This window comes from Lacihabitans sp. LS3-19 (assembly GCF_024343575.1).
In the GTDB taxonomy this organism is placed as follows: domain Bacteria; phylum Bacteroidota; class Bacteroidia; order Cytophagales; family Spirosomataceae; genus Leadbetterella.
In genome coordinates, this window is the sequence record NZ_RJUA01000127.1 from 1 (window position 1) to 115343 (window position 115343).

Here is a 115343-nt window from a genome sequence, read left to right on the forward strand (position 1 = left end):
AGAGTTGCAAATGAAAGTTATCCATCGATTCCTTCTGTGGGAACTAATTATGGTTCTTCAATCAGATTAATTAAACGCGATGCTGCTGGCAATATTTACATCGCTGGTGATTTAAACAAGGCTATGGTATTTAATGGCCTTAATATCTACGGTCAGAATTTTTACCAGGAGGGCAATATGTACCTTATGAAATTAAATCCAACTGGAGAAACCATTCATTGGGTGAAAACGATGAATGGAGGAGGAATAAATAATTTCACTATTGATACTGATGGTTTTCTTTACTGTAATGGTGCGATGGGAGATTACGGAATTTTCAAATATGGTGCTGCCACTATTGCTGGCGGTACTACATATCCCAATATAATACCAGATGATGCTATTTTCTTTAAAGTAAATGCCAATAATGGCGATTTGGTTTGGGTAAAAAATGCCAGTAATCAGGATAATTATAGTAATTACCCTCTAATCCAAACTGATGCCAACGCCATATATGCAACCGATGGATTAGGATTAAATGCCAGTAATTCAACCACGCCAAGGGGGTATAGAATTATAAAAATATTAAAATCTATAGCTGATGCTGACCCCGATAACTTTATAGAAACCACCTTATGGGCATTGGATAAACCTTGGGTAAAAGCCAATATCGACCCTCTTTATGAAAATCATATTTTTGATATGAAACTCACTAATGACAAACAAAGTCTATGGGTGTATTTAATGACTGGTGACGTTTGGATTGATGATTTTTCAAATCAACAATACGACACTCGAGATATGATTCTGGTTAGGCTTGACAACCTCAATAATACTTCGCCTACCGTTGGATTTATGAAGAAATTCACAAGCCTTATTCCACTTAATCCAGGAGATTTACAAATTGATAGTCAGGGAAACATAATCATTACTGGAAGCTTTCGCACAGACCCAAATCGTTACACCTCGAATGCAAATGGAAAAGCCGAGGTAACATTTGGAGGAGTAACGTATGAATTTCCAATGAACATTCAAAAACAATACATTGCCAAACTTTCACCCACAGGAACAGAAACATGGATAAAGTTTTACGACGTTCAAGGTCTTAGAAGTCTCACATTGGATAACGCTAATAATATGTATGTAGCAGTCCCATCTGCAGTGAATGAAAACTATAACTCAATTGGTTCATTTTCAGGTATTAATGACGCTCTATTAATTATGAAAATGAAACCTAATGGAGAGCAAGTATATATGTGGTCGAATGAGGAAAGTAATAGTATTGGTGGTGAAGCTGTATTATGTGCAACAGGAGCTGACGGTATTTTGATTGGAACTGGTGGAACAATGAGAAGACTTCCCGATGCACAAGCCTACTTTAAAGTTGGCACAAAAGAAGTTTTTGATGGTGGAGGATTTGTTTTGTCAAATTTAAAACATTCAGGAACTGCAAAACCTTATGAGGAATTTAAAAAATTAAAAAATATAAACACAGGTTGGGGGCTTCAATATGGACATTTTAGCTCTCACCCTACCAAATTCACAGAATTGGGAGGTAGTCTTGTGTTCTTTGGTTGGGGTGGAAACGACTTAAATAACTCGTGCTATTTATGGAAAACAGATGGTTCGGAAACAGGGACAACACCTTTGTCAGCAATGTATAATGAAAATTATCAAAATGAGGGTGGAATTGCCAAAGAACCATATAGTGGAGAAACTGTAAAAACTCCCACGCATTTATATTTTGAAGGACAAAGTAAAGTACCAAATTCAACTTCAATTCAAAGAGAAATTTGGAAATCAGACGGAACTGTTGCAGGTACAGTTAAAATCAAATCATTTCTTGGAGGAAATCAAGGTGATGGAGGTACACAAGAATCCCTTTATGATATTTTAGATATGGAATATTCTAATGGTTTAGTATTTTTCACGATGACAGATAATGCTTCGAACAAAATTGATTTATGGAAAACTGATGGGACAGAAGCAGGAACTATCAAAATATATGAAAACTGCCAGTCTCAAATACAGTCTTACAATAATCAAGTATATTTCTTCATTGCTGGCACACCTGACCAATATAATAATATAAGCTACTCAATGAGAAGACATAATGGAACATCAGGAGGCTTTGTAAAATCAATAGGTTCTTCGACTGCGACTGAAATTCCAAGGTTTTTTGGCGTAGCCAATAACCTAATGTTGTTCGCAGCCAATGGAATTATTCTTGTAAACGGAAATAATGTAAATTCGGGCATGGAACTTTGGAAGTCTGATGGAACAAGTGCAGGTACTACAATCGTAAAAGACATCAATCCTGAAGTGTCAAACAATTTCCCTCCAGAACCATTTTCTTCGGGGAAAAGCTCTATTTCTTATGCAAATAAAGGCAATGGTTTGTTTTATTTACCAAATTTAGATACCCGAAGTTTAATTTATGATAACAACCTATATTTCAATGCTGATGATGGCGTAAATGGACGTGAAGTATGGAAGTCTGATGGAACCGAGGCCGGTACAATTTTAATAAAAAATATTGCTACTGGAACTTATACTGATATTTGGGGCCAAACATATCCAAATGGTTCAGACCCTGCCTATTTCTATCCATTTAATGGAAATATATATTTTATGGGTTTTGACAATGTGAGTAATGGAAATAGAGGGCTTCATAAAACTGATGGAACAACTAACGGAACAGTACTGGTAAAAAGTGATATGCTTACGGGTGGATATAATATTGACCCCTACTATAATTCAATATTTGGGAATGTTGAAGCAAGTGAAAAAGTGCCTTATGCAGTTCTAAACAATAGATTATATTTTGCTGGAAAAGAAACACCAACTCCTGTTACTGCTCAAGACAGTGAAATTTGGTCCACAGATGGTACAACTGAAGGTACTAAACAATTAAAAAATTTAACAAAAGTGGCTTCAACAACTCCTGTGAATATGTATGCTTGGAATGGCAGTTTGTATTTCACAATGCACAAGTATCAAAATGTAAGGAATTTTTACTACCCGGCAGTAGAAGCAGAACCTTGGAAATTCACCCCGGCACCTTGTACAAACCCTGCCCCAGCAGGTCCATTAGCTACTGCACCAACTATTTTGGCAAGCTATCCTGCAACAATTCAGAGTAATGGCTGTCTTGGAATTGTAAAATGGTATGCCGCAGCATCAGGCGGCTCACCTATTTTTATTGGAGATAATTATACAACTCCATTGCTTAATATTACAACTACCTATTACCTTACTTGCACATTCAACAATTGCGAAAGCCAACGTAGCCCAGCAACGGTTACTGTCAATCAACCAGATTGTTCCTCTTTGCCTGCTATACCATCCAGTTCGGGCGGTAGTGTGGTAAGTGGAAATAGTATAACTCTATCGGCAATAGGTTGTACTGAACAAACACGTTGGTATGGACAAGCATCAGGCGGAGCAATTTTGGCACAAACGCCTACTTTTACTACACCAATATTAACAAGTCCAACAATCTACTATCCGGTATGTTTTGTACAAGGTTGCGAAAGCCCAAGAACTGTGTTAGATAACATCATTATCACACCTTCAAGTGGCCAAGCACTTGATTTTGACGGAGTGGACGATGTAGTTACAGTTCCTTCAAATGTTGGTTTTAATGCTCAGTCCTTTACAATAGAGACATGGGTTAGATTTGATATAAATAATCGTTCTCAAACGATTATGGATAACAGTAGAAGATGGATGTATTACCAATATAATCCGAATGCTATTAGGTTTGGATTTGAAGAAAATGGTCAAGCCAGGGAAGCAGGATTCTCATTTACACCCACCACTGGTACTTGGTATCATTTGGCTTGTAGTTTTAACAATACTACAAAAGAGTCTTATTTCTATATTAATGGTGAACTTCAAGATGTTCAAAATATTAATTATACTCCGAGTGCTGTTAATTTTGGAATGAAATTAGGTAATCATTATACATCCACAGGATTGGAATTGGATGGGAGAATCGAGGAAGCACGCTATTGGAATATTGTCCGTTCAGAAACACAGATTGGAGCAAGCTATAATACAGAACTTAGCGGTAACGAAACTGGAATAGTTTTCTATTATAAATTTGATGGCGAGGCTTCTTGTGATGTTCAAGATTGTTCGCCAAATCAATTGCATGGCATACGTGAAGGTACATCAGGCACAAATAATAAACCTGTTTTTGTTAACACAGGTGTAGCTTTAACTGATGTCGCCTGTGGGGTTTCCAGCTCATGCACTCTTTTAAATCCATGTTTATCTTCCCTTGCCATTTCATCCCCAAATTATAGTACAGAAACTGTAATTCGGCAAGCCAGTGCTACAAATGGTTTACTAACAGCCACAAATCAAATAACAAATACAGCACGTATTGATTACCAATCCAAAGCCATTTTACTCGATATAGGCTTCAAAGCCGAGCCCGCAGCCGGAGGCTATTTCAAAGTCGAAATAGGCGGCTGTAATTAAATCAAACCTAAATAAAAAATACCCTTATGAAAACGAACACCTTCATTCTTATCATTTCAGCCTACAGCCTATTATTGGGCTTACCGGCTATTTTTGCTCCTGCTTTAGCCTTGGATTATTTTGGTGGAACACCCGGCAATATGAACGAGCATTCTTCCGTCAATTTTATTGGGGGCTATCAATTGGCCATTGGTTTTCTGGGCTTTATGACCTATCGCTCTACAGATAAATCAATTCGAAGGAGCTGGTTGTTGGCTATTGCTTTTCTAACCGCTTTTGCCATTATGGTGTATTTCTTTAATACCAACGTCCGTCATATGCCTCCCACTAAGACAATATATTTTGATATGACGGCTTGGGCTATTATGGCATTGGCTTCCCTTTATTTTTGGAAAAAGGAAAAATGAAATGCTTTTAGCTAAAACCAAAGGTGATAAAGATTCAGCCTGAGAATTACTTATTTTTTTGAAAATGATAATAAAGCCTAAGAATTAATGCAAAGCAAAGTTATTCTTAGGAACTATTCAGGTAGGCCCTTTTCATAACTTCTCCCGTGAACTGTTTGGCAGACAATTTTTTGTATGAAATTTGCGAGAAGATTTTCAAGATTCAACCTCAGGAGAAAAGCAACAAAAGCTTTCTTTTCTCTTAAATAATTTTATTTTCCTCAAAAAAGTATTTAATTCACACCTTTAAATAAACCAATGGGAAGATTTACGGGAATTTTGGGCATTTTTGCCTTGTTAGGTATTGCATATTTGCTTTCGAGTAATAGAAAAGCTATCAATTATAAGACTGTGGGCTTAGGTCTTTTGGCTCAATTGCTTTTAGCTTTTGGAGTTCTTAAAGTGCCTATTGTCGAAAAAATGTTTAATTATATCGGCAGCTTTTTTGTTCAGATTCTCGCTTTTACAAAGGCTGGAAGTGAATTTCTCTTGGGGGGCATGATGAATGTGCAAAGTTTTGGCTATGTCTTTCTTTTTCAAGTTATCCCTACTATTATTTTCTTCTCGGCTCTTACTTCTTTATTGTTTTATTTGGGAGTCATTCAAGTAGTGGTAAAAGGCTTTGCAAAAGTGCTTACCAAGTTTTTGGGCGTTTCTGGGGCAGAAGGCCTTTGTGTGGCGGGCAATATCTTCTTAGGACAAACTGAAGCTCCTTTGATGATCAAACCTTATCTTGAAAAAATGAATCGCTCCGAGATACTTTTGGTAATGGTAGCTGGCATGGCTACCTTGGCTGGAGGCGTTTTGGCTGCCTACATTGGTTTTCTTGGTCAAGGTGATCCAGTAAAAGAAGCTGAATATGCGAGGCACTTATTGGCGGCATCTGTAATGGCTGCTCCTGGTGCTATTGTGGTTTCTAAAATCTTATATCCTCAAGCTGAAGTTGTTGATCAATCTGTCGAAGTTTCAAAAGAAAAAATTGGCTCAAATATTTTAGATGCCATAGCTTCAGGAACAACAGAAGGATTAAAACTGGCGGCAAACGTAGCCGCTATGCTTTTGGTTTTCATCGCTTTCATCGCCATGATAAATTACGCTCTCGGCGATTTATTGGGTCATTATACTGGTTTAAACGATTATATAGCGGCTCATACGCCCTACAAAAAATTCTCTTTGGAGTTTATTTTAGGGACCATATTTTCGCCATTAATGTGGCTAATTGGCGTTGCAAAAGAAGACATGATGTTGATGGGTCAATTGTTAGGTATTAAATTGGCTGCTTCTGAATTTGTAGGTTATGTGCAATTGGCCGAATTGAAAGATGCATCAAACGCCTTACATTTTACCGAAAAGAAATCCATCGTGATGGCCACTTATATGCTTTGCGGATTTGCAAATTTTGCATCTATCGGTATTCAAATTGGAGGCATAGGCTCATTGGCACCTGGACAAAGGAAAAACCTTTCAGAGTTTGGTATAAAAGCTGTTATTGGTGGAAGTATGGCTTCTCTCCTATCGGCAACCTTCGCTGGATTGTTGTATTAGATATATGAATTCAGTTTCGTTTAAAATCTAATATTACCTGGGCTTGTTCTGTTATCAATAACTGAAAGTATGCAAATCAAATTTTCTGTTACTTCGTAATAAAGTGAACACTTATTGTTTATTAAACACTTCCTAACTCTAGTATTACTTTTTGACGTTGGGTATAAAGAGGCATATTCTCATTTTAGTCAAAAATATTGCTTGATGAGTTTTTTAAAAGGAAATTTAAACTCTTTCAGAAAAAGACTCCTAAATTCTTTGTGTCGGCTGCCGCCTGGGCCTTCATTTTTTTTCAAAAAAAAACGAAGCAAAAAAAACAGCACCCAGCAAACTCACGCACTCAAAACTCTCTGAATCAATAGATTACGATAGAAACATATAAACAAGAGAATTTTGATTGCGTTCAGACAGTGCTGGCTGATATAACGAACCATTTTTACTTATTTTTCTCGGACGCCTATATTTTTTGAGTAAGTTTTAATAAAAAATCTAATCTAGAATTATTGGAATATTTCTTTTGAAGAAAATCAGAGATATGCTCAATATCTTCTTTAGCAATACTGGAAATAACCAGTTCTCTCATTTCTCTAGTAAGTTTTCAATAAAAGTTTTTGCTGAAAAATAATTTCCTTTATTAGAATCTTCCAAGCCTTTTTCAATCCTATTTTTTACTTCTGGAGAAAGTTTCAACCAGAAATCATCTTTATTATTAACTTTTTGAAACGATACCTCCAAATATTTCAAAAGACCTTCTAAGATACGCTCTTGTTCGGTATTAACCTCCAAAATCAATGTTGACATAATATGAGCATTTTTAATATTTCAAATATGATCAAATTATTCCTCCCAAGCCCAATCTATTTTGTGTTTCATGTCTTTGATCGTCATGCTATTGGCTTTGAAATAAGCCCTTATTTGATCTACTTTGTCGTATTGCTGGTTGGCTTTATATTCTCTGTACAAACTCAACATTCCTTGTAGCATAGAATCATTTTTGGTCATTTCTTCTTCCTTGAGTCCCAAGATATCTGCAAAGAAAATCACAAACTTGCTTTTTAGATCATCGAAAGTCTCTTGGCCAATAGCAGCTGGCAAAAGCTGATTCATATAGATCATGTTTACATATTTCAACAAGGTAAACATCTGAGCAATAGCCATCGCCGTATTTAAATCATCATTCATAGAATCATAAAATGCTAAGATAGCTTTCTCAATTTCTTCTTTCTTTTTAGTATCAATTTCTAAGTTTTCAATCGCTTCAAATTCAAGATTTTTTACATTTCTAAAACCATTCAAAAGTCTTCGGTAACCTTTTTGGGCAGCTTTAAGTGCGTCATTTGAAAAATCTAAAGTAGAACGATATTGCGATTGCAACATAAAGAAACGTACCGTCATCGGGCTATAGGCTTGCTCCAAAAGCGGATGAGTGCCAGTTATCAACTCTGCCGGCAAAAAGCTATTGCCCAAAGACTTGGACATCTTCTGGCCATTCACAGTCAACATATTAGAGTGCATCCAATATTTTACGGGCTCTACGCCTGTCAGACCTTTTCCTTGAGCTATCTCACATTCATGATGTGGAAATTTCAAATCCATACCACCACCATGAATATCAAACTGCTTACCGAGATATTTAGCACTCATACAGGTACATTCCAAATGCCAACCCGGAAAGCCCATTCCCCATGGACTCGGCCACTGCATAATATGTTCTGGGGCTGCCTTTTTCCAAATCGCAAAATCTAGCGGATTGCGTTTTTCGGCTTGTCCATCTAACTCTCTGGTTTCGTTTAAAAGATCTTCTAAAATCCTTCCAGAAAGCTTTCCGTAGTTATTGCCAGCCTCATTGTATTTATTGATATCAAAATATACTGAGCCATTAGACTCATAAGCCAATCCTTTCTCTATCAAATCCTTAACTGCCTCAATTTGCTCTACCATGTGGCCGGTAGCCGAAGGCTCGATACTTGGCGAAAGGAAATTAAATAGCTCCAAAACTTGGTGAAAATCGTTGGTATAACGCTGTACTATTTCCATAGGCTCTAGCTGCTCCAACTTTGCCATTTTGCCAATTTTGTCTTCACCCTCATCGCCATCACCAACCAAATGTCCAACGTCGGTGATGTTTCTTACGTACCTTACCTTGTAACCGATATTTTGCAGATACCTATAGAGCACATCGAAAGTTAAAAAAGTACGAATATTTCCAAGATGCACAAAGTTGTAAACTGTAGGCCCACAAACATACATGCCAACGTGGCCTGGAATTAAGGGTTCAAAAACTTCTTTTTGTCTGGATAGTGAATTGTATATTTTAAGATTTTGCATTGATATTTTCAAAAATTAGATACAAAATTAATTCTATTTAGGTAATTCATCCTCATTTTTTTAGAATAGTGTCGGCTACAGAACATTTTTATTCGTATTTCTTAGCAGATTTGTATTTCTAACCAAAACTTTGCAAATGAAGTTTCTAAAATTATTGATTGTATTTACTTTTTTTTCGAGTCAAATTATTTTTGGACAAAATGACTCCACCCATAAATTTCTCAGAGACAAAAGTTTTTTGGTACTTCCCGTAGTTTTCCGATTTCCAGAAACACGTTGGGGAGGTGGAATTGCCGGCACTACCAGCTTTTCTTTTGCAAAAGATTCAATACCTTCAAAACCATCACAGCTATCGTTCGGCGTGACATTTACCCAAAACAAACAAATCTTGATTTTTTTCCCTTTCAAAATATTTACAAAAAATGCCAAATATTATTTTTTCTCTGAAAACGGTTGGTATCGTTTCAACTATCTGTATTCGGGAATAGGTGAAAATAAGGTTGAAAACGAAAAATATGACACTGACTATTTTAGACTACGCTTTTTGGCTTCAAAAAAAATAAACCCTTCAACCTATTTAGGTTTAAGAATAAACTTTGAAGACTACAAAGTAACTGGCACCCTAGCTGGTGGAGAACTCGAAAAAGGAATAATAAATGGTAGCGACAATTCTCGAACCTCTGGCCTTGGACTTAGCCTTTTAAAAGACACCCGAGATGCCGTATTTTATCCCAAAAAAGGCATATTTAGTGAGTTTTACATTGTGCCTTCTTCGAGCGTATTTGGTGCAAACCGAAACTTCACAAAAATATCGCTCGATGTTGCCAAATATAATATGTTAAAACCAAAAACTGTATGGGCAAACAACCTTGTGGCTATTGCAAATATTGGAAACGTACCGTTCAACCAAATGGCATACTTGGGTGGTCAAAGCAAAATGAGAGGTATCTATGAAGGCTATTTTAGAGACAAAAACGCCTTAATTTACCAAACTGAAATCCGCCAAGAAATATGGAAAGTGTTTGGAGCTGCTGGATTTGGATCAATAGCTTTTTTAGGCAATCAAACAGATGTTTTAAGGTTTAATGCACCAAAATTCACCTATGGTGCGGGCTTAAGAATAGCCACCAAAAACCATTTAAATTTAAGATTAGACTATGCTCTTTCCCCCTATGGTTCTGGGAATTTTTATGCTACAATTGGAGAAGCTTTTTGAGGTTTAGCTTTGGATTAAATCCTTTAGAGCAGATTCAATTTCAGGAAATTCAAATTCAAAGCCCTCCTTCAATAGTCTTTCAGGGACAACATTTCTGCTTTTAAGCAATAATTCAGTTTCGGTTCTTAATAATAATGAAGCTAATTCTAAAAGTGCGACAGGGGTATTTAAGCCAAAACCAATTCCTATTAATTCTCTTACATTTTTCATAAACTCTTCATTTGAAACAGGCTTAGGGGCTGTAATATTAATACTCCCAAAGATATTTTCTTTCTCAATCAAAAAATCAACCGCTTTGCAAAAGTCATTTACGTGTATCCAACTCATTTTTTGCTTTCCGCTACCGTTTTTGCCACCTAAACCAATTTTGCAAATTGTTTTTATTTTAGGTAAAGCACCTCCATTATTGCCTAAAACTATACTTGTTCTCAAAGCAATTTTTCTTATTTTTAGTGAACTTTTTTCAAAAAAAGCCTCTTCCCATATTTTACAAATGCCCATCGAAAAATCGTCGCCAATTATACCAGATGCTTCACTCATCAATAGCCTTTCGGCATGTATATAAATAGTAGCACTACTAGCATTTAGCCAAACTTTCGGAGGATTTATAGCCTTTTCGAGAGCAGACTGCAATATTCTGGTGCTTAAAACCCTTGAATTTAATATCTCTTTTTTATTTTTTTCGGTATATCTACAGTCTACAGATTTGCCAGTCAAATTTATCAACACATCGGAATTCTCTATAGCAGACGACCATGGACCTAGATTCCTAGCATCCCAATATATATGATTGGCTTTTTTGGGCTTTCTACTTAGTATAAACACCTCGTTATTTTTCCTTATAAAATGTTCCTCTAAAGCATTACCTAAAAAACCGTTTCCACCTGCAATTACAACTTTCATTTTAAAAATATTATTAAGGCCAATATTACTGTTCGATAAACCACCCAACTAATTGAAGGCAAAAAACTTAACTCCAATACTTTGCATCTTTTTACATGCTCAAAAAGCATAAACGAAACTATAAAACCAAAATATAGCATCTTAAATATCACCCAAGTATCGGCAACAATCAATAATGGAATAAGCAAAAATGACCCCAATAATGAAACCGTACTCATATTTCCCAAATAATCCCATATTTTTTCTTTTAAGACAGATTTTAAAAAAAATGCTTGCCAAATAATTTGCCCAAAACAAATAAGTAATTCTCGGTAATAATTGCTTTTCCATCCCCAAAAAACATTAATACTTTGAGTAAAATTAAAGATGACTATTGATGAAAAAACAGCAACCATTATAAAATAAGCGATCCTGTATTTAATATTAAGTTCGGGCACACAAGTTCTATTGCTCCATTGCGAGGGTGCAATTACTTTTCTATTTTGACTTATAAATTTGTATACTTTTAAAAAGAAAAAATAAATCCATTTTGTCCTAAGAAAATTAACCAAGATTGGCAATTGCACTTCGAGGATTTTCAAAAAAGCATCAACACCATATACTACTTTGTTTTCTTTAATATCTACCAAAGCAATTTCATTCTGAGCCCTTTTTATATCTATAATATTTTGAAAATTTGATATCGAATACTGAAATGGTAAACAAGTATTTTTTTCTACAAAACTATATTTTTCGAAGGCATTTCCATAGAAATTGCACATTGGGCATTCGCTATCAATTAGTAGTTTTTGATTCATTAAGGTTTTCATAACTGTTAGATTTGTTTTTTGAAACTCTCATTCCTCTAAAAAATAAATAGATATTACCAAAAAGAAGAAGACCTAGAAATAGGGTAAAAAAGCCAGTTTTTATACTCAAGTTTTCGAGTAGCATTCTATTGCTTTTCAATTCTATATTTGTAGTCATATACCAAAGACCTAATCCAAAAGAAAGCAAAAAGAATCCCAGCTGGAATAACTTATTGGTGGCATTAGCCAAATGTTCTTTGTCTTTAAAAATAACCATCATAAATGATAAACTATTAGCAAACAAGACTCTCGAGACTATTAAAGTCAAACCAAACACAAAAACTAGATAAATACTGTAACTCAAAACATTTAAAGCATCCATTGTATTATTGTTTAAAATGAAAAAATATAAGAATCCAAATAATATTAAAAACGTGTAAAAACCCGATGCACAACATTGCCAAACCAATTCTACTAAAAGCATAGACTAATTGATTGTTAGAATCCTCCCAAACAAATACCGAAACCAAAACCACTCCAGCATTAAACAAATAAAAAAGGACAAGCAGCACTACATTTACTTTTCGACTAAGAGATAAATCTGTAATTAACTCTTCACACCAATCAGAACCTAATCGAAATAATTTTATACCTACAAACCCAATGATGACCAAAGATAATACTAGATAAATTTCCATACTTTTCGTATTTACTATTATTTTAGGAAATTAAAATCAAAAAAAAACTATATCCCTTTCATAATCCACTTTACAAACTTCAGTTTCTCCACTTTCTCTACCATATCACCTATGCTATTCATTTTTAAAGCCAAATCATGAGTGTCTAATAATAAACTTTTAAAATTTTTTTCTTCAAAAGTATTCGCCTCAAAACTCGCTAATCTGTTCAGTTCATTTATTACGGGATCAACTTCTTTTCTTCTTCTTTCTTTTATAATCCTTATTGCTACCTCCCAAATGTCTTTTTCTGCTACAAAATACTCTTTTCGCTCACCTTGGATCCTTTTTTTATAAATTAATCGCCAATCCATAAGAGCCCTAATATTAAGATTAGCATTACTTCTTGAAATCTTCAACTCTTCCATAATCTCATCAGTAGAAACTGGACTTTCAGTCGACAAAAGAAAAGCGTGTATTTCGGCCATGGCAGCAGGAATACCCCAGTTTGAACCAAACCTGCCCCACATTTGTATAAACTCTTCTTTTGTTTCTTTGTAATTCATAGAACAAATATCAAACATAGTTTTCGTATTTCCTAATTTTTTAGGAAATAAATATCAAAAAAAGCAATCCACATTTTAATGCGGCATTTTTTCTCATTTAATAGAGCTTCTTTTTTCTTGTTTTAACGCATAGGAAAGCAAATTTTCTCCAATAAAATAATAAATTGCATCCTCAACCATAATTCATAAAGAATGCGTAAAATATTAGGTCTATTATTTATTGGGGTGATCATTTTATCTTGTTCCCCTACTCGGAAATTCAAAGAAGCCGCAAAAAGCTGGGAACCAGAAATACAGAAACTTGAAGCACGCGATAAAACAGAAACAGATCCTGAAAACGCCGTATTGTTTATCGGAAGTTCGAGCATTCGCCTTTGGAAAAACATTAAAGAAGACCTCGCACCTTATCCTGTTATTCAAAGAGGTTATGGCGGAGCTAAATTCACGGATTTGTTGGTTTATGCTAAAAGAATCGTGTATCCGCATAATTTTAAAGCTATCGCTGTTTTTGTAGCCAATGACATCACTGGCAGCAAAGATGACAAAACTCCAAGAGAAGTTTTGGGAATGTTTAAAAGCCTTGAAAAAATAATCAGAAAGAAGAATAAAGATCAAACTATCTATTTCATAGCCATTACACCTACCAAAAGCCGCTGGACGGTTTGGCCAAAAATCAGAGAAGCCAATGCATTGATTCAAGCCTATTGCAAAACCAAAAAAAATCTAGAGTTTATTGAATCTGAAGCCGCATATTTGGGGCCTGATGGCGAACCAATTGACGAATATTTTATCGGAGACAAGCTTCACCAAACACAGAAAGGTTATGATGTGTGGGCAAAATTAATAAAGGACAATTTTAAACAAACTTTGAAATGATAAAATACTTAATATTAGTAACTTCAATGCTTTTTTTGGCGTCTTGTTCTTCTCAAAAAACGGAGGAAATTAAAAATGATACATACGAGTTTTTGGTTGGCACATATTCTAAAAACAAATCTCAGGGTATCTACTTTTGTAGTTTTGACCCTGCAAGTGGTGAAACCAAAATAATAAGTGCTTCAGACACGCTTGATAACCCTTCTTTCTTAACTATCAGCGATGACCAAAAACATGTGTATACAGTTTGTGAAACCGACGGTGGAAGTGCCGAGGCCTTGAATTTTGATAGAAAAACAGGCAAATTCGACAAACTCAATATCCAAAACTCTGGCGGTGCTCATCCTTGCCACATAGCATTGGACAAAACTGGCAAATGGATCTTTACGGGCAATTACACAGGCGGAACAGTGGGTGTTTTGGCTGTAAATGCTGACGGAACACTTGGTGAAGTAGTACAAACTATTCAGCAAACGGGAACTGGCCCAAACAAAGGCAGACAAGAAAAATCTCATGTGCATTCGGTGAATATTTCGCCTGACAATAAAAATCTTTATGTGGCAAATTTGGGTACGGATGAACTTTACAATTATAGTTTTGATGAACAAACTGGTAAACTTACAGAGTCTCAAAGGATTCATTTAAGTGCTGGCTCAGGTCCGAGGCATTTTGAATTTCATCCTACATTGCCATTTGCATACGTTATTCAGGAACTAACAGGTAAAGTCACACAGTTTAAAATAGACAGTGGTAATCTTACCGTTATAGAGGAAGTGAGTACACTTCCAGTAGATTTTACTGGCGACAATGCCTGTGCGGATATTCATATTTCTCCAGATGGTATGTTTCTTTATGGCTCTAACAGATTTTTGGATACAATAGTAAGTTTTTCGATTGACTCAAAAACTGGGAAACTTAGCCAATTATCCCAAACTCCGGTAAACGGCGAAGTCCCTCGGAATTTTGGAATATCTCCTGATGGTAAATATATTTTTGTTGCCAATCAAAAGACTGACAATATCGTTGTTTTTGAAAGAAACCAAAAAACTGGAGCTTTGACCTCTACAGGTAAAGAGTTTAAAATTTCCATGCCCGTTTGTATAAAATTTTTATAAAAGCCATAATATAATCCTATGCAGAACATTTGTGTTGTTTTTGATATCGGTAAAACCAATAAAAAAATCTTAGCCTTCAATGAGTCCTTTGAGGTGGTATATGAAAACCAAAGCAATTTATCTGAAATATTAGATGATGAAGGAGAGTTTTGCGAAGATTTGATGGCTCTAAGCATTTGGTTAAAAGAACAATACGAAATTTTAAAATCCAAAAGTGAGTTTACAATAAAAGCCCTTAATTTTTCTGGCTATGGTGCAAGTTTTGTTCATTTAGATCAAAACTGCCAACCTTTGGCTCCGCTTTATAATTATCTAAAAGCATTTCCAAGAGAGCTTAAAACTAAGTTTTTTGAAAATTATGGCCCAACTGATCAATTTTTCGCTGATACTGCTTCGCCTGATTTAGGAATGCTCAATTCTGGCCTTCAACTATATTGGCTCAAATATAACAAGACGAATATTTTCAAAAACACCAAATACAGTTTGCACTTTCCGCAGTATCTAAGCTGTGTTTTTACAGGCTTACCACAGACAGAGTTCACCAGCATTGGTTGTCATACTGCCATGTGGGATTTTACTAAAAACGAATACCATAGTTGGCTAAAAAGTGAACATTTAGAATCAGGAATCCTTCCACCAGTTTCAGCAAGTCAGACAATTTCTAAAGAAAATATTGCGATTGGGCCAGGCATTCATGACAGTTCTTCGGCATTGGTTCCTTATCTTAAAACCATTTCAGATTCCTTTGTTTTGATTTCCACTGGCACTTGGTGTATTAGCATCAATCCCTTCAATCAGGAGCAATTAACACCCAAAGAACTTGAACTTGATTGCTTAAACTTTTTGAGTTTTGAAGGAAAAACCGTACGAGCTTCGAGGCTTTTCTCGGGCAATGAGCACGAAAGACAAATCAAACATCTTTCTACATATTTTAATGTGTCAGAAGACTATTACAAAACGGTTGGCTTTGATTATAAAATCATTCAGACATTAAGAAAGACCTTGACGCAAGCCACCCCAGAAAACACGGAATTAGGTCAACTAAAAGACTGCCCGTTTGTAGAAAGAAACCTGAACCAATTCAAAAGTTTTGAGCAAGCTTACCATCAGTTTATTATGGATTTGGTAGCTCAACAAGTGGCTTCAACCAAACTTGTTATAGGCAAAAGTCAAACTAAAAAGATTTTTGTAGATGGTGGATTCTCGAAAAACCCAATTTTTATGAGTTTACTGGCAGAGGCATTTCATAATATTGAAATATATGCCTCAGAAGTGGCACAAGCATCTGCTCTGGGAGCCGCTTTGGTAATCTCCGAAACTTGGACAGATCAAAAATTTGAGGTTTCGAAGTTAAAATTAAATAGATTCTATTAAAATTTAGTTTGAAAGATTCCTCTTAAGTTCTTCAAATTCAAATTTTAGCTACACACATTATTTGTTTTTTAAATTAATGTAGCTACATTAGTGATAAATATATTTGCAACCAAAACTAACCTTACTACGTAATAGTTAGGAATTTATGCATCCCAATCAAGATTCTGACAAATTAAAGAACATTCTGAAAGGCTGCCTAAAAGCAGACAGGAAGAGTCAGGAATTGCTTTACAAGCAGTTCTTTGGATTTGCAATGAATATATGTTTGCGTTATGCTAATAATAGAGATGAAGCACTTGAAATATTAAATGACGCATTCTTAAAGATTTTTACAAAGATTGATAAATATGATTTTGAACGACCATTTAATGTTTGGTTAAAAAGAATAGTGGTAAATACAGCAATAGACGCTTATAGAAGTCAAAACAAACATCATAACCATTTGGATATAGAAACGGTGTATAATCTTCCAAAAGAAGAAGAATCTCCTTTGCAAAAAATGAGCTATGAAGACCTCATTATTCTGACCAAAAAACTACCCAAAAACTATCAACTGAATTTTAATTTATATGTAATAGAAGGTTTTCCCCATGAGGAAATCGCCAAAATGATGAATATATCGGTGGGAACATCGAAGTCTAACTTATCCAGAGCGAGAGAAATGCTCAGGAATCTTTTGCAGGATACAGAAAGACAAAAAATAAAGTAAAATGAAAGATTTAAATAATATATCTGACGAGGAGTTTGACGATGTGTTTAGGCAAAGTGCCAACGAACACAATGAAGAACTATGGGAAGATGCTTGGCCACTTATGAACAATAAGCTTGACCAGGAAGAGAAAAAAAGACGATTTGTTGTTTTCTGGCGATGGGCCGCAGCTCTGTTTTTGTTCGGAGCCCTTGGAGTAATGAGTTTAAAATATTTTAAAAGTGACCAAAGTTTGGCAACTCAAACTGAAATCAAGGAAAATACTAAATCACAAAATAATAATATTAAAAAAGATAACTCAACCACATTAACCAAAGAAGAAAAGAAAAGTAATATTGAAAAAGAAGAGCAACCTGGAGATTTAGAAAAGGCTATTGAAGAAAAAAATAATTATAAAAATCCATATTTAAAAACTGAAAAACTATTGGTAAAAAGTAACTTAAAGACAAAATCTGAATTATCTTCTAAGAAAAAATATGAACCTGATATTAAGCAACCAACAGAGATAAATTTAGCAATTACAGAAAATAAAAGTATAAAAAAAGAAGAAAAATTTGAAGAGAACAATTACAAAAACAATTTAGAAAATTCTACAGAAACTATTGCCAACCAAAGCAATAATTCAGAAAATACTAAAACAAATTTAAATGAAACTGAAAGCACTTTTTTTGAAGAAGATACAATCATTGTTGCTTTTGAAGAAACAACTATTTCATCAGAGAATGAGCTTTTTGAAGAGCTGCCAATAGCCAATTCTAATTCGTCTACTTTCAGAAATTTTGGATTTATTCTAGGATTTTCTCCCGATTATTCCAAAGTTTCTTCTAATGCCTTTGGACCAATGGGTCATAATATTCAAATTTTAATTAATTATAATTTGACCAAAAAAATTGCCTTAAAAGCTGGAATTATTAAATCCTTAAAACTTTATGATGCTTATCCTGAAAATTATGCTTGGCCAGCTAAATGGGGAACGCCATCATCTCCTTTAAAAGAAGTTTCAGCGACTTGCAGCATGCTTGACATTCCGGTGGTTTTGAGCTACGATATTAAAGAGAAAGGTCCTAATAAATTTTATACTTCTCTAGGTGTAACAAGTTATAAAATGATGAATGAAAAATACATTTACCATTACGAAAACGATAACGACCCTAACCTAAAATGGAAAAAATGGGAAGGAAGCACTGGTTTTTTTGGTGCAGGAGTTATTGATTTATCTTTGGGACTTGAGCGTAAAATAGGCAAAAAATTAAGTTTTCAAGTAGAACCTTTCGTAAAAATACCAATGAAAAATATAGGTTTTGGAAACGTTAAATTATATACTTCTGGTTTGTTTTTTAACATTAAAACTTCCACTCGCTAAATATTCTTCAACCTTTTTTCAACCCTTTCCGTAGTTAATTGAAATAAATAAAATTACTATGGAAATCGAAAAACTAAACAGAGGACAATTTCTTAAGACCCTTGGAATGTCTTCAAAAGCTTTAATGGCGTTTTATTGCATAGGTGCAGTGTCAGCCTGCTCTAGTGAAGATGATGTCACTCCAAATAATGGAAATAATACTGGAACTACTGGCAACACTGATTCAGGTGTTACAGGTACTACATCGGGCACCACAATAGATTTTACAGTTGATCTATCAAATTCAAAAAATTCAAAACTTTTAACAAGCGGAGAATTTGCAATTTTTGGTAATGTATTGGTGGCCAACACTGGTAGTAATAATTTCATTGCAGTATCTAAATCTTGTACCCATCAAGGCACACAATTGGCATACAGAAAAACAGAAGGCGATCTTTTTTGCAATAATCATGGTTCATTGTTTAATACCGATGGCTCCGTAAAAAAATCCCCTGCTGAATCAAGCTTGAAAACATATTCAGCAAGTTTTGATGCCGCTGGAAACAAACTTAAGGTAAGTTGACGTATATAAAATAGAGAGCCTTACCTTTGTAATAAACCATTTTAATAATATGAACAAATCAATAATTCTATCGCTCTTCTTTATTTTTCCATTAATACTAAAAGCTCAAATAACGGCAGCAGACAGTCTTTTAATGGATTTAAATACAGAAGAAACAACAGCTTCACAGAGTTTACTGCCTGACAGAATGCTTTTTACACAAAGAATGCTTTGGGGTGAAAATGGATTATATAGAAAAGTAGGTATAGCACCAAAGGTTTTAACTGCTGAAACACGTGCACATGAGCTTAAAATTAGGCGAACGATGTTCAGAATTCATCAAGGCGTAGGTTTGGCTACAGCAGCAGCAATGTTGGCACAGGGTTTTGTAGGTAATAATCTTTATAAAAATGGAGGTCGCAATACGAAAGACATCCATGAAAGTATAGCTTTAGGTATAAACATAGGTTATATAACTACAGGACTAATGAGCTTCACTGCTCCACCTCCAATGATCAATAGGAAGAAGTTTGACAACATAAAATTACATAAAATACTTTCTGTAGTTCACCTTTCGGGTATGATTGCCACCAATGTTTTAGCTGACCAAGCTGGAGATAGTATACAAATGAAGAAATGGCACCGTGCAGCCGGCATGACAACTTTCGCAGCTTATGCAGCAGCAATAGCGACTATAAAATTTGAATTTTAAAACAAAAAATTATGAAAAACCTACTTGTTATTTTATTAATTTTCTCCTCCATTGCTAATACACAAGCACAGGATAAAAAGAAAATAGAAGCCGATAAAAAATCCTCAACTTTGGTGTATTCCATGAAACACCCAATGCATGATTGGGACGCTAAATCAAAAGATTCTAAATGCATTATTGTTTATAATTCTGGAACTCAAAAAATTGAAGCTGTGGCTGTAATAGCCCCCGTAAAATCGTTTGACAGCGGAAACTCCAATCGTGATTCTCATACAATTGAAGTTTTGGAAGCTCTAAAATATCCGAATATTACATTTTCAGGAGCAAATATTCAAGAAGATGGTAATAACATCACAATAAAGGGAAACCTGACTTTTCATGGCGTAACTAAGCCATTAGAATTAAAAGCTAAGAAAACAGTATCTAAGTCTACACTAAAAGTAGAAGGTGATTTCGAAATCAATATGGAAGACTATGGCGTAGAGCCTCCAGGATTAATGGGAATAAAAGCAAACAAGGAAATAAACCTAAAATATTCTATGGTTTTTAGTCTTTAACTATTCTTTTACCTTAGGCACCATAAAATAATCCTCGTTTTTTTGGGGAGCATTAAACAAACCTTCGGCTTTTGTCAATTCGTTTTTAGCAATATCTTTTCTGAAAACATTTACCCCTTGGTGCATGTGCATCAAGGGTTCTACATTAGAAGTATCAAGCTCATTTAACTGATCCATCCAATCCAAAATCTTCGCAAAATCACTTGACATTTGCTGTTCCTCTTCCGGCTTCAGCTCCAAACGTGCCAAATGTGAAATCTTCTTTATGGTTTCAATGTCTATGTTCATCTTGATATTTATCTATTTCGTTCTGAATCGTATCGTAAACTTTCTTCTTTAAATCTTCTAAATCGTCTTTATTTAATCCTACAGTAAATATTGGCTCATGAATAACCACCCTAGGCAAAGCCCAGTGGATTATTTTATCAGGCATAATATCGTACAAATTTAAGAAAGTAATCGGAACAATGGGCACTTGTGAACCAATAGCCAACAAAAAAGCCCCATCTTTAAACGGCTGGTGCATTTTTGGTATTTCTTTGCTTATTATACCACCTTCGGGCATTATAAATAAGCTTCGTCCATTATCTAAAGCTTTCTTAGATCGCATCATCGATACAGTCCGGCTATTTTTATCACTCCTATCTACTTGGATATGAAGTTTGGCAAACATATATCCTAAAAGTGGTATACTTTTTACTGAGCTTTTTCCCATATAAGAGAAATAATTTCTTACTATTCCCATCCCAACAGCCACATCTAAATAGGAAAAATGATTGGCAACAAAAACGTAAGTTTCTTTTTTGGAAGGCCGAAATCTATGCTCAATCTGAATAGGCATACCAGCAATCAAGAAAAATACATCTGCCCAAATATTGGTGAGTTTAGTTCCCCAAGCATTCAGTGGTTTTATTTGTATAAAAATTAAAATAAAAGGAAATAGCAATAAGAATATGGCTATTAACCAAAATATACACCAAGCATTATACAAATAAGTAAAGACAGAAATTCGCTTTTTGGGCATATTAATCCTCCTTTACGTGAGAGTGCAATTCAACTGGATTTTTAGAATTGTTACGCATTTTGATATTGAGCATTTCAACCAAAAACGAAAACGCCATAGCAAAATATACGTAACCTTTGGGAACATGCACATGAAAAGCCTCAGCTACCAATAAAGTACCTATCATCACCAAAAACGATAATGCCAACACTTTAACAGTAGGATGTTTGTCTACAAAGTCTCCTACATTCTTCGCAAAAAGCAACATCGCAATTGTTGATAATACTACTGAAGCAGCCATTACGGGTATAGAAGAAGTCATTCCCACTGCAGTAATTATAGAGTCTACAGAAAAAATAATATTAATAACTGAAATATCAATCACCGCTCTTGCTAGGTTTGAAGTACCTTTTTTGGTGTTATCAAGATCATCTTCAATTCCCTCCAATTTATGGTGAATTTCAGAAGTTGATTTGTAAAGTAGAAACAAACCTCCACCCAACAAAATAAGATCTTTACCAGTCATACCCTCATCAAAAGGTAAGCCAAGGTCTTGAAGATTGAAAAGGTCTTTTTCAAGGCCAAGAATAAAGCCCAAAACAAACAAAAGGCCAATACGGATAAACATGGCCGAAACTAAACCGATGTTCCTTGCTTTTGATTGCTCGGCACTTGGTAGCTTACCAGATATAATTGATATAAAGATAATATTGTCTACACCTAGTATTATTTCTAATATGGTTAGTGTAAGTACACTTGTGAGTGCAGCTGTCGTAAGAAGTTCTTGCATAATGTTTTTGTGAAAAAAATTTCACAAAATTACCAAGAATATTGATTCTAAAAGCACCACTCAACTATTTTTAATACCTTTTGGCAAAATTATCAGCCATTTCGTTGATTTTGTCTGCTTTCAACTTCTCAGAACTTACAACTAATCTGTATTTAAAGGTAATTGATTCTCCTTTGTTTAATGACTTATTGGTTTCCTTGGCACCGTTGGTGAAAGCTTTTTCTCCTAAAGGATTTACACTAAATAAGCCATAACCTCTTGAGTGCCAATAAGAAGGATAGTTAATATTGGTAGGGTGGTCAATTATTGTAACAGAAATATTATCATTCTCAATATTGCCTTGAAGCGTCACCCATTCAGAGCGTTTGCTCCATGTATCTTCTCCTGTAATGCCTTGGGCATTTAGGTAATCACCCGAAACACCTTCGTTGTTCATTACCGGCACTTTGGTTGCCAAACCTGAGGCATCTGTAAAAACCTCAGGTTTTTTACTTGGCAATTCTAACTCTCTAGCCAATCTAATAGCAAATAGCCCATCTTTCACGTCTTTAAATACCACTTTATCAACAACGGCAGTCAAAGTTGTTATTCTATCCACTGTATTCGAAGTTCCGTCTCCAGTGAAAACAAATCTTGTTGTTTCTTCCAACATCTTGGCTCCATTTTTATCTAACCAATCTGCCGTTACTACTAACTCTCCTTGCTTTTTACCTGATTTTATTTTGGTGATGCCTGTATGTACAATCGTTCCGAAGGTTCTTGGGTCTTTGGCACGTTCAACTTCAACTGAGTTATTCCAAAAATCATGGTCGTTTGCCGATTCATAATTTAGCCAAACTCCTACATGATGCGGGTGATCTATTCTTTCGTTTTTACGAGGATCTAGTGGCCAACCTCTCGTAATAATCGTGCCTTTGGGACTTAAAACTGGATAAAGTACAGCTTTTTTCAGAACATCTTTACCAGGATAGAAATAATTGGTAAATAAAGTCCCCCCTATTTTTACCTCAACTTTGGTTTCGTTGGGAAGTGAAGTGATTTTAACTGGTTTCTGTGCAAAAACTGCACAACCAATAAACATAAAAACAAAAAGATATTTTTTCATAATATAAAGGTTGAATTTCAATTTCAAAATTACAATTTATAAAACAAAAAAAAGCGACCCTTAGACCGCTTTTTTTGATACTTTTATTGCTTAAAGAAAAATTCCAATAAAACTAATTAAATATAAACCAATAATACTATTTAATAACCACTGTTTGAGATTGAACTTTGTTATTTGTTATTACTCTTAACAAATAATTACCTTCTCCCACTTTTTTAGTTTTATAAGGGATGATATTCATGCCTTTTTGACCTTGAAAATGCATAGTTTCGAAGATTATTCCTATACTGTTCAACAAAGCGATATCTACTGGTGAGTCTTCTTCTAAATAAAGTAGCAATTCAAACTCACCAGCATTAGGATTGGGTACAATTTGCATAAATTCAATATTTTCAGTTGAATCTTTAGCCGCCACTCTTCCGTTTGCCGAACAAGCTAGTCTAGCTCTCGCCCAATTGCCCCAATCGCATGAGCTTCCATCTCCACCATCTTCCATTAGAAGTTTCAAATATCTTACTCCACTTATTGATACACTCATGTTGGATGTTTGTGGCATACCTGAGTTTGGATTTCCCAAATAGGGAGATGTCGCTAAAACTGACCCATTATCATGATTCAAAACCTTGAACAACAGTTTTTCTTGGCCATATTGGTTTCCACATAATGCCGCATTGTCTTTTCCGACTGTTGCTAGAAAGTGAGTATAGGGATGATTAAGCCCTAAATCATAGATTATTTCAGAAGTAGAATGGGTTCCTATTCCAGTATTTGGATAGGACGTGGTATAATTTACATTACCCATTGACATATTACCTCCTCCTATATTGGTACCGATTTTGGGAGGTGGATTATATCCTGCTGAGCCATAAGTCCAAGTATTGGTGAGATATGTTGAACCCGTACAGTTTGGGGGAGTTACTATCGTAGTTGCATAATAATAAGGTGTACCGTTTGTAGCGTTGCAGGGAGCCTCGCTACATTCAAAGCCCAAAGTAAAACCTGAAGGCGTAGGAAACTCAATGGAATTTGGCGTGGCCAAACCTCCAAAACAATTTGAACAATCTGCAACCCAAGCAAAACAGGCTATTTGAGAAGAAAATGACGTTGTTACATCAGGCCTAGTAAGCATATACGAACCCCTAACCAAGAAAGTCTCTGGATTTGTAGAAGTCCTTTGGGTTAGCCACATCTGTCCGTTAAAACTTCTAGCTACCAAAGGATACGTGGTGCCATTACCTGCTGCCCAAGTGCCAATGGTCTGATTGTTGGTGATATTCGAGCATCCTCCTGGTGGAGGTACGGTGACTGAAACCCCAATCGGGCTGCTAGGATTACAACTATTTCCAATACAAACAACAGAATAATTAGTAGTTGCTGATACAAATGTGGTAATAGGCGAACCTGAAGTAGAGCCTAATGAACCGCCTGACCATAAAGGGCTAGTACCTGCAGGGCAAGAAGCTGATAGCGTTGAATTACCTCCTGAAGTTGACACAATTGAAGGATTTGCTGCTAAATTCGTGGCTGCTAAATTTGTACAACTATTCCCTGGGCCTGTACTAATAAACAAATCCATCCAATCGCCATGGTCGAAGTAATCAGCGTCATTAGTAATATATGTGAATAATTCCAAAGTGTTTTTTCCTGTTACATTCACATTAAAAAATTCAGGACCAGTAGTGTTTCCATGAATGTAAGAAGACCAAATTTGTGTACCATCAGCTTTAATAAAAAACTGAACATTTCCACTCCCATAAATATTATCTCCATTGTCATCCCTTCCTACAGCTCCCGTAAAAGTTGAGTATTGACCTCCTAAACTGAAATATAGGCTATTATTTGCATGTACGCCAAATCCGTTAGAATATGGATTATTAGTAACAGGATTTTTCGGCCCGCTTACTGAAAATGCAGCTCCTCCTCCTATTGGAAGGTTTAAGTTGTAAAAACCTGAACCTGAATTTGGAGTTAGTGATGTTAGGGGGATTGTGGATGTTGACCCTGTTTGGGTTACAGTTATTGTTTTGGTCACATTGCCTCCTACTTCTTTTAAAACAATATTGTCAGACAATGCAATACTACCTGAATAACTTGTGGTAGAAACAATAAGGTTTAGTTCATCTTCATTAAAGTCCAAATTTACCCATGAAGGTTTACTATAAACATCCCAATCTAAATTTTGGCTGACTATTTTTAGATTATAAGTCCCACCCGAATTACCAAAAGAAATAGTGCTTGTAGGAGTTTCAATAAATTTAGCACTTGCGTCAGAAGCTAAAAAAGGTTGGCAAGCAAAAAAGCGACCACTATTATCTTTTATATAACATGTTAATATGTCTCCTTCATTAACATTATTGAAAGTAAATTCTCTGACACCATTTGTAATACCATCATATTCTCCAGATACTATTCCTTTACTATTCTTACACCAAAAATACTCAGCTCCGTCAGCTTTGATTACTTTTAAACGATATGAGGAATTACTATACTTGGTAACAAAATCTATGGGTACCATTGCAGTCGGTGTAACTCCTCCGATTTGATAATTCTGTTTAATAGATGTGTACCATTGATCTGCCACAGAATTTAAAGTGGAATTATCGGAAAAATGCAATTGCAAATCTGCATCTCGACTACCACCTGTAATGTTATCAGAGTCTATACCCGTATATATCCTTAAATTAGAATTTAATATATTAGTTTGTTTAGCTCTGATATTAGAATTAATATACCTTTTGTTTGCAGCTTGTCTGGCATTACCAGTTATTGTAGTCGATGTAAAACCGCTTGGGGGACTAGATACCGTAGAGGAAGTGAATTGAGATACTTTGGAGACGTACCATGAAAGTCTAGGATTGGTGCTATTATCACCTAACACACTTCTGCTCATATTTATTACATTTAATAAATTGGATTGGTAGTTTGGTATTGTATTATCGCCGTATAAATCGCTTGCTGAATTTTCTTCGCCTTGGTGCCATAGAACAGCTTTAGCTCCCATAATATTTCCAAACAAACGCATTGTTTGCATCATTTTCAGTCCATCACTTTGATTATTCGCAAATGACTCAATTTTTGCACCTGGATATGCCACATTAAAAAATATATTAGGAGTTTTTGAAATAATAGGGTCAGAGTTTGTTGCTATTTTATATCCCAATGGCTGCCAGCACCATGAGGCCATTCCGTTGGGATAGATCCAACCTGGATCTGTATCTTCATTGGTGCCATTTCGAAACGCAACAAAACTACTCTTATAGGGAAGACCATCAACGGATACATTTTCTTTTTTTCGATTATTAGGATCTAACTCATCTTCCACCCACCCTTTGTGCCATTCGTATTTACCATTAAGGTTATATATTCTAGACAAATTAGAAACATTCGAATTATTATTTAAAAATGGTATTGTGGCATCCGTTTTATTTTCAAAATCCGATTTTCCGGGTTTCGGAAAGTTATCTAAAATAAATTGATTCTGAAATTTACCAGAAGGGTAATTAAACCCAGCCGCATTAGACTGACCCGAAATAAAATATACATCGCCTACACCAAATTCAATAATGTCTTTGGTGTAATCTTTGGTTGAAAAAAACAAGTATTGCCTTCTTGAAAATATTTTTATTCGATAAAAACCTTTATTCAAGTTAATACCAGCGTAATCAAAAATAAGCCTATTGGTAATATTTGTTTTTGTATTTGAAGGATTAATTGTTACGGCTTCGTGGTTGGTAACAGGCTGAAATTGCCCTGAAGCATTCATCTGATAAAGGGTATATTTTAGTGAGGGTAAATTTGATTCTTTGCGAGTAGTACCACCAAAAGATAATAAATACTGGCCAGCATCATTTTGTTGAAAAATCGAACCATTCGCTGGATAGGTAATTTTATCGACTTGGCAATAGGCATTCGGGCTAAAAAAAAGCCATAGCAATGCCATTGAAAAAAGAAAATATTTTTTCATAATTTAATTATTTTACGTGTTACTGATTATTTTTGATTAAATGGCCTAATATCAATTAAGGGGATATCTGTACTATAAAATCTATTAATGACCTTAATCGTCTCATTGGTGATTATTGCTTGACCATAAGCTGATGGATAAAAACCATCTGAAGAGTAGAAGGCTTCAACTGTTACCTTTTGACCGTCATCACTTATATAGGCACTTCTATGTATGGCCTTATATAAAGAATAAATATCCACCACAGGTATATTTAGTTCTTTAGCTAAAGATTCGGTTTCTTGATTTGATAATAAAATTAAATTTTTAGTGTAATCTGAGTTATTAAAAGATATAAAATTCCTTTCATTCAATTTATTATTTTTGTTTATTCCTTTTTTTAAACTAGGATGGACGTTCTTGCCTAATAATGAATCTATTTCACCGGTAGGTAAAACGTATGCCATACCTACTACTGGGTTGGTGTTCAAAATGCCATACAGTTCATAGGCGGCTTTTATTTGATCTACTTTTATTAGATTTAAATAAGGTGCATCAAAAAGGTCAGGTTTATTTAGAATTACGCCACGCTTAATGCTTTTGTTTTCTTTCAATTTAATATAAGCCTCTATCCTTTGGCTATAATCATCACCAGGATTTCCAAATCCGCTTCCATAATTGATTTTATAACCAATAGTACCTTGCGGTCTTGGCCTAGTACTATTTCCAGAACCACCAATATGTTCTAAATTGAAATAACTTTCAAAAAGTCCTTGAAACACATCATGAATAATATAAAAGTCAGCTTTATTCGCTTTGATAATATCGGGCATTTTAGAAAAAGAGAAACCTGCATAATCTTTGGCTATTCTTTTCCCAAAGCCTGATTGGTCAAATGATTCAACATTTGGAGTGGCATAATTGTCTATTCGAACTGTTTTAGTAGATTTTAAAATTGCCTTATTGTTCTTCTCTAAGGTTTCTATACCACTGTTGTTGAGTACTACTTTGTATTTAGGTATTGGCCCACCTGTAAAATTTTGGTTAGTCCTAACCCTTCTATTAAACCCACTGTAATCTTCTGTATCAAAATAAGGTTGATTAAATTCTACACCCATTTGATTGGCGAGCAAATTTGGCAAACTTGTTAGCATGCCTTCATTAAATAAACCTCCATCTCGATATCCGGTAAGGACGCCATCTCCAATAGCAACAATTCTAAATGGTTTACCTTTTAAGTCAACATCTTCATTGTTTTTAATCTTATCTAATTTAGGCACTTTACTGGGCTTTTTTAAACCAGCTTCTTGTTTAAATACTATGGCTGTATCACCAACAACATTATAAATTGGTGCAAACTCATAATTAGCATATTTTAGCTTTGTCTTAGATTTATCATCTCTAGTCTTCACAGTATCCCCATCAATAACCACAAATGCAGGAAAATCAATAACAGGTTCCAAAATTTCTTTTGGGTTGCAGCTCAGCATTAGACTGGCCGCTAAAAGTGTAGTAATCATAATTTTTGATCTCATTAGTTTAATTATTTAAAATGTTTCTAATGGTCACATACTTCATAGTATAGCTTTTAAAGAGAGGCATTGTGTGTATCTCTGTAAAGGCTGTGTCTGTGATTTACGCAACGGTAATTTTACGGTATCGAAATCTATAACGTAAAAATAAGCATCCTTAAGGTGTTTCTATCAATTGATGCCCCAAATTGAAATAAAAAAAAAAAATAGAAACCTAATTATTGTTAATAAATGTTTTACAACATGATGAATATCAGTTTTTTACAATTGATTTAAATCAATTCATGGTTCATGGTTTCTAAGCCAATTTGTGGCAAAAATCATACTTCTGTTTGAATTTAAAACAAAAAAAAGCGACCCTAAGACCGCTTTTTTTGATACTTTTATTGCTTAAGTTTACTTTATCGTAAAATTCGTTTGTCCAACTCTGAAGCCGTCAGCATACAATTCAACTTTGTAAACGCCTTTTTCGTAATTGCTTCCGCGGTTATAGATAAACTCAACTGTTTGACCTGAGTTTGAATATAAAATGGTTTGTTTTGCAGTATAAACCGTTTCTTTTCCTCCAAAGTTGAATGCACCAGAACCAGTCGCCATGTCAGAAATAACATTGCCTAAAGGATCCATCATACGCATGTAAACGGTTTTGTTTTCTTTTTTAGTCAAAGGGTTTTCTGCCAATTTAAAAGCAATTTTTACTCTGTCTACCTTTCTTGCCTTAAACTCCTCTCCATCTCTTTCTTTGCCTCTCGAATTTATGGCAGCTACTGTATAATTCACAGGTCTTAAGGCCGCAGCCAAAGTTACTTTTTCAGATAATTCACGATTCTGAACGGTAGTTTTATAAACCGAATCCGCCAAAATTTCTTTTGCAGTTTTCAATTCCGTATTGGTGCTTTTTAAACCTGTATTTTCAGAATTCAAAATCTGGTTTTGATTATTCAAAATTGCATTTTCTTCACGCAACTGAGCTATTTGGTTGTCTTTTTCTAACAAGAGAGCCTCATAGTTTTTGATTTTGTTTTCATACTCTTTGGAATTAAAGTTTTTTGAAGTCATCAAAGCTTTTTTGTCTTTTTGCAATTCTGCTTTTATCGCTTCCAGCTCCTCCACTTGTCCACCAAGAGCAGAGATTTCTGCTATTTTAGCATCCAATTGGGCAGAGATAGAGTCAAGTTTGGTGTTTGTCCTGAGTAATTCATTGGTTTTTTCGGTAATCGTAAGGTTGTTTTGAGAATTGTCTTGCTTCTCATTAAAATACAAGTAGCCAAAGATTGCTGCGATTGCCAAAGCCAAGATAAGACCCGCTTTCACAACTGAATTGCTACTGTTATTTGATTCTTCCATAGTGTTATTCTTTTGGTTAGATAATAACGACAAAAATATATTTTTATTTTTGTTTTCAAAGCCAAATGAGCCTTATATTCAATCTTTTTTTAGATAAAACCCCTAAATACTTAACATTTGAATCATTTTAAACTTAAAAACAGCCCATACCTCATTGTGACTGTAGCGGCACTTGGATATTTTGTAGATGCATACGATTTGATACTTTTTGTAGTTATCCGCAAAGCAAGCTTGATATCCATTGGTGTTCCAAACGCTGACTTGGGAGCAATTGGACTCTCTTTATTCAATGTCCAAATGATTGGTACTTTTTTGGGAGGAATATTTTTCGGAATTATAGGTGACAAAAAAGGCAGATTATCGATTTTATTTGGTTCTATTTTGGTTTATTCTATTGCTAATTTATTAAACGCCGCGGTGGATTCTCTATGGCAATATTATGTTTTAAGATTCATAGCAGGTTTTGGTTTGGCGGGAGAATTGGGAGCCGGCATCACTTTGGTATCTGAAACTATGCCACAGAAAAAAAGAGGATATGGAACCGCAATTGTAGCTGCCGCTGGTGCATCAGGGGCATTTTTTGCTGGAATAGTTGGAGATCTTACGCCATGGAGAGTATCTTATATAATTGGCGGCACTATGGGTTTACTTTTGCTTTTTTTGAGGTTTAATACTTTTGAATCAAAAATGTTTGAAAATGTGCAAAACAAAAAAATTACCAAAGGAAATTTCCTTTCGCTTTTATCCGAAAAAAGCAAGCTCAGAAAATACCTTTCAAGCATTTTGATAAGTTTACCGATATTCTTTACAATTACGATATTGATGCAACTAGCCCCAGAAGTAGCACAAAACTTGGGTATTACGGCTGAAATAAAAGCAGGAACTGCAGTTACATTGGTTTATTTGGGTTTAACTATTGGAGATTTAAGTTCGGGTTTGATAAGTCAATATTTCAAAAACAGGCTCAAAACCATACGGTTTTTCTTGATTTTGGGTTTCGTTATAACAGTTTTTCATTTATTGACAAAAAACATAAGCTTACAAGTTCTATATGTTTCTTATGTATTACTTGGGTTTGGAGCTGGTTATTGGGTAAACTTATTGACATTAGCTGCTGAGCAATTTGGCACCAATATAAGGGCAACAGTAGCAACAACAATTCCTAATTTTGCTCGTGGAGCAGTCGTTCCTATTTCTTTTCTATATGCTTTTTTATTATCTAAAAACGAAGGTAATGTTTCTGTTTCTGCATTATATACCGGATTTTTTTGTTTTATTGTAGCGTTTATTTCTACTTATTTCATAAAAGATACTTTTTCGAAAGATCTTGACTATACAGAATAAAAAAATGGCACTGATATCAAAGAAGAAAATACCGTTTAGCATAAATGCAAAACTCAGAAAATATCTAATAAAAACTGGAAGGGAAATAAATCTACCCTTGAAATACACAGATTTATTAAGATACGATAACAAAATCACACTTTATGATAAAAACGGCAACGATACCCTTTGGGAGACCGTGTTTTATGCTCAATCTGACCTAGCTGAGATATACGAAAACCTAAAAACGATCTACGCCGACTTAAAAACCGATGGCGACGAGTCTGTTATAAAACACTTGGTAGTGGACCGAGTGGACATTTGTTCCTACGCCAATACCTTGCCTTTTAGAGTGAGAATTTCTAACAAGGTAAACGACAACTACGATTATTTTTATATAAAAAAAGCCGACGCATCAAGAATATATGGTTTAGAACTAGAGCATTTACTCTCTCCAAATGTGCTTTCTTATTTTACTTGCGAAAATACGCTTGTCGAAGAGCATATTGCTGGAATTACGGGTGACCTTTTTATGCAAAACCATTTAAATGACATTAACCTCAACCCTATTCGTTTGGCCAAAGAATTTATAAAATTCAACGAAAGATGTTTCGTGAGGCTATTAGGAGATATGCACTCTTCTAATTTCGTCATTATCGTTACGCCAGATTTTGAAGACTTTCATTACCGAATCAGGGCCATAGATTTTGACCAACAGTCGTATGAAGGCTCAAAGTCGGTGTACATGCCGCAGTATTTTAAACAAAATAATGCTATCATAGACTTGGGAATGAAATACATGACGTCAGAGTCTGTAAAACAATATCAAACCGAAGAACGCTCACTGATAGCCAGCCGAATGAAAGACGAAAAAGTAAAACTCCATGACCTGATGGAATGTATGAAAAAGGACAAAATACATTTTGAGGAAAACCTGGTGCAACTTAGAAATGAACTGGCCCAACATTACAAAAACGAGGCCTTTTTGAGTTGCCAAACTATGGGCGAAGTAGTAGAAGCAAGCCTAAAAATGGTGGGTGGAATGTAAAAACCTCGCTTAAAAAAAATTAAAATTGATGTATTTACCCAAAAATACATCTATATTTTTATTAGTTCTATTGAAGTTTTAGAATAAATTAAAGTTCATAAAATCAGATATTTAAAATATCGACTAAATTTCAAAACAATAAATATCAGCATTTTGCTGATTTTTAAATAAATACTAATTGGTCCTAATATTTTTTTTGCAGTCCGTTGTAAAATTTCGCTCTCCTGAGATTGCTTTTAACCAAAAACGTTTTTGCGAAATTTTTCAGAGGATCATTGCAAAAAAAGTGTTTTTTTTGATTCTTTTTTTTCAAAAAAAAAGAATGCCCGCCTGGCAAGGCACACAAAGTATGTAATTTATTACTGTTTTTAAATCCGGAACTTTAGTAGTTTTACTCACTTTTTAACCAAGAATCAAAACAATTCAACCTTGACAACAAAACATTACGATAGAAAACTCTTAGATTTTTTACTAAAAGAGGTCATAAAAATAAACGAACTCTTTGCGTATGAATATTTCAATGAACATTCCATTGAAACAGCAAACTTGACCTTAGACATAGCCGAAGGAATAGCCGAAAAGCACATGGCAAGTGCGTTTGTTGATTCAGACCGCAAAGAACCAAAACTCGAAAGCGGAATAGTAAAAGTACATCCAAAAGTCAAAGACTTTGTAAAAGAAAATGCCGAATCTGGACTTATTTCTGCTACTTTTCCGTTCGAGAACCATGGACAACAATTGCCCAAAACTGTCTATGCAGGAGCACATTATATACAAACCAGCACACACAATGCCTTTGTGATGTACACTGACCTCATGCACGGCTGCAGCGAGATGATTTTAAGGTTTGGTTCTGATAAACTGAAAGAGATTTTTTACCCAAAACTGATTTCTGGTGAATGGATGGGCTCCATGTGTCTGACTGAACCCCAAGCAGGCAGTTCTCTTTCAGACATCAATACTACGGCTTATCCGCAAGCAGACGGAACTTACAAGCTTGTTGGTCAGAAAATCTTTATTTCGGCTGGAGACCAAGATGTTTCTCGAAATATTGTTCATTTGGTTCTGGCAAGAATAGAAGGAGCTCCAAGAGGCACTAAAGGCATTTCCCTATTTGTTGTTCCAAAAATAAAAATAGACGAAAATTCAGGAACACTATTATCAGAAAATAATGATGTAAAATCGATTGGAATTTTTCATAAAATGGGGCAAAAGGCTACGCCTGCTATGCATTTGGGTTTTGGCGAAAACAACAATTGTACAGCTTATCTTTTAGGAGAAGAAAACCGTGGTCTTCCGCAGATGTTCAAAATGATGAACGGTGCAAGATTGGGTGTGGGAATGACCGGAGTCGCCATCGCATCAGCAGCTTATCAACTTTCTCTTCAATATGCCAAGGAACGCACGCAGGGGCGAATTGACAAATCTGCCATTGAACAAATAGCAATCATTCAACACCCAGATGTAAAGCGAATGTTATTGTTTCAAAAAGCCATCGTAGAAGGCGGTTTGTGCTTATTATTAAGGTGTTACAAATATTTAGATTTGATAAAAGTAAGCAATGAACCCAAATATGCAGAATTGGCAGAATTGCTTACGCCTGTGGCCAAAACCTTTGGTGCTGAAATGGGAATACAGTCTACCAATCAAGGCCTACAGGTTTTAGGTGGTTATGGCTACACGGAAGATTTCATGCTAGAACAACTCGCAAGAGATGTCCGAATTTGCAGTATTTACGAAGGCACTACAGGCATACATTCTTTAGCAATATTAGGTAGAGAAGTTTTGAAAAACGATGGAGAATCCCTGGTTTTATGGAAAAATGAAATTGATGAAACATTAAATAAAGCGAAACAAAATCCTGAATTGAGCTTTTATTGCCAAAAATTAGAAAATTCGATTAATAAATTTTTAGATACCACACTTCAATTGAAAAAATTCGCATCTGAAGGTCTTATTGAAACCTATTTATCAGATGCTACTATTTATATGGAGTTATTTGGAATTCTAAATATAGCTTGGCAGTGGTTAGCTATCGCTCTAAATGCAGTAGATGATGAGAAAGGAGATCATTTTTCAAAACTAAATACAATGAAATTTTATTTTAAATATGAACTTGAAAAAACTGAATACTTAAATTCAGTATTGCTCAATTCAGAAAAACTGACAATCTCGTAATCAATGAAAGTAATAATAATTGGCGGTGGAATTGGTGGATTGACCACAGCATTGTGTTTACATAAGGCAGGCTTTGAAGTGAAAATTTTTGAATCTGTAAAAGAAATCCGACCTCTGGGCGTGGGCATAAATACACTTCCGCATTGCGTAAGAGTGTTAAGTAATTTAGGTTTGGAAGATAAAATAGCAGCAAAAGCTATAGAAACAACGGATTTAAATTATTACAATAAATTTGGACAGCAGTTTTGGTCAGAACCAAGAGGTAGAAAAGCAGGATATCGTTGGCCACAATTTTCGGTTCATCGCGGGCATTTACAAATGCTGCTCTATACCGAAGTGATAGAACAAATTGGCGAAGATTGTTTTTTCATAAACCATCATTTGGGATCATTTTCTCAAACTAAAAATGATGTAACCGCCATATTTATTGATAAAGAAACAGGCAAAGAAATTCATCAAGAAACAGGTGATATTTTGATTGGTGCTGATGGAATTAACTCTGTAGTAAGACAACAATTGTATCCAAATGAAGGGCCACCTGTGTATTCCGAAAACGTATTGTACAGAGGAACTACTCGAATGAAACCCTTCCTGAACGGAACAACAATGGTAATGATTGGGCATTTAGGACAAAAAATGGTAGCTTACCCGATAGAACATAGTCCTGACGAAAACGGCGAATATCTGATTAATTGGGTAGGGAACTTAAGAGAAGGCAAATCGAAACTAACAGCAAGAGACTGGAACCGAGAAGCGGACCAAAAAAGGTTAGAAAATATCTATAAAGACTGGATATTTGATTGGATAAATGTACCAGAAATGATAGCTGGAGCTGAAAAAGTTTTCGAATTTCCGATGTCAGACCGAAACCCATTGAACAAATGGACTTTTGGAAGAGTAACTTTATTGGGTGACGCCGCCCACCCCATGTACCCAATTGGCTCTAACGGAGCATCTCCGGCCATACTTGATGCGGATTATCTAACAGAAATGTTGGTTCAAGAAAAAGACCCAGTGGTAGCTTTGGAAAAATATGACAAAGAAAGGGTGCCAGCGGCAGCCAAAGTAGTTTTGCAAAACCGCAAAAAAGGACCGGACCAAATCATGGATATGATGGAAGAATGGTTCCCCACAGGTTTTGAGAAAGAGCAAATCCCATACGAAGAACTCAAAAAAGTGATGGACAATTACAAAGAAGTGGCAGGTTTTGATGTGGAAAGTTTGAATGCGAAAAAATGAAAGATTTTAAATGTTTATTTTTTTTTAATTTCATGTATATAAAATGACAGAAAGCCAATCACTTTCCAATTTCTATTCCCAAGTTGTAAACTTATTACAGTCTGCAAGAACAGATGTAATACGTACCATTAATCACCGAATAGTACTGACCTATTTTGAAATCGGCCGGATGATTGTGGAAGAAGAGCAAAATGGAAAAGAAAGAGCAGAATATGGAAAAGAGATTTTAAAAGGTCTTTCAAAATTCCTTTCTAAAGAGTTTGGTAAGGGGTTTTCGGTTGACAATCTTGAAAATATGAGAAAATTTTATCAAGCTTATAAGAATTCCGAGACAGTGTCGCGGATTTTATTAAATGAGAATTCCGAAACAATGTTTCGGATTTTCAACCTCAGCTGGTCACATTATCTTAAACTAATTAGAATCGACGATGAAAATGAGCGTAAATTCTATGAAATAGAATCTCATAAAAATAATTGGAGCGTTAGAGAACTACAAAGACAATACGATACCACACTTTATACTAGACTTTCGCTTAGTAGAGATAAAGAAAAAATAAAAGAACTATCTGAAAAAGGCCAAATAATTGAGAAACCAAAGGATTTGATAAAAGACCCCTATATTTTAGAATTTTTAGGTTTACCAGAAAAATCAGAATACTCCGAAAGTCAGTTTGAGCAAGAACTGGTTGACAAACTAGAACATTTTATACTCGAACTTGGCAATGGTTTTACCTTTGTTGCCAGACAAAAACGGATATCTTTTGATGATAAGCATTTCAGAATTGACTTAGTTTTTTACAATAGAATCTTGAAAAGTTTTGTTTTAATAGATTTAAAAATCGGCGAACTGAAGCACCAGGACATTGGTCAAATGCAAATGTATGTCAATTATTATGACCGAAAAATCAGATTAGAAGATGAGAACAAAACAGTTGGAATCATACTTTGTCAAAACAAAAGCGAGTCAGTAGTAGAGTTTACCTTACCTGAAAACAATGAACAAATTTTTGCGAGCAAATACAAAACAGTATTGCCAAGTAAAGAAGATTTTAAATTAATATTAAATGAAAGCAAATTTTAAATTTTAGTGTATGAAAACCTTAGCCATTCTTTTTATCCTTTTTATGTCGATGAATACATTCTCTCAAACCACTCCCCCACCAGCTCCAGGCTTAGAATACGTCTGCGAACTTCGTGTTCAGCTAGACCCTCCGCTCACCGTTGGTCAAACTCCACGTGGCTTACGAAGAATTATCCCAATTATAGGCGGAACAGTAGATGGGCCAAACTTGAAGGGTACAATTTATGATGGCGGTGCCGACTGGCAGTTTATCCGTAAAGATGGCGTGGCGGAACTAGAGGCACATTACCAATTCAGGACCGACGATGGCGTAATAATTTACATCAAAAATGAAGCTTTAAGAGTGGCCACGCCCGAAGTGGCAGCAAGAATCGCCAAAGGCGAGACCGTGCCAGCAAGTGAGTATTATTTCAAAGGTCGCCCGAAATTTGAAGCACCAGAAGGAAAATATTTCTGGATGAACAATGCCGTTTTCATCTGTCAAGGTGTTAAAAACCCTTTGGATGTAAGCATTTTTGTTTGGCGTGTTTTGTAAATCATGGCGTCGGAAAAGAAAATACCAGTACTGAAACCCTCACAGTTTGATGATTATATCTTTCAAAACTGGAAACCTTCTGTATTTGGATTTTATGAAAAATTCCATGTAGAACGAATAGAAAACTACAGCCAACATCTCAAGCTACCGCTTTTACCCCATCGTAGGTCGGTATATTTTTTTCTATACCTCACCAAAGGCTCAGCTATACGAAGCAAAGGCTTGATTGATTTTGAAATAAGGGCTGGCGATTTCTTTTTTTTGCCAGCTGACCAAATTACCTCTCTCAGTTTTGTGAGTAATGATATCACTGGTTTTTATTGCCATTTTCAGCCAGATATTTTCAAGAACGCAGATTTGAATGTTGAACTTGAAAAAGATTTCGACTTTTTCAATTTTGCTGGATTTCCATTGATATCGACAAATTCATCCGATAGGATTTTGAAAATTTTAGAAATCTTAATGGATGAATATCAGGGAGATACCTCAAAAAGATTTGATTTAATTGCACATTATCTTTTAATACTTTTTCGAGAAGTTACTTTATTAAACAACACTGAAGCAAAAATAAAATCTACATCAAATGCACTTTTAACCTCTAAATACAAGACACTTTTATCCAAAAGAATTGGCGATTTGAATACTGTAGCGAAATTTGCTGAGGAGTTGTCGATTAGCCCAAATCATCTGAATAAATGCATAAAAGCTGAAACAGGTAAATCTGCACATGAGCTAATGGAGGAAATGAGGCTATTAGAAGCAAAAGTTTTACTAAAACAAAGTGACTTTTCTATTGCAGAAATAGCCTTTAAAGTAGGAAAAGAAGACCCCTCAGACTTTTCAAGGTTTTTTAAAGCTAAATTGGGTTTAAGCCCAAAACAGTATCGATTTTCGAAATAATGATTGATTTTGCATAAAAACCTAAACAAACTGCCTACTTTTTGCAAATTCTATATTCTACATTTGTAGTATTCATAGAAAATCTTAGACTATAAAGTCTTAATTTTTAAAACAAGGAAGTGTAAAATATGGACAGTAGCCCTCAAAACCTTATTACAGAAGTTGTAGACGAAATACTTTTCGTTAAAATCAATAGACCCGCCAAAAGAAATGCTGTAAATGATGCCTTGTTATTGGGCTTGGAGCAAATTTTCACAAATATCCCAGCTGGCGTTAAATGTGCCATAATTTCTGGCGAAGGCGACCATTTTAGTGCTGGTTTGGACCTTTCTGAATTGAAAGAAAGAGATATCATTGAAGGCCTTACACACTCCAGAATGTGGCATAGGGTATTAGAGAAAATTCAGTTTGGAACAGTTCCGGTGGTTGCAGTTTTACATGGAGCTTGCGTAGGTGGCGGGCTTGAAATAGCGTCTGCATGTCACATTCGCATAGCAGAAAAAAGCACTTTTTATGCACTTCCAGAAGGCCAAAGAGGGATTTTTGTGGGTGGTGGTGCTTCGGTTCGTTTACCAAAATTGATTGGTATGGCACGCATGGCAGACTTGATGTTTACAGGCAGAGTGATAAAAGGAGAAGAGGGCGTTGCTTTGGGTTTTTCACAATATGTAACGGAAGATGGCGAAGGATTGGCAAAAGGAATAGAATTGGCAAAACGAATCGCCTCCAATGCAGAAATAACAAATTATGCCTTAATGCATGTTTTACCCAAAATTGTAGATTCAGGTCAAAGCGAAGGTTTAATGATGGAATCGCTCATCGCAACCATTTCATCTTCAAGTCCTGAAGCTAAAAAGCGTTTGGCGGATTTTCTGGAGGGCAAGGCGAAGAAAGTTGGAGAGTGATTTGGTGGATTTATTTATTTGTAATTAGTGGATTAGTTATTGGTGGATTGGTTTTTTTAGGAGGTATGATGGTTTGATACAGGATTAAAAAAGATTGAATTTTGATTTGAATTTGAATTTGAGTTTGAGTTTGAGTTTGAGTTTGAATTTTATAATCCGCGTTGGAACATCCGTTTTATCAGCGTCCAATTTTCGACTATTACAAATAGTTTTTAATTATTACTATAAAATAAATGTATAAAGAAGTCGCTTTTGGTTCTACCAAAACCTATAAGAAAGCGTTTGAAAATGGTGTGATCCATTTTGGGAACCAGGAAGTGTTGGAAGACTTTCCTAAAAAACTTACCGATCGCTTAATTCACTGGGCTTATACAAACCCGGATAAGACATTTATTGCGGTAAAAGAACAAGAAAACTGGAAAGAGTACAGCTATAGCGAAACCCTCCAAAAGGCAAAAAACATAGCCCAATATCTCTTAAACCTTGGTTTCAAAGAAGGTGAAACCATCGTTATTTTATCAGAAAACAGTATCGAGCATGCCCTGTTGTCTTTAGCTGCATTGTATATCGGCATTCCTTATACGCCTGTTTCACCGCCTTATTCTTTGGTGAGCAATGATTTCGGAAAACTAAAACACTGCCTAGAGCTAATGACACCCAAAGTGGTTTTTGCTCAAAACAAAAATTTGTATGAAAAAGCCTTAGTATTGTCTAAAGAGATTTTCCCTAATGCAGAAATAATAACTGCAGATGACATTCAATTTCACGAAATCCTTCAAACAAAAGCTACTGACCAAGTTGACAAAGCAAATGAACTTATAAATCAAGACACTGTAGCTAAAATTCTGTTTACATCAGGATCAACGGGCCTACCCAAAGGCGTGATAAATACCCACAAAATGTGGTGTGCGAATCTTCAGCAGATTACTCAGGTGTTCCCATTTATGAAGTCAGAGCCTCCAGTTTTCATTGATTGGCTGCCTTGGAATCATACTTTTGGTGGTAATCATAATTTTGGATTGACACTTTATAACGGCGGCACACTTTATATGGATGAAGGAAAACCAACGGCAAAAGGCATCGAAACGACAGTTGAGAATTTAAGAAAAATCTCTCCTACTGCTTATTTTAATGTACCAAAGGGCTTTGAAATGTTAATTCCTTATTTGGAAAATGATGAAGAATTACGAAAGACTTTTTTCAAAAATCTGAATATATTGTTTTACGCAGGAGCAAGTTTGGCTCAGCCTGTTTGGAATAAATTAGAAGAACTAGCCGTGCAAACGATTGGCGTTAAAATCCCGATCATCACTGGCTTAGGCTGCACAGAATCTGGCCCATCGGCCATGTTTGCCAATTGGGGATGTTCATTTTCTGGTCTTTTGGGCGTTCCTGTGGCTGGCATGAATGTTAAACTCGTACCTGATGGCGACAAAACCGAAGTTAGATATAAAGCACCAAACGTGACCCCAGGCTATTGGCGAAATCAGGAAGAAACCGCCAAAGCATTCGATGAAGAAGGGTATTACCGAACAGGTGATGCAGTTAAATTTTTAGATGAGGCCAATCCTGACAAAGGATTGGTATTTGATGGAAGAATTGCCGAAGACTTTAAACTTTCAACCGGAACATGGGTCAATGTAGGCGTGTTAAAAGCTAAAGTTTTATCATCAGGTTCACCAATCATTCAAGATGTTGTACTGACAGGTTTGGATAAAGAATTTGTGGGTGCTATCTTGTTTTTAAATCCCGATTCCTGTAAAAAATTGGCAGGTTTATCTTTAGACGTTAATAACAATGAAGCATTTCAAAATGAAGTAGTTATTGATTTTTTAAACCAATGGCAACGAGAATTTTCTAAAAATGCGACGGGAAGTTCAACAAACATTAAGAAATATATAATCGCCTTAGAACCACCATCGATTGATTTAGGAGAAATCACAGACAAAGGCTCTTTAAATCAGCGGGCGGTATTAAAACATCGGGCGGCTTTGGTTGATAGAATGTATGATTGAGGTTGGCACGCGGATTAAACGGATGTTCCAACGCGGATAAAACGGAATTAAAGAAGTTATAAGTTATGTAAAATCCGTGAAAATCCGCGTTTCGAAGAATCAGTTTTATCAGCGTGCCAAAAAATATTATTATGAAAATAGAAAACAAAACATTCCTAATCACTGGCGGAGCTTCGGGATTGGGGTTAGCAACAGCAAAAGGCATATTAGAAAAAGGAGGGAATGTTTCTTTAATTGACATAAATGAAGAAATTGGAAATTCTTTGATTAATGAAAAAACGCTTTTTACTAAAGCAGATGTACGGTCTGAAGAAGAAATTCAAAAAGCTGTAAAAGCTACAATTGTAAAATTTGGCCAAATAGATGGAGTAATAAATTGTGCAGGGATTGGACCTCCAAAAAGAGTAGTAGGCAAAGAAGGCCCTCATCCATTGGACTTCTTCCAAAATGTAATAAATATCAATTTGGTGGGCACTTTCAATGTGATCCGTTTGGCAGTAAATGAAATGCAAAACAATATCATAGATAATTCTGGTGAAAGAGGCATTATCATCAATACCGCATCTGTCGCTGCATTTGACGGACAAATAGGCCAAGCAGCCTATTCCGCATCAAAAGGAGGAATTGTAGCCATGACTTTACCGATGGCGAGGGAGTTTGCCAGAATGGGAATACGAGTTATGACCATTGCACCCGGGATTTTTGAAACGCCTTTGCTGGCATCTTTAGCACAAGAGGCTCAGGATTCCTTAGGCAAACAAGTGCCTTTTCCATCAAGATTGGGTAAGCCAAATGAATTCGCCTCTTTAGCCAACCAAATTATCGAAAATCAGATGTTGAATGGAGAAGTGATTAGATTGGATGGTGCGATTAGGATGGGAGCGAAATAAGTACAAATTCAAGGTTCAAATTCAAGGCACAAACCCAAACTCAAATTTAAGGTCTAAAATAAAATTTAAAAAATCGTGTTCAAATTTAAGATAGAGTATAAAATACATTTCAATCGATTATGAGGTAATTTTAAAAATAAAAAAGCTAAAAATTAAAAGTGAACTTTTGGAAATTATCAAAAAAATAAAGTTAAAATGATAACGAATTTTGATTTAGAAGATCGATTGGTCTTTTTGCTGGAGAGACTATTATTTTTACAAGAAGTATTAAAAAAGACTTTGAAGGTAGCCATTTAAGTGGACAATTGATAAGAAGTAGCAGTGCTGCTCCTCTAAATTATGGTGAAGCCTTAGGGGCTGAGTCACCCAAAGATTTTATACATAAAAACGGAATAGTTTTAAAGGAGTTGAAAGAGTCACGAGTATGTTTTAAACTTTTGAAACACATTAATTATGGTGAAGATAAAGCAAGAATCAAGCTCCTTGAAGAGTGCGAGGAGCTAATAAAAATTATTGCCACACGAATTAAAAACGCTAAACTAAAAATGAATTCTAAATAAGTCTTTATACAAGAATTTGATTCGAACTTGAATTTAAATCTAGAATTTGAATCTTGAATTTGTATTTGAACTTGAATTTGTATTTGAACTTGAATTTGTATTTGAACTTGAATTTGTATTTGAACTTGAATTTAAAATTATGATAAATATTCAAAAAATAACCGCCATAGATGTACACACGCATGCAGAGGTAAGCTGTTGCCAGCCGCATGATGATTTCAGACCTGAATTGGATGAGGCTTTTGCCAAATACTTTAAGTCTGACAAGCGGCCAACCATGCAGGAAACGGCTGATTTTTATAGAGACCAAAACATGGCCTTGGTGATGTTTACCGTAGATTCAGAGCATGAAGTGGGCAAAAAACGTATCCCAAATATTGAGGTGGCGGAATGTGCTCTGAAAAACGACGATGTAATGATCGCCTTTGCCAGCATCGACCCACACAAAGGTCGCATGGGTGCTCGTGAAGCTCGCGATTTAATAGAAAACTATGGAGTAAAAGGTTTCAAGTTTCACCCAACGGTTCAAGGCTTTTATCCTTATGATAAAATGGCTTACCATCTTTATGAGGTCATTGCAGAATATAAATTACCCATGCTTTTTCATTCCGGCCATTCGGGTTTTGGTTCTGGCGTACGTGGTGGTGGTGGTTTGCGATTGGAATATTCCAATCCCATGCATTTAGACGATGTAGCCATTGATTTTCCTGATTGTCCAATTATCATTGCACATCCAAGTTGGCCGTGGCAAGACGAGGCACTTTCAGTTGCGATGCACAAACCGAATGTGTATATCGATTTGAGTGGTTGGTCTCCGAAATATTTCCCTAAACAACTCATTCAATATGCTAATACGATGCTTAAAGACCGCATGCTTTTCGGTACAGACTTCCCATTGATTACACCAGAAAGATGGATGAAAGACTTCGCAGAAGCTGGTTTTAAAGAAGAAGTAAAGCCATTGATTTTGAAAGAAAATGCTATCAGAATGCTAGGCTTAAAATAAAATTGAAATATGATTGAATTAGAAAAGCAAGCAATGTCTAATTTTCAATGGCTAATTGTAGCCATTTGTTTTATTCTGAATTTCAATGACGGCATTGATGTTTTGATTGTTTCATTTTCAAGTACTGAAATCATCGCTGATTGGGGACTTTCAAAGGTAGAAATGGGATATATTTTCAGTATCGGTTTGGCCGGAATGACCTTAGGAGCCTTTTTGATAGCTCCTCAAGCGGACAAAATTGGTCGAAGAAATATTTTCATAATCGCAGTAGGGATGATAACTATGGGCATGTTCGGCGTTGGTTTTTCAGATAAATATAGTCTCATGCTGATTTTTAGATTTCTGACCGGTCTAGGCATTGGAGGAATTTTACCAACAATGGCAGCTACAGCAGCGGAATTTTCAAATCAAAAATACAGAGATTTCAATGTAGGCCTTGTGCAGGCAGGTTGGCCCATCGGTGCAATTTTGACAGGACTTTTTTGTGCTAAATATATTCCAATTTATGGATGGCACTCGGCATTTATCGCAGCAGGAGTAGTTGCATTTTTTATGTGGCTTTTGGTAATTTTCTTTATGACTGATTCCGTGGAATTTATCATAAACCATAATAGCGACAATGCCCTTTCAAAAATAAATAAGTTACTTCAAAAAATGAAGTTACAGCCTATAAGCGAAGTTCCTCAAATATCTAAAGAAAAGCAAGAAGCTGGCATAAAAGCTTTATTTTCTGAATATTACAAAACCAATACATTAAAAATTTGGCTTGGAGCTTTCTTTGGTTTCCTAACGCTTTATACGCTCATGAGCTGGGTACCAAACATCGCCAAAGACTCCGGGATGCCGTTTAAATTGGCAACTTATGTGGGTATTATGCTTAATATCGGAGCTGCTCTGGGTTCCGCTTCGATTGGGGCATTTGGCAGCAAATTTGGAATGCGTCAAGTTATTTTCGCCTTTATGATTATTGCATTTTTGATCATGCAGATTTATGCTTTTTCAAACCTTACCACATCTTTAATTTTTGTTTTGGTATTGTTTATTGGCTTTTTTGTCCAAGGCGGATTTAACGGAATATGGCCTACCCTTTCCAGACTTTACCATGCCCAAATTCGGGCAACAGGAGTAGGGTTTACAGTTGGAATTGGACGTTTTGGAGCAATTTTAGGCCCTTTACTTTTCGGATATTTATCAGATAGCGGCATGAGTATCAAAATGCTATTTATCATTTTCTCATTGCCTCTTTTAGCTATGGGAGCATGTATTTGGTTTTTAAAATCTGATAAATTATGAAAACTGCTTTTTTAGAAAATCCCCAAAATGTTGTTTTAAAGGACATTCCTATTCCAGAACCAAAAGCAGGTGAACTGCGGATAAAGCTTAAAAAAATTGGTATTTGTGGCTCTGATGTGTCGCTTTTTTTAGGTAAAAGACTTTTAAATAAACCAACGATTATTGGGCATGAAGGCTTAGGAATTGTTGAGAAAATTGGAGAAAAAATATCCACCAGAAAACTTGGAGAAAGAGTGGCTGTAGAGCCCAATATCCCTTGTGGAGAATGTAAATTTTGTAAACAAGAAAGAGGTAATATTTGCATAAATAAACGAGTAATAGGCGTAAATGAAAATGGTTGTTTTGCAGAGTATATTTGTTTACCTGAAGAATTCTGCTGGCCTATTCCTGATGAGATTTCAGACGAAAATGCAGTAATGTTAGAGCCAACTGCAGTTGTGGTGCATGCTTTATCAAAATCATCCGCAAAACCAGGTGAGACCATAGCTGTGATTGGTTTAGGTGCCATAGGTTTGCTTTTGACCGATTTGGCTATTGCCTTAGGCTATCAGGTTTTCGTAACTGAAATCAATCAAGAAAAACTAGCCTTAGCCCAAAAACTTGGGGCAAAGGAAGCCAAAGGAACAGAAAATAAAATCAATAAAATCTGGGAAGAAAATGAAGTTATAACTGTTTTTGAATGTGCGGGTTTAGCACAAACAGCTACATTGGCTACCAACGCCGCACCGAGAGGTTCAGAGATAATTTTGCTAGGTTTAGCCACCAATGCTGCTCAATTTACCCCACTGAAAATCGTAAGGGAAGGTATCAGTATATTACCTTCTATCATCTATAACCATCCGGCAGATTTCAGAAAAGCGATCGACTTAATACGCAAAAAAATTATAATCCCGGGAAAATTCATTTCGAGTTATTTTCCTTTAAGTCAAATTCAAATTGCCTTAGAAAAAGCTTCGAAAGGCGATCAAACCAAAATAATAATTGAAATTTAAACTATGAAAAAATTAGCATTTCTACTTTTGATCTCTTCTGGCCTTTTTGCCCAGAATATTGCCAAAACCGATACAGGAAGCATAAATGGTGCAGCTTACCGTATAATTTTCCCTAAAAACTGGAACAAAAAACTGGTGATGTATGCTCATGGATACGAGTTTACGGGTACGCAGCCAAGGCAAAGCAAAAGCCCAGACTGGATAGAGCGAATGAAACCATTTACTCAGAACGGATTCGCAGTTGCAGCTTCAGACTATCAATTTCAAGGACTCGCATTGGCTCAGGGAGTGGATGATACCGAAAAATTGCGTCAGCATTTTATTCGTACTTATGGCCAGCCCGACAGTACTTTTATTGCCGGTCATTCTATGGGAGGTGGTGTTACCTTGGCAACTTTAGAAAACTTCGGTCAATTTTATAATGGTGGCTTACCTATGTGTCCACTTGCGGGTCGAATTTATTTACAAACCCGTAAAGAATTTGATTTAATTGCTACTTTCAATGTTCTTTTTCCTGGCTTGATGCCTTCATTAAAGGAAATTCTTACTTTTGACGCAAACGCTTTGCCAAGCAATATGGGACAAGCATTTGGCAAAGCGATGCAAATTAAGAAAGCCATTTTTGCCAAAGATTCAATGGGCGTAGTTTCTTTTGCCAAACATTTTGATTTAAAACCTGATGACGTTTCATTTGCTTTGGCTTTTGGCGAAAATGTATTGCGAGATGTGGTAAAAAAATCAGGTGGAAATCCTTATGACAATACCAATACTATTTATGGTCGATTTGAAGATAATCTGATGATGAATCAGAAAGTAGAGCGAATAGCCGCCAATGTTTCTCAATCTGCCAATTTTTCGAAGTACGATCGTACGGGTCAAATCAGCAAACCTACTATAGTTCTGCATACCATCTATGATCAATTGATTCCAGCCGATTTTGCCATTGTTCCATATGAAAATTTGATTCAAAAAAATGGCAATCAGGAGTATTATGTGGTGAAATACACCAGCGGTCAAGGCCATTGTAATTTTACCCCCGAACAAACTGGAAAGGCATTTGATGCTTTACGTAATTGGGTTAAAACTGGTGTGAAGGCAGAGGCGGGGTTTGTGGAGTGAAATTTATTTTTCTGAATATTCCATAACCAATTTTTAAGATTTTAAATAGGTTTCAATATTTCTAAACTTTTTTTTGAAAAAATTAAATTTCGGTCATACTTCTATTAACTTCTGAATTTAATTTTTTAAGATTTAAAACCAAAACTATTATTTCTGAATTAAAAGTTAATTAAAATACTTAAACTTTAATTGTTGCAACCTTCAATTTTGGCAATAAAAGTATTTCCATTTTTAACCTCAAAACCTGGTTTTAAAAGTACACTATGAGCTGAGTAAATTCCAATATCACTTTTTGGACTTATTGAGATTGTTGACTCCAAAGGTATATCAGAGACATATCGGCTTGCCGTATTTACAATAAAGCCACTTATGATAGACTCATTTAAACATGGCTTAAAATTAATGCCCTGAGAATGTTTACTATAACAAAAGCCCTCTACGCATTTTACACTCAAATACTGATAATCTGTGGGTATTAAAGTAACTGTATTTGGTTCTACTATGGATGAAGTATGGCTCCATTCTGAATTAACAGGGCAATTTGAACTTAGAGTAACCAGTTCGCCAGAACGAAATTTGGCCGGGACAAGTGTAATATGTGGTTCAATACCTGGGGTTACTGTAAGACTTACCGTAGAAGTAGCCGTTCCTGCACATTCGCCAGAGTTTATGGCAGTCACTGTATATATTCCTGACATAGAGGCATTTAAATCTAAATTACTTATATAAAATTCTCCAGAAGCGTTAAAACCATTAGGGCCAGTCCAAGAAAAAACAGTATTAGAAGTATTATTAGATTGTGCCGAAAGCAATAAAACATTCCCTTCACACAAATTGGCATTTATGCTTGATCCATTTGAAGGATTAAGTTCAGAACCAGCCTGAAAGATAAAAGCTTCTACTTTGGCTTGATTGCTGATTCCAATATTTCGGGTAACTGTTTTTGTACCAGGACATCCAATATAATGCACCAAAGCTGTATAAGAACCAGACTTCAATATTGATTTGGGATATATGGAAAGTGAACTTTGACTATTGGTGGTTTGTGAAAGACCATCTGGCCCAGTCCAATCTACCGATAAAATATTATTGGGTGAAAAATAGTTAGTTGTATTAATACCAAGGCTAAAACCTTGGTTCAGATTTTCGCAAAAAACTGGACTACTACTAGATATTAAAGGATCTGTGGGCGTAGTAGTTAGTACTAAGTTTACAGTGGTTGTTGCCGTAACATTACAGCCGTTGCCAATAGTGCCGCTTACGGTATAAATTCCAGCTTTTGATTGATCAAAATTTGCTATTGTAATTGACTGTGATTGGCTTGTAAAGCCCGCTGGACCTGTCCAGTTGATACTTGTTAAAGGTGCATTAGAAAAGGCAGAAATATCTTGACTTGTTCCAGGACATAGTAATGCCTTAAAATTACTCACATATACCTTAGGGTTTGTTATCTTGTTTATAATAACACTAGTACTAGCCGAACCAGCACAATTCCCACTAAAGGTACCCGTCAAGGTATAAACACCAAATTGCGGACTTTGAATATTCGTAATATTTAAAGTTTCTCCAGTACTACTAAACCCATTAGGACCTTGCCAAGCGTAAGTCACTGTTGATTCGCCAATACTATTTTGAGTACCAAGTATAAAATCTGCCCCTTCACAATATTGTGTATTTCCTGTTACATATACTTGTGGGTTTATTAAGCTCAAATCTACCGTTTTTGTTGCAGTACCACTGCACGCCCCTGTATAGGTGGCAGTAACGGTATAAGCTCCTTCTTTTTGAGGAGAAAAGTTAGTTACTGATAGCGTATTACCTGTTTGAGTATAATTATTAGGCCCAGACCAGCTATAGGAAACTGAAAGACCACCAATGCTTAAACTGGCAGATACATTACTAGTACCGCCATTACAAACAATATGACTTGAAGGGGCAAAAATTGAAATTGAAGAAAATGTAATATTGACTGTTGAAGTAGAACTTCCATAACAAGCACCTGAATATGTTAAAGTACTAGTGTAAATACCTGCTTTTGAACTTGAAAAGTTGCTTATTGAAGGATTTTTTAAACTGCTAGAGAAATTGTCAGGACCTGACCAAGAATAAGAAACTGATGTACCAAATGGTGTAGATAAAGGTCCTGTATCTAATGTTGTACTGCCGCCATTGCAAATATTATTATTGGTAGAATTTGCAAAAGATGGGAGATTATTTGTAACTGTAACAGTTTTGGTTGCAGTAGCCGTATTATTGCATTCATTCGAAAACACTGCAGTGAGGGTATAAACTCCACTATCGGTTTCTAGTAATGATGGCAAAATGAAATTTTGGCCACTAGCTGTAAATCCATTGGGTCCAGCCCATGAGTATACTGGCGTTTCATTTGTCATAGTATTCTTTTGGGCGGTTGCACTCATTGTTGATCCCGGGCAATAAAAAGTATTACTCGCTATTCCTACTTGGGCAATATTTGTCATTGTGATAGCCGTAGTGTTTGTAAAAATACCACATGTCAGTACATTTGCTGTTAGTGTATAAGTCCCTGCTTGGCTTGCACCAGCATTCAATATCACTGGATTAGATTGATTAGATTGAAAACCCGAAGGGCCTGTCCATGAATACTGAAAAACAGCACCATTTGTATTAAAAAAATTTATCGGAAAAAACGCAATACTTGATCCTGGGCAAAATGTATTTCCGGGAGTATAGATTCCAAAACCCATGTTCGCAGAAGATTGTATTATGATAGGATTAGATTCATTACTTTTAATATTGCTTGTAATTTCTACAATTCTAATCTTGTAAGCTTGTCCATAACTTAGCGTGCTTGGCAATTGAACCGAAATCGGGCTTTGAATACCTGTGCCAATATTTGTAGGATTTAAGAAACTGCCAGTGGCATCGGAAAGCTCTACACGAAAGCTTGGGCTGGTAAATGATCCAAGAGTTGCAAATGAAATTGGTAGACTTCCACCAAAGCAAAGCAGTTTTTCATTGAAATCCATATTAATTTGAGGATTTGGAAAGCCACGCAAAGGACTATCAAAAATACCTCGGCCATTTGTACTTACTACGGCAATGCTATCAATCGACCTAATATAAATTGCATTAATAGGAACATTAGGTAAACCATTGCTACTATTTACCCAATTTGGATTGCTGGCAGCAATATCTTCAGTTGAAAATACACCTAAATTTGTTGCTAAAAGCACTCTTGGTGATTTGGGTGCGAAGACTGCTGAAACAACGGAAACATCAGGTAAGCCATGTGCGATTTCGTCTTTGTTCTGCCATGTGGTACCCCCATTGCTTGAATACCAAACAGAACTTATTCCAAAACCTTCAAAAGTAACTATTAGTTCGCTGTCAGTATTGCCAATTTCGATAGAGCTTACCTTGGTTGATGGAAACGAAGGCCATGTTAAATCTTGGAAGCTGGCAGTTCCGTTAAGATTGATAATTTTGCCGAATTTTGGTATATTATAATTGTTTTGCATTCCTATAAACACAGCTTCTGAATTTTTTGCTTTTCGAATTATCGAAGCCGGAAGTAGCTGGTTTAAAACAACATCAAAGGATGTTCGGTATGTCGGAGATTCGATTGTCGTAATTCGGAAAGTAGTGGTCGTAGTGAAATAATCGGAGTTTACAAAACTATATACTTTGTTGGTTAAAGCATCGATATCTAGTATACTACCATTTGTGTTTAATTGTTGGAGAAAATTAAAATTATAATCATATAATGAGTTTCCTCTTAAAAAATAAGAAGGAAATGTAAAAGCTTTTGAGTTATAGTAAAAGGAACTCGTACCATTAATAGAAGATGCACCGAAGGAATGAAGGTTGGTATTTATACCCAATTCATTGGTAAAAACCAATCCATCATCAACCTGATTTTTCATGGATGGCATACCTGCTTGAGCGGACCTAAATCCTTTGTTTTTATTTTGCCAGGTTGGATTATTTATTTCGGGAATCCCTGCAGTGAATGAATATTTCAGACCTGAAAATTTCGTTGACACAGCTATTTTATCATCGCCAGATTGTAAGCAAATGTCTGTAACAAGTGATGTTAAATTTGTATTATTCCAGGTAGTACCACTATTGCTTGTTTTAAACAAAGTCCCATTCCCTGAAAAGTAGTAAGTATTTTGATTGTCAGGATGAACATGGATTACAATTGATCCTTTTTGATAAAAATTAAAGTTCAATCCATCTGTTCCAATATCCGTCCACGTATTTCCACCATTAATAGACTTTTTGAAAAAGGTAAGGTTATAACCAGTACCGGACGCAGCGATAATCTCTTGCGAAGATTGGGAAGAAATATTACCTAAAGCAAAAAAAGTAAAACTGCCCAAAATTGAAGGACTAATTTCAGTCCAATTATTCCCATTTACATCATTCGACCTATACATTCTGGAGTTTCCTGAATAAGACCCATTAGCAAAATAAACTGTTCCATCAGAGCCAATTTCGAGGTCAAAACCAAAATCAACACTGAATTTTAGGTTCCATGAAACCCCAGCATCAGTTGACATATACAAGCCTCGCCAAGTCATAGCCCAAAAATTTCCGTTAGGACTTATTGCAAGTTTGTCGATATACTGCATTGCATAACCCGTTGTACCGACCACTCCATTAGGGATTGTTGAAGTCAATCTTGAAAAAGTTTGTCCACCATCAGTGGATTTGTAAATTCCTGAACCAGGATATGACGAATCATAATTATTCAAACCAGTAGAAACGTACATTATAGTTGTTGTAGTAGGATGAAATACAACATCGCTAACATTAATACTCACCCAACTATCACCTCCAGTCACCTGTCTCCAGGACGAATCAGCACTAAACATATCATTGGTATACCAAAGACCTCCCATTCCTCCTGCCCAATATTTATTACCGTTAATATCGTTGGGATCTTTCTCTAAACAGCTCGCATATTGGTTGTCAAAACCATTAGGACCACGTTCATACCAAGTGATGTTATTGAGGGAAGAATTGCTACTACTTAAACGTAAATTACTTTTTTTGGACTTAAGCACATCTTGCCTTATGGTTTCAATTTCACTGTATGGAACGTTTAAATTTGTTGAATCTATAAAATTATCAATAACTTGAGCTTTAAGGTTAAAAGTTACTAGGAGAAGTAGCAGTAAAGTTTTTTTCATTTATATGGAGTTTTTATTTCAACAAAATTAAATAAAAGAATCACATTTACAATCTTGATTTTTTTAGTTCTTACTTCTTCTCCTCAATAAATGAGTGTCATTATAATAAAATAATATTCTCAAAATAAGTCCGAATCGGCAAAATTGACAAGTCTTTTTATGTTTTAGACAACATGAAAGACCAATTAATTCCAGCCCGATTTGCGATAGTACCTTTCAAAAACCATATCCAGAAAAAAGGCAACCAAGAATTTTACGTGGTAAAATACACCAACAGAAAAGGACATTGTAATTTTACGCCCGAACAAACTGGAAAGGATTTTGATGCTTTACGAAATTGGGTTAAAACTGGTGTGAAGGCAGAGGCGGGGTTTGTGGAGTGAAATCTATTTACTTTTAATAATTTCAACCCATTTTGCATAAAAATCTTGAATTGTAATATTATTTAAATTAGGCTCAATTTTCTCAGTTCTGATTCTATTTAATTCTTTCAAATGTTCAAGACTCGTATAAACGCCACTTTTAAGGCCAGAAAGATATGCTGCTCCTAAAGCTGAGATATCGGCATCAGATTGTTTCTGTAAAGGAATTCCTAATAAATCTACCAGAAAACGCATCACAAACTGATTTTTGGTTAAACCACCATTTACCGCGATGCTTTTTAGGTCTCCACCCATATCTGCACCCATGGCATTTACCACGTCTTTGATTTGGTAAGGGATGCTTTCTAAAGCTGCTCTTACAATATGATTTTTAGAAGTTCCGAAAGTCATGCCTTCTATGGATGCCTTACGGTTCATTTTCCAGTGTGGGGCTCCTAGTCCGCTAAATGCGGGTATTAGATACACGCCGCCATTGTCTGTAACTGCATTGGCCATGCCCTCTGTTTCTGATACTTCTTTAAAGAACCCTAACTCATTTTTTATCCATTCTATAGTAGAGCCGCAAGCTACTATTGCTCCTTCTAATGCGAATGCTACGGTTTCTTCCGTGCTCCAACAGATGGTGGTCAACATTCCTGCTTTTGACCGCACTGGCTTAGTGCCGATGTTCATCATTATAGACGAGCCTGTCCCCAAGGTAACCTTAGCGGTTCCAGCATCAAAACATGCTTCGCCAAATGCGGCCGCGTGCGAATCACCTATTAGAGACGTTACAGGTATTGATGAATTTTGCTTAATGAATGATAAACTTGGGAATGCTTCGCTTACATCCCAAACACCGAAATCTGCACTTGAGGCACAAACTTCTGGTAGGTTTAACTTTTCTAAACCCCACATTTTCAAAATATCAATGTCCCACATTAAGGTATTAATATTGAAAAGTAAGGTTCTATGAGCATTGGTATAGTCTGTTTTGAAAGACTTCCCTTTGGTCATTTTATACAAAATCCAAGTATCCACAGTTCCGAAAAATACTTCTCCCTTATCTAGTTTTTCTTTCAGGCCGTCTTCGTTTTGCAATAACCAAAGTAACTTCGTTGCAGAAAAATAAGGGTCAATTAAAAGTCCCGTATTGTTTTTTATGATTTCATTTTGCCCTTTATCAATCAACTCCTTGCAGATAGAGGTGGATCTTTTGCAAGCCCAAACTACGGCAGGAGCCAAATGATTTCCGGCTTTATCCCAAAGTATAAAGGTTTCGCGTTGGTTGCTTATCCCGCAGGAAACTATGTCTGAAATGTTGTAATCAACACTTACAAAATTTTCTAAACATTTGGCTACCGAATCCAATACGTTTTGATAAATGCCTTCTGGGTTTTGCTCCACAAATCCATTATCAAAGTAATCGGTGTGCAAGTTTACATGGCCCTTAACTACCGCATTGCCGCCTTCATCAAAAATCACAGTTTTTGTGCTACTAGTACCTTGGTCTATTGAGAGAACGAATTTCATTTTTAATAAAGATTATTTTACTCTTTGAGTATCTATGATTTAATTCCAAAAGGTTTTGTCTAAATAAAAGACTGTATCTATAAAACGCAAAACTCCATTTTCCGTCAATACATTTTCGTCATGTAAATCCTCTAAAATTATTCCCAAAACTGGGTTGTAATAGTCATGGTTTCTATTGTTAATAAAACCATTGGCAGTTAGAAAATCTTTGACATTTTCGAGTTTTGTTGGCTCTGTAGCTTTTATAAATGACTGACTAACAACAGCGAATACCACATCCGCATCTTTATAAAAACCATCTAGATGATAGGCTGTGTCAGCAAAAAAGAAATTATTTAAAAGAAGATTATGAAAATAATCTTGCCATGAAGCGTAGTAAATTGAATCGTTGAGTTTTTGAACTGTTTTGCCGTCTTTCAGATAGACCCGCTGCTCCGCTCCTTCAGACACATAGTTATCTAAATTGAGGTCTGATATCCAAAGTTGTTCTTTGTCAATTAACTCAATTAAGATTTCTGTTTCTTGTTTTTTGAAGTGCTCGTTTTCTTTATCCAATTTGCTTGCATTACAGCTTCTTTCAAGCTCACGGGCGACTGTTTGGATAAGAGCTCCATAGACAACCGAACTCTTTCCTGAAATGATATTTTGTAATTCATTTTTCAAATTTTCACTAAAATTACTCTTAATTCATTAATTATAAAAACATTCGAAATAGCCCCCATATTTTGAAAGAAAAAAATAGCATTAGCCATTCTCCAATTACCATCAAAATCTAAGCTTTCTTCTTGCTTTTTTGATCAATGATAACTGCTAACAGTATAACTAAGCCTTTCACTACTTGTTGCCAAAATGGCGACACATTTAACAATATCAAACCGTTATTAAGTACGCCAATTATGGTGGCTCCTATTACGGTACCCGCTATGGTACCAATACCTCCTGAAAGCGACGTACCTCCAATAACAACTGCCGCTATGGAGTCTAATTCGTAACTCGCACCTGCGTTTGGCTGTGCCGAGTTTAGGCGTGAAGTCACTAAAATCCCTCCTACTGCGGCCATCATTCCTGAAATACCGTAGACGGCTAGTTTAACTGCTTTGATATTTATTCCTGATAAAAATGCAGCTCTTTCGTTTCCACCGATGGCGTAAATGTATCTACCAAACGTGGTTTTATTTGTAATAAACACCACAGACAAAACCACAAAAAGCGAGATCCAAACCGGAACCGGTATGCCCAATAACCAGCCCGAACCTATAAATTCGAAACTTGAACCAAGGTTTGAAATCGGAATACCTTGTGTATAAAGCATAGTAGCACCACGGGCAATAGTTAGCATGGCCAAAGTAGCCACAAAAGGCGGCAAACTAAACTTGGTGATTACCCAACCGTTAAACAATCCCATGAGCAAACCCACTATCAAAGCCACCAAAACACCACCTAAAACGGTAAACCCTATGAAAAGATCCATGGAAGGTATTGAGATTCCTTTTGACAATAAGCCGGCACAAACAGCCGAGCTAAAAGCCAACACAGAACCCACCGAAAGGTCGATGCCGGCCATCAAAACCACCAAGGTCATACCTACCGAAATGCAGATATTTACTGATATTTGTCTGAGCACATTCCATAAGTTGGATGAGGTCATAAACTTATCAGACAGAATACTTATCACCAAGCAAAGTGCAAACAACGCGATCAGTGACTGAGATTTTTTGAGTAATTCTTTATTCATTTTTTATAATGCTAAACGCTAAATACTTACTGATAAATAATTAAATTCTAATGTTTTACTATTAACTAAACTTAAGCTCCGATACCTTAAAATCAGGCTTCTGTCTAATTATCGAACTCAACATTTTTCATTCATCATTTAACTGTAATTTTAAATAGCTGCTTTTAATAATTTATTTTCGTCTGCATCTTCTGCATTAAATTCTGCTGATATTTTTCCTTCTGAAAGCACCAAAATACGGTCTGAAAGTGCCAACACCTCGGGTATTTCCGATGAAATCAATAAGATACTTTTTCCGTCGTTTGCCAATTTCTTGATAAGCTCATAAATCTCGCTTTTGGCCTTTATATCTATACCACGCGTAGGCTCGTCAAGCATCAAAATTTCTGGCTGCGTAGCCATCCATTTTGACAATACTACCTTTTGCTGATTACCGCCACTTAGGTTTTGACATTGCTGTTTTTCTGAAGGTGTTTTTATAGAGAATTCAGAAATGTACTTTTGAGCCAATTCTTTCTCTTTTTTGAAATTTAGAAGCTCCCCAATCTTTAAGGTCGTTAGTCCAATATTGGTAGAAATGTTCATATTTAACACCAAGCCTTCTGTCTTACGGTCTTCCGTTACGTAAGCTATGCCACTTGCTATTGCATCTTTGGGGCTTTTTAGCTTTACGCTTTTACCAAAAACTTCTATTTCGCCTTTTGTATTTTTGGCATTTAAACCAAAAATCGTTTGTAGCAATTCTGTTCTCCCCGCTCCCATCAAACCAAATACACCTAAGATTTCACCTTTGTGCAAATCGAAAGAAATATTATCCAGCAAGTTTCTGTTTTTTAATACCGGATGAGGAAGAAATATATTTTTGAGACTAAGCGAAACCTCGCTCACGTCTTTATTTTGTTCTTTTTTAACGATTAGTACATCTCTACCCACCATTTTTTTAATCAGGTCTTTTTCGGTGGCTTGGCTCATTTCACCAGCATCCACGGTAACGCCATCTCTTAAAACAGTATAATGCTGAGCTATTCTAAAAAGCTCGTCCATTTTGTGAGATATATAAACGATGGTCTTCCCTTCTGCTTTAAGTTCCTCAATGATTACATGCAAATTGTCAATCTCTGAGTCTGTCAAAGCCGAAGTGGGCTCATCCATCAAAATCACTTGGCTGTTTTTTAGTAAGGCACGGGCAATTTCTAACAATTGCTGCTCCCCTACTTTGAGGTTTTGCACCAATGTTTTGGGAGAAAAATCTAGTTTTAGTTTTGCCAATAAAACCTTTGTCTGCTTCTCCATTTCGGAAGAATCTAAAAGCCCCCAACGGTTTCTAAGTTCATTTCCTAAAAAAAGATTTTCTGAAATACTTAGGTGAGGTATCAAGTTGAGTTCTTGATGTATAATACCAATTCCTGCCGCTTGAGCGTCCTTGATGCCGTCAAACTTAAGCGTGTTGCCATTAAGGATTATTTCGCCTTCGTAGTCTGTATAAACACCAGTTAGCACTTTAAGTAACGTAGATTTCCCTGCTCCGTTTTCACCCAAAATGGCATTTACTTTGCCGGGGTAAAAATTAAAATTAACCCCTTGCAATACTTTAACACCTGGAAAACTTTTTGAAATATTAACGGCTTGTAACATGGGTATTTGAGGTACTTAAAGTTTCGTAATATTGGCAGGCAAAATAAGTATAGGCAAAGCGTCTTTTTTGCTTTGTTTTATGGCTCCAACCACCTCCACTTTGTCGCCTACGGTGAGCGTACTAAGTTGGGCTGGTATGGCTTTCTCTCTGATCACGTTGTTTAACTCTTCCGAAACTTTATTAAAATCAGCATTGGTTTTAAAGTCGGTCAACTTGACCAACTTCGAGGCATCGCGAATCGCATTTCCGAATATAAATTTGATGTCTATCGGGTAAATATTGCCATCTGTGGTTTTGACTTCAAAGCCATCCACGGTTTTGTTTAAAACAGTTCCATCGACCGAAACCATAAAATAGGCGGTTTGACCAATTCCTAACCTATTGCCAAACTGCGAAAACGCGTTTTCAGTATTCTTACCTAATTCTTTTTGAAGATCTGCTAAAGCTATTGGTTTAGCTTGTTTTAATATACCTTGGTTATAGATAGAGTCTGCATACGCTACAAAGTTAAACTTCGAGCTTTCGCTTGCAGATTGCTCGCTTAGTTTTTTGAAGTACACAGAATTATACACTAGAAAGCAGACAATTACTAAACCGATAACTTTCTTCATAGGTTAATTAATGATAAATTTTCAATGATGAGCATTTAAGGATGGATGATAAATTTTTAATAGCATTTTTTAAATACTATTCGAAAGTCTATTTCAAACAAAATCTTTAAAATCCTACCCAGAAAAATGGGTTTAGAGAGGATATTGTTTTAGACTTTATTTACCATTAATCTTTCATCATTAATGTTGATATTATTTAAAACTTCCTGCGTTTGATTTTTTAACTAAAACTACTTCTACCGGAACTCGCTGAGGAAAATCTCTTTTCCCTTTAAAATATTCGTCAGCAAACTTTGCCGCAGTTTCTGCCATCACAATCGGATATTGCATGCCTGTAGCCACTATTTTCCCCTCCGCTATTTTCTCTATTACATCGCTAGCACCATCGAAACCAAATACTTTTACTTTATCTGCTTTTCCTGCTGAAAGTAAGGCCTGATAGGCTCCCATAGCCATTGCGTCATTTCCACAAAATACCGCCTCTAAGTCTGGATGACCCTGCATAATAGTCTCCAAAACCTCCATGGCTTTGTTTCTGTCAAAGTCGCCACTTTGCTGAGCGAGCATCTTAAAACCTGGAAATTTATCTACCACAGAGTGGAATCCTCCTGAGCGAGCCCAGGTGTTATTATCCCCCACAAGGCCTAATATCTCTACATATTTACCTTTCCCATTTAAGGATTTTACGAACTCTATGCCTATTTCGGCACAGCCCGAATAATTGTCAGACAAAACCTGCGAGGTGGCAGCGTCGTTTGAATTGACTTCTCTATCCATACAAAAAACCGGTACTCCTGCTTCTTTGGCTTTCATGATATTTGAGATAGATCCGTCGGCATCTGTAGGGTTAAAAAGAATGGCATCATAGCCCGAAGAAATCAAGTTTTCGAAGTTATCTGACTCGATTGCCGGGTTATTTTGAGAATCAAAAATTTTAGCTTCATAGCCCAGTTGCTCGGCATTTTTAGCTGCCGCTTCAGCTAATACCACAAACCACGGATTGTTTAATGTAGAAATCACAACCGCTACCTTAGGTTTTTCCTCACTGCTTTTTTGGGAGCAATTGGTTAAACTTACAGTTATTATAATTAAGGTTAAAAAGCTCTTGAAGGTCATTTTTAGATTTTCAATTGATTAAAATATTCAGTTCAAAATATCTAATGCAGTTTGGGCTAATCCTTTTTCAGAAATTCCGTAATAATCAAAAATTTCGTTTTGAGAACCAGAAACAGTATGGTCGTCTGGTAGTCCCACAATCTTAAATTTGTTATGGTATCCGCCTTGCATAAGTAGTGATGCCACCGCTTCGCCTAAGCCACCGTAAACCGAATGCTCCTCCACAGTAATTATAGGGCTACCATTTGATGCTATCTCTTTGATTAGCTCAGAATCTAAAGGCTTAATAGTATGTAGGCTTACAACTTTTGCTTGAATATTTTGCTCAATCGCAAGTTTTTCTGCTGCTTCGTAGGCGGGCCAAACAGCTTCTCCAGTGGCCAAAAATGTCAAATCTTCGCCATCGCGAACGGTTCTACCTTTTCCAACTGTGAAGTTATTTCTTGTCAGGTCATCTGGCGAACAGATGCTTGCTGGCATATTCTTTTTACCAAATCTTAAATAAACTGGAGAATCCATTGCTGCAGCTGCTTTGATGGCTTCTTCTGTTTCAAAATTATCAGCAGGAACTATAATCGTAACGTTATTTATTGCTCTTAAAACAGCAAAATCGTGTAAGCTGTGGTGGGTTGTTCCCAATGCACCATAACTAACCCCAGCCGAAATACCGACCAAGTTAACGGCATTGTCTGAATAGCAAACGTCGTTTTTGATTTGTTCCAAAGAACGAGCAGTTAGAAAACATGCAGGAGAAACTGCGAAGGTTTTTTTACCCATACTGGCCAAACCTGCGGCTACGCCTACTAGGTTTTGCTCGGCAATACCGATTTCTACAATCTGCTCAGGAAATTTTTGACCGAAAGGCACAAGTTTACCTGAACCACGTGAGTCACTGGTAACCACAAGGACATCTCTATCCTGTGCTGCAAGAGCCTGAACTGTCTCAGAGAAAGTCTCTAAATTTGCCTTTGCAACTGCTAATTTTACTTTTTCATTAGCCATTATTTCTGCCATCTTAGTATTATGCTATTTCTGCTAAATTTAATTCGTCCATTGCTATTTTATATTGTTCCTCACTCGGAACACCATGGTGCCATTTCAAGTTATTTTCCATGTAACTTACGCCTTTTCCTTTGGTAGTATGTGCTATAACAAACGACGGTTTGCCATCTTCAAAAGGAAGACTTTCTAATGTTTCTGTCAATGCGTTTATGTCATTGCCGTCTACATGCTTAACAGCCCAACCAAATGCTTCTAACTTTTTATCCAAAGGCTCTAAAGCCATTACTTCAGCATTAGAACCCGAAATTTGTAATTTGTTGTAGTCCAAGATGGCACACAAGTTGTCTAATTTGTAGTGAGCGGCTAACATAAAAGCTTCCCAGTTTGAGCCTTCGGCCATTTCGCCATCACCTAATACGGTATATACTTTTGCTGGTGAGTTGTCTTTTTTTGCCGCTATGGCATTGCCACAGCAGATAGACAAACCGTGCCCTAAACCTCCGGTGTTTTGTTCAATACCTGGAATATATTTAGTGGGGTGACCTATATAAGGCGAGTTAAACTTGCACAATGTCAATAAGTCTTCCTCAGGAAAAAAACCTTGGTCTGCCAAAACCACATAAAGTGCTTCTACACAGTGGCCTTTACTTTGCACAAATCTATCTCGTTCGTTAGAGTCAAAGTTTTCAGGCGAAACATTCATGATACGATTATAAAGTACGTTCAGAATATCTACCACTGACAAGCTACCGCCCGTATGACCCGCTTTTGCGTTAAATATATATTTAATGATATTTCTACGGTATTCTACCGATTTTTCTATCATTAAGTCCACTTCCATTTTTTCTCTTTTCATTTTCTTAAACTTCTATAGTTCAATAAATTAATGCTTATAAACTTCCCATCCCATATAGTTCTCAAGAGCTTCTTCCAAAATGGCGGCGGTTTTAGAAGCATTCATTACTACGTGGTGCTCAAAACCATTTTTACAGATATGTTTCATCAAATTCTGAAGGTCAGGAATTTTAGCTACCGCTCTGTTTCCAAATGTACTTAATGGATCGTCTGTAAGTTCGCCTTCGCCAATGTAAGCTTTGATAATACCTTTAGGATCATCTGTACTGATACGGCCATAGGTTAACGGCATGGCAGGAGTTCGGCCATCTAAAGCACCGTAGGTGTTTTCTACACCTACCGAAGTTCCCAATATTGGGGCGTTGCTGATTTCAATATCTGGAAGGAATGACTTGGCCCAGTTTCCACAGTGGAATAAGACACATTTTTCGGGATCGTCGGCGTAGTTGTTGTTCCAGTCTACCAATGCACTTGGTGAGCCAGAAGCAAGCTGCATGGCATACATACTTAGTGTACCTGTAACATCAACCTCACATGCACTTGGAAGCATGTTTTCGCTCATGATACTCATACTTGTACATACATTGCATCCGTAGTTTTGTTGCAGCGAAGTCCAACATTGGATAGCAGTAGCGTCAAGGCTATGCTCTTCCATAACATCTTTTAGAACTACGTCTAACTTGGCTATTTGAATCATAGCTTCGTTAGGGGTTCTGCCTTTTGGGGCATATGCATTTATCATTTCTAAATGCTGCTTCACTTTTGCATCATCACCGGTTAGCTTATTGGCCATACCAAGGATTTCTGACAAGTCAAAAGTAGAAACTGTGATACCGTTTCTTTGTAGTATTTTTTCTGAATATCTGACCGTGTTAAATGCTCCTGGTCTGGCTCCAATAGCCCCAATTCTTACAGTTCTAAGTCCTTTTACAACTCTACAAACTGCTACAAAATCCTTAAGGTCTTGTTGGAATATATCAGAAGATGGTAGACTTACATGCTGACTCGTTAGGGAGTATTTGATGCCGTATTGATATAAATTATTACAAACAGATATTTTTCCGCACCAAGAGTCTCGGCGATTCACCACATTCATCTTGCTTAGGTCATCTGGATAAGCTTGAACTAAAACAGGAACATTTAAACCTGATAATTTTAGTGTGTCTGCTACTCCTTTTTCATCTCCAAAGTTTGGCAATAATACCAACACTCCAGCAATATCCTCACGGTGAGCTTTGAATAATGCAGCACATTTTTGAGCTTCTTTATAAGTTTCTACACCGCCTAATTTAGTTTCAGTAGTATCTAACAAAACGGGCGTCAAACCTAATTTAGCAAAAACCTCAATGATTTCAGTTCTTGCTTTTTCTACCAAACTGTCTGGAAAAAAGTCTCTGTTCCCGATGATTACTCCTAAAGTCATTTTAAGCTAATTATGAATGTTTATTAATAATGAATGATAAATCATGAATGTTGAATGCTGATCCTGAAAGCTTTCGGGAGAATGATAAATTATGAATGTTGCATAGTTGATTTTTATTGAATATTGGACTTTGGTTTTCTAAATACAAAAAAATATAGTTTTTGTTTTCAGCCCAATTTATCATTCTTAATTCATCATTCATTTTTATTATTTTATGCTATTATCACTTCAACTTCATTTTCTCTGAAAACAGAAAGGTGTTTTTCTTCAATTCCAGAATCTGTAATTATAAAATCAATCAAACTCAAAGCACCTAAACTTGCCAAAGCACTTTTCCCGATCTTGGTACTATCAGCAACCAAATAGGTGATTTCAGCTGCATCAATCATGGCCTTTTTAACAACTATATCACTTATACTTGGGTAAGTAAGTCCAGACTTTAAAGAAATTCCAGCTGTGGCTAAAAATAATTTTTGGACATTTAATCCTTTAAAGAAATCAGCGGCTTTTTGGCCCGTTAACGAAAGGGTCGGAGGCTTAAACTCTCCTCCTGTCATAATAACTTCAATATCCAAACCTGTTCCAAGCATTAAAGCAATATTTAAAGCATTCGTAATAATGGTCAGGTTTTTAAGTCCTGATATTTTGATTTTTTTAGCGATTTCAGTGGTTGTACTTCCAGAATCTAGTATGATAGTGTCCCCACTTTCAATAAACTCAAGACATTTTAGAGCAATAATTTCTTTCTTGTCTAAATTTTCCTGATGGACAAGGGAGAAGCTTTTAACTTGGTCCTCTACATTTTTAAGATAAGCCCCACCGTGCTCTTTAACAATAAGATCTCCTGTTTCTAACTTTTCGAGGTCTTGACGAATCGTAACCTCCGTAACTTTAAACAGTTTGGCTAAATCTACTACTTTAGCAGAGCCGTCTTCTTTTAAAAGTTCAAGTATTTTTTCCCTTCTTTGATTTGGAAGCATTTTTATTTAGTTTTTAGTTAAATTACTCATAAATACTAAAACAATTAAGCCATTACAAAATTAAAGAAAATAAACGAAAATTAAAGAAAATAAACGAAAATAATTTAAAATGTATATAATCTAATTTGAATCTATTTTCGCACATCAATAATGACAAAAATGGTTTATAGTATCTATTTTCTAAAAATAGTTTAAAGTTATTCCATTACCAATTATCGAAACAATTTTGTACTTTATTATTCACTAATTTTAAAAAAAATAGCTCGCTAAATTATATCGCGAGCTATTATTACCAATCTATTTCATACAAGTATCCAATTTCATTTTTAAACATATTCCTTTAAAAAAAACAGCTATGTCTTCATTCCGAAATAGTATTGAATTATCACAAGATAGAAATTTTGTCGCTTTCTGAAAAAGAATTAATAGCAAACAAACTAATATGGATTATCAATTCAGGAAAATAGCCCGTAAGAAATTACGGGCTATTATACCAATCTCGAAATTCATATTTCCGTTATTAGGCCTATATATTTTCAATTCCTAATGCTCGATATTAAATTTTCGGATCTAAATCATTGGCATCATCTGCATTATCTACAAAACCAGCAGGTTGAGTTTTACAAGAGTATAGGTAAACAATAGGATTTCCTTTACCATCTTTATCTAAGTCTTGATACCAAACTTTATCCATACATATTACATCACCTTCTTTTTCGCAGGATGATAGAAAACCTACCAGCAGCATTAAATATAATAATTTATTTTTTTTCATCTTTTTAAATTTAATTTTTAAAATTTACCATCCTGGGTTTTGATCTTTTACCACATCCATTGCGTCATTTAGTTCTATTGCTTGTTCAGGAATCGGCCTCAAAGACCATTTTTCCTGCCATTTGATACCATCTCTCTTGAAATCAGAATTGAATTTTTCTAGAGATGTACCCAGCATTTTTGTCCTTCTGAGCATTTGCCATCTGCCATTATATTCTCCTAACATTTCTTTAGCTGTTTCTATAAGGTAACCTTCTAAAGCTGCAGTTTTAGTATTAGCACCTTCAAGTGCATTTGACAAGTCGGCTCCACTAGGGACCAATTTATTTTCTGGTCGATTTATCACTTGTTGAATCAAATCTTTGGCCTGAGAAAATTGACCCAAACCTATCAATGCCTCAGCTTTCAAAAAGTATGTTTCAGCCAAACGAGCAAGCACAATGCTTCTGATGCTTGCGGTATTGCTCTGCGTAGAATTAAATCCATTCTGAGGGCTATCAAATTTTCTAAATGGCGGAACCCTGCGGTCGGTATTACCGTATCCATTCTTATCATATTTTTCTCTATGTGCCTCGCTGTTTCCTGCCCAAACAGGGAATGCCAGATAGCCTGAAGCTTTGCCTCCATTGGCAGCTACATATGCATCCCATTCGGCAATATCTTCGCTCGTAATTTCGGTTTTATTGGGATCCCAAATTACAGGATAGTAGTTCTGAATGACTCCTGAGCCTTTACTATTTGGATAAAAACTAAAGTAGTCTTGCCAAGTAGTGAGCATAAAATTGGTATAATATCTGCTGTCATTTTGCTGAAAAGAAGCATGTACATGATGAGCAGGTAAATAGGAATCAACAATACGTTTTATTTGACCAGCACCTGATCCAGAGAAAACAGAAAATAAAGTGTACTGATCGTTTCCAGAAGTAAGCTCATTTGCTAAACTAGCCTTATTGTATTGAACTGAGAAAATGAATTCACTATTGTTATCATTAAATGGATCCCATACTTTGTTGTAAGGCAAGCTAATCGTACCCTTGCTTGCCAAGACCTTATCTGCATAGCTAATAGATTTTGTAAAATCTGCTTCTGCACCTAAATCCCAAGCTCTAGTAAGATAAACTTTAGACAAATAATGATTTACTACGGTCTTGTTGATTCTTCCCGGTTCAGAAGTTTCTGGAAGGTCGTTTAAGGATGCTTCCATTTCTGATATTACAAAATTAAAACTATCAGAGAGAGAAGCCCTAGGTATGTTCGTTCTAGGCGAATTTGTATACTCGGTATTGATGGCTATACCTCCAAATTGTTCCATTAAAATGAAATGATAAAATGCTCTTAGAAACTTGATTTCCCCGCTTATCCTTTGCTTTTGTGAAGCTGAAAGTGGTGGTAAGTCAATGTAATTTAAAGTTGCATTAGTCACTTGAATAGCTCTATAACAATCTCTATAGAAATTAAAAACCGCACCAGTGGCTGCATTTATTGTTTCGTAGGTGTATAGAGGGCCGCCATTTACTCGGCCTTCTCTATAAATATCTGTACCAGCTAAATCTAATATCGGACTGTTACCATAAAGGGTTCTTAATTGAGCGTAGGAGGAGGTAACCAAGGTATTAAATCCATCAACAGAAGAATATAATTCTTCGTTTGAAATACCACCTTTGTTATCTTCTATGAGAAGCTTTTCACATCCACTACTTACAAATAGTAGGATACTTAGACATATAATTATGTTTTTTTTCATCGTAATTAAAATTTTAGAATTGAATGTTAGCACCAATTTGGTAAGTGATTGTACCAAGTCCGTTTCCATTATTTATATTTGTTTCGGCATATTCAGGATCAAAACCTATATAATTAGTAAAGAGAAGAGGATTCAAAACATTGCCATATAGTCTGACTTTATTGACGCCTAATGGTTTCAAAAGGTTTTGATTAAAAGTATACCCTAAAGAAATATTTTTCACCTTTACAAAGGAGGTTTCTTTATAGTAGCCTAAATTGCCAAAATACGCTCCGCCTCTATTTACGTCAATTGGCCATTTCCCTATATGCTCTTCAGTTGTAGTTTTATAACCTAAATCTATGGCATAACCATTTGCGTCAAAGACGAAATTGTCCCAATCTGGCACTGTAGTACCTGCCGGCACATAATAGTCATGTACAATATGATTTCTACTTCTACCACCATAAGCCATGAAGGTCGTAGAAAATTGATCTTCAACCAACATACCTTGTCTGGTTACTAAGTTAATACCCAAGTCCCAGTTCTTGAATTTCATGTTTGAGTTTAGGCCTGCAAACCAGTTTGGAAAAGGAGTACCCAAAACTTTTCTATCATTGGCATCCAATCTGTTATCATTATTAAGATCGGCCACTTTTGCTTCGCCAGGCTGAGCTGTGTAGTTAGTGTAAACAGATTCTTTGGAGTCAAAATCTGCTTGGGTAAACACGCCAAGGTACTCATAATCATAAATTACTTCTACAGGCTGACCAATAAACCATCTGTTTCCGATGTCATCGTCTTCACTATTGTAAATTGAAAGTATCTTATTCTTGTTTCGGGTAAGGGTAAGGCCGGTTGTCCAAGTAAAATTTTTCTTATCTATATTTACAGTATTTAGTGACAATTCAATTCCACGGTTGTTTACTGAACCAATATTATCAGTCATAGAGCCCACGCCACTTTCTATGGCAAGGTTTCTACTTAAGAGTAGGCCATTTGAAGTTTTATTGTACCAATCTACCGAGCCTGAAATATTGCCCTTAAGTAAGCTAAAATCTGCACCAAAGTTTACTTCATTGGTTTTTTCCCATGTAAGCCCGACATTAACAGGGTTTCCTGGAGCAAAACCTTTTACTACAGTATTGCCAAAGTTATAGAATATGGTAGACCCAGTATTTGGTCCTGTAATAGTAGAGTAAGGACTCACTCCAGCATTACTTCCCGAAACACCAAAAGAAGCTCTTAGTTTGAGGTCTGTTAGCCAGCTAAATTGCATGAAAGACTCTTTGGCAACATTCCAGGCCAGAGCCACAGATGGGAAAGTAGCCCATTTGTTTGACAACCTTGACGCACCGTCTCTACGAACCGAAGCAGTTAATAAATATTTGCCTCTAAAATCGTAATCTGCTCTACCTAAATAGGATAACAATCCTGTTTGTGCAAAACTTGAAGAGCTGTTACTTTGAACAAAATCGCCACTGAAAAGATTGTACCATTCCGATGCAAAAGGTAGATTTGTTGCTTGAACTCGAAGGCCTTCAAACCTTGTATTGAAAACACTGTAAACACCAGTAAGTGATAAATTATGGTTATTGCTAAATCGCTGGGTATAGTTTACCATATTATCCCAAGTGTATTCAAAGGACTCTCTGTTTGAACTTTCACCAACTCTGGTGCCTATGGCTGCTGGTAACTGGAGATAAGTATCCTGTACTATGTCTTGAAAGAACCCTTCTCTTGTTCTATTAAAACGTGGCGAAATAGTACTTTTTAGCATCAGGCCTTTTAGTGGATTAACCTGCAAATAGGCAATTCCAAGGACATCACTCCTTCTGTCTTCATTTGTTTGTGCATCCATTATAGCTAATGGATTTCTGCCACCAGTCATCCCTCTGTTAGTTTGGTTGGCTGGGCCATTGGCACCGGGTTGTACCACAGGAGAGCCGTCAGGATTATATGGTGTAAAAAATGGAACCATTCTGAACAGTTCAACATAAACCTCTCCACTACCCAGGCTTGTGTTGCTTTGTGTAAGATTTACTGTCGCTCCAGTTTCAATGTATTTAGATGCTTTGTGGGTTACGCTTAGTTTGATATTATATCTATCAAATTTCTCCTTTACAAAGTTCCCTTTTTCATTTTGGTACCCTACACCAAAATTGTAAGTTATGCCATTAGTGTTACCACTCATGTTTACATAATGATTTTGCTGCAGTCCATTTTGTTGAACCAATTTCGCAAAGTCAGTATAATCTTCTTCATAGAGTCTATTTGCCCAAACAGGCGAACCTGTCTTTTTATCGGTATGACTCATGATAAGTGTACCAGGATCATTGTTTGCAAATGACCATTTTCCCGTAGTTTTATTGAATACCATATAAGCAGATGCACGGTAATCGACAAATTGACGACCATCCATAAATTCTGGCTCACGAGCAGTTTGCCTAAACCCTATATAGCTATCATAATTAACTCTTAACTTGCCTGAGCTTGCGTTGTCTGCCTTTTTGGTACTTATCAAAACAACCCCACTAGACCCTCTTGAACCGTAAATTGCTGTAGAAGAAGCATCCTTAAGAATATCTATACGGTCTATATCTGCAGGATTTAGAAAGTCAATATTATCAGTTACAATTCCATCTACTACAAAAAGTGGCTTGACACCGGAATTAAGAGAATTAACACCCCTAATGTTGATATTAAATCCTCCGCCAGGCCTTGTAGAGGTCTGCTGAATATCGACACCAGAAATACTACCTTGTAAGGACTCCGAAACAGAAACATTACCTCTGGATAGAACTTGATCTCCACCGACAGACCCAACTGCTCCGGCAATCTCACTTTTCTTTTTTTGGCCATATCCAATCACAACCATTTCATTTAGAAAATTCTCCTCTTCAACTAAGGAAACGTTAATAATCACTCGGTTACCTACATTCTGCTCTTGGGATTTAAAACCAATTGAACTAAAAACCAAAATAGCTCCTTTTGAAGGGATTTCTAGTGAATAATTGCCTTGATTATCACTATTAATTCCATTAGAACTACCTTTTACAATAATAGAAACTCCTGGCAAAGGCTCTCCATTTTCTGTCGATACCTTACCATTTACTTTAATTTGTGCCATAGTATTTCCTGCTAAAAGCATAAAAATAGCTACCGCCCACATAAACCATCTCTTAATGGATGATTCCCTTATTCCATCGGAATAGATTTGTACATTTTTTGCCATAAAAAAGCTAAGATTAATAATGATAAAAAAACAAAGTTTAATTCACAATAAACCTTCAGATATATCAATTTCAAATTGAACTATTTGAATAAAAAAAGTAAATTAACGAACAAAACTATATGCAATATTTTAAAAATACAATAAAATACAAATAAAATATATTTCATTTTATTTCTTTTTTTTATTTTTTCTTTCGAAATCGTTCCCGAAAAGCTTTTTTATTTTTATTTTTCATAAAAATCTAATCAAAAGACAAAATATTAAACTAAAAAGGGAAAATTTAATCAAATTAAGATAAATCCTTTATTGATATTAGAAAAAAATGAAATGTTAAAGAATACAGAATTTGATTACAGTTAAGTTAAAAGAGAATTTAGAAGCGTATAAATATTTGAAAATTGTAGCACTTTACCATTAATCAGGTTTCAATTTTTCCATTTCTTCAAAAAAACACCAATGAAAGCTCTTTATCAACTTGCATTTTCTTTTTTATTATTTCTTCTATTTATTATTCTACAATCAAGAAAAAACTTTATAATCAAAAATATGCTGACGACTGGCATGTCCATTAATCTAAATATGAACAGATGATAGATTTTTTTTTCTACCGTATCTTGAAATAATTTATTTCGAAGCAGATACAATTATATACCTAATACCACCATAGACATTTGGCAGTTTCATACCTATAATTGAATTTAAAAGGGCTTAATATTTGCCGTACAAAATGAGGAAAAAAAATTGTACCAGTACATATTATGTGATTTTAGAAAACATAAGTGCCTTTTGAACAGAAGGATTAAAGTATTAAATAAAACTACTATCATTAAATTATCAGCAAAACTATTTCTTAGCACATGGGTCATACTCAATTTTTTAAATAAAAAGCCTTCTCTAAATACCTCTTTGCATCACTTTACTTACCTGAAAAATTCATTCAAGGCCTAAAACAGCATCATAGCAAGTAAAAGAAAGAACTTTCACAAATCGAATTCTTCAAGCTTCCAAATAATATAAATAAGAACTAAAAATATCTCAATGTATTTTGTTTGAATAAAGCCAATGCCTTAAAGTTTGACATCATGAGCTATTTTCGGATCAAAATTCATAATAACTCCAGTTTTCGAAACCTTCCTTTGAGAAAAATGAAAAGCAAGATTAATCCATTATAAACCTAAAACAAAGCATGACTATTTTATTGGCAAATTGAGAAAGAAAACTTGTTTTTCGTTTCTATAAATATCAATATCATTAAAAAATAAAGGCTATATCTTTACTCATTTTAGCCTTTTTGCTGAATTTTCACCCCAACTGAACAATCTACTTTTTAAATTTATCAATGCAAGATCATACATTTACAATTAATTCCAAAAATGAAAATTTTTTGTTTTTCTTTTTATTTTTTTCGTTTACTTTCTTTTTTTTATATAACTTGCACAAACAAAAGCCTTGATTTATTATAACAAAACAAGGTATTTTAATAAAAATAGAGGACACAAATAGCTATTCAACCATGTCGAAAAACTCATTTATTGTCATTTTGAGCCTACTTTTGATACAATTTACATTTGTTTCAGGTTTCTCTCAAAAAACAAAACCTAGGGTAATTATTAGCACGGACATTGGAGGTACTGATCCCGATGATTTCCAATCTATGATACATCTATTGATGTATTCAGACCTTTTTGAACTAGAAGGTTTAATATCATCTCCTTTCGGAAACGGACGAAAGAAAGATCTTTTAGATATGATTGATTTGTATGAGAAAGATAGACCTTCTCTTGCAAAAAGCATCAAAGACTTAGCAACAGTAAAACAATTACAAAAAATATGCAAACAAGGTGCTAAACCTGCGGCACCTTTTTTAGGATATACAAACCCAACCGAAGGGTCAGATTGGATCATAAAATGTGCAAAAAAGAAAAGTTCCAAACCACTTTATATCCTAGTTTGGGGAGGAATAGAGGATGTGGCACAAGCCCTTCACGATGCTCCTGAAATCGAAAATAAGCTTCGTGTATATTGGATTGGCGGGCCAAATAAAAAATGGAGCATAAATGCTTATGCATACATTGCCGAACACCATCCAAATCTATGGATAATAGAGAATAATGCAACCTACAGAGGCTGGTTTATGGAAGACGAAAATGCTCCAAAAAACATGAGTGGAGCAGCGTATTACGAAAACTTTGTTAAAGGCCATGGTGCCATGGGAGAAAATTTTGTAAACCACTATAAAGGTCACATAAAAATGGGTGATACACCTTCATTAGCTTATTTAATGAATGGCGACTCAAATGACCCAACTACCGATAGTTGGGGTGGAAAGTTTACCAAAATTAATCACAGTTCAAGAATTATTATAACTGGCAGCACAAACAAGGCTGACAGCGTAATCGCTTATGGCATAGTAGAATGGAGATTTAGGGGACCTGAAGCTAACATTCCTCGAGATTCTGTATGTTTTATTATAGAAATTCAAAAACAAGAATGGCCAGGATATTACCTAGGAAATGGTGTTTACGGCGTTAGATATTCGTCTAAAAAACCTGAAAAAAGTAGCTATATGACACATAGTCTAATACCCGAATTAAACGGATTAAAAGGCCAATATATTAGTACCGCACCATGGCCAGGTCCAGGAGGTAAAGATGACTATATATTAGGCAAAAACTGGTTCAGCGACTTACCAAATCCAGAGTTGTTTTTGGAAGACCAACAAGGAGCCAAAACTATATCCAAATTTAGAAACGAATACCTTAGCGATTGGGCTAAAAGATGGAGTTTTATCAAATAGATGCCTAATCTTTAAAAAATGAAAAATCAGACTTTAAAACTAAGCCTTGGAGCACTACTTTTTATTGGATTTTCAATATATAAATCAAATGCCCAAAATCAGTCTTACGTAAGCAAACCATGGAAAGAGGTTGCTACCCAAATGCCCTCGGAGTGGTACGGCTCTGATGAGTCAAAAATGGCAGCAGACAGTGTTTTAAAATATCAAACTCCAATAGGCGGCTGGATGAAAAACTCTGGTTTTCATAATGGCGGTGTAAAACAAGATGAATGGGAAAGAATTTTATCATCTGGAATTGGAGCTACTTTTGACAACGATGCTACGATAACTGAAATACGTTTTTTAGCAAAAATGTACGCAAAAACAAAAGATCCTAAATACAAAAAAGCATTCAACAATGGCTTAGCATATATATTTATATCCCAATATGAAAATGGAGGATGGCCACAATTTTATCCTGTTAGAAAAGGCAATGTTTCTTACTCGGGTCATATTACATATAATGATGATGCCATGGTAAATATCATGACGTTTTTAGAAGAAATAGCCACAAATAATCCTGAATTTGTTGCTTTGGAAGTATCAGAAGCCAATAAAAAGAAGGCTAAAAAAGCTATTCAGAATGGGATTCAGTGTTTTCTTGATACCCAAATTATAGTAAATGGCAAGCCAAGCGTATGGTGTGCCCAACATGACGAAAGCACACTTTTACCGGCCAAAGCACGTAGTTACGAACTGGCTTCATTTAGTGGAGGAGAATCAGTAGGTATTACTTTGTATCTCATGGGTATAAAAAATCCATCTACAAAAATAAAAAACTCGATAAATGGTGCTGTAGAATGGTTCGAAACCCACAAAATAGAAGGCATCAGGCTAGACGCTGAAATTACAAAAGAAGGCACAAAAAACAGGATTGTGGTGGAAGACAAAAATGCACCGACTCTCTGGGCTCGTTTTTATGATTTAGAAACCGAAAAGCCAATTTTTTGTGATAGAGATGGAATCAAGAAAAGCTCATTGGCCGAAATTGGTGACAACCGCAGAAACGGATACAGCTGGTATGGTACAGGCCCATCAAAGGTTTTGAAACAATACCCCAATTGGTTAAAAGAAAATCATTAATTGTAAATATTCAATCATTAGATAAAATTATGAAAAAAAGCATCCTTTTTATGGCCTTAATCATTATAAGCATCAATGTTTTCGGACAGGCCCCATGGACAAATGGTAAGCTAAAAATCTCAGAAAATAAGAAGTTTTTACAACATGAAAACGGAAAACCGTTTTTTTGGCTAGGAGATACCGCCTGGTTATTATTTCAAAGACTTAACAGAGAAGAAACTGTTCAATATTTTAAAGATCGAAAAGAAAAAGGCTTTAATGTAGTTCAATGCATTTTCTATCAATCGTATAATGACTACAATGCCTATAGCGACACCGCCTATGTGCAAAAAGACTTGACTAGACCGGCTCACACACCCGGAAATAACCCAGAAAACAGCGAAGAATATGACTTTTGGGATCATGCAGATTATATCACCGAAGTGGCCGCAGAAAACGGAATCTATCTGGCCATAGCACCTACATGGGGGCAGTTGGTATTGAGAGACAAAGATATGACAGCAGAAAAAGCAACGGCATTTGCAGCTAAATTAGCCGAGTATTTTAAAAACAAACCGAACATTATTTGGCTAAACGGCGGCAGTTCTAAAGCTGAAATCAATACCGACATTTGGGAGGTAATAGGTAAAACTATTAAAAAACATGACCCTAACCATTTAATGTCATTTCACCCTTTTGGAAGAACTTCTTCTTCTACAGTTTTTAATGATGCTTCTTGGTTAGACCTAAACATGTTTACCTCTGGCCACAGAAACTACGAGCAAGACAACGCTGGCATAAAATACGGCGAAGACAACTGGAAATATGTAAAAGACGACCTTGCAAAAATGCCATTACGACCAACAATTGACGGAGAAGCATCTTTTGAAAACTTACCCCAAGGTTTGCATGATCATACCCAAGTATATTGGAACACCGCTGACGTAAGAAGATATGCCTATTGGTCAGTTATGGCGGGTGCATGTGGGCATACCTATGGTGAAAACACCGTAAGACAAGTTCATAAAAAGGGTGAAAACAAAGGAGAAAGTGGTGCAAAATTAGATTTTTGGCCAGCCATGCAGGAGCCGGGTTCTTTTCAAATGCAAAATCTTAAAAACTTGGTTTTGTCAAGACCATATTTTGATAAATCAAACGACCAATCGGTAGTAGCTGGAAACGAAGGCGAAAAATATGATCGTATATTGGTTTCGAAAGGAAATGACTACCTATTTGCCTATACTTTTACCGGAAGAGAATTTACACTTAACATGGGAAAAATCTCTGGAAAAAAAGTTAACGCATGGTGGTATGACACCCGCACGGGCGAAGCTTACGCAATCGGAACCTTTGCAAATATAGGCACGCTCAATTTTAATCCTCCGGGAGAGAAGTTTAATGGAAACGACTGGGTGTTGGTATTAGATGATTCATCTAAGAAATTTAAAAAACCGGGTGTCTCTATCTATTAAAACAAAAACTATTCGTTTAGCACAGATATATCCTAAAAATTAAATACAAAATGAAGTTAAAATCATTTTCAATATTTCTAGTAATCGGAGCACTATTTATAAACAGCTGCTCGGTTTCTCAAAAACCAAAATATGGCAAAAGTACGGGCAAATATCAAAACTTAGAATTTGATATGAATCTGGTGCAAGAACCTATTATTCCGAATAACGAAGTTAAAATCACAGATTTTGGTGCGGTAAATGGCGGCGAGGTATTGTGCACAAAAGCCTTTGCTGACGCCATAGCGGCTTTGACCAAAAAAGGCGGCGGAAAAGTGATAGTTCCGGCTGGGGTTTGGCTTACAGGGCCAATCATTTTGAAAAGCAACATCGAAATCTTCGCTTCGGCAGGAGCATTGATTCGATTCTCGACCAATAAAGACCTTTACCCAATTATAGAAACGAGCTTCGAGGGCCTAAATACCTGGCGTTGTATTTCTCCTATTTATGGCAAAAACTTAGAAAACGTAGCATTGACGGGTACAGGTGTTTGGGATGGCTCTGGTGGAGCATGGAGAGCCGTTAAGAAAAGTAAACTTACAGCCAACGAATGGAAAAAACTGGTAGCATCAGGTGGGGTTTTAGATGAGACAAAAGAAAACTGGTATCCTTCGGAGCAGTTTAAACTTGGAGGAAACGGAGCAGACCAAAACGTACGTTTCGACTTACATACCAAAGAGGAATTTCTAGCCATTCGTGATTTTTTGAGACCAGTAATGGTCAGCATCCAAAACAGTAAAAATGTAATGTTTGATGGCCCAGTTTTTCAAAACTCACCAGCATGGTGTCTTCATCCTCTTATGGTCGAAAACCTTATTGTAAGAAACATCACAGTTCGAAATCCTTGGTATTCTCAAAACGGAGACGGCATAGATGTAGAATCATGTAAAAATGTAATCGTAGAAAACTCAAGTTTTGATGTGGGCGACGACGCCATTTGTATAAAATCAGGAAAAGACAAAGACGGCCGCGACAGAGGAGTGCCGTGTGAAAACCTGATCATCAGAAACAACATCGTATACCACGGACACGGCGGCGTAACGGTAGGTAGCGAAATGTCGAGCGGCGTAAAAAACATGCACGTATCTAACTGTACATTTATGGGCACTGACGTAGGCTTGCGTTTTAAAAGCACAAGAGGCCGTGGCGGTGTGGTCGAAAACATTTTCATCAAAGATATATGGATGACCGACATACCTTCTCATGCTATTTCGTTTAACTTATACTACGGCGGAAAATCGATAGAAGAAACACTGGCAGAAGGTGGTGGCCCAACTAACACCAAGCTTATGCCCGTAACCGAAGAAACGCCTCAGTTTAAAAATATAAAAATCAAAAATGTGGTGATAAACGGAGCCACGCAAGCGGTGTTTTTACAAGGTTTACCCGAAATGAACCTCGAAAATATCGAACTGAGTGATTTACAAATTAATGCAGACAAGGGCTTTACCATTGTAGATGCCAACGGAGTGAATATTCATAACGTAAAAATGGTGTCAAAAGACCCAACTGCCTTTGATATTTTCAATGCCAAAAATGTAACCCTAAGAAACATTGAGTTTAATTCTACTTCAGCAGAGGCAGTGAAAATAAACGGTTCGGTTTCCGAAAAAATTGAGTTGATTTCTAATTCAAAAATGGATTTTAAAAAGCAAACCAAATTAGGCAACAGTGTGCCTAAAGTAGCCGTGAAGTTTTAATCTCTTTTACATAAATACAGCCTTAATAAAACCTTTTATTCTAAAATGAAAACAATTAAAATACTTCTTATTTTACTGGCTATTATGCCAGTGGCTTTTGGTCAAAGTCCAAAACACAGGTTGGTAGTTTTATCAGATATCGAAGCCGAGCCAGATGACATCGAGTCCTTTGTGAGGTTAATGCTGTATTCAAACATGATTGACATAAAAGGCATGGTGGCCACTACCTCTTGCTGGCACAGAAACCGTGTGGACCCACAGTCTATTCAAAAAATAGTTAAAGCCTATGGCAAAGTGCAGCCGAACCTATTGAAACACGAAGCCGGTTTTCCTACTGAATTGGCCATGATGCAATTGATTAAAAGCGGAATTCCAAAATATGGCATGGAAGGCGTGGGCGAAGGCATGGACTCTGAAGGTTCGGAATTGATCATAAAACTATTAGACGATAAAGACGAGCGACCGCTGTGGGTTTCAGTATGGGGTGGAGCCAATACCCTTGCCCAATCTTTATACAAAATCAAAAAAACAAGAACCGATGCTGAAGTCAAAAAACTGGTTTCAAAACTGCGAGTATATACCATTTCAGACCAAGACGATAGCGGCATTTGGTTAAGAAATAACTTCCCAGATTTGTTCTATATCGTGAGCCCAGGAGACAACTACGCTTCTGCTACATGGACGGGCATAAATACTTTCATAAAAGGCATAAACAATGAAAAAATCAGCAACGCTTGGATAGCCAAAAACATCCAACAAGGTCACGGGCCATTGGGTGCCGAATATCCAGACGTAGCATGGGGAATGGAAGGAGACACGCCTTCTTTTTTATCCCTAATACCCACAGGCCTAAGTAACCCTGAGCACCCAGAATGGGGCGGATGGGGCGGCCGTTATGAACTATATCAGCCTGACTTTTCTAAATTAATAAAAGGAAACTCTGGCGTGCCTTTTGAGCCAGAAACACGAAAGATATGGACAAATGCAAACGACGCTTATACGCCTTACTTGCCAAGTGCCTATGGCCGTGCAGTAAAACCAGACACCACCACATTTAACGATTACAAAGCCAGTCTGTGGAGATGGAGAGATGACTTTCAGAATGATTTTGCGGCCAGAATGGACTGGTGCACCAAAACCTACATAGAAGCCAATCACCCTCCAGTGCCTGTATTGATGCATGCCGAGCAATTTACGGTTAAGTCTGGAGAGGGCTTTGGCTTAGATGCTTACAACTCTACTGACCCAGATGGCGATAACCTGAGTTTCTTGTGGATACACTATGTGGAGGCCGGTTCTTACAAAAAGAAACTTAACCTAGGTGCTGAAAACGTACACGGCGTTTATGTGACCGCTCCAGTAGTAGAAAAACCCGAGACCTTGCATTTTATACTTCAGCTGACCGATAAAGGTGAGCCAGCACTGACGAGGTACAAACGCGTAATAGTTACGGTTTTACCGAAATAAAATTGAGCATTTAATTTTTGACAATATGAAATTTAACAAAACGCATGTATTATTGGCAGTTACTTTGATTTTGGGAATAAATAGCAACACACTATTAGCCCAAGAAAAACCAAGAGTAATTGTACTGACAGACATAGAAAACGAGCCCGACGACGCCATGTCTACGGTTAGGTTTTTGACGTATGCTAACCAGTTTGATGTGGAAGGCTTAGTGGCAACTACTTCTGTGCATCAAAAAAACAAAATAGCCACATGGAGATTGAAAGAGATAGTAGATGCCTACGGAGAAGTGAGAGACAACCTGCTTTTGCATGAACCGGGTTATCCTACCAAAGACTATTTGTTTTCTATCATAAAAGAAGGCCGCACAGACTATGGCATGCATGCCGTTGGTAAAGGCATGGACTCCGAGGGTTCCGACCTTATTATTTCTGCGGTAGACAAATCAGACGCTCGCCCGGTTTGGGTGTTGGTTTGGGGTGGTCCTAACTGCCTTGCCCAAGCACTTTGGAAAGTAAAAGAAACACGTAAGCCAAAAGAAGTTGAGAAATTTGTTTCGAAACTTAGAATTTATACCATCTCAGATCAAGACGGCAGCGGCCCTTGGATCAGAAAGACATTTCCTAGCTTATTTTATATCGCTTCGCCTGGGTTTCACTCATTGGGTGGCTACCATGCCGCTACCTGGACAGGCATCAGCGGAGATAAATTTCACGGGCGTTTTGCAGGGGGGAATTTTGAAATTGTAAATAACCCTTGGTTAGAATCCCATATCCGAAGCAAAGGACCTTTGGGCAAGCAATATCCCTTCGCTAAGTTTTTGATGGAAGGCGACTCACCAAGTTTTATGTATTTGATAAATAACGGTTTGGGAAGTTCAGAACACCCAGACTGGGGCAGCTGGGGTGGGCGTTATGAGTTTTATCAACCTCGCACCGAAAAGTGGTTTTTAGAACCCGAAACCAGACCACTATGGAACAACGCCCAAGACGAGGTTTTTGGAATAGACAGCAGCTGGCACACTGGCAACAAAGAAACCATTTGGAGATGGAGAGAAGCCTTCCAAAATGATTTTGAGGCACGTATGGACTGGTCCATCAAACCTTTTGCCGAAGCAAATCATCCACCTGTGATAAAACTTCAAACTGAAACTTATATTAAGGCAAAGGCAGGCGATAAAATAACCTTGAGTGCAGAAGGCTCAACCGACCCAGACGGAAATTCACTTTCGTACAAATGGTTTTACTATGGCGAAGTAGGCACGTTTACACTTTCAACTGCACGGACTGGTGACCCTCTAAAAATAGAAAACGCAGATAAAGCAGTGGCCTCTTTCGAGGTTCCTAAAAAATATGGTCGTCTTGGCACAATGCACTTAATAGTGGCAGTTACCGATAACGGTTCACCCGCACTTACACGCTACAAACGTGTGATTGTGGATGTGGCGGAATAAAGAAAAAAGGGCTTCAAACATGTGATGTTAAGAAGCCCTTTTTTTATTAAAATGGAAAGTAAACGTTGGGTAATTTAGAAATCTTAAGGTAAAAAACCTTCTTCTAACTCAACTATCACCTCGTTTTTTCTATTCAAAACATCGAATGGCGGGTTATACCCCAAAAGAGAAAAGTGATTGGTATATTTTATCCCTTTTTGATTCAAGCCATCGATAAGCATTTGTTTGTATTTTTCGATTTTTTCGGTATTTGCCCAACCACCAAAAGTGATGGCAGCTACTATTTTAACGGGTTCTTCTTTAAATTCTATTTCTGAGTTATCTGGTTTGGGCAGTTTGCTTTTATCCAAGTCATTGGGAACCATAAACATCATAGTCATAGAGTCTTCGAGGCCCATAGCAACGGGTGAGGTCATGGCTATTTTTTGTTTTGTGTCATTTCCTCCAAAAATATAACCGGCCAGTTTAGAAAAACCGGCACTCGAAGCTTGGCTGTAGTCATTTGTGTTTAACTGAACTTTGGTAAATAAGCGGGCTTCATATTTTCTTATTTCAAATTCATCGTACGTTTTCAAGACCTCGTAAGGGTAATTTTCTATCGATTTTCTACTGCTCATGGCGTAAACTTGAATTGCGATAAAGACAATCATAAGAATGCCCAATACTATTAATGTAATTTTCATGAAACTTTCTTTATCTCAATAACAAGTTTTAAGTAGCTAATTGTTTCATTACCAAAAAATTACTTTAAGATTAGGTAATTTTCAATTAAACCTGGAAAGCTATTGCTTTTGTAAAATTTCACTTATTCGACCACAAGTTTCTTTCATTGGCTCCAAAAACCGATTCAGCATTTCCTCTTTTGAAAACCTATTAGTAGGACTTAAGATAGTTAAGGCATAATTTACCTTATTATTTTTTGAAAAAATAGGAGTAGAAATGGCTCTCAAACCAACCTCAAGTTCCTGGTCTACAAAAGCAAAACCTTGGATTTTAATTCTATCCAGCTCAGCCTTTAAACTCGCTTTATCTGAAATTGTATTTTCGGTCAATTGATTGTATTCAAATTTTTCTAAAAGTTCCGTTTGCAGTTTTTCGTTCATGGCCAAAATCATTCTACCCATGGAAGTTAAATGTGCAGGCAACCGCGAACCGACTTTTAAAGAAATAGTCATAACCCTAGAAACCTGTTCTTGCACAATGTAAACGATGTCTTTGTTTTCAATAAGACCAATAGAGCAGGATTCTTCTATTTCTTTTGAAAGTTTTACCATAAATGGTTTCGCTATTTCAATGATGTCCATTGATGAAATATAATTATAGCCCAAATCCAATACTTTTGGTGTCAGACTGAAATACTTGCCATCGTTTATCATATAACCCAAATGAGTATAAGTCAGCAAAAACCTTCTCGCCGCTGCCCTGCTCATTTGAGTCTTTTCTGCAACTTCAGACAATGTCATAGCTTTTTTTTCTTGACTAAAGGCCAACAAAACATTTAATCCTTTTTCTAAAGATTGAACAAAATCCGATTCTTTTATTTCCATTATTTCCTATCAATAAAAACATTTTAAGACTAAATTAAAACTTACTTTTTTAATAAAAAAAAGGACTAAAATACCAATATTCTATTTTTTTAAATTAAATTTAATTCAATTTTAAAACATTTGTTCGCATTACGAACAAACATACTATTTAAAATTCATTTATTCTTAAAATCTATAAAACAAAATATAAGAAATGGAATCAAATTTCAGAGCCGACCATGTAGGAAGTTTATTAAGAACACCAGCCGTAAAAGAAAATCGTGATAAATGGAAAAGAGGTGAAATACCTGCCGACGAACTTAGAGAAATCGAAAATATTGGCATAGCCGAAACCGTAAAAAAATTGGAAGCTACGGGCATGAAAGCTATAACCGATGGTGAGTTTCGTAGAGATTATTTCCATTTAGATTTCTTAAAGGAACTAGATGGCGTTACCGTAACAGGTGGCGTAGGCGGCGGACAAGCTAAAGTTGCTTCTGATGGATTTACGCCTCCAGTATTGAGCGTAACGGGTAAACTAAAACACAGTCACGACATTCAAGTTGCTGATTTCAACTTCCTTAAATCAATCGTTACAGCCACTCCAAAAGTATCAATCCCTTCTCCTACCATGATACATTTCCGTGGTGGTCGTAAGTCTATCGATATCAATTCTTATCCTGATATGGATGAATTTTTTCACGATTTGGCAGCTGCCTACAAAGAAGAAATTGATCATTTATACCAAGCAGGTTTACGTTATTTACAATTAGACGATACGAATTTGGCTTATTTATGTGATCCAAAAATGCGTGCTGCAGCAGCAGAAAGAGGCGAAGACCCAAATGAATTGCCAAAAACTTATGCAGCACTAATCAATTCAGTAATCGATGGAAGACCAGATGATTTAACAGTAGGAATACATTTATGTAGAGGTAACTACAGAAGCACTTGGTTTGCAGAAGGTGGATATGAACCCGTTGCAGAAATCTTATTTAATGAAATAAATGTTGACCGTTATTTATTGGAATATGACGATGAGCGTTCAGGTGATTTTGCACCATTAAGATTTGTTCCAAGCCATAAAAAAGTAGTTTTAGGAATCATTTCTTCGAAAAAAAGAGAGTTGGAAAACATCGACGACCTTTGTAAAAGAATTGACGAAGCAGCCCAATATATGCCGCTGGAGCAAATGTGTGTAAGTCCACAGTGTGGTTTTTCAAGCACCCATCATGGCAACGACATGAGCGAAGATGATCAATGGAGAAAAATGGAATTGGTTGTAAAAACTGCAGAGAAAGTTTGGGGAGAAGCCTAAAAGATTGAAAGCATTATTGAAAGGTCTTAAGTCTCAACAATTGTAAAGGCTTGAGACCTTTTTATTTTCTCTGAAATTAAAGGACACCAAAGGACAGTTCCTCTTTTCTAGAAAAGTATATTTACGATATTAACTGTTTTAACCTAAACTATGAAAAATAAAAGCATTTTTGGAATAATCATCTTCCTTTTTTCTCATTCAATTTTTGCGAATTTCAGCCTTGAAAAACTGCAAGTAAACTACGAAAACCAACCATTAGGAACAGATATTGCCATTCCTCAATTTTCGTGGCAGTTGAAGGCAGGCGACAATAAAAAAGGCTACCTTCAAACAGCTTATCAAATCGTTGTCACAGATGAGAATAATATTGAAACGTGGAATTCTGAAAAAGTAAAATCTGGAATTTCACTTGGAATTAATTATACAGGAAAAACTTTAGCCCCAAGAACGAAATATACCTGGAAACTAACAGTTTGGGATAATTTTGGGCAAAAATCAGACGCCATTTCAAATTTTGAAACCGGCTTTTTGAATCCATCTCAAGCCGCTTGGTCTGGTGCTGAGTGGATTGGAGGAGGAGACGAAGACTTGGTTTTCTATTCTGATTACCAATCTGTTTTTTCTCTAGAATATGGCATTCAATTGGACCAAAAAACGAATTCGACCAAAGCCGCATTTCTATTTGGAGCCAACGACCCAAGATTGATGAAAAAAGAGTTGAACTTGAAGTGGATAGAAAACAAAAAAAATGAAAGTTATGTAAGTTTAGAGTTAGACATTTCTGATTTAAAAAATGAAAACGGAAGTGCAAAATTTAATATTTTTAGAGTAGGCTATTCTCCAGAAGACAAAGTTACTGTTCCTTTCAAAACTGTAATAATCCCGAGCAACATTATCAACAAAGAAAATCAATACCACAAACATACCGTATTTGGAGAGTGTAATTTTGGAATATTTGAGTTTTGGATAGATAAAAAAGATGCCGAACATAAACTAAAATTACTTGACGTGGAGCCAGTTTCTAGATTTGCCCCTCGCGGATTAAACCTCAACCCAGTTGGTAGCGGCAATAACTTCATAAGTTTTCCGATGGTTGCAGAAATAGGATTCAAAACCGAAAAAGAACAATCGGCATTGTTTTCTGAGGTTAAAATCAAAAATTTCAGGAAACCCAACAATGAGCTTTTCTATGAAAACCTGAATAAAGAAAATTATAAGGGAATATTTAAAGATTTAAGAATAGAAAATGGCAATTATATAGTAAAACCAAACACTTTAAGTATTGCTGACCCATCTCGAAATGCCGTTCCAATGCTTAGAACCGAGTTTTTAGCAGAAAATAAAACCATCAAAAAAGCAAGGCTTTATGTAACAGCAAGGGGTATTTATGAATTTTACATCAACGGTCAACGCATCAGCAACGACTATTTTAACCCTGGTCTGACTCAATACAATGAGCATCACATGTACCAAACTTATGATGTCAGTAACAGTATCAAAACAAATCAAGCAAATGCCCTCGGAGCATGGCTGAGTGAAGGTTGGTGGAGCGGAAACATCACTTATAGCGGCGAAAGCTGGAATTATTTTGGAGATAGGCAATCGCTTCTTGCCAACTTAATCATTACATATACAGACGGAAGTGAGCAGATTATAAGCACAAACGACAAAAACTGGAAGGTATTTACAGACGGTCCAATTCTTTGTGGTTCGTTTTTCCAAGGTGAGGTTTATGATGCAAATAAAGAAGCTGAAATTAATGGATGGACAATGGCTAATTTTGATGCCAAAAATTGGAAACCAGCCAGTGTTATTCCTTTAAAAGGTACGGCTTTCATAGGAGACGAAACTGATGCATTGGGAAGAAAAACGGGCTTGTCTTATGATAAAATGCAATTAATCGGACAAATAGGAAATAACCCAACCCAAGTTAAAATCATGCCTGCCATTTTGGTAGAGGAAGTCAGACCTAAAGTTTTTGTATATGATATGGGTCAAAACATGGTAGGTTTTCCAAAAATTCAAATTAGGAATGGTAAAAAAGGTGACATCATAACTTTAAGATATGCCGAAATAAAATATCCTGCTTTACCAGATTATAAAGGAAATGAGGGCATGGTGATGATGGAAAATATCAGGGCGGCTTTGACACAAGATTTATATATTTTGAAAGGTGGAGATGAAATAATACAACCTCGTTTTACATTCCATGGATATCGTTATTTAGAAATCACAGGTATCGAAAATGCCTTACCACTTACGGATGTTTCGGGAATTGTTATAAGTTCTGTGCTTGGTTTAAATTCTGGCTACGAAACCAATAATGCCTTGGTAAACAAGCTTTGGCAAAACATCACTTGGTCGTTACGAAGTAACTTCTTGTCGATACCTACCGATACTCCCGCTAGGAACGAACGCATGGGTTGGAGTGGTGACATTTCGGTTTTTTCGAAAAGTGCAACTTACCTAACAGACGCCAACCAATTTATGAGAAGGCATCTTTTGGCTATGAGAGACGTTCAAGCACCGAGTGGGAGATTTACTGACGTGGCTCCTATGGGTGGTGGTTTTGGTGGTACACTTTGGGGAAGTGCAGGTATAATAGTGGCATGGGAAACCTATCAGCAATATGGTGATAAACAGCTATTGGCTGAGCATTTTGATGCCATGAAAAAATACGTTGATTTTCTAGAATCAAAAATCGAAAAAGAAAGCGGAATCCTAAACGAGGGTCCATTGGGTGATTGGCTAAGTCCTGAAGGAAACAAAAACGATAATACCTTGTTTTGGATGGCGTATTATGCTTACGATTTAGAAATTTTGAGCAAAATGGCAGAGATTTTAAGTAAACCTGAACTTACAAAAGAATTAAGTAGTAAAAGCCAAACCATAAAAGAGAAATTTAATGAAACTTATGTAGATGCTCAAACTCACAAAACCATTAAATCTGGGGTAAAAACAGGTTATATGGGACCTCCAAATGAGGCTCAAGGAAAAGCCACTACAGACAAAGGCCAATTGATAGACACCCAAGCATCGTATGCTATCCCTTTGGCTTTAGGTACATTTAACCAAGCAAACCAAGCTTTTGCAATTGAAAACCTAAAGGAAACCATCAACAGAACCAACAAAGACGATGGAGGAATAGAAAGGCCATCAAACTCTTTAATGACTGGTTTTATTGGTACAGCTTCCATAAGTCAGGCCTTGTCTGAAAACGGCAGCGATGCTCTAGCTTACAAACTTTTGGTAAACAAGCAATATCCATCTTGGTTATATTCTGTGGTAAACGGAGCAACTTCTATTTGGGAAAGATTGAACAGTTATACCGTTGAGGACGGTTTTGGAGGCAATAATAGCATGAATTCATTCAACCATTACTCTTTTGGAGCAGTGGCAGGATGGATGTACAATTATTCTCTTGGTATTCAAAGAGACCCAAAAACTCCAGCTTTTAAAAGTTTCATTCTGAAACCAACGCCTGACCGAAACAAAGACATCACCTTCGCAAAAGGTTATTATGATTCAATGTACGGGAGAATTTCGAGCGAATGGCAATATGTAAAAGATGGCTGGACTTATGAGGTTACGGTACCAGCTAATACCACAGCCACCTTATTTTTACCTGCTAAAAGTTCGACGCAAATCACTGAAAACGGAAAACCAATAAATACCTGGAAAGGACTAAAAACAGAGAAAACAAATATCCAAATTCCATTAGTTTCTGGGAGTTATAAATTTTCAATCAAATCAAAATGAAGAATTCAGTTTTAAAAAAATGGCTATAAACAAAAGAAAAATCAATATTGACAAATAAACACCATATAATTAATTGAAAAATAAAGGAATCTAAATTGAATAAGAAATTTGAAATTATTTCAAACAAAACCATAGAAAAACCAAATAATTTAAATTCATTTTCCCGATAAAAGAAATATTTACTACCTTAATAAATATTTCAAAAAAATATTCAACCTTAAAAACATGAAAAAAATATTTTTCGGTATTATACTGCTTGGATTTGCCTCAATAGCATTTTTTAGTTTTAAACCCAAAAAACAGAAAAGACCCAATATTGTTTTTATAATGTCTGACGATCATGCCTATCAAGCGATTTCTGCTTATGATAAACGATTGATTTCAACACCAAACATAGATAGGATTGCCAACGACGGCATGTTATTTTCAAATGCTTGTGTAACCAACTCAATTTGTGCACCCTCAAGGGCAGTTATATTGACAGGAAAACATAGTCATTTGAATGGAAAAATTGACAACCATTTTCCATTTGACACAAACAATGTTACCTTTCCGCAATTGCTGCAGGCCAATGGATATCAGACGGCTATGTTCGGGAAATTACATTTTGGAAATAACCCAAAAGGTTTCGATGAATTTAAAATTTTACCGGACCAAGGCAATTATTACAATCCTGATTTTATTACTAAAAATGAAGGAAAAATAAAACTAACAGGATACGTAACTGACTTAATTACTGACCTTACATTAAAATGGTTAAAAGAGGACAGAGACGAAGAAAAGCCTTTTTTTCTTGCCTATTTACACAAAGCACCACACAGGGAATGGTTACCTGCAGAAAGGCATTATAAAGAATATCTTAGCAAAACTTTTCCTGAACCAGAAACCCTCTTTGACAATTATGAAGGCAGAGGAAGTGCTTCAAAACAAGCAGAAATGAACCTCCTTACGCACATGAATTGGGCGGGAGATTCAAAAATTACGCCTGAAAACATGAAGAAACTGGGCATAGCAGAATCTCATCCTTACGATATAAAAAACTACAACTGGACCGTTGACCGTATGAATCCTGAGCAAAGAAAAGCTTGGGACAATGCCTACGGAAAAATGAATGAAGATTTTGTGAAAAAATATCCTTCGATGACCGAAAAAGATAAAATGAAGTGGCGATTCCAACGCTATATGCAGGATTATCTGGGGACTATTGCAGCTGTGGACGAAGGCGTAGGTAAAGTGTTGGATTTTCTAAAAGCAAACAATCTTGAAGAAAACACTATTATTGTTTATACATCTGACCAAGGTTTTTATTTGGGCGAACATGGTTGGTTTGACAAGCGTTTTATTTTCGATGAATCTTTTAAAACGCCACTTTTAGTAAAATGGCCAAATGTAATAAAACCAGGAAGTAAAAATTCTCAAATGGTCCAAAACTTAGATTTTGCACAGACTTTTCTGGAAGCCGCGGGCGTAAAAGCACCCTCCGACATGCAAGGTGAGAGTTTGGTGCCGATTTTTAAAGGAAAAGGTAAAAACTTTAGAGACGCCGCCTACTATCATTATTACGAATATCCAAGTGTGCACATGGTAAAAAGACACTATGGAATAGTAACAGAAAACTACAAATTGGTACATTTCTATTATGATGTTGACGAGTGGGAATTGTACGACAGAAAGAATGATAAAAACGAGATGAAAAATGTTTACAATGACCCAAAATATTCAGAAATAAAGAAAGAATTACATGCAAAATTGGCTGCATTAAGGATTAAATACAAAGACTCTGAAGAGTTAGACAAAATGTATATTGACAAATACAAGGAACTAGAAAAATCAGGAAAAATTTGGAGATAGTTTTGTTAAGCATTAAAACCTTTAAACTATTTTAAATCTCTTAAAAAATGAACAGTTTATATAAAATTCAATCCCCTGAAATTAAAAATAAATGAAAAAAATACAAATTCTATTTTTTGCTTTTTTAAGTCTAAATTCTTTTGCACAAGATGTTTTCGGCAAAATTGAAAGGTTTGAAATTAACTCAAAAGCATTGAAAAACAATGCTGGAGAAAACTCAAAGCCGAAGGTTTCTGTATATCTACCTCCTAATTATGATAATGGAACTCAGAAATACCCTGTAGTATATTATTTACATGGATTTACTGGTACTGATCTCATAAACGAAAACATGAAAATGATTTTGGACAAAGCAATTAATAGTCAAAAAATCCGACCTTTTATTTTTGTTCAAGCCGACCAAAACACCCTGTTCCAAGGCAGCTTTTACAGCAATTCTAGTTTTATCGGTAATTATGAAGACTTTGAGGCTTTCGAATTGGTAAAACATATTGATTCGCATTATAGAACTATCCCGAACAAAAATAGCAGGGGCATAGGTGGCCATTCTATGGGAGGATATGGAGCTATAAAAATAGGAATGAAACACCCCGATGTTTTTAGTGTAGTGTATGGCATGAGTCCTGGCTTGATGGCTTTTGTAAAAGAATTCGGTCCGAATAGCAATTCTTTCAGCGAGCTCCAAAAAATAAAAACTGTAGAGGAACTCCAAAAAACCTATTACCCCAAAGTTTTGGTTGCAGTAGGTAGGGCTTGGAGTCCAAATCCTAATAAGCCTCCGTTTTATTGCGATATGCCTTTTACTTACGATGGCGAAAAAATGATTGTTAATGATGAGGTATTAAAACTTTGGCACCAAAACATGCCAGTAGAAATGGTAAACGATTTTGCTGAAAATCTAAGAAAATTAACAGCCTTAAAATTGGATTGGGGACGAAATGACGCACCTAGGTTTCCGGTTCAAAATATGATGTTTAGCCAAAAACTCGAAAATCTAGGAATTGAACATTATGCGGAAGAATACATTGGTACGCATACCAACAAAATATGGACTACTGATGGCAGAGTTTTGAATGCACTGTTACCATTCTTTAATGATCATCTTGAATTTTAAACTATGCTTGCAATATTAGGATTTGCTGCGATAATCACTTTTTTAGTTTTAATTATTTCCAAAAAAGTATCCGTAATAACAGCCTTGGTTTTGGTACCGATAATATTCGGATTTTTAGCAGGAATTTCAATTCCTGACTTAGGGAAAATGGCATTTGATGGTATCAAACAGGTAGCTCCTACTGGTATATTTTTGATGTTTGCTGTGTTATATTTTGCAATAATGTTAGATGCAGGACTTTTTGACAAACTTGTAAATTTCATCATAAATATCGTAAAAGGTGATCCATTAATGGTGATCATAGGTACGGCGATTTTGACTATGATTGTCCATTTAGATGGTGATGGAACTGCCACCTTCATGATTGTAATTTCGGCTTTTTTACCGATTTATAAAAAACTAAAAATCAAGCCATTAATCTTGCCTGGTATCGTGGCTCTGAGTGTTGGCCCGCTTCATTTAGTGCCTTGGTCTGGCACTTCAGCTAGAGCCATTGCTACGCTAAATACGGATGCTTCACATATTTTCAATCCTAACATTCCATCTATTTTTGGAGGTATAGTTTGGGTATTATTTGTGGCTTATGTTTTTGGAAAAGGTGAAAGAAAACGATTAGGTAAATTAAAACTAAACTATAAACATGGTGAAGATTTAACAGATATACAGTTGAAATTGAGAAGGCCAAAACTTCTGATAATTAACATCATCTTAACTGTGCTTTTGATTTTCCTTCTGATGGAAGCCTATTTGCCTTCCGCTGTGTTATTTGTTATTTTTTCAATGTTGGCATTGTTGATAAATTACCCTAAACCTACCGATCAGCAAACAGTTTTGAAATCGCACGGCACCAATATTTTTATGGTTTCAAGTATGATATTTGCTGCAGGAATATTCTCTGGAATACTGACGGGATCAAAAATGATAGAATCTATGGCTATTGCCTTGGTACAATTTATTCCACAGCAACATGCCAACCTTTTACCTGTATTCACGGCGATAACAAGTATGCCTGCAAGTTTACTTTTTACGCCTGATGCCTATTATTTTGGTGTGGTACCAGTAATTAGCCAAGCAGCAACGCAATTTGGTTTAGATCCTTTGGAAATAGGCAGAGCGGCACTTTTAGGACAAATGACTGTGGGTTTTCCATTGAGTCCTTTGACAGCCAGTACTTTTTTATTAATTGGCATGGCGGAAGTAGAGTTAGGAGATCATCAAAAATTCATTTTTAAATGGGCACTCGGAACATCATTAGTGATGACTTTGGTGGCACTTTTAAGCGGTTCTATACATATATGAAACAAAAAATTAGAATAGGATGTGGTGCTGGTTTTTCTGGCGATAGGTTAGAGCCTGCGTTGATTTTGGCAGAAAAAGGAGAACTAGATTATTTGGTTTTAGAATGTTTGGCAGAAAGAACTATTGGCTTGGCTCAAAAAAGAAAAATGGCTAATCCAGAGCTTGGCTACGACCCTCTACTTGAAAGAAGAATTACGTCATTACTACCTATTTTGGTTAAAAACAAAGTCAAATTAATCTCAAATATGGGAGCTGCTAACCCTTTGGCAGCCATACATAAAATACAAGAAATAGCTTTAAAATTAGATTTAAGAATTAAGATAGCTGCTGTAACAGGTGATGACGTTTTTTCTAAAATAGACAAAAAAAGCGAAGCATTAGAAAACGGAATCCGATTAGAAAATAATGGCGATTTACTTGCCGCAAATGCTTATTTAGGAGTAGAAGGAATTTTGGAAGGTTTAAAGTCAGAAGCTCAAATTATCATAACAGGTAGAGTAGCTGATCCGAGTTTGTTTTTAGCTCCAATGATTCATGAGTTAGGTTGGAATATTGAGGATTTTGAACTTTTAGGAAAAGGTACAGTGATTGGGCATTTAATGGAATGTGCTGGTCAAATAACTGGTGGTTATTTTGCAGATCCAATAAAAAAACCTGTGAATAAAATGGAAATTCTCGGACATCCAATAGCTACAGTTTCAATAGATGGCTCAGCGATAATTTCTAAAGTAAATGGTACTGGAGGAATCATAAATCTTCAAACTATAAAAGAACAATTACTTTACGAAGTAATAAATCCGCATGCCTATTATACGCCAGATGTTTCAGCTGATTTTACAAATGTTTATTTAGAGGATTTGGGAGAAAATCAAGTAAAAATAAATGGAGGCGGTGGCAGTCAAAAACCTACAAATCTAAAAGTTAGTGTGGCCTACAAAGCTTTTTTTCTGGGTGAAGGCGAAATTTCTTACGCAGGTACTGGAGCCCTAGAAAGATCCAAATTAGCAGGAGAAATTATAGAAAAGCGACTTAAAGGTATTGTAGATGAAATTCGAATAGATTATTTGGGAATAAATTCTATGCACAATGGTCAGTTTAAAAATGAATCGGTACCTTATGAAATAAGATTAAGAATCGCAGCTAAAGCCAAATCAAAAGCAGATGCTGAGCGAGTGGGTGAAGAAGTGGAAGCACTGTATACAAATGGTCCAGCGGGTGGCGGTGGAGTAAGGAAATATGTCAATGAAGTGGTAGGAATAGTATCCACAATGATAGATAGAAATAAAATAGAATTAAAAATTACGACGTTAAACGCATGAAACTTTACGAAATAGCCCATAGCCGAGCAGGAGATAAAGGCAACATTTCTACTTTGTCTTTGATTCCATATGATGAGTCAGACTTTCAAAAGTTGTGTGAAAAAGTAACGGTTAAAAAAGTCAAAGAACACCTTGGAAAAATTGTAAGAGGAGAAATAAAAAGATACGAAATGCCGAATATATCTTCCTTACTATTTGTATGCCAAAATGCTTTGGCAGGAGGAGTTACTACCTCGCTTGCCTTGGATAGTCATGGAAAAACCCTTAGTTCAGCACTTTTAGAAATGGAAATTTAAAGAATATTAATTTACTCTTTAAAAAGCCTTCAAATAGTTTAACTTTAAAGTTATATTTTATGATTTAAAACTATTATTTTGCCATAATTTCAACCCTAATTAAAATATGACCTTTACTTCCAAAAACTTAATAGACAATAATCCTTTAAGCGGACTTCAATATGCTACCATTCTTATCTGTTTCTTGATGAATATGTTAGACGGAATGGACGTTTTAGTAATATCTTATACTGCACCTGCCATAGCCAAAGCATGGTCTGTGGGTCCTCAAACATTAGGGGCAGTTTTTAGTGCTGGATTAGCAGGCATGACGCTAGGAACGCTATTCATAGCACCTTATGCTGACAAAATTGGCCGAAAGAACATGATAATATTCAGCGGTGTCTTGATGGGGGCTTGTATATACCTAACTTCTTCTGCAACAACTATCAACAGTCTTTTGATTTATAGATTCTTGAGTGGTTTGGGTATAGGATGTATGTTGGCGAGCACTGCTGCCTTAACTGCGGAATTCACTCCAAATAAAACCAGAGATTTTTGGGTGAGTTTTGTTATTTCTGGTTACCCAATTGGAGCCGTTATATCGGGATTAGTTGCAGCTAAAGTAATTCCCGCAGAAGGTTGGGAGCAAATGTTTAGATATGCTGGTATTGTGTCTTTAGTATCTGTGCCATTAATCATTATTTTCCTTTCGGAATCTATTGACTTTTATATTAAAGCCCAACCCAAAAATTCCCTCCAAAAAATCAATCAGATTTTAAATAAAATGGGATTTGATGCAATCAGCGAATTACCTGAAAAAGCACCAAAACAAGCTGCCATTCCCGTAGATAAACTCTTAAAAGGCAAATACTTAAAACCTTCAATAGAGCTTTGGATTGCACTTTTTATGGCTTTTGCGGCTTTATATTTTATGACTAGTTGGATACCTAAATTGGCTTCTGACGCAGGCTTATCTCTAAAATTGGCCATTTATGCAGGAACTGTATTTAATATAGGAGCTTTTTTTGGAATAGTAACCCAAGGTTATTTTTCTAGCAAATATGGTCTAAAGAAAACAATTGGAATAATTTTAATTTTAACTGCAGTTTTAATGGCATCTTTTGGTCTATTTGTTGGATCAGATTTCATACTTTTAGTCTTTGCATTTTTAGGTTTTGGAATACAAGGTGGATTTGTGGGTCTCTACGCTTTTGCCGCCAGAATGTATCCTACCGAATTTAAAACAACGGGAATAGGTTGGTCAATGGGTGCAGGAAGAATTGGAGGAATTGTAGGTCCTGCCTTAGGTGGAATGTTAATCGGAATGGGTCTTACAATCGGTACCAATTTCTTGATTTTTGCACTTCCAGCTCTGATAGCAGGAATAATGACTTGGAGAAATAGCTCAGAAGATGTAAAATAAAAAGAGGCTGAAAAACTCAACCTCTTTTTGGGATTTTTAAACTTTATATTTTTTTAAACTACTTGATTTCTCAAAACCCCAATCCCTTCTATTTCCAGCTCCACCATATCGCCTGGTTCGAGGGGGCGGTGAACAGTGAAATTATTTTCGGTTAGGCTTCCCCATCCCACAGTTCCAGAACCCAAAATGTCTCCAGGCATGATATTTACGCCATTTTCGGAGGCTCTTTCTAGCATTTGGCTGAAAGAAAAATGAACTGTTTTGTAGTTGCCTACGCAAATAGTTTCTCCATTGATTCGTGATGTCATTTTAACATCGAATCGGGTATCTTTTACAGAAGGTACTTTCAATGGGCTTTCAAAAAAGTTTTCAGAAAATGGTACTTCGTATTGTTCAAATTCATCAGCTGTAACGATGCATGGGCCAAAAGCATTGGCGAAATCTTTTCCTTTGTGAGGTCCTAAGGGGATGGTCATTTCTACTCTTTGAAGGGCACGAGCTGTCCAGTCATTGAAAATTGTATAGCCAAAAATATAGTCTTTGGCTTCTTCTTTTTTAATATCCGAGCCTTTTTTGCCGATTATGCAGGCCATTTCTAACTCAATATCCAATTTAGTTTCATTGACTGGTTTTTTGATGTCATCATTCGGGCCAAAAACATTGTGATGATTGGTGAAATAGAAAATGGGCAAATCATACCAAGCTTCGCCAACCGAATGACCAAACGAACGAGAGGCATTGAGCATGTGCATTTCAAAACCAACGTAGTCACGAATGCTGCGTGGATTTGGCAGTGGAGCTAAAAGTTGAACTTCTGCTAAGCTATAATGCGGTTCTACTTCTCCAAGGGCTTTTATGATTTCAAAATAGCCTTCATGACCATCGATAAAAGTCAACATATCCGTTGGTAATTTTTCAGAAGCCAGCTGCATATCGACTACTCTATCACCTTGTAGCCAGCCAATTCGGCTTTCATTTTTGGTATTTTTAAAAGAAACTAATTTCATGTTTTGTTATTGGTTACTTGTGAACTGGTTATTAGTGAATTAGTAAACTGGTTATTTGTGGAGTAGTTAATAGTAAATAGTGGAATAGTTATTAGTGTCCCGATAGCTAACGGGAGGTTATTTGTAAAGTAGTTATTGGTGTTTTGTAAAATGGTAATTGCTGAACGTATTTAATTAACCTAGAAAAGAACAATATGGTAACAAATAACTAATATACAAATCAACTAATAACTATACAACCAAACCCTAAATAGGTGCCGCCAGCCCTCCCATGGTTCTTCCTACCAATGCCCCAATGTTAGCTCCTTCGGGTAATGGTTTTCCCTGAAATTCGAGCAATTCCCATTCGCCCAAGGTTTCTGAAGCATTTACCACAGCCATGCAGCGGTCGTATCTTCTTTTCATAAAAGCAGGAAGAGCTTCTTCTACCGTATTATTTTTTTGCAATTCATCTGCCAAAACTACGGCATCTTCAATGGCCAATGCCGCACCTGAGCCCAGTTGTGGAATAGTAGCATGAGCTCCATCACCAATAATAACGACCCGATTTTTATACCATTCACCTGAAATTCGTAAGGCGTCGAGCGGACGATAGTTTACCAACTTAGCGTCTGTCACTTGCTCCATTAAATCCCGAGCCATTTTGATGGGATACTCAGCCATGTATTCTTTAAGTTTGGATACCATTTGATCCTCAGGTACACGCCAGTCTTCTCCCTCGGCAGATACCAAAAACATATACATGGTGTCGGCACTCATTGGAACAAACCCAGCCTTGCTTTTTCTGCCGTAATAGATGTATCCAGTGTCCAAGTCTTCATGTCTTTTAAAGGGGTACCTCCAAACCGAAAGACCGACATATCTCGGGCTAATTTCTTCAAAAATCATCCCTCTTACCTTAGAATTAATTCCGTCAGAAGCAATCAACAAATCGTATGAACCCGAGGTGCCATCTGTAAAAGTAACATCTACACAATCTGGCTTATTATCAATGGCTTCTACCGTGAGTCCCATTCTGATAGGTATGCCCAATTTGGTACATTCTTCAAACATGATATCGTGCAAGACTCTACGAGAGATCCCATTATGACTTGGGTATTTTTCATTGGGTGGTGCACCGGCTGGGCCAATAAAATGCCCGCCTGCTGTAAACATTTTCACCTGACCGTAAGGCGAACCTCGACGCATCGTTTCCCCACCAATGCCTATCATATCCAATGCCCTCAATGCATTTTGTTGTTGGATGATTCCCACACCATATACATTAAATGCCTCATGGATCTCTACAATTTCTACTTCAATGCCGGCTTTTTTAAGACCGATGGCCGCGGACTGTCCTCCAATTCCAGCTCCGATTACCAATACTTTTTTAACTGAACTCATTTTATAAAAGGTTGAAATTTTATCAATTAGGCTTTAATTTTTTCGGCTATCCAATCGTACATATCCAAAGTTGGCATAAAATCATCTACTTGGCAGTGTTGAGCACCACTTTCGCCTTCCGGTACGATTTTCATTTTGTGTTCGCAAGTCAAATGCTTTTCAAGTGAAATGGCATGTTCCACAAAATTTTGTTGGTCGCCACCACCGTGCATGATGAAGGTTGGCATTGAGATTTTCTCTGCAACTCCATTTTCTAAGGTGAATCCTTTTAGTTTTTCCAGCACTTCCTCATACGTTTTTGCATCCATAATGTGCATCACTATCTCTGCCAAAGGATGTTTTGCACTTCGGCCAGCCCACACAGAATAGTAAGACCAAACCGCTCCGAAGATCATACAAACCTTAAAACGTGGCTCAAAAGCCGCACAACGTGCTGCCATATATCCACCCATGGAAACTCCCGCAATACCGACACTTGTGGTATCTACTTCGTCTTGAAGCTTTTCTAAAACATAATCCAAAACAGCGGTACCTGCTACGTTATAATCGTAACGAGAATGTATATGATTTAGTCTCAAAGCAGCACCTTGACCAGGACCGTCAACCGCCAAAAGGGCGATGCCACGTTCCATCAAGTGGTTTCCGATGCCGAAATACAGTTCCTCTGCCAAGCTATCTAAACCTCCAAACATCACCATCACAGGTGGATTTTTGACTCCTTGTGGTTTGAATAAATATCCCGACAAAAAAGAGCCTTCAAAAGGTACTTCTATTTGCAAAGGCTTTTCGTCAAAGTATTTGATTGCTCTGATAAAAGCTTCACGAGCTTTGGTGTATGTAGGCAACTTCAGCTCGTTTTGCAGATTCATAAAAAATTCTGCGGTACGCAAATAGTTGAAAGCTCTTAAATATGTCCGTCTGGCAGAAACAAATGCACCTTTTTGCTCATAATCTTCGGCCCATCCTAAAACCTCATTGCCTTTTTCGAGCCATGCTGTATTAAAACTTTCTCTATTGTCAGGGTCTATTTTTCCTGCAACTTCTAAAATCTCAGCAAATTCCCCACCACCATAATGTGCTTGAGTGAGAGCTCTATTAACTTGGTAAGAAGGCATGTACTGCCCGGGATAAAAATGCCACATAATTTGGTTAATTTGTTATTGGTTTATTTGTTATTGGTGGATTTGTTATTTGTATATTTTCTAATTGGTTAATAAGTAAATATGTCCATAATTTCTTAGTTTATTTAATTAATACTTTTTTTGTTAAAAATTTTATTATCATTTTTTTTTTCAATGGCTAGTTTATCATTTACCGATTTGAATGTTTATAAAGAATGTCGGTTCTTAAGAAAGGAAATTTCATTACTTGTCAAATCTCATTTCCCAAATACCGAAAAATATAAATTAACAGACCAAATAATTCGAAGTTCTCGAAGTATTACAGCGAATTTGTCCGAAGGTTATGGCCGCTATTACTACAAAGAAAACATTCAATTTTGTCGAATTTCTCGTGGTTCATTATCTGAAACTTTAGAACACTTAATTACTGCTTTTGATGAAGGTTATATATCTCAAGATCAATTATATTCATTCAAACTGCAAATAGAAAACTGCGGAAAATTACTTAATGGTTATATCAATTACCTTAAAAAAGTAGCTAATCCACCTGACGAAAGTTGAAAAAATAAAATAAAGCTAGACTTATAAATTGCCTTCAAAAAATTCACAAATGACTATTTTACAAATACATAAAAATCTATTCAACCAATAAACTAATAACAAATGCACTAATAACTATTCAACAAATCAACCAATAACTAAACATCCGCTGGTTTAACCGTACCGTCTTCCGAAATACCCATTTTCTTGCCTTTTCCCATTTCAGCGAAAGGATTGGCTGAACCCCATGCATCGTTTGGATTGTCCTTTAGATAATGTACGTCTAAGTGATCTGGTGCAAAAACCAATCTTGCACAGGCATAGTATTCAAATAAAATACCACTACCTGGATCTGTGATATAGATAAAGAAACCCTCGTCTGCTTTGTGACGAGTTGGTGCTCCCATTACACTTTTATAGCCTTTTTCAATGAAATAATCTAAAGCTAAAAGTACTTCCTCACGGCTGTCCACATTCCAGCAAATATGATTTAGAACCGCTTGTTTTGACTCAATATTCGGGTCTGTAAAAATAGCGATATCGTGCGAAAGATTTGCCAAAGTATGCAGACCTCCGATGGGTGGAATCTCGTCTGCAATTCTAATTTCATCCGGGTTTTTAAAGCCCATTGCTTTCCAGAATGCTTTTTCCGCAGGGTACGCTCCTTTAGATACCATGTAAGTAACATGATCAAAACGACGAGGATTAGCACCTTTTAGTCTATTACTTGAATATCTATCTGCATAAACGCTTCCTCTTTCTCCCTCTTCTCTCAGCCAAACTACTTCCCAAAATACCTCATGCATGTGTCCTTCAGGCGATTGAAAACGATAAGCTTTTCCATGCCCTTGGTCGCCATCATACCAACCACGACCAGCTCCTATACTTTCCAAATAGGCAACGCATTCTTCTAAAGCTTCAGGACTATCAGCTCTCCAACCAATATGTCCAAGACCCGACTCTTCACTTTGCGTTAATTTTAATGTATGGTGAAAATAGTCGCCCCATGCTCTTAGGTAGACCGAGTTTTCCTCTCTTCCAGTTTCGTCCATTCCTACCACGTCACGGAAAAACTCTACAGATTTATCAAGGTCTTTGGTTAAAATCTCCACGTGAGCCATTTGAGATAAAAAATGTGGGTTCTTTGCCATATAAAATTTTGTTATTCTCTTTATTAATTGTACAAATTTAAGTCCTAACTATTTCAAATATGAATCAGATTTAATCGAAAACTATTCAATTTCAATCTATCTTGCAAAAAGAAGCTTATCAAACTCAATTTCTCTATTCAAATAATCGTAAAACCCTATTTTGCAATCAAAACCTGCTTTTCTTTCAAAAGCTTTGTTCTTAACAGTTCAAAATCCAATTTCTGTGGACTGGTTTTGTGTTTGATACTCAACACGGCAGCGGCTGCAGCAGATTGTCCTAAAATCATAAAAACTGGCTCCATGCGTATAGATCCAAAGGCTGTATGCGAGCTGGAAACACAAACAGGAACAAGTAAATTATTACATTCTTTTTCTTTGGGTAATAAGGCACCGTAGTCTATTGAATAGGGTTTTGGCGGATGGACGCCAATATCGCCTTCGTTTTGTACAAATCCGTCTTCGGTTACGTATCGTTGTGCATTGTGCGAATCCAACGAATAAGACCCCATGCCAATTGGTCTTTTGATTTCTATTTTTCCTAAAGTATGATTTTCGTTCATCACATATTCACCAATCATTCGGCGAGCCTCTCTTACATAAATTTGATAAGGCCAATTGTTGTTTTCCGCAAATTCGTCTTTGGCCAATCCCCACTTTTGCATTTCGTCATGAATGTTTTTGGGTACCGAAGGGTCATTTTGCAAAAAATACAAATAACCCTTTTGGTAGTTTTCATGCTCTTCTAAAATACTTCTCCTTGTGGCATAATCTGCTTCTGGATAAGCGTAGTTTTTTCCGATATAATCTGAGCTAAAAGGTCCATGATTATTGGTATCCGTTTTTTTATTGGGAATAACATCAAACTTATCAAAGACCTCATTCCAACCCGAGTCTAAAACTCTTTTTAGCAATTCATATCGTTTTGGGTCATAGTTGGCAGGTTTTGGAAAAGCCACACGATTTTCAGGATGAAAACTCATGCACAAACGGTAGCAATAAGCTTGTAATCGCTGATCTCCTTCTCCATTTTCTCCAGGAGGAATTTTGGATATTTCCGGCAAAAGCCCACTTTGAGCATTTCCAGCTATATTATACGGACTGATTGGCGTTTTAAAATAATGTCCATGATGTCTAACATCCTTTTGAACACCATTAAATTTTTCGTCATAAACACTGTTGGCTTCTCTACCCACATGATAAGTAACACCAGCAGCTGCCATTAGGTCGCCTTCATAAGAGGCATCTATAAAATATTTGCCTTTTATGGTTTTGCCACTTAAGGTTTTAAATTGACTAATGCTGTTGTTTTTCTTTATTAATCCTCCTTTTTCTCTTAACAAATACTCATTTCTAAGAATTTTAATTTTATTTTCTTTCACCCAATTTTCAAAAATACCTTCGGCTACGTGTGGCTCAAATATCCACATACTTGATTCATCCATAGCTACTGTATTTTGTCCTCTGTTGCCATATTCTTCCTTTTTCTGCCAAATCCAAGCTTCTGGTTTATTGTAGTGTTGATATAGTTCCTTATAAAATTCTTTCGCTATACCACCTATAACAGTTTTGTCTCCGGTGTCTGTATAGCCCAATCCATTAGAACTTAATCCTCCCAAATGCGTATCAGGAGATACCACCAAAACTGTATATCCAGAACGGACAACCTCTACAGCAGCCGCTATACCTGCCGAAGTTCCGCCATAAATTACCACATCGGCTTCAAAAGTTTTTTGTGAAAAACCAAAACATGGCAATAATGAAATGAAAAGATAAAAACCTATTTTAAGATTCATAATTCTTAATGATTAGAAATAAAATGTATTAAAAATTGCCCCAATATCTACTAGCCCAAGCTATCCAAGTACTCCAGTTGGGACCAGTACTGTGTCCGCCAGCATGCTGCCTAAAAGCTATCTCTCCATTTGTCAAGGCTGTGCCCATTGGCGGAAAACTCATAGTTCCGAGATCTTTTTTACCCAACAATCTATAAACAGAGCCCGCATTGGCTGCTCCTTCAAACATACCTTTGGTATCTATCCAGTTACCTTCTACCTGAGGTGAACCCGAACTAATAAAAATTGGTCTGGGAGCACAAAGTGCTATTAATTCATGGGCATCCACTGGTAAATCATCTGGTGTTTTTGTACTAGTGTATTTTATAAAATTGCCACAGAACCAATGATATTCACCAGACCCAGCAAGATTTTCAACCTGTTCACCAAATACCCTTCTTAAAATTTTTGCTCCACCTGCACCAGATGACCCAATAAACCCTAAAGAAATACGAGGCTCAAATGCCATGGCCACAATTGCAGCTTTGCCATATCTTGAGAGTCCTTCTATAGCTACTCTTTTTGCATCTACGTCTTTATCTGTTTCTAAATAATCCAAGGCTCTACTTGCTCCCCAAGCCCAAGCTCGCAATGCTCCCCAATCTTCCGGTTTTCGGTAGGCTCCTTTATTTGTCAAACCAATAATGCCTTTGGTTAAGCCCGCTCCATTGTCCGCCTGAATACTCGAAGGCACCAATATGGCATAGCCTATTCCTCTAGAAATCAATTGTTCTTTCCAAGTAGGTTCGTTTGCTGAGCCAAGTCCAATGGCTTTTATTGGCTCTTTGTTCCAAGGTGAATTTATCCAGCCAAACTCTATTACCAATGGAACTGCTGATGAAATATTAACTGGTGTTGTTACTAAAAGTTCTATTTCTACAGTTATACTCGGAAAAGCAGAATTGTCAACAATGCCTTTCAAAAGTTTTTCTTTTATAGGGTAATTTCCAACAGTAGTATCTTTTACTGATAGTACTTCCCATTTCAAATTTGGAATATTAGAAGGCAATTTGCCATAAATTTCCATTTCAAAATCTTCCACAATTTCGGGTCTTCTTTTAGTCCACCAATCAGCCTCATTTTTTACTTTTTTGCCATTTTTTAGTATCAAAGCATCTGGCAAAACATATTGATTTACTTTACTTTCATCACTATTTGCGGCATTAGCATCCTTAGGATTGCCCGATGGACCTCGTCTTACTTGGGATTTATCTATGCCCAATTGACCTAACATCTGTGCATAATCAATTTGCACATATTTATTGAGTGTATCTCTTTCTGCCTGAGAAAACTGAGCATTGGCGGTAAAGCATATTGATAAGAAAAAAAGTAGTTTTTTCATTCTTTTTTAAGGTTTAAATTTTAAAAACTCAATCGGTATAATTGTACAATTTAACCTTCTGAATAGCATATTGATTTGTCCCAATATTTATATGTCTTCCTTGATGTGTTTGGTCGCCGTTGAGATGTCTTAGCGTTTTCCATTTTTTATCATAGAATCTACCTTCATCAACTTTTAATATACCCACATTAAAGTCTGGATTTTCAACATTTTTAAAAGTAATAACTACGCCCGTTCCAGCAACATAAAACTCATCTTCCGCCGTTTGGATGATTATTGCTGCTCCTAATGGCCAAACTTCTGTTTTGGCTCCAGGTGTCCAACTTAAGGTGTAGTCGTTTTTGCAAACAAACTTGTATTTACCAATTTCAAGGACGGTTTCTGGCTCTGATTTGCTTAACATCACCGCTTCCATTTTTCCATTTCCTTGGTTCTCAGTTATTAAATTTTGAAGATTATCAAGCAAATCATATACTTTACCCAATGCTTCTTCTTCGGGCTTTTCTTTTGATTCTATAGAAAAAGGTGAAAAACCCATGCCTTGATAATGACCAATGGTATATAAGGCCTTGGCCGCAACTGTAGCATCAAAAGCATGCTCAGGCACAAAAAGCACGTCGCCTTGTCGGGTATATAAATCACACCAATGCTTGAGGTCTGGATTATAAAAATCAGGCGAAAGGAAATCAATAGCTGTTCCCGCTGCTTTCCAAACATCCATCAGGTGGGGCAATGGTCCAGCACTCGGATATTCACCGGGTTTTCGACCAGCCCGATTGAGTGCCGCATTGACAAACATCGGCAGATTATAAATTTTCTTACCAGCTTCTGTTATTTTATTGGTAAAAAGTGAATAATAATAGGCCATAAAAATCTCATCTGTGGCGAGGCTTTTACCGAAAATTGCCTCCCAATTTCCTTTGGTTTTATATCCATTGATTTTCCAAATTTCCTCAAACTCTGGCACTAATTTGCCTTTGTTTTTTTTCAAATAATTTAATAATGCTGGTGGAACATCTTCTTTAAAAGCTTTTTCGGCCAAAGCTTGGTGATCACGTGCTGAGGGCAACATTCCGATTTCGTTTTCGACTTGCACCATTATTACGGTGTTTTCTTTGCTATCAAAATCTCTGATAAAACCCATCAATTTCTCGAAAGCATTTTGGTCTGCTTTAAGAACTTCAGAACTAAAAGACGATAAAATTTCCTGACTTTTTCCTTCTTCACTTTTTACCCTTGGATATTTCAGTTGATTGAGTTTTACCCATGCCGGTGCATGGCTGCTCATGGAGTTTTTCCAAGAACCAAACCACAGAAACACTATTTTTAAATCATTTTTACGAGCCTCTACTATCAAATCTTTGTACAAATTGAAATCAAAAACGCCTTCTTGTGGCTCTATTAATTCCCAATAAACAGGCACCAAAACTGTATTGAGATGCATAGCTTTGAGTTTGGGCCAAACGGCTTCCATGTTTTCAATGCTGGTGGCTGTAGAATTACCAAGTTCGCCGCCAAGTATAAGAAAAGGCTGATTGTCAACCATTAGTTGAGTTGTAGTGCCGTGCTTTTGAAGATAAGGAATTTGGGCATGAAGTAGACTTGCTACTAAAAGCAAAACTAGCATAAAGCTAAATCTCATAATATTTTGGTTGAATAATACCCCAATTTATTCTACAAAAGCTGGTTTACCAAAGATAAAAGAAAAATCAATTGTATTTTTGCAAGAATAAGGAGTTTACTAGAATACCAGATAGAATACTCTTCTTTTTCGAAAAAAATAAAATTTAAAAGCTTATGTTAAAAATATTAGCCCTCGGAGGAAGTAACAGCATCAATTCAATCAATAGAAAATTAGCAAACTTTACTGCGTCATTGTTTCCGAATGCGGCGATTCAATATTTTAATTTAAGCGAAAAAGAAATTCCACTTTTCAGTGTTCAGCTGGAAAAAACAATCCAGATTCCAAGTGAAGCGATGGAATTAGCGGCAATGATAGACGATGTTGATTTGATAATACTTTCTTTAGCGGAAAACAACGGATCGTTTAATGCTGGATTTAAAAATCTAATAGATTGGATTTCAAGGATTCCAAAAAGACCTATTTTTAACGACACAAAAATGTTGTTGCTTTCAACATCCCCTGGACCTCGAGGAGCATCCTCTGTACTTGAACACGCCAAAATCATTTTCCCATTCAGAGGTGCCGTAATTTTAAATACTTTTTCATTGCCTAGTTTTGACCAAAAATTCGATGATGAGATGGGAATTACAGACCCCGAATTATTAGAAAAATTACAAACTATTGTTAATGAAATAAGCTCCAATTAATCATTAGAGCTTATTCATTTTGTCAATATATTTGTCATTTTCAACTCAAAATAAAACTCCGCTCACTGAAAGCCGGAATATTGGCTTTGCCTTCGTAAAAATACCTCAGTTCGTCTTTCGGGTCTGTTAATCCTAGACTGTATAAAACAGGCACAAAATGATCTGGTGTTGGGGCAGCAAGTTTACCAAGTTTATGACTTGTTTCGTAGTTTATGATGTTGTTATAATTCCTATCGTCAATCTGTTTTTTGATGAAAGCATCATATTCAGGTTCCCAACCAAACGGGCTCATATCTCCTGACCTCATCTTTGGGCCTAAAATCTGGAGATTATGAATCAGAGACCCACTCCCGATTATCAACACGCCTTTTTCACGAAGCGATTTTAGTTGTTTACCTAGGTCATAGTGGTATTGCGGTGAATCATAATAGCTAATGCTCATCTGAAAAACCGGAATATTGGCCTCAGGAAATAAATGCATCAACATAGGCCATGCACCGTGATCTAAGCCCCAGTCTGTAGTTTCATGCACCGACGGTATAATTTTCGTAACCTCATGGGCAATTTCAGGAGCACCCTTGGCTTTGTATTTCACATCATAATAATGCTTCGGGAAACCGTAATAATCGTAAATCTGCTCTTGTTGCGGAGAAATATTCACCATGGTTTGTTTGGCACACCAATGAGCCGAAACTACCAATGCGGCCTTGATTTCATATTTGCCTTGGAGGTCTTTACCTAGATTATATAATGCATCCCAAAAAGGACGCTCTTCTTTTGAAAGAGGAATATCCATCGGGCTACCATGTGAGGTAAACAATACCGGCATGCGATTAGACTGAACCTGTAAAGTATCCGTAAAATTTTTAAAACTGCTTAATGTTCCCATAGCTGCAAGCGATAAAAGAGATTTATTAAAATCATTCCGTTTCATAAAAAAAAGATAGACCTTTCGGTCTTTTAATATAAAATGTATTGTTAAAGCAAACTTACAGTTTATAGTTTGATTTCAAAAATTCGGCCAATTCAACAGTTTCTCTTCCTAAAATATTATAAAGTGTAGTTGAAGTTTCCTCAAAATCATTGTGCTTAAAAGCCCCAGCAAAAGATTGTGATAAAATAATCATAATGTCTGGAACACCAAATTGCTTCAACATCCCTTCGAAAGCTTCTGGTTCTGGACTAAGATAGCCAACTTCTTTACCTGACAACTTGCTTAATTCAGCAGCAATCTCCTCAAAACTATAAGCGGTTGAGCCTGCTAAGTTATATACTTTATTTACATTGTCAGCACTATTAATTATTAAGGCTGTTGCTTCTGCCAAATCAGACCTAAGTGCAAAGGCAACTTTGCCTTTTTCAGCTGGAAAAAAAATACCATTTTCAAATACGCCTTCTCCAGCAAACATTGGTATAATATCAAAGTAAAGAGCATTTCGTAAAAAAGTATAATCAAAACCAAGTTCTTTGATATAGTCTTCAGTTTCAAAATGATCTCCCAACATTGGCTTGATAGGTGAAGCATCCATATCTTTAATGCTAACTCCTGTGTAAAAAATCTGCTTTACTCCTGCTTTTTTGGCAGCATTTATCACATTTTTGTGTTGACCAATACGATCCACAAAATCGGCTGATGAAATAAGTAGCACTTTGTCAATTCCAGACATTGCAGCTTCTAAAGAATCGGAATCTTGATAAGTACCTACTTTTAATGTAACTCCAAGAGCCTTTAAATCTGCCGCTTTGGTTTCATCTCTGACAAACGCAGTTATTTCACTCGAAGGTGTAGTTTTTAATAAATTTTCTATAATTCCTCTTCCTAATTGTCCAGTTGCCCCAGTTATTAATATCATGTATATAATTGTTTAATGTTTTTTGATTTGACAAAAGTATATTACATTTGCTATATAAAATATATCAGTATACTTTAATATACCAGTATACAAAAGTATAGCTATCACATTATCAATATATTAAAAATGCTAGAGCAGTTAAATAATATCAAAAAATGTCCAACTTCCTATGTTTTGGCTGTGAGAGATACTTTAAATGTATTTCAAGGAAAATGGAAAATGCCAATAATCGGAACATTGATATTTGGAAAGAAAAGATTCAAAGAGATTGAGAGGGAATTGGAAAATATTACTCCAAGAATGCTTTCTCAGGAATTGAAAGATCTAGAAGCCAACGGTGTAATTACCCGAAGTGTTTACAATACTACCCCTGTAACTGTAGAATATGAATTGACACAATCTGGCAAAGAATTGAATGGCGTATTGGAAGCAATGATAACTTGGGGCTTGCAGCATAGAAAAGCATATTTACAAGAAAGTCTTCCAGTTTTTAAAAATATCCCAGTGGCCATCTAATTATTTCAAATATTATTATAGCTTTTTTTAAAAGGAGAATTTATATTTAGATTTAAAAACAGAATAGATAATGGACATAAATAACCTAAAAAAAGAATACACCAATGGCGAAATAACCGTGGTGTGGGAGTCTGGAAAGTGTATTCACTCTGGAAAATGTGCCAGAGGCCTACCACAGGTATTTCAACCAAAAGAAAAACCTTGGATAAAAATTGATGGGGCGACTTCCGCCGAAATAATTGAAGTAGTTTCGAAATGCCCATCAGGGGCTTTAAGTATAAAAAAATAACCACCTCATAAAATTACAAGGTAGTTATTTTGAAGAAAGTATTCTTTAGATTATTGCATTTGCATTCCTTCCATAGATGAGCCATTGTTGTTTTTCTTAAACATTTTGGCGTCCATTTGTCCAAAACGGAAAGAGAAATTCAATTTTACCATTTGAGGATTATTTAGACGATAGTAACTTTGAGTGAATCCTTCACCGTAAGAAACTTGGGTATTACCTCTAGTTCTGAAAATGTCATTGGCAGATAAGGTCAATGAAGCCACATCATTTTTCATGAATGTTTTTTTAACCGCTACATCAACACCATAAAACGGCTCAATATAACCTTGTGATGAACTTTGTGCTTGGCTCATAGGCGGTCCAAAACTCTGACCTTGACTTACTGGCATATTTGATTTTCCTTGATAATCACCCGAAAGCTGGATTACCCACTTATTTTTCAAACTAAAATTATTGTTTAACTTCCCAAAAGTTGTCCATAAAGCCCCTTGTTGGGTACTGTTTTCTACGTTTTCAGTATTAATTTTTGAATTGTAGAAATTGATATTTGCTGTGATATCCCACCATTTTTTAATTTTATTGGTATAGGTTATTTCCGCACCATAATTATCACTTGAGTTGGCATTAATATAAGTATTAATTAAATCTAATCTACCACTGATAGGATTTATTTCTTGGGACAAATACCTGGTTATCAAATTATTGGTATGCTTATAATACACAGAGGTAAGAAAAGTACCTGTACCTTTAGTCTTACTGTAAGAAATCTCTCCTGATGTCGTGAATTCCGGAACTAGATTTGCATTTCCTTTTGTGATATTCAAACTATCGCTATAATCAATAAATGGTATCAACTGGAAGAAATTAGGTCTATTTACTCTTCTTGTTACACTTAATTGCATTTGATCTGTCTTAGTAAGATTTTTACTTAAAAACACAGATGGGAATAAACTCAATGGGTAAGTATTGGTGAAAACTTCTTTGGTATTTAACAATTTTCCGTCATAAGCAGAACTCTCAGCACGCAATCCTGTTTTATAAGAAAACAAAGAGCCTACTTTTCCACTTACTGAAATATAAGCCGCATACACGTTATTATTGCTGGTATAATTCGTTGATGCGGAAGGAATATTTACGAAGGTATCAGAGCCAAGAGCCTTAAGAGTGTTATCGTTCTGATTAGTCAAGGTATTGATTTGTGCCCTTAAACCCATCTCTAAATTACCCTCATTTTTAAGAGGTCTTACGTAATCAGTTTGAATAGTCATAAAACGATTACCTCCATCTCCCGTATTTTTCTGAATACGAACCCCAGAAATCTGACCCGCCGAATTCAAGTAATTGGTGTTATAAGTAGCGTCATTCAAATTGCTTCCACCGAAATAATTCAAATCCATTGTTAACTCCTCCCCTGCTTTTGGGAAACTGTGTTTAAAGCCTAACTGTAATCCTTTAGGCTTAAATTGACGTGTAGAATTGGAAAGTCTGTTGCTCAAACTAACCACATCATTAACTGTATTGGTTATCAATATGTCTTCTTTCGGAGTAAACTTTCCTCCACCAAATATTCCACCAATAGACAAAGAGGTACGATTGGATAAATAATAATCCAGACCAACTCTACCAAATCCCATCAAACCTGTGGTTTTGCTACTAATATCTTGTATTGTACTTGAAGTAATTCCTCCAATAGTGCTGAATCTATCGCTGTTTCCTGTTACATTATTCCTCATTCTCATACCCATTCCCATCACCGAAAAGTTAACTTTCCCCTGACGAACATTGAAATTCGTCATAAGATTTCCTCCGCCAATACGGTCGCCTCCTAGGTTTACCATTCCATTATAGCCACTTTTCTTATTTTTCTTAAGCACAATATTAAGTATACCTGCCATACTACCTGAGGCATCGTATTTGGCCGAAGGATTGGTAATAACTTCTACTTTTTCGATAGCATCTGCAGGAATTTGATCATAAGAAAGTGTTGTTGGCCTGCCATCAATAAACAAAGTAGGAGCCGCGTTTCTTAATTTCACATTTCCATCTATATCAACTTGAAGCGATGGAATATTACGCATCACATCTACTGCAGTTCCTCCAGCGGTTACAATATTTTTCTCCACATTAAATATCTTCTTATCTATATCCATTTCCAAAAGAGCCTTTTGTGCCGTAACCGTAACAGCATCAAGCACTTTTGAATCACTTGGTAGATTTAGATTTCCCATGTCTTTTTCAAAAGCTGCCATCATTTTTGCCATCATTGCTGGATCTGGTTGCTGTCCAGGCTTTGGTGGTGCAAAACCATCCATTTTAGGCTTTTCAAATTCAACAGCAAAATCTGTTGTTACAAACCCAATCGAACTCACTTTTAATTTTAATTTACCAAACACTGGCAATTCACTAAAATCAAAATCTCCATTCATTTCACTGGTTATTGCTTTTACCACAACGTCTTTCGGTTGTTTACTAGCACTGTCTAAAACACTTTTCATTATAATCACAGTGGCAAATTCAACAGGTTTACCAGCCTCATCTATTACTTTTCCAAATACATGCCCCTTCATTGGATCTTGCATTTTCATACCACCCGCTGGAAACTGTGCATAAGTGCTGATACTTACTAAGGCGGCGACTAAAATTCCGAATAACTTTTTCATTTGTATTATTAATTTCTTTCGTAAATAACCAGACTTAAAAAAACCTGGTGTTTTATTTATGCAACAAATGTAAAAGGGAAATTTTGCATTATTCCTATAGTCCACTATCTGTGTATACTTATAATAAATTTGTGTATATCTGTAAAGGATAGCTTGCAAAGAAATTTGATGAAAGCGAGAAAACAGAAGATAAAATTGAACAATCCAAAATTTTGAAAGTAGCAAATTTTGAAAGAAAAACGTATAATTAGAGCTTAAAATCAAGCCATTGCCTTCTCTAAATCAGGAAGGAATTTTTTGCCTATAGGTAATTCGACTTTGCCTAAAGACAGCTGGGAGTTAGTAAAACCAGTAATTTTGGTCTTATTTATGATAAAAGAATTGTGTATACGAATAAAAACATCAGAAGTTAGTTTGGCTTCCATTCCTTTTAGATTAGATCTGGTTAGAATGGGATGCACCCTACCTTCAAGATGAATTTTAACGTAGTCTTTTAAGCCTTCTATGTAAATTATTTCATCAAAAAATAGCTTTATTTTTTTATATTCAGCGTGAATAAGGATAAATCCAGAATTGTCTTTTTTCAAGAATTGTTTTTGTAAAACCAATAAATTTTTGACTTTCTCCAATGCCACAACTAACCTTTCTTTCCTTATTGGTTTGGTGAGATAATCTACTGCATTGAGCTCAAAACCTTCAACCGCATAGTGATGATAAGCAGTAGTAAAAATCACCAAGGGTGGATTTTCTAAATTGCGGATAAATTGCGTCCCGAGCATTTCGGGCATTTGAATATCTGAAAAAATCAGGTCAATTTTGTTTTCTTTTAGATATTCTTCAACACCTATTGGGCTCGAAAATTTTTGCAGTACTTCTACGTCTTCAAAACTTTGTAAGTCGTCTTCGAGAATATCAAGTGCGAAAGGTTCGTCGTCTATTATAATGCAATTAATTTTCATTAATCTCAATTTTCATTAGAACTTCAAATTGATTTTCTGATTTATGGATATCCAATTTGTACGCACCAGGATATAATAATTCCAGTCGTCTTTTAATGTTAGAAAGTCCGATACCTTCGTTTTCAAGAGAATTTTTTCCTTGTACCAATATCTTATTTTTTGAAATAAAAACAATTCCATTTCTTTCTCTTTTAAGCTCAAAAACTATCTCCGTTGCATTTTTCCCGTCTACTCCGTATTTAAAGGCATTTTCTACAAAATGAATAAAAAGAAGTGGTTGAATTTGTAGAGATTCCAAACCTTCAGATACTATAAAATCCACTTTACCGCCTGCAGGAATACGAAGTTTTTGTAATTCTATGTAATTTCTGAGGTGTTCGACCTCTTGCATTAAACTTACTTTTGAGTCCCCAACTTCGTAGATAATGTATCGTAAAATTTCAGAAAGTTTCAAAATAGACTCCTCAGACTGGTCTGATTTTTTACGAACCAGCCAACGAATATTATTCAAAGTATTAAACAAAAAATGTGGGCTAATTTGCAATTTAAGCATATTTAGCTCCGTAGCTGTCTTCTCCAATTCGGCCAATTGATTGATTTCTCGCTGCCTACTTCGCTCGTTAAAAAGATACAATAATGTACTAATGAGCATATTGAGCGAATAAAAAAGAATAGGTCCAATAACCACTGGAAAAATAAGCCAACGCCTACGCTCTGATGCAGAAATGCTATTTCCTTTCGAATCTAAAATATGGCCTTCGCTTAGAAAAAATTGGGTGAAGGAAAAATAATTTATGAGGATATACAAGAGCAGACCAGACAATACCACAAGAAAAAAAGCCCAATTTTGATTTTTAGAAAGATATCTTGGAGCTAGTATTCGGAAATTAAAATAAAAAGCAACCAAAAGGTAAAAAGTACCGAAACATTGCATAAACAGAAAGCCCTTGTTAACTGTTGCCCATTTTTCGGGCTCATACAAGAAATTCACGAAAGGCAAAAGAAATAAGACAGCCCAAACTATGGTATGCGTTATATAAGACCTAGTGCTTCTTCTTCCGGTAATTTCTGTCATATTTATGCATTTTTATAAAACAAAAATAAAGGTATTGAAATTTGCCATTAATTAATTGCTTATCCCTTGTTCTGTATACTTACTCTGTCAAAGTGTATACTGAAATTAAGTAAACTTTAAATTTTGAAAAAAAATACCTGAATTTTATCTTACCAAAATTAAAAAAAAACGTTTTGTCAATAAATAAATCCATAAGTGTGAATATAATTTACTCAATGGACTATCAAGACAAAACGTCAATAAAGAATCTTTTAAAAATGCTTTAATTTTGAATTGGAATTTAGACTTTAATAAACCTAAATTAAAGTATTAATATCTGGTAATGATATACAATACTAACCCAATTAGTTTCCACTAAATTGAAGTGGAATATGGCAATGACTTTATGTAATTCTCCATAAACTCAAAGTCCGGCTTTCCATCCTCCGTTACTGGTAGTTTTATTTCTGAATCCAGCATTCTTGACGGTCGCCACTTTCTACCATAAGACCACCTATATTTTTCTAGCTTGATAATTGTACAAATAAAAAGAGCGATATACTTATTCCATTCACCATCCTTCAAAAGGAGCACATTTACATCATGCGAACAAGTAAAGTCAATTGGTTGATAAAAAGCATTTCCGACAGATCCATTATTTGACACTGTAACACAATTGCCAGGGAATAACTTTTTGTCGATAGGATGTTGAGAACTTTTTTCATCTTTATTAGCATTCCGAATGTCGTCAATTGAATAATATTCAGTTACTCCATTAGTAAACTCAGAAGACCCTACAAATGGGATATTTCCTTTTAATGTGTGGTCTGGCTTTTTATTGTAATAGCCTTTTATTATTTCAAATATCCCGTCTTCTCCGCCATATTTAAAAGTCTTCCACTTCTCAATATTAATTTCAATATTTTGTGGACTTAATACATCATGACTTATTTTCGCTAAACTATTCAAAGTTATATCATTAAACTCTTCAGGAATATTTTTTGGAATAAGTAAACTTCCAAGAGTCTTGTTAGCTTGTCTGCCGAAGCCATATCTGAATCTATTCTGCTTAATACAAAAACAATAGAATAATTTCTCAAAATCTGTGAGTTCCTTTCTCTCTTTAAGGACAAACACATGATATCCAGTATAAAACGGCATTGGTTGAATGCAAGACTCAAGAACAGAGTTTCCACTTCCAGCAACTGTTATTAATCCTTTGGGAAAAGGCTTGATAGAATCAATTATCTTAACAATAGCTGAAACCCCATTATTTTTCTCGGTTCGTGAAACATAATTCACCTTGTTTGGATAATTATTTTCACAGGTTTCTAAAACTGTTAAATCCAAACTATTTCCGGGCTTAATATCAAAGATTTCTGATAAAGGTATTTTATCCATTGTGTCCATAAAGCTGTTCAAATAATAAGTATTTCTTAATATCCTCAATAAAGTTATCCTTATTTAGCTTTTTATAATCTGTTTCCATAAATGCCTCTGCACACCATTCGTCTTCTGCCTTGATTACTTTATTTATACTTTTGCCAGGATGGTCAATTCTATTAATGTAAGTATCTAACCATTCAGACCTTATCCTTTCCCATTTATTAACTGCATCAATCCTACCTTTATTTTTTCTTTTTGTAAATCCATCGTCCTTCCAATATCCAAAAAAAGTTTTCTTTCTAAAAGGATGGGGTCTGTGTGCCGTAGCCACTATTACAGCCGTGATAACACCGACATCTGAATTGAAGAATAGCTCATCTGGCATTGAGAAAACAGCCTCCAAGGTATGTCGATCTAATAGTTTTTGCTTTAACGAAAGCCGAAGACCAGATGTAGCTATAACGCATTGCATAGGCACAATCGCAATGCAAGTGCCAGATGGTTGTAAAGCTTCTAAATTGTTCAGAACAAATTCAAGCTCTTCAGTATCTGTCTTTTTCGTTTTATAAGGGGGATTTAAAAAACCCACATTTGGCATTTGTTCCTTAGCAATGGCAATTACTGAAGCATCAAAACAATCTCCATGAATAATATTTGTTTTGCCATCTTGATGAATAAACATATTTGAACAAGCAAGGGCAAAGATGTCGTCCTGCCATTCTACTCCTATTAATTGTTTCTCTTTTATCAGTTTTATTTTTTCAATATTCCCTTTTGCATCATGAACCATCTCATTCATAGAGCTAATTAAAAAGCCACCAGTTCCTGTGCAGTTATCGTACACAATACTGTCTTTATTAACACCTGCAAGAGCCACAAATAATTCCGTAATATGTGGCGGTGTCAAAACTATACCTAAACCTTTGTCGCTATTAGCATACCTCAAAAACTCAATGTAAAACTGTCCTAGAACATCAAAATATTTATGGGTTTTTATAAACTTGTTTATGTTTTTATCAATGCTTTCAATTATATCAGACAACACCGTATTTTCACCTGACAGTGCTGTATGAGTCCTGATAAAGTTGTATGCATTTTTAAGATTTTCAATCTTCTTACTGTGCAGATTGGCGTTCTTAAGTTGGTTTGAAATAGTGTCAGCTAAAATATTTGCTAAATCCTCTGGCTTTGTGTGTTGTTTATATGATACTTCAAATGCTCTATTTTCGAGGGCTATTAATACACCACTAATTAACAAACTTCGCTGAGATTCCTTTATTTTTTTTGCATGAAGGGTCTCATTTAGTTCCTTAGAAAAGGACAAAAGACTGTTATAATCTTGCCTAAATTTTTCAGGACTTGTTAGATATTCTTTAAGGTAGCTTTCAGGAGTCAATAATTCATCTGAAAATTTTTGTATTGCTTTGCTTTCTCCTTTAAGATGAAGAAAGTGTGATATTCTTAAGTTATTATTATCAACACCACTAACTGCAATGGCTATAACATCATATTCTTTAGATAAAAATGAAGCATAAAGTAAAACATCATCAACAGCAAAAGACCCATACTGATCCCTAAGTTTACTCTCATGCTTGGATACATCACCCTTACACTCAATAACTATTAAGAGATTATTATCCTCTTCAAATTGAATAATAAATTCGGGTAATCCATTTTTAATGCCTTTTTTAGAGGCATTTTTCAAAAGTTTTTGAATTTTTATATTCTCAGATCTCTGCTCTTCAATATAGATCTTAGAAAACTGTTGAAAGTGGCTTCTTACTATATTCTCAGTCTTCCTTTCGTTAATCATAGTTTAAGGTTTTTTAGATTTAGGTTTTCCAGCTTTCGATATTTTGGAGATCGCATCTCCAAAAGACCCTTCGAAGCTAATTCCATTTTGATCACTATTTTTTTGAGCATCAATATAAGTGGTTCCGGAGGTCTTTTTTAGGGATTTTACGAAATCAACTTGACTTAAGGATTTTAATTGTGCTTGGGCAACAATCCTCAACTGCTCAAATCGTGTCTTTTTATCAATCTGATTTGTGATAAGCACTGAGTTTAAGCTTTCCAAATTAGATAATACAGTTAACTCATTAATACTAGCAAAGTCTCGCATATTTTTACCAGAAGAAGCTAATTTTGAATTATTGTCTTTCCACATTTTAGATGTACATCCAAAAAGTGCCACATTTAACAAGTCAGCTTCGTTAGCGTAAATAATCCATTCTTTGTTTTGATCAATATTCAGTTGGGGAATTAGATGCTCCTTTACAGCGTCGGTATGTATTGCATAATTAGCCTTGCTAAGTACTCTCTTTACGTTCCACTCAATGTTGTATTGATTGTTTTCGGTCTCCTTTAGGCGTTGAAATTCCTTTATTAGAAAAAGTTTGAATTGAGGGCTTAACCATGACCCAAACTCAAAAGCAATATCTTTATGAGCAAAAGTTCCTCCCCCATGCCTGCCAGATTTAGAATTTAATCCAATTGCATTTGTTTTTTCGACCCACTTTTTAGGAGACATAGTAAACGAATTGAGTCCAGCTCTAGTTCTAAACTCCTCGAATTCGGGTAGGTTAAAATCTGGGTTATACATAGACTCCCATACGCCTAAAAACTCAATAGTATTAATGTTTCTTATCCACTTTTCTATTAATGAACTTCCATCATCAAACGCTTTAACCATGTCGGTTAAAGAAATAAAGTCTTCGTTGTTTAGATTAGAAACACGAATATCTTGCCCTTGAACATTTATTATAGAATTTTTTGCCATTTCATTTTCCTATTAGCCTATTGTACTTGATTGATCCAGATATAAAAGCCATTGCATAATTCAACCTATCTCCAT

92 protein-coding genes (1 of these 92 running past the window's edge) are annotated in these 115343 nt (G+C 36.0%); 46 read left to right on the forward strand and 46 right to left on the reverse strand.

Annotated features, from left to right (window positions below; all coding sequences use genetic code 11):
- The 3 genes from EGI22_RS20745 to EGI22_RS20755 all read left to right on the forward strand — a co-directional run.
- On the forward strand, nt 1-4467 hold a 4467-nt coding region (locus EGI22_RS20745; protein ID WP_310588200.1), incomplete at its 5' end, for a LamG-like jellyroll fold domain-containing protein.
- A 26-nt stretch (nt 4468-4493) separates the two neighbouring features.
- The gene (locus tag EGI22_RS20750) at nt 4494-4874 is read left to right on the forward strand and encodes a hypothetical protein (RefSeq protein WP_255070374.1); all 381 of its coding nucleotides are present in this window, start codon (nt 4494-4496) and stop codon (nt 4872-4874) included.
- 297 nt (nt 4875-5171) lie between these two features.
- Nucleotides 5172-6458 carry a NupC/NupG family nucleoside CNT transporter gene (locus EGI22_RS20755; protein WP_255070375.1) on the forward strand — a complete coding sequence of 429 codons (1287 nt, stop codon included), beginning with the start codon at nt 5172-5174 and terminating at the stop codon, nt 6456-6458.
- Between the two features lie 579 nt (nt 6459-7037).
- On the opposite strand, the gene EGI22_RS20760 is transcribed toward EGI22_RS20755, so the two are convergent.
- Together EGI22_RS20760 and cysS are read right to left on the reverse strand one after the other, a co-directional pair.
- Nucleotides 7038-7259, reverse strand: coding sequence for a hypothetical protein (locus EGI22_RS20760; RefSeq protein WP_255070376.1), 222 nt, complete (start codon nt 7257-7259; stop codon nt 7038-7040).
- A 36-nt stretch (nt 7260-7295) separates the two neighbouring features.
- Nucleotides 7296-8786 (reverse strand): cysteine--tRNA ligase, encoded by a 1491-nt coding sequence (gene cysS, locus EGI22_RS20765; protein ID WP_255070377.1) that lies wholly within the window; start codon nt 8784-8786, stop codon nt 7296-7298.
- A 136-nt stretch (nt 8787-8922) separates the two neighbouring features.
- Between cysS and EGI22_RS20770 the strand changes: the two genes are divergently transcribed.
- Complete coding sequence (locus tag EGI22_RS20770) at nt 8923-10002, forward strand: BamA/TamA family outer membrane protein (protein WP_255070378.1); 1080 nt, start codon at nt 8923-8925, stop codon at nt 10000-10002.
- 3 nt (nt 10003-10005) lie between these two features.
- Here the strand turns inward: EGI22_RS20770 and EGI22_RS20775 are convergent, their stop codons facing one another.
- From EGI22_RS20775 to EGI22_RS20795, 5 genes are read right to left on the reverse strand one after another with little or no spacing between them, the layout of a single operon-like run.
- Complete coding sequence (locus tag EGI22_RS20775; RefSeq protein WP_255070379.1) at nt 10006-10905, reverse strand: TIGR01777 family oxidoreductase; 900 nt, start codon at nt 10903-10905, stop codon at nt 10006-10008.
- Nucleotides 10902-11714: a hypothetical protein gene (locus EGI22_RS20780; RefSeq protein WP_255070380.1), complete on the reverse strand. Its 813-nt coding sequence runs from the start codon at nt 11712-11714 to the stop codon at nt 10902-10904. Before EGI22_RS20780 ends, EGI22_RS20775 begins: the two co-directional genes overlap by 4 nt.
- Nucleotides 11680-12075, reverse strand: coding sequence for a hypothetical protein (locus EGI22_RS20785; protein ID WP_255070381.1), 396 nt, complete (start codon nt 12073-12075; stop codon nt 11680-11682). Before EGI22_RS20785 ends, EGI22_RS20780 begins: the two co-directional genes overlap by 35 nt.
- A gap of 4 nt (nt 12076-12079) precedes the next feature.
- Entirely contained in the window at nt 12080-12391 is a 312-nt protein-coding gene (locus EGI22_RS20790; protein ID WP_255070382.1) for a hypothetical protein, read from the reverse strand.
- A gap of 47 nt (nt 12392-12438) precedes the next feature.
- Complete coding sequence (locus tag EGI22_RS20795; RefSeq protein WP_255070383.1) at nt 12439-12936, reverse strand: GbsR/MarR family transcriptional regulator; 498 nt, start codon at nt 12934-12936, stop codon at nt 12439-12441.
- A gap of 192 nt (nt 12937-13128) precedes the next feature.
- On the opposite strand from EGI22_RS20795, the gene EGI22_RS20800 reads away from it, so the two are divergent.
- The 8 genes from EGI22_RS20800 (at nt 13129) to EGI22_RS20835 (ending at nt 20183) form a co-directional block, all read left to right on the forward strand.
- Nucleotides 13129-13812 carry a GDSL-type esterase/lipase family protein gene (locus tag EGI22_RS20800; protein WP_255070384.1) on the forward strand — a complete coding sequence of 228 codons (684 nt, stop codon included), beginning with the start codon at nt 13129-13131 and terminating at the stop codon, nt 13810-13812.
- A complete protein-coding gene (locus EGI22_RS20805; RefSeq protein ID WP_255070385.1) occupies nt 13809-14927 on the forward strand; it encodes a lactonase family protein in 1119 nt (372 codons plus the stop codon). The genes EGI22_RS20800 and EGI22_RS20805 overlap by 4 nt, the downstream gene beginning before the upstream one ends.
- A gap of 18 nt (nt 14928-14945) precedes the next feature.
- Nucleotides 14946-16301 (forward strand): FGGY-family carbohydrate kinase, encoded by a 1356-nt coding sequence (locus EGI22_RS20810; RefSeq protein ID WP_255070386.1) that lies wholly within the window; start codon nt 14946-14948, stop codon nt 16299-16301.
- A gap of 145 nt (nt 16302-16446) precedes the next feature.
- Entirely contained in the window at nt 16447-17010 is a 564-nt protein-coding gene (locus tag EGI22_RS20815; RefSeq protein ID WP_255070387.1) for an RNA polymerase sigma factor, read from the forward strand.
- A 1-nt stretch (nt 17011) separates the two neighbouring features.
- Nucleotides 17012-18373 (forward strand): hypothetical protein, encoded by a 1362-nt coding sequence (locus EGI22_RS20820; RefSeq protein WP_255070388.1) that lies wholly within the window; start codon nt 17012-17014, stop codon nt 18371-18373.
- 58 nt (nt 18374-18431) lie between these two features.
- Nucleotides 18432-18935: a ubiquinol-cytochrome c reductase iron-sulfur subunit gene (locus EGI22_RS20825; RefSeq protein ID WP_255070389.1), complete on the forward strand. Its 504-nt coding sequence runs from the start codon at nt 18432-18434 to the stop codon at nt 18933-18935.
- Nucleotides 18936-18984: 49 nt separating this feature from the next.
- On the forward strand, nt 18985-19626 hold the full coding sequence (locus EGI22_RS20830) for a hypothetical protein (RefSeq protein ID WP_255070390.1): 642 nt from the start codon (nt 18985-18987) through the stop codon (nt 19624-19626).
- An 11-nt stretch (nt 19627-19637) separates the two neighbouring features.
- Nucleotides 19638-20183 (forward strand): YceI family protein, encoded by a 546-nt coding sequence (locus tag EGI22_RS20835; RefSeq protein WP_255070391.1) that lies wholly within the window; start codon nt 19638-19640, stop codon nt 20181-20183.
- Here EGI22_RS20835 and gatC read toward each other — a convergent pair whose 3' ends face one another.
- The 7 genes from gatC to EGI22_RS20870 form a co-directional block, all read right to left on the reverse strand.
- Nucleotides 20184-20471: an Asp-tRNA(Asn)/Glu-tRNA(Gln) amidotransferase subunit GatC gene (gene gatC, locus EGI22_RS20840; RefSeq protein WP_255070392.1), complete on the reverse strand. Its 288-nt coding sequence runs from the start codon at nt 20469-20471 to the stop codon at nt 20184-20186.
- A complete protein-coding gene (locus EGI22_RS20845; RefSeq protein ID WP_255070393.1) occupies nt 20455-21207 on the reverse strand; it encodes a 1-acyl-sn-glycerol-3-phosphate acyltransferase in 753 nt (250 codons plus the stop codon). The genes gatC and EGI22_RS20845 overlap by 17 nt, the downstream gene beginning before the upstream one ends.
- A gap of 1 nt (nt 21208) precedes the next feature.
- Nucleotides 21209-21976 carry a TerC family protein gene (locus tag EGI22_RS20850; protein WP_255070394.1) on the reverse strand — a complete coding sequence of 256 codons (768 nt, stop codon included), beginning with the start codon at nt 21974-21976 and terminating at the stop codon, nt 21209-21211.
- A 70-nt stretch (nt 21977-22046) separates the two neighbouring features.
- The gene (locus EGI22_RS20855) at nt 22047-23081 is read right to left on the reverse strand and encodes a PmoA family protein (protein WP_255070395.1); all 1035 of its coding nucleotides are present in this window, start codon (nt 23079-23081) and stop codon (nt 22047-22049) included.
- 136 nt (nt 23082-23217) lie between these two features.
- A complete protein-coding gene (locus tag EGI22_RS20860) occupies nt 23218-27045 on the reverse strand; it encodes an NPCBM/NEW2 domain-containing protein (RefSeq protein WP_255070396.1) in 3828 nt (1275 codons plus the stop codon).
- Nucleotides 27046-27071: 26 nt separating this feature from the next.
- Nucleotides 27072-28559, reverse strand: coding sequence for a hypothetical protein (locus EGI22_RS20865; RefSeq protein WP_255070397.1), 1488 nt, complete (start codon nt 28557-28559; stop codon nt 27072-27074).
- 393 nt (nt 28560-28952) lie between these two features.
- A complete protein-coding gene (locus EGI22_RS20870) occupies nt 28953-29903 on the reverse strand; it encodes a hypothetical protein (protein ID WP_255070398.1) in 951 nt (316 codons plus the stop codon).
- A 117-nt stretch (nt 29904-30020) separates the two neighbouring features.
- On the opposite strand from EGI22_RS20870, the gene EGI22_RS20875 reads away from it, so the two are divergent.
- The 15 genes from EGI22_RS20875 (at nt 30021) to EGI22_RS20945 (ending at nt 46987) form a co-directional block, all read left to right on the forward strand.
- Complete coding sequence (locus EGI22_RS20875) at nt 30021-31247, forward strand: MFS transporter (protein ID WP_255070399.1); 1227 nt, start codon at nt 30021-30023, stop codon at nt 31245-31247.
- A gap of 4 nt (nt 31248-31251) precedes the next feature.
- The gene (locus tag EGI22_RS20880) at nt 31252-32274 is read left to right on the forward strand and encodes a hypothetical protein (RefSeq protein ID WP_255070400.1); all 1023 of its coding nucleotides are present in this window, start codon (nt 31252-31254) and stop codon (nt 32272-32274) included.
- A gap of 429 nt (nt 32275-32703) precedes the next feature.
- Nucleotides 32704-34452 (forward strand): acyl-CoA dehydrogenase, encoded by a 1749-nt coding sequence (locus EGI22_RS20885; protein WP_255070401.1) that lies wholly within the window; start codon nt 32704-32706, stop codon nt 34450-34452.
- Between the two features lie 3 nt (nt 34453-34455).
- A complete protein-coding gene (locus EGI22_RS20890) occupies nt 34456-35691 on the forward strand; it encodes a flavin-dependent oxidoreductase (RefSeq protein ID WP_255070402.1) in 1236 nt (411 codons plus the stop codon).
- A 43-nt stretch (nt 35692-35734) separates the two neighbouring features.
- Nucleotides 35735-36772 carry a YhcG family protein gene (locus tag EGI22_RS20895; RefSeq protein WP_255070403.1) on the forward strand — a complete coding sequence of 346 codons (1038 nt, stop codon included), beginning with the start codon at nt 35735-35737 and terminating at the stop codon, nt 36770-36772.
- Nucleotides 36773-36782: 10 nt separating this feature from the next.
- Nucleotides 36783-37307, forward strand: a complete 525-nt coding sequence (locus EGI22_RS20900) for a DUF3237 domain-containing protein (protein ID WP_255070404.1) — start codon at nt 36783-36785, stop codon at nt 37305-37307.
- Nucleotides 37308-37310: 3 nt separating this feature from the next.
- A complete protein-coding gene (locus EGI22_RS20905) occupies nt 37311-38207 on the forward strand; it encodes an AraC family transcriptional regulator (RefSeq protein ID WP_255070406.1) in 897 nt (298 codons plus the stop codon).
- A 128-nt stretch (nt 38208-38335) separates the two neighbouring features.
- Nucleotides 38336-39112 (forward strand): crotonase/enoyl-CoA hydratase family protein, encoded by a 777-nt coding sequence (locus EGI22_RS20910; protein WP_255070407.1) that lies wholly within the window; start codon nt 38336-38338, stop codon nt 39110-39112.
- Nucleotides 39113-39345: 233 nt separating this feature from the next.
- Nucleotides 39346-41127: a feruloyl-CoA synthase gene (locus tag EGI22_RS20915; RefSeq protein WP_255070408.1), complete on the forward strand. Its 1782-nt coding sequence runs from the start codon at nt 39346-39348 to the stop codon at nt 41125-41127.
- Between the two features lie 131 nt (nt 41128-41258).
- Complete coding sequence (locus EGI22_RS20920) at nt 41259-42017, forward strand: 3-hydroxyacyl-CoA dehydrogenase (protein WP_255070410.1); 759 nt, start codon at nt 41259-41261, stop codon at nt 42015-42017.
- Nucleotides 42018-42241: 224 nt separating this feature from the next.
- Entirely contained in the window at nt 42242-42577 is a 336-nt protein-coding gene (locus EGI22_RS20925) for a four helix bundle protein (RefSeq protein WP_255070868.1), read from the forward strand.
- Nucleotides 42578-42716: 139 nt separating this feature from the next.
- Entirely contained in the window at nt 42717-43583 is an 867-nt protein-coding gene (locus tag EGI22_RS20930) for an amidohydrolase family protein (protein ID WP_255070411.1), read from the forward strand.
- A 9-nt stretch (nt 43584-43592) separates the two neighbouring features.
- Nucleotides 43593-44876 carry an MFS transporter gene (locus EGI22_RS20935; protein ID WP_255070413.1) on the forward strand — a complete coding sequence of 428 codons (1284 nt, stop codon included), beginning with the start codon at nt 43593-43595 and terminating at the stop codon, nt 44874-44876.
- Nucleotides 44873-45868: a zinc-binding dehydrogenase gene (locus EGI22_RS20940; RefSeq protein ID WP_255070414.1), complete on the forward strand. Its 996-nt coding sequence runs from the start codon at nt 44873-44875 to the stop codon at nt 45866-45868. The genes EGI22_RS20935 and EGI22_RS20940 overlap by 4 nt, the downstream gene beginning before the upstream one ends.
- A gap of 3 nt (nt 45869-45871) precedes the next feature.
- Nucleotides 45872-46987, forward strand: coding sequence for an alpha/beta hydrolase (locus EGI22_RS20945; RefSeq protein WP_255070416.1), 1116 nt, complete (start codon nt 45872-45874; stop codon nt 46985-46987).
- 185 nt (nt 46988-47172) lie between these two features.
- Here the strand turns inward: EGI22_RS20945 and EGI22_RS20950 are convergent, their stop codons facing one another.
- Complete coding sequence (locus EGI22_RS20950) at nt 47173-52164, reverse strand: glycoside hydrolase (protein ID WP_255070417.1); 4992 nt, start codon at nt 52162-52164, stop codon at nt 47173-47175.
- A 173-nt stretch (nt 52165-52337) separates the two neighbouring features.
- On the opposite strand from EGI22_RS20950, the gene EGI22_RS20955 reads away from it, so the two are divergent.
- Entirely contained in the window at nt 52338-52547 is a 210-nt protein-coding gene (locus EGI22_RS20955; RefSeq protein WP_255070419.1) for a hypothetical protein, read from the forward strand.
- A 3-nt stretch (nt 52548-52550) separates the two neighbouring features.
- Here the strand turns inward: EGI22_RS20955 and EGI22_RS20960 are convergent, their stop codons facing one another.
- The 13 genes from EGI22_RS20960 to EGI22_RS21020 all read right to left on the reverse strand — a co-directional run bounded on the left by EGI22_RS20960 (nt 52551) and on the right by EGI22_RS21020 (nt 69149).
- Nucleotides 52551-54059 (reverse strand): glycerol kinase GlpK, encoded by a 1509-nt coding sequence (locus EGI22_RS20960; RefSeq protein WP_255070421.1) that lies wholly within the window; start codon nt 54057-54059, stop codon nt 52551-52553.
- 39 nt (nt 54060-54098) lie between these two features.
- Complete coding sequence (locus tag EGI22_RS20965; protein WP_255070422.1) at nt 54099-54722, reverse strand: hypothetical protein; 624 nt, start codon at nt 54720-54722, stop codon at nt 54099-54101.
- 109 nt (nt 54723-54831) lie between these two features.
- Complete coding sequence (locus EGI22_RS20970; RefSeq protein ID WP_255070423.1) at nt 54832-55794, reverse strand: ABC transporter permease; 963 nt, start codon at nt 55792-55794, stop codon at nt 54832-54834.
- Nucleotides 55795-55944: 150 nt separating this feature from the next.
- Complete coding sequence (locus tag EGI22_RS20975) at nt 55945-57429, reverse strand: sugar ABC transporter ATP-binding protein (protein ID WP_255070424.1); 1485 nt, start codon at nt 57427-57429, stop codon at nt 55945-55947.
- 15 nt (nt 57430-57444) lie between these two features.
- Nucleotides 57445-58041: a DUF2291 family protein gene (locus EGI22_RS20980; RefSeq protein ID WP_255070425.1), complete on the reverse strand. Its 597-nt coding sequence runs from the start codon at nt 58039-58041 to the stop codon at nt 57445-57447.
- 192 nt (nt 58042-58233) lie between these two features.
- Nucleotides 58234-59157, reverse strand: a complete 924-nt coding sequence (locus EGI22_RS20985) for a D-ribose ABC transporter substrate-binding protein (protein ID WP_255070427.1) — start codon at nt 59155-59157, stop codon at nt 58234-58236.
- A 27-nt stretch (nt 59158-59184) separates the two neighbouring features.
- Nucleotides 59185-60171, reverse strand: coding sequence for a transketolase family protein (locus tag EGI22_RS20990; RefSeq protein ID WP_255070429.1), 987 nt, complete (start codon nt 60169-60171; stop codon nt 59185-59187).
- Between the two features lie 7 nt (nt 60172-60178).
- Nucleotides 60179-61015 carry a transketolase gene (locus EGI22_RS20995; protein WP_255070431.1) on the reverse strand — a complete coding sequence of 279 codons (837 nt, stop codon included), beginning with the start codon at nt 61013-61015 and terminating at the stop codon, nt 60179-60181.
- Nucleotides 61016-61042: 27 nt separating this feature from the next.
- A complete protein-coding gene (locus EGI22_RS21000) occupies nt 61043-62437 on the reverse strand; it encodes an L-fucose/L-arabinose isomerase family protein (protein WP_255070433.1) in 1395 nt (464 codons plus the stop codon).
- Between the two features lie 212 nt (nt 62438-62649).
- Nucleotides 62650-63417, reverse strand: a complete 768-nt coding sequence (locus EGI22_RS21005) for a DeoR/GlpR family DNA-binding transcription regulator (RefSeq protein WP_255070434.1) — start codon at nt 63415-63417, stop codon at nt 62650-62652.
- A 556-nt stretch (nt 63418-63973) separates the two neighbouring features.
- On the reverse strand, nt 63974-64165 hold the full coding sequence (locus EGI22_RS21010) for a hypothetical protein (protein WP_255070435.1): 192 nt from the start codon (nt 64163-64165) through the stop codon (nt 63974-63976).
- A 51-nt stretch (nt 64166-64216) separates the two neighbouring features.
- Complete coding sequence (locus EGI22_RS21015; RefSeq protein WP_255070436.1) at nt 64217-65935, reverse strand: RagB/SusD family nutrient uptake outer membrane protein; 1719 nt, start codon at nt 65933-65935, stop codon at nt 64217-64219.
- Between the two features lie 13 nt (nt 65936-65948).
- The gene (locus tag EGI22_RS21020) at nt 65949-69149 is read right to left on the reverse strand and encodes a SusC/RagA family TonB-linked outer membrane protein (RefSeq protein WP_255070438.1); all 3201 of its coding nucleotides are present in this window, start codon (nt 69147-69149) and stop codon (nt 65949-65951) included.
- A 1513-nt stretch (nt 69150-70662) separates the two neighbouring features.
- On the opposite strand from EGI22_RS21020, the gene EGI22_RS21025 reads away from it, so the two are divergent.
- From EGI22_RS21025 to EGI22_RS21050, 6 genes are read left to right on the forward strand one after another with little or no spacing between them, the layout of a single operon-like run.
- Nucleotides 70663-71946: a nucleoside hydrolase-like domain-containing protein gene (locus EGI22_RS21025; protein ID WP_255070439.1), complete on the forward strand. Its 1284-nt coding sequence runs from the start codon at nt 70663-70665 to the stop codon at nt 71944-71946.
- A gap of 18 nt (nt 71947-71964) precedes the next feature.
- Nucleotides 71965-73068 (forward strand): pectate lyase, encoded by a 1104-nt coding sequence (pelA, locus tag EGI22_RS21030; protein ID WP_255070441.1) that lies wholly within the window; start codon nt 71965-71967, stop codon nt 73066-73068.
- Nucleotides 73069-73097: 29 nt separating this feature from the next.
- Complete coding sequence (locus EGI22_RS21035) at nt 73098-74519, forward strand: glycoside hydrolase family 140 protein (RefSeq protein ID WP_255070443.1); 1422 nt, start codon at nt 73098-73100, stop codon at nt 74517-74519.
- Between the two features lie 50 nt (nt 74520-74569).
- Complete coding sequence (locus tag EGI22_RS21040) at nt 74570-76258, forward strand: glycoside hydrolase family 28 protein (protein ID WP_255070444.1); 1689 nt, start codon at nt 74570-74572, stop codon at nt 76256-76258.
- 45 nt (nt 76259-76303) lie between these two features.
- Entirely contained in the window at nt 76304-77725 is a 1422-nt protein-coding gene (locus tag EGI22_RS21045) for a DUF1593 domain-containing protein (RefSeq protein WP_255070446.1), read from the forward strand.
- A 25-nt stretch (nt 77726-77750) separates the two neighbouring features.
- Complete coding sequence (locus EGI22_RS21050; RefSeq protein ID WP_255070448.1) at nt 77751-79178, forward strand: DUF1593 domain-containing protein; 1428 nt, start codon at nt 77751-77753, stop codon at nt 79176-79178.
- Nucleotides 79179-79261: 83 nt separating this feature from the next.
- Here EGI22_RS21050 and EGI22_RS21055 read toward each other — a convergent pair whose 3' ends face one another.
- On the reverse strand, nt 79262-79861 hold the full coding sequence (locus EGI22_RS21055; protein ID WP_255070450.1) for a heme-binding protein: 600 nt from the start codon (nt 79859-79861) through the stop codon (nt 79262-79264).
- 99 nt (nt 79862-79960) lie between these two features.
- A complete protein-coding gene (locus EGI22_RS21060; RefSeq protein ID WP_255070451.1) occupies nt 79961-80725 on the reverse strand; it encodes an IclR family transcriptional regulator C-terminal domain-containing protein in 765 nt (254 codons plus the stop codon).
- A gap of 193 nt (nt 80726-80918) precedes the next feature.
- Here EGI22_RS21060 and EGI22_RS21065 point away from each other — a divergent pair, with 193 nt between their 5' ends.
- The 8 genes from EGI22_RS21065 (at nt 80919) to EGI22_RS21100 (ending at nt 93065) form a co-directional block, all read left to right on the forward strand.
- Nucleotides 80919-82022, forward strand: coding sequence for a 5-methyltetrahydropteroyltriglutamate--homocysteine S-methyltransferase (locus EGI22_RS21065; RefSeq protein ID WP_255070453.1), 1104 nt, complete (start codon nt 80919-80921; stop codon nt 82020-82022).
- 150 nt (nt 82023-82172) lie between these two features.
- Nucleotides 82173-85781, forward strand: a complete 3609-nt coding sequence (locus EGI22_RS21070) for an alpha-L-rhamnosidase (RefSeq protein WP_255070454.1) — start codon at nt 82173-82175, stop codon at nt 85779-85781.
- Nucleotides 85782-86006: 225 nt separating this feature from the next.
- A complete protein-coding gene (locus EGI22_RS21075; RefSeq protein WP_255070456.1) occupies nt 86007-87632 on the forward strand; it encodes a sulfatase in 1626 nt (541 codons plus the stop codon).
- A 91-nt stretch (nt 87633-87723) separates the two neighbouring features.
- Complete coding sequence (locus EGI22_RS21080; RefSeq protein ID WP_255070457.1) at nt 87724-88746, forward strand: alpha/beta hydrolase family protein; 1023 nt, start codon at nt 87724-87726, stop codon at nt 88744-88746.
- Nucleotides 88747-88749: 3 nt separating this feature from the next.
- Complete coding sequence (locus tag EGI22_RS21085; RefSeq protein WP_255070459.1) at nt 88750-90045, forward strand: CitMHS family transporter; 1296 nt, start codon at nt 88750-88752, stop codon at nt 90043-90045.
- Entirely contained in the window at nt 90042-91364 is a 1323-nt protein-coding gene (locus EGI22_RS21090) for an acyclic terpene utilization AtuA family protein (RefSeq protein WP_255070460.1), read from the forward strand. Before EGI22_RS21085 ends, EGI22_RS21090 begins: the two co-directional genes overlap by 4 nt.
- Nucleotides 91361-91660 carry a hypothetical protein gene (locus EGI22_RS21095; RefSeq protein ID WP_255070461.1) on the forward strand — a complete coding sequence of 100 codons (300 nt, stop codon included), beginning with the start codon at nt 91361-91363 and terminating at the stop codon, nt 91658-91660. The genes EGI22_RS21090 and EGI22_RS21095 overlap by 4 nt, the downstream gene beginning before the upstream one ends.
- A gap of 106 nt (nt 91661-91766) precedes the next feature.
- Nucleotides 91767-93065: an MFS transporter gene (locus EGI22_RS21100; RefSeq protein WP_255070462.1), complete on the forward strand. Its 1299-nt coding sequence runs from the start codon at nt 91767-91769 to the stop codon at nt 93063-93065.
- Between the two features lie 53 nt (nt 93066-93118).
- Here the strand turns inward: EGI22_RS21100 and EGI22_RS21105 are convergent, their stop codons facing one another.
- The 3 genes from EGI22_RS21105 to EGI22_RS21115 all read right to left on the reverse strand — a co-directional run bounded on the left by EGI22_RS21105 (nt 93119) and on the right by EGI22_RS21115 (nt 96597).
- Nucleotides 93119-94072 carry a fumarylacetoacetate hydrolase family protein gene (locus EGI22_RS21105; RefSeq protein WP_255070464.1) on the reverse strand — a complete coding sequence of 318 codons (954 nt, stop codon included), beginning with the start codon at nt 94070-94072 and terminating at the stop codon, nt 93119-93121.
- 246 nt (nt 94073-94318) lie between these two features.
- Nucleotides 94319-95455: an FAD-dependent monooxygenase gene (locus EGI22_RS21110; RefSeq protein WP_255070466.1), complete on the reverse strand. Its 1137-nt coding sequence runs from the start codon at nt 95453-95455 to the stop codon at nt 94319-94321.
- A 26-nt stretch (nt 95456-95481) separates the two neighbouring features.
- Nucleotides 95482-96597 carry a S9 family peptidase gene (locus EGI22_RS21115; protein WP_255070467.1) on the reverse strand — a complete coding sequence of 372 codons (1116 nt, stop codon included), beginning with the start codon at nt 96595-96597 and terminating at the stop codon, nt 95482-95484.
- A 153-nt stretch (nt 96598-96750) separates the two neighbouring features.
- On the opposite strand from EGI22_RS21115, the gene EGI22_RS21120 reads away from it, so the two are divergent.
- Nucleotides 96751-97137 (forward strand): four helix bundle protein, encoded by a 387-nt coding sequence (locus EGI22_RS21120; protein WP_255070469.1) that lies wholly within the window; start codon nt 96751-96753, stop codon nt 97135-97137.
- A 137-nt stretch (nt 97138-97274) separates the two neighbouring features.
- On the opposite strand, the gene EGI22_RS21125 is transcribed toward EGI22_RS21120, so the two are convergent.
- The 4 genes from EGI22_RS21125 to EGI22_RS21140 form a co-directional block, all read right to left on the reverse strand.
- Nucleotides 97275-98267, reverse strand: a complete 993-nt coding sequence (locus tag EGI22_RS21125; protein ID WP_255070470.1) for a VOC family protein — start codon at nt 98265-98267, stop codon at nt 97275-97277.
- Nucleotides 98268-98422: 155 nt separating this feature from the next.
- Nucleotides 98423-100060 (reverse strand): FAD-dependent oxidoreductase, encoded by a 1638-nt coding sequence (locus EGI22_RS21130; protein WP_255070471.1) that lies wholly within the window; start codon nt 100058-100060, stop codon nt 98423-98425.
- 28 nt (nt 100061-100088) lie between these two features.
- The gene (locus EGI22_RS21135; protein ID WP_255070473.1) at nt 100089-101441 is read right to left on the reverse strand and encodes an acetylxylan esterase; all 1353 of its coding nucleotides are present in this window, start codon (nt 101439-101441) and stop codon (nt 100089-100091) included.
- Nucleotides 101442-101469: 28 nt separating this feature from the next.
- A complete protein-coding gene (locus tag EGI22_RS21140; protein ID WP_255070475.1) occupies nt 101470-103083 on the reverse strand; it encodes a DUF5597 domain-containing protein in 1614 nt (537 codons plus the stop codon).
- Nucleotides 103084-103238: 155 nt separating this feature from the next.
- Between EGI22_RS21140 and EGI22_RS21145 the strand changes: the two genes are divergently transcribed.
- On the forward strand, nt 103239-103772 hold the full coding sequence (locus tag EGI22_RS21145) for an NADPH-dependent FMN reductase (protein WP_255070476.1): 534 nt from the start codon (nt 103239-103241) through the stop codon (nt 103770-103772).
- A gap of 40 nt (nt 103773-103812) precedes the next feature.
- On the opposite strand, the gene EGI22_RS21150 is transcribed toward EGI22_RS21145, so the two are convergent.
- Together EGI22_RS21150 and EGI22_RS21155 are read right to left on the reverse strand one after the other, a co-directional pair.
- Complete coding sequence (locus EGI22_RS21150; protein ID WP_255070477.1) at nt 103813-104706, reverse strand: dioxygenase; 894 nt, start codon at nt 104704-104706, stop codon at nt 103813-103815.
- A 55-nt stretch (nt 104707-104761) separates the two neighbouring features.
- Nucleotides 104762-105625: an SDR family oxidoreductase gene (locus EGI22_RS21155; RefSeq protein ID WP_255070479.1), complete on the reverse strand. Its 864-nt coding sequence runs from the start codon at nt 105623-105625 to the stop codon at nt 104762-104764.
- 126 nt (nt 105626-105751) lie between these two features.
- On the opposite strand from EGI22_RS21155, the gene EGI22_RS21160 reads away from it, so the two are divergent.
- Together EGI22_RS21160 and EGI22_RS21165 are read left to right on the forward strand one after the other, a co-directional pair.
- A complete protein-coding gene (locus EGI22_RS21160) occupies nt 105752-106141 on the forward strand; it encodes a helix-turn-helix domain-containing protein (protein ID WP_255070481.1) in 390 nt (129 codons plus the stop codon).
- Nucleotides 106142-106211: 70 nt separating this feature from the next.
- Nucleotides 106212-106430: a (4Fe-4S)-binding protein gene (locus EGI22_RS21165; protein WP_255070483.1), complete on the forward strand. Its 219-nt coding sequence runs from the start codon at nt 106212-106214 to the stop codon at nt 106428-106430.
- Between the two features lie 50 nt (nt 106431-106480).
- Here the strand turns inward: EGI22_RS21165 and EGI22_RS21170 are convergent, their stop codons facing one another.
- The 7 genes from EGI22_RS21170 to EGI22_RS21200 all read right to left on the reverse strand — a co-directional run.
- Nucleotides 106481-109090: a TonB-dependent receptor gene (locus EGI22_RS21170; RefSeq protein WP_255070484.1), complete on the reverse strand. Its 2610-nt coding sequence runs from the start codon at nt 109088-109090 to the stop codon at nt 106481-106483.
- A 260-nt stretch (nt 109091-109350) separates the two neighbouring features.
- A complete protein-coding gene (locus EGI22_RS21175; RefSeq protein ID WP_255070487.1) occupies nt 109351-110049 on the reverse strand; it encodes a LytTR family DNA-binding domain-containing protein in 699 nt (232 codons plus the stop codon).
- Nucleotides 110039-111124: a sensor histidine kinase gene (locus EGI22_RS21180; RefSeq protein ID WP_255070488.1), complete on the reverse strand. Its 1086-nt coding sequence runs from the start codon at nt 111122-111124 to the stop codon at nt 110039-110041. Before EGI22_RS21180 ends, EGI22_RS21175 begins: the two co-directional genes overlap by 11 nt.
- Nucleotides 111125-111478: 354 nt before the next feature.
- The gene (locus tag EGI22_RS21185; protein WP_255070489.1) at nt 111479-112504 is read right to left on the reverse strand and encodes a restriction endonuclease subunit S; all 1026 of its coding nucleotides are present in this window, start codon (nt 112502-112504) and stop codon (nt 111479-111481) included.
- The gene (locus EGI22_RS21190; protein ID WP_255070490.1) at nt 112497-114302 is read right to left on the reverse strand and encodes a class I SAM-dependent DNA methyltransferase; all 1806 of its coding nucleotides are present in this window, start codon (nt 114300-114302) and stop codon (nt 112497-112499) included. Before EGI22_RS21190 ends, EGI22_RS21185 begins: the two co-directional genes overlap by 8 nt.
- A gap of 3 nt (nt 114303-114305) precedes the next feature.
- On the reverse strand, nt 114306-115268 hold the full coding sequence (locus EGI22_RS21195) for a KilA-N domain-containing protein (protein ID WP_255070491.1): 963 nt from the start codon (nt 115266-115268) through the stop codon (nt 114306-114308).
- 1 nt (nt 115269) lies between these two features.
- On the reverse strand, nt 115270-115343 hold the end of the coding sequence (locus tag EGI22_RS21200; protein ID WP_255070492.1) for an IS1595 family transposase. It continues 958 nt past the right edge of the window; 74 of the gene's 1032 nt are visible here — the last part of the coding sequence; the start codon falls outside the window, past its right edge; it ends in the stop codon at nt 115270-115272.

What these genes read in the sequence shown, in the direction of transcription:
- EGI22_RS20750 (WP_255070374.1), top strand. Translation starts at nt 4,494, where the DNA reads ATGAAAACGAACACCTTCATTCTTATCATTTCAGCCTACAGCCTATTA.
- EGI22_RS20755 (WP_255070375.1), top strand. Translation starts at nt 5,172, where the DNA reads ATGGGAAGATTTACGGGAATTTTGGGCATTTTTGCCTTGTTAGGTATT.
- EGI22_RS20760 (WP_255070376.1), bottom strand. Translation starts at nt 7,259, where the DNA reads ATGTCAACATTGATTTTGGAGGTTAATACCGAACAAGAGCGTATCTTA.
- cysS (WP_255070377.1), bottom strand. Translation starts at nt 8,786, where the DNA reads ATGCAAAATCTTAAAATATACAATTCACTATCCAGACAAAAAGAAGTT.
- EGI22_RS20770 (WP_255070378.1), top strand. Translation starts at nt 8,923, where the DNA reads ATGAAGTTTCTAAAATTATTGATTGTATTTACTTTTTTTTCGAGTCAA.
- EGI22_RS20775 (WP_255070379.1), bottom strand. Translation starts at nt 10,905, where the DNA reads ATGAAAGTTGTAATTGCAGGTGGAAACGGTTTTTTAGGTAATGCTTTA.
- EGI22_RS20780 (WP_255070380.1), bottom strand. Translation starts at nt 11,714, where the DNA reads ATGAAAACCTTAATGAATCAAAAACTACTAATTGATAGCGAATGCCCA.
- EGI22_RS20785 (WP_255070381.1), bottom strand. Translation starts at nt 12,075, where the DNA reads ATGGATGCTTTAAATGTTTTGAGTTACAGTATTTATCTAGTTTTTGTG.
- EGI22_RS20790 (WP_255070382.1), bottom strand. Translation starts at nt 12,391, where the DNA reads ATGGAAATTTATCTAGTATTATCTTTGGTCATCATTGGGTTTGTAGGT.
- EGI22_RS20795 (WP_255070383.1), bottom strand. Translation starts at nt 12,936, where the DNA reads ATGAATTACAAAGAAACAAAAGAAGAGTTTATACAAATGTGGGGCAGG.
- EGI22_RS20800 (WP_255070384.1), top strand. Translation starts at nt 13,129, where the DNA reads ATGCGTAAAATATTAGGTCTATTATTTATTGGGGTGATCATTTTATCT.
- EGI22_RS20805 (WP_255070385.1), top strand. Translation starts at nt 13,809, where the DNA reads ATGATAAAATACTTAATATTAGTAACTTCAATGCTTTTTTTGGCGTCT.
- EGI22_RS20810 (WP_255070386.1), top strand. Translation starts at nt 14,946, where the DNA reads ATGCAGAACATTTGTGTTGTTTTTGATATCGGTAAAACCAATAAAAAA.
- EGI22_RS20815 (WP_255070387.1), top strand. Translation starts at nt 16,447, where the DNA reads ATGCATCCCAATCAAGATTCTGACAAATTAAAGAACATTCTGAAAGGC.
- EGI22_RS20820 (WP_255070388.1), top strand. Translation starts at nt 17,012, where the DNA reads ATGAAAGATTTAAATAATATATCTGACGAGGAGTTTGACGATGTGTTT.
- EGI22_RS20825 (WP_255070389.1), top strand. Translation starts at nt 18,432, where the DNA reads ATGGAAATCGAAAAACTAAACAGAGGACAATTTCTTAAGACCCTTGGA.
- EGI22_RS20830 (WP_255070390.1), top strand. Translation starts at nt 18,985, where the DNA reads ATGAACAAATCAATAATTCTATCGCTCTTCTTTATTTTTCCATTAATA.
- EGI22_RS20835 (WP_255070391.1), top strand. Translation starts at nt 19,638, where the DNA reads ATGAAAAACCTACTTGTTATTTTATTAATTTTCTCCTCCATTGCTAAT.
- gatC (WP_255070392.1), bottom strand. Translation starts at nt 20,471, where the DNA reads ATGAACATAGACATTGAAACCATAAAGAAGATTTCACATTTGGCACGT.
- EGI22_RS20845 (WP_255070393.1), bottom strand. Translation starts at nt 21,207, where the DNA reads ATGCCCAAAAAGCGAATTTCTGTCTTTACTTATTTGTATAATGCTTGG.
- EGI22_RS20850 (WP_255070394.1), bottom strand. Translation starts at nt 21,976, where the DNA reads ATGCAAGAACTTCTTACGACAGCTGCACTCACAAGTGTACTTACACTA.
- EGI22_RS20855 (WP_255070395.1), bottom strand. Translation starts at nt 23,081, where the DNA reads ATGAAAAAATATCTTTTTGTTTTTATGTTTATTGGTTGTGCAGTTTTT.
- EGI22_RS20860 (WP_255070396.1), bottom strand. Translation starts at nt 27,045, where the DNA reads ATGAAAAAATATTTTCTTTTTTCAATGGCATTGCTATGGCTTTTTTTT.
- EGI22_RS20865 (WP_255070397.1), bottom strand. Translation starts at nt 28,559, where the DNA reads ATGAGATCAAAAATTATGATTACTACACTTTTAGCGGCCAGTCTAATG.
- EGI22_RS20870 (WP_255070398.1), bottom strand. Translation starts at nt 29,903, where the DNA reads ATGGAAGAATCAAATAACAGTAGCAATTCAGTTGTGAAAGCGGGTCTT.
- EGI22_RS20880 (WP_255070400.1), top strand. Translation starts at nt 31,252, where the DNA reads ATGGCACTGATATCAAAGAAGAAAATACCGTTTAGCATAAATGCAAAA.
- EGI22_RS20890 (WP_255070402.1), top strand. Translation starts at nt 34,456, where the DNA reads ATGAAAGTAATAATAATTGGCGGTGGAATTGGTGGATTGACCACAGCA.
- EGI22_RS20895 (WP_255070403.1), top strand. Translation starts at nt 35,735, where the DNA reads ATGACAGAAAGCCAATCACTTTCCAATTTCTATTCCCAAGTTGTAAAC.
- EGI22_RS20900 (WP_255070404.1), top strand. Translation starts at nt 36,783, where the DNA reads ATGAAAACCTTAGCCATTCTTTTTATCCTTTTTATGTCGATGAATACA.
- EGI22_RS20905 (WP_255070406.1), top strand. Translation starts at nt 37,311, where the DNA reads ATGGCGTCGGAAAAGAAAATACCAGTACTGAAACCCTCACAGTTTGAT.
- EGI22_RS20910 (WP_255070407.1), top strand. Translation starts at nt 38,336, where the DNA reads ATGGACAGTAGCCCTCAAAACCTTATTACAGAAGTTGTAGACGAAATA.
- EGI22_RS20915 (WP_255070408.1), top strand. Translation starts at nt 39,346, where the DNA reads ATGTATAAAGAAGTCGCTTTTGGTTCTACCAAAACCTATAAGAAAGCG.
- EGI22_RS20920 (WP_255070410.1), top strand. Translation starts at nt 41,259, where the DNA reads ATGAAAATAGAAAACAAAACATTCCTAATCACTGGCGGAGCTTCGGGA.
- EGI22_RS20930 (WP_255070411.1), top strand. Translation starts at nt 42,717, where the DNA reads ATGATAAATATTCAAAAAATAACCGCCATAGATGTACACACGCATGCA.
- EGI22_RS20935 (WP_255070413.1), top strand. Translation starts at nt 43,593, where the DNA reads ATGATTGAATTAGAAAAGCAAGCAATGTCTAATTTTCAATGGCTAATT.
- EGI22_RS20940 (WP_255070414.1), top strand. Translation starts at nt 44,873, where the DNA reads ATGAAAACTGCTTTTTTAGAAAATCCCCAAAATGTTGTTTTAAAGGAC.
- EGI22_RS20945 (WP_255070416.1), top strand. Translation starts at nt 45,872, where the DNA reads ATGAAAAAATTAGCATTTCTACTTTTGATCTCTTCTGGCCTTTTTGCC.
- EGI22_RS20950 (WP_255070417.1), bottom strand. Translation starts at nt 52,164, where the DNA reads ATGAAAAAAACTTTACTGCTACTTCTCCTAGTAACTTTTAACCTTAAA.
- EGI22_RS20955 (WP_255070419.1), top strand. Translation starts at nt 52,338, where the DNA reads ATGAAAGACCAATTAATTCCAGCCCGATTTGCGATAGTACCTTTCAAA.
- EGI22_RS20960 (WP_255070421.1), bottom strand. Translation starts at nt 54,059, where the DNA reads ATGAAATTCGTTCTCTCAATAGACCAAGGTACTAGTAGCACAAAAACT.
- EGI22_RS20970 (WP_255070423.1), bottom strand. Translation starts at nt 55,794, where the DNA reads ATGAATAAAGAATTACTCAAAAAATCTCAGTCACTGATCGCGTTGTTT.
- EGI22_RS20975 (WP_255070424.1), bottom strand. Translation starts at nt 57,429, where the DNA reads ATGTTACAAGCCGTTAATATTTCAAAAAGTTTTCCAGGTGTTAAAGTA.
- EGI22_RS20980 (WP_255070425.1), bottom strand. Translation starts at nt 58,041, where the DNA reads ATGAAGAAAGTTATCGGTTTAGTAATTGTCTGCTTTCTAGTGTATAAT.
- EGI22_RS20985 (WP_255070427.1), bottom strand. Translation starts at nt 59,157, where the DNA reads ATGACCTTCAAGAGCTTTTTAACCTTAATTATAATAACTGTAAGTTTA.
- EGI22_RS20990 (WP_255070429.1), bottom strand. Translation starts at nt 60,171, where the DNA reads ATGGCAGAAATAATGGCTAATGAAAAAGTAAAATTAGCAGTTGCAAAG.
- EGI22_RS20995 (WP_255070431.1), bottom strand. Translation starts at nt 61,015, where the DNA reads ATGAAAAGAGAAAAAATGGAAGTGGACTTAATGATAGAAAAATCGGTA.
- EGI22_RS21000 (WP_255070433.1), bottom strand. Translation starts at nt 62,437, where the DNA reads ATGACTTTAGGAGTAATCATCGGGAACAGAGACTTTTTTCCAGACAGT.
- EGI22_RS21005 (WP_255070434.1), bottom strand. Translation starts at nt 63,417, where the DNA reads ATGCTTCCAAATCAAAGAAGGGAAAAAATACTTGAACTTTTAAAAGAA.
- EGI22_RS21010 (WP_255070435.1), bottom strand. Translation starts at nt 64,165, where the DNA reads ATGCTGCTGGTAGGTTTTCTATCATCCTGCGAAAAAGAAGGTGATGTA.
- EGI22_RS21015 (WP_255070436.1), bottom strand. Translation starts at nt 65,935, where the DNA reads ATGAAAAAAAACATAATTATATGTCTAAGTATCCTACTATTTGTAAGT.
- EGI22_RS21020 (WP_255070438.1), bottom strand. Translation starts at nt 69,149, where the DNA reads ATGGCAAAAAATGTACAAATCTATTCCGATGGAATAAGGGAATCATCC.
- EGI22_RS21025 (WP_255070439.1), top strand. Translation starts at nt 70,663, where the DNA reads ATGTCGAAAAACTCATTTATTGTCATTTTGAGCCTACTTTTGATACAA.
- pelA (WP_255070441.1), top strand. Translation starts at nt 71,965, where the DNA reads ATGAAAAATCAGACTTTAAAACTAAGCCTTGGAGCACTACTTTTTATT.
- EGI22_RS21035 (WP_255070443.1), top strand. Translation starts at nt 73,098, where the DNA reads ATGAAAAAAAGCATCCTTTTTATGGCCTTAATCATTATAAGCATCAAT.
- EGI22_RS21040 (WP_255070444.1), top strand. Translation starts at nt 74,570, where the DNA reads ATGAAGTTAAAATCATTTTCAATATTTCTAGTAATCGGAGCACTATTT.
- EGI22_RS21045 (WP_255070446.1), top strand. Translation starts at nt 76,304, where the DNA reads ATGAAAACAATTAAAATACTTCTTATTTTACTGGCTATTATGCCAGTG.
- EGI22_RS21050 (WP_255070448.1), top strand. Translation starts at nt 77,751, where the DNA reads ATGAAATTTAACAAAACGCATGTATTATTGGCAGTTACTTTGATTTTG.
- EGI22_RS21055 (WP_255070450.1), bottom strand. Translation starts at nt 79,861, where the DNA reads ATGAAAATTACATTAATAGTATTGGGCATTCTTATGATTGTCTTTATC.
- EGI22_RS21060 (WP_255070451.1), bottom strand. Translation starts at nt 80,725, where the DNA reads ATGGAAATAAAAGAATCGGATTTTGTTCAATCTTTAGAAAAAGGATTA.
- EGI22_RS21065 (WP_255070453.1), top strand. Translation starts at nt 80,919, where the DNA reads ATGGAATCAAATTTCAGAGCCGACCATGTAGGAAGTTTATTAAGAACA.
- EGI22_RS21070 (WP_255070454.1), top strand. Translation starts at nt 82,173, where the DNA reads ATGAAAAATAAAAGCATTTTTGGAATAATCATCTTCCTTTTTTCTCAT.
- EGI22_RS21075 (WP_255070456.1), top strand. Translation starts at nt 86,007, where the DNA reads ATGAAAAAAATATTTTTCGGTATTATACTGCTTGGATTTGCCTCAATA.
- EGI22_RS21080 (WP_255070457.1), top strand. Translation starts at nt 87,724, where the DNA reads ATGAAAAAAATACAAATTCTATTTTTTGCTTTTTTAAGTCTAAATTCT.
- EGI22_RS21085 (WP_255070459.1), top strand. Translation starts at nt 88,750, where the DNA reads ATGCTTGCAATATTAGGATTTGCTGCGATAATCACTTTTTTAGTTTTA.
- EGI22_RS21090 (WP_255070460.1), top strand. Translation starts at nt 90,042, where the DNA reads ATGAAACAAAAAATTAGAATAGGATGTGGTGCTGGTTTTTCTGGCGAT.
- EGI22_RS21095 (WP_255070461.1), top strand. Translation starts at nt 91,361, where the DNA reads ATGAAACTTTACGAAATAGCCCATAGCCGAGCAGGAGATAAAGGCAAC.
- EGI22_RS21100 (WP_255070462.1), top strand. Translation starts at nt 91,767, where the DNA reads ATGACCTTTACTTCCAAAAACTTAATAGACAATAATCCTTTAAGCGGA.
- EGI22_RS21105 (WP_255070464.1), bottom strand. Translation starts at nt 94,072, where the DNA reads ATGAAATTAGTTTCTTTTAAAAATACCAAAAATGAAAGCCGAATTGGC.
- EGI22_RS21110 (WP_255070466.1), bottom strand. Translation starts at nt 95,455, where the DNA reads ATGAGTTCAGTTAAAAAAGTATTGGTAATCGGAGCTGGAATTGGAGGA.
- EGI22_RS21115 (WP_255070467.1), bottom strand. Translation starts at nt 96,597, where the DNA reads ATGTGGCATTTTTATCCCGGGCAGTACATGCCTTCTTACCAAGTTAAT.
- EGI22_RS21120 (WP_255070469.1), top strand. Translation starts at nt 96,751, where the DNA reads ATGGCTAGTTTATCATTTACCGATTTGAATGTTTATAAAGAATGTCGG.
- EGI22_RS21125 (WP_255070470.1), bottom strand. Translation starts at nt 98,267, where the DNA reads ATGGCAAAGAACCCACATTTTTTATCTCAAATGGCTCACGTGGAGATT.
- EGI22_RS21130 (WP_255070471.1), bottom strand. Translation starts at nt 100,060, where the DNA reads ATGAATCTTAAAATAGGTTTTTATCTTTTCATTTCATTATTGCCATGT.
- EGI22_RS21135 (WP_255070473.1), bottom strand. Translation starts at nt 101,441, where the DNA reads ATGAAAAAACTACTTTTTTTCTTATCAATATGCTTTACCGCCAATGCT.
- EGI22_RS21140 (WP_255070475.1), bottom strand. Translation starts at nt 103,083, where the DNA reads ATGAGATTTAGCTTTATGCTAGTTTTGCTTTTAGTAGCAAGTCTACTT.
- EGI22_RS21145 (WP_255070476.1), top strand. Translation starts at nt 103,239, where the DNA reads ATGTTAAAAATATTAGCCCTCGGAGGAAGTAACAGCATCAATTCAATC.
- EGI22_RS21150 (WP_255070477.1), bottom strand. Translation starts at nt 104,706, where the DNA reads ATGAAACGGAATGATTTTAATAAATCTCTTTTATCGCTTGCAGCTATG.
- EGI22_RS21155 (WP_255070479.1), bottom strand. Translation starts at nt 105,625, where the DNA reads ATGATATTAATAACTGGGGCAACTGGACAATTAGGAAGAGGAATTATA.
- EGI22_RS21160 (WP_255070481.1), top strand. Translation starts at nt 105,752, where the DNA reads ATGCTAGAGCAGTTAAATAATATCAAAAAATGTCCAACTTCCTATGTT.
- EGI22_RS21165 (WP_255070483.1), top strand. Translation starts at nt 106,212, where the DNA reads ATGGACATAAATAACCTAAAAAAAGAATACACCAATGGCGAAATAACC.
- EGI22_RS21170 (WP_255070484.1), bottom strand. Translation starts at nt 109,090, where the DNA reads ATGAAAAAGTTATTCGGAATTTTAGTCGCCGCCTTAGTAAGTATCAGC.
- EGI22_RS21175 (WP_255070487.1), bottom strand. Translation starts at nt 110,049, where the DNA reads ATGAAAATTAATTGCATTATAATAGACGACGAACCTTTCGCACTTGAT.
- EGI22_RS21180 (WP_255070488.1), bottom strand. Translation starts at nt 111,124, where the DNA reads ATGACAGAAATTACCGGAAGAAGAAGCACTAGGTCTTATATAACGCAT.
- EGI22_RS21185 (WP_255070489.1), bottom strand. Translation starts at nt 112,504, where the DNA reads ATGGATAAAATACCTTTATCAGAAATCTTTGATATTAAGCCCGGAAAT.
- EGI22_RS21190 (WP_255070490.1), bottom strand. Translation starts at nt 114,302, where the DNA reads ATGATTAACGAAAGGAAGACTGAGAATATAGTAAGAAGCCACTTTCAA.
- EGI22_RS21195 (WP_255070491.1), bottom strand. Translation starts at nt 115,268, where the DNA reads ATGGCAAAAAATTCTATAATAAATGTTCAAGGGCAAGATATTCGTGTT.